Source organism: Streptomyces sp. MMBL 11-1, from assembly GCF_028622875.1.
Lineage (GTDB): Bacteria > Actinomycetota > Actinomycetes > Streptomycetales > Streptomycetaceae > Streptomyces.
Window position 1 is genome coordinate 1198523 of the sequence record NZ_CP117709.1, and the last position, 111006, is coordinate 1309528.

Consider the following 111006-nt stretch of genomic DNA (forward strand, 5'->3'; position numbering starts at 1 on the left):
TCGTCCGGGCTGTGCCGTGCGGTACGCGCCCGGATCAGGCGGCGCTGCGCGAGCGGCGGTAGAGAACCGATCCCGCGCCGGCGAGCAGCAGTCCCGCACTGGCCGGGATGAGCAGTTCGAGCCCGCCCCCACCGGTCTGCGCGAGCTGCTCCTCAGGGAAGTGCTGGGGCTCGGGGGCGTTCGGCTCGGGGGGCTGGTTGGCCGGCGGGACGACCGGCTTCTCCGGCGTGACCGGGGGCTTCTCCGGCTGCTCGGGCGACGGGGGCGGAACCTCTGCGTCGTTGGAGCAGCTGTTGCCGAAGACGGGGTTCAGCAGTCCGCCGATGGTGACGCTGTTCCCGCAGACGTTCACGGGGATGTCGATCGGTGCCTGGACCGTGTTGCCGGAGAGGATGCCGGGCGAGCCCTGGGCGGTCCCCTCGGCCGTGGCGCCGCCGCCCGGGGCCCGGTGACGGCCGGTGCCGGGCTCGGAGTGCCGGTCCGACGCGCCGGAGTGGCCGTCCGAGGCAGTGGTGTCGCCGGCCCGGGCGCCGTTGCCGGAGCCGCCGGGGACCGAGCGTTCCTGGGGAGCCGCCGAGCTGTGCCCGGAGCGGTCGGACGCTGCTGATCCGTTTCCGCAGTCGTTTCCGTAAGCGGGGTTCAGCAGACCGCCGACGCTGACGGAGTTGCCGCAGACGTTGACCGGGATGTCGATCGGGACCTGCACCGAGTTCCCGGACAGCACGCCCGGTGAGCCGGAGGCGGTACCGGCCGCCCCGGAGTCGGCGTGGGCGTATCCGCCGCTCAGCGCGAGCACTCCGCCCGCAGCCGCCATGGTGATCAGGCCTTTACGAGTGACCTGTCGCATAGGTTCGTTTCCTGCCTTCTGGCTTCCGAAAAGCCCCCGGACATGACCGTGCGGGAGCCGAATGCCGAACGGTCCCGAAGCGCATGGTGTGCACTCCGGGACCGGTCGAGCTCAAACCCTTACGGGTTGACGTTCAACGTCAGGCGTTGATGCAGGTGTTGCCGAAGCTGGGGTTCAGCAGACCGATCACGTTGACCGTGTTGCCGCACACGTTGATCGGCACGTGGACCGGAACCTGGACGACGTTGCCGGAGAGCACGCCGGGGCTGCCGATGGCAGCACCCTGGGCGCCCGCGTCGGCGGAAGCCATGCCCGCACCCGCGAGAACGAGGCCACCCGTAGCAGCCGCAACTGCGACGACCTTCTTGATCATGTTTCCTCCTAGTTGGAAATGCGGTCCCAGCCGCGGACCGCACACCTTGTAACGAGGAGGAGGTGGCGGGGCTACGTGTGAACGGCCCGTTTCACTCGTTCGGACATGTCCGCACAGGTGGACGAATCGATAGTGAATCGGGCACGGAGCGGTCAGGAGTGGTCGATGAACCGGTCGAGCACCCGCACGCCGAACTGCAGACCGTCGACCGGGACCCGCTCGTCGACGCCGTGGAACATCCCGGCGAAGTCCAGCTCCGGCGGCAGCTTCAGCGGGGCGAAGCCGAAGCCCCGGATGCCGAGGTCGTCGAAGGACTTGGCGTCGGTGCCGGCCGAGAGCATGTACGGCACGGCACGGGCGATGGGGTCCTCGGCGACCAGCGCGGTCTGCATGGCGTCGACCAGCGCGCCGTCGAACGTGGTCTCCAGGGCCTTGTCCGCGTGCACGTCCTCGCGCCGGACGTTGGGCCCCAGGATCCGGTCCAGGTCCGCGAGGAACTCCTCCTCGTACCCGGGCAGGTACCGGCCGTCGACGTGGGCGGACGCCTGCCCCGGGATGACGTTGACCTTGTAGCCGGCGCCGAGCTGCGTGGGATTGGCGGTGTTCTGGAGGGAGGCGCCGATGAGCTTGGCGATGCCGCCCAGCTTGGCGAGGGTCTCGTCCATGTTCTCCGGGTCCAGCTCGGTGCCCAGCGCGTCGGAGAGCTCGTCCAGGAAGTGCCGCAGCGTCTTGGTGACCCGCACCGGGAACTTGTGCCGGCCCAGCCGCCCGACCGCCTCGGACAGCTCCGTGATGGCGTTGTCCTTGTGGATCATCGAGCCGTGCCCGGCGGTGCCGTCCACGGTCAGCTTCATCCAGTGCATGCCCTTCTGGGCCGTCTCCACCAGATACAGCCGCAGGTTCTCGTTGACGGTGAACGAGAAACCGCCGACCTCGCTGATCGCCTCGGTGACACCCTCGAAGAGCCCGGGGTGGTGGTCGACGAGGTAGCGCGCCCCGTACGTCCCGCCGGCCTCCTCGTCCGCGAGGAAGGCGAGCACGATGTCGCGCGGGGGCTTGCGGCCGGTGCGCATGCGCTCGCGGACGACCGCGAGGGTCATCGCGTCCATGTCCTTCATGTCGACCGCGCCCCGGCCCCAGACGCAGCCGTCCGCGATCTCCCCGGAGAACGGGTCGTGCGTCCAGTCCGCCGCGTTGGCCGGGACGACGTCGGTGTGCCCGTGGATGAGGAGCGCCGGACGCGAGGGGTCCTCGCCCTCGATCCGGGCGACCGTGGAGGCCCGCCCCTTGTGCGACTCGAAGATCTTCGGCTCCAGGCCGACCTCCGCGAGCTTCTCCGCGACGTACTCGGCCGCGAGCCGCTCACCGGGGCCGGAGTGGTCGCCGTAGTTGCTGGTGTCGATCCGGATCAGGTCACGACAGAGGTCGACGACCTCCCTCTCGGCGTTGCCGCCGGTGACGGCCTTGCCCGTGCTGCTGTCGCTCACGCTGGTTCCTTCCACTGTCGCTGTGGTGCTCCTTCTCATCCTCCCGCGCCCACGGCCCCCGCCCAAGGCCGCACACCCCCCGTCACGCACCGTTCACCGCCATCGGGGCGTGATCGAGCACCCTCGAATGTTTGCTATGGTTTTCCACGTCGGAACGGGCACGGGCCCGCGAGACAGACACCTTGTCCGGGTGGCGGAATGGCAGACGCGCTAGCTTGAGGTGCTAGTGCCCTTTATCGGGCGTGGGGGTTCAAGTCCCCCCTCGGACACCAGCAGGAGCCCCACTTCGGTGGGGCTCTTTTGCGTCACCGGGCGACCACGGAGAGGGGCGATGATGCGGGGTCGCAGGAAGCCGCCTCCCGCGCCGCTCCCCCAGCGGAACGGGATCGACGCGGTGCGGGTGCGGCTGCCGGAGGATCCCGACGGGCTCCGGGGCTGCGTCGGGGAGCATCTGGTCGCGCGGTTCGGCGGGGCGATCGGGGCGGACCGGGTTACGGAGATGCTGGCGGCCGGGCGGTTCGTGGGGGCCGACGGGGTCGCCGTGCGGGGCGACGAGCCGTACGCCGCGGGGCGGTGTCTCTGGTTCCACCGGGACTTCGCGCCGGAGGAACCTGTGCCGTTCCCGGTCGGCGTCGTGTACCGGGACGAGCGTCTCGTCGTCGCCGACAAGCCGCACTTCCTGGCGACCATGCCCCGGGGGCGGCACATCACCGAGACCGCGGTGGCCCGGCTGCGGCGGGAGCTGGACCTGCCCGCCCTGCAGCCGGCGCACCGGCTGGACCGGCTGACCGCGGGGCTCGTGCTGTTCGTGGTGCGGCCCGGGGACCGGGGCGCGTACCAGACGCTGTTCCGGGACCGGCTGGTGCGCAAGGAGTACGAGGCGCTGGCCCCGTACGACCCGGAGCTTCTCCTGCCCCGGACCGTGCGGAGCCGGATCGTGAAGGAGCGCGGGGTGCTCGCCGCCCGGGAGGAGGCGGGCGAGGCGAACAGTGAGAGCCGGGTGGAGCTGGTGGAGCGCCGGGGGCCGCTCGGGCGGTACCGGCTGCTGCCCGCTACCGGGCGGACGCATCAGCTGCGGGTCCATATGAACGCGCTGGGGCTGCCGATCGTCCACGATCCGCTGTATCCGGTGGTGGAGGAGGAAGGGGCCGCTGACGACTTCTCGCGGCCGTTGCAGTTGCTGGCCCGGGTTCTGGAGTTCACCGATCCGGTCGGCGGGGAGCCGCGCCGCTTCGAGAGCGGGCTGCGGCTCTCCGCCTGGCCGGAGGGGTGAGAGGCGCTCAGTGGCCGCGCTTGATCCACTCGTCGAGCTGCGGGGCCTCCGCGCCGATGGTGGTGGGGTCGCCGTGGCCGGTGCGGACGGCGGTGTCGCCGGGGAGGGTGAGCAGCCGGTCCCTGATCGAGTCGATGATCGTGGGGAACGACGAGAAGGAGCGGCCGGTGGCGCCGGGGCCGCCCTGGAAGAGGGTGTCGCCGGTGAAGACCGTGGCCAGCTCGGGGGCGTACAGGCAGACCGCGCCGGGGGCGTGGCCCGGGGTGTGCAGGACCGTGAGCGTGGTGCCCGCCACGGTCAGTTCCTGGCCGTCCGAGAGGATGCCGTCGGGGGTGTGGTCCGGGTGGGTCTGCTGCCAGAGCGGCAGGTCGTCCGGGTGGAGCAGGATCGGGGCGCCGGTGGCTGCCGCGAGGGCGGGGGCGGCGTCGATGTGGTCGTTGTGCGCGTGGGTGCAGACGATGGCGCGCAGCGTCCGGCCGCCGAGCGCGGCCTCGATGGCGGCGGCGTCATGGGCGGCGTCGATGACGATCGCCTCGGTGTCGTCGCCGACGATCCACACGTTGTTGTCGACGTCCCACTCGCCGCCGTCGAGGGCGAAGGTGCCGGAGGTGACCAGATGGTCGATGCGGACGGACATCAGAGGACCACCACCGAGCGGAGGACGTCGCCGTCGTGCATCCGGGCGAAGGCCTGCTCGATGTCGCCCAGGCCGATGGTCTCGGTGACGAAGGCGGCGAGGTCGAGACGGCCCTGCTGGTGGAGGTCGACGAGCATCGGGAAGTCGCGGGAGGGCAGGCAGTCGCCGTACCAGGAGGACTTGAGCGAGCCGCCGCGGCCGAAGACGTCCAGGAGCGGCAGTTCGAGCTTCATCTCCGGGGTCGGGACGCCGACGAGGACGACCGTTCCCGCGAGGTCGCGGGCGTAGAAGGCCTGCTGGTAGGTCTCCGGGCGGCCGACGGCCTCGATGACGACGTCGGCGCCGTTGCCGTCGGTGAGGGCGCGGATGGCCTCGACCGGGTCGGCGGAGCGGGAGTTGACGGTGTGGGTGGCGCCCATCTTCTTCGCCGTCTCCAGCTTGCGGTCGTCGATGTCGACCGCGATGATCTTCGCCGCGCCGGCCAGCCGGGCTCCGGCGATGGCGGCGTCGCCGACGCCGCCGCAGCCGATGACGGCGACGGAGTCGCCCCGGCCGACCTGGCCGGTGTTGATGGCGGCGCCGATGCCCGCCATGACGCCGCAGCCGAGCAGTCCGGCGACGGCCGGGGAGACCTCGGGGTCGACCTTGGTGCACTGGCCGGAGGCGACGAGGGTCTTCTCGGCGAACGCGCCGATGCCCAGCGCGGGCGACAGCTCCGTGCCGTCGAGCAGGGTCATCTTCTGCTTGGCGTTGTGGGTGTCGAAGCAGTACCAGGGGCGGCCGCGCAGACAGGCGCGGCACTGGCCGCACACGGCACGCCAGTTGAGGACGACGAAGTCGCCGGGGGCGACGTCCGTGACGCCCTCGCCGACCGACTCCACGACCCCCGCGGCCTCGTGGCCGAGGAGGAAGGGGAACTCGTCGTTGATGCCGCCCTGCTTGTAGTGCAGGTCGGTGTGGCAGACGCCGCACGCCTGGATCTTCACGACCGCCTCGCCGGGGCCGGGGTCCGGGATCACGATCGTCTCGACCCTGACCGGCTCGTTCTTCCCCGGTGCGATGACGCCTTGCACCTGCTGTGCCATAACCCTGCTCTCCCTGCTCCCGCGCTTCGCGAAGATCGATCGCGGTCAACCGTACGCCTTGGGAGGGCCGCTACGGAGCGAGGACGTCCAGTTCGTGCAGGGCGCCGACCGCGATCTCCTTGGTGATCCGTTCGGCGGCCTCGCCCTCGCCCTCGCGGACCGCCTCGGCGAGCCGGACGTGCAGGGTGACGGCGGCCGGGTCGGGGTCCTCGAACATCACCTGGTGGTGGGTGCGGCCCGCGAGGACCTCGGCGACGACGTCCCCGAGCCGGGCGAACATCTCGTTGCCGGAGGCGTTGAGGACGATCCGGTGGAAGGCGATGTCGTGTTCGAGGTAGGCCTCCAGCTGCTGGCCGCGCGAGGTGGCGACCATGCCGAGGGCGCGTTCGGTGAGTTCGGCGCACTGCGCGGCGGTGGCGTGGCGGGCGGCGAGGGACGCCGCGACCGGTTCGATCGCGGAGCGCAGCACGGTGAGGGAGCGCAGCTGGCGGGGGCGGTCGGCGCCGGCGAGACGCCAGCGGATGACCTGGGGGTCGTAGACGTTCCAGGTCTCGGTGGGGCGGACCGTCACACCGACGCGGCGGCGGGACTCGACCAGGTGCATCGATTCCAGGACCCGGACCACTTCGCGCACGACCGTACGGGAGACGTCGAAGCGCTGGGCGAGCTCGTCGGTGCGCAGGACGCTGCCGGGCGGGAACCGGCCGGAGGAGATCTCCAGACCCAGGGTGTCCAGCACATGCGTATGCAGCCCCTGGCTCTGTGTGGTCATGGTCCAAGCCTACGGCGCGACCCCCGGGAACAATAAGTACGACGTTTACGTCACAGACTCTTGAATAAGTCGTACCTAATAGGTTTCAGTAGCGCGACGGACCGATGTCGAAGAAGACAGCGAGACACCCCCATGAACACCGCACCCCCCGTGAACACCCCCCACGTCGTCGTGGTGATGGGTGTGGCAGGAACCGGCAAGACCACCATCGGCCCCCTGCTCGCCGCCGAACTCGGCGTTCCGTACGCCGAGGGCGACGACTTTCATCCCCCGGCGAACATCGCCAAGATGTCGGCCGGCACCCCGCTGGACGACGACGACCGGTGGCCGTGGCTGGACGCCATCGGCGCGTGGGCGCTCGGGCGGGCGGGACTCGGCGGGGTCGTCTCCAGCTCCGCGCTCAAGCGCGTCTACCGGGACCGGTTGCGGGAGGGGGCGCCGGACGCCGTCTTCCTGCATCTGACCGGTGACCGGGCGCTGATCGAGGAGCGGATGGCGGACCGCAAGGGCCACTTCATGCCCACCGCACTGCTCGACTCGCAGTTCGCGACGCTGCAGCCGCTCCAGGCCGACGAGGCCGGGGTGAGCGTCGACGTGTCCGGCACACCCGAGGAAATCACCGGCCGAGCCGTCGCCGCGCTGCGCCGGCTCGATAGTTAAGGACCTTCACCGTGACCAGTCTCAGCGTCGAGATGCTGGCAGCGGAAGCCGCCGAACCGATCACCTCGGCAGGCAACGCTCAGTTGGGCATCGCCGTCCTGGCGGGCATCGCCGTCATCGTTCTCCTCATCACCAAGCTCAAGACGCACGCGTTCCTCGCGCTGACCATCGGTTCGCTGGCCCTCGGCTCCTTCGCGGGAGCCGCCCCGGCCGACACGATCGCCAGTTTCACCGCGGGCCTCGGCTCCACCGTCGCGGGCGTGGGCGTCCTGATCGCGCTCGGCGCGATCCTCGGCAAGCTGCTCGCCGACTCGGGCGGGGCCGACCAGGTCGTCGACACCATCCTCGCGAAGGCGAGCGGCCGGGTCATGCCCTGGGCGATGGTCCTGATCGCCTCGATCATCGGTCTGCCGCTGTTCTTCGAGGTCGGGATCGTGCTGATGATCCCGGTCGTGCTGCTCGTCGCCAAGCGCGGCAACTACTCCCTGATGCGGATCGGCATCCCGGCGCTGGCCGGGCTCTCCGTGATGCACGGGCTGATCCCCCCGCACCCCGGCCCGCTGGTCGCGATCGACGCCCTGGACGCCAATCTCGGCGTGACGCTGGCGCTCGGCGTGCTGGTCGCCATCCCGACGGTGATCATCGCCGGTCCGGTGTTCTCCCGCTACGCCGCGCGCTGGGTGGACATCAAGCCGCCGGAGAACATGATCCCGCAGCGCCCCTCCGAGGACCTGGACCGCCGTCCGAGCTTCGGCGCGACCCTGGCGACCATCCTGCTGCCGGTCGTCCTGATGCTGCTGAACGCGCTCGTCGAGATCGTGGTCGACAACCCCGAGAACGGTCTCCAGAAGGTCACCTCGGTCGTCGGGTCGCCGCTGATCGCCCTGCTCGCGGCCGTCCTCGTCGGGATGTTCACACTCGGCCGGGCCGCCGGATTCACCAAGGACCGGCTGGCCGGCACCGTGGAGAAGTCCCTCGCCCCGATCGCCGGAATCCTGCTCATCGTCGGCGCGGGCGGCGGCTTCAAGCAGACGCTGATCGACGCCGGGGTGGGCCAGATGATCCTGGAGTTCTCCGAGAACTGGTCGATCCCGGCCCTGCTGCTCGGCTGGCTGATCGCCGTCGCGATCCGCCTCGCCACCGGCTCGGCCACCGTCGCCACCATCTCGGCCGCCGGTCTGGTCGCCCCGCTGGCCGCCGACATGTCGGCCTCGCACGCGGCCCTGCTGGTGCTGGCCGTCGGCGCCGGTTCGCTCTTCTTCAGCCATGTGAACGACGCCGGGTTCTGGCTGGTGAAGGAGTACTTCGGCATGGACGTGGGTCAGACCGTGAAGACCTGGTCGGTGATGGAGACGATCATCTCCGTGGTGGCCATGGCCTTCATCCTGCTGCTGTCGCTGTTGCTGTAGCCCCTCCCGTACGGCAATGACGGACGCCCGCCCCGGTACGGCACCGGGGCGGGCGTTTCGCGTACGGGAGCCGTCAGCGGCGGGCCGCCTCGCTCTCGGCCGCCTTCTCGAGCTGGAACGCCTCGTTTCCGAGGCCGATCCGGGCGTGGACCTCGGGCCTGACCGAGCGCAGTACCGCCCCGTACACGAGGCCTCCGACGAGCGCGAGGATGATCACGCCCGGCAGCAGCCGGTCGAGGGCCGAGCCGGGGCCGGAGCCGACGAGGACGTCGAAGTCGCGGACGGTGAGGACGGCGATCGACAGGAGCGCGAGTCCGGCGAGGGCGGAGGCGACCAGGCGCGGGGCCTGTGCGCGGCCCGCGCCACGCTTGACGAAGAAGGCGATGACGGCGAAGGAGGCCGCGGCCATCAGCAGGATGACTCCGAGCGCGCCGACATTGCCCATCCAGGTGAACAGCCGCAGGACGGGGGCGGTGGGGTCGCCGACCGGCTTGTCGTCGGTGAACGCGAACGCCAGGACGATCACCACGGAGACGACGGTCTGGAGCAGCGAGCCGGTGCCGGGGGCGCCGCTCGCCCGGTTGGTGCGGCCGAAACGGGCGGGCAGCAGACCCTCGCGGCCCATCGCGAACGCGTAGCGGGCGACGACGTTGTGGAAGCTGAGGAGCGCGGCGAACATCCCGGTGACGAAGAGGATGTGCAGGATGTCGGTGAAGGTGGAGCCGAGTCGCGCCTCGGTGAGGCCGAACAGCAGCCCGGGGCCCTCCTTGAGGGAGGTGTCGGCGATGGAGCCGGGTCCGGCGGCGACGGTGAGGGCCCAGGAGCTGATCGCCAGGAAGAGCGCGGCGTAGCCCACCGCGAGGAACATCACCCGGGACACCACGATCTGCGGGCGGCTCGTCTCCTCCGCGTACACCGGGGCCTGCTCGAAGCCGACGAACGCGGCGATGCAGAAGCAGAGCGCGGTGCCGAGCCCGGCGCCGGTGAGGGTCTCGGGGTTGAAGGCGTGCAGCGACAGGCCCTCCGGGCCGGGCTTGCTCACTGCGGCGATGTCGAAGATCACCACGAGGGCGCACTCGATGACCAGCAGGACGCCGAGCACCTTGGCGTTGAGGTCGATCTTCAGCCAGCCGAGGACGCCGACGACGGCCGCCGCGACCAGCGCCGGAATCCACCAGGCCAGCTCGATGTCGAGATACGTGGCGAAGATGCCGGAGACCTCGAAGCCGAGGATCCCGTAGATGCCGACCTGCATCGCGCTGTACGCCACCAGCGCCACGAGCGAGGCGCCGGCGCCGGCGGTGGGGCCGAGCCCCCGGGCGATGTACGCGTAGAACGCGCCGGCGTTGTGGACGTGCCGGCTCATCTCCGCGTAGCCGACGCCGAACAGCATCAGGACGACGCCCAGGATGATGAAGAGGAGCGGCTGGCCGACGATGCCCATCACGCCGAAGACCGTGGGCATCACTCCGGCGACCACCATCAGGGGGGCGCTGGCCGCGATGACCGACAGCAGGAGGCCGGGGGTGCCGAGCCGGTTCGCCCGCAGGGCGCGTTCCTCGCCCTTGTAGGTGTTGATCCCGCCGGTATCGGCCGTCCTCCTCGTGGTGCCGGTCTCACTGGAAAATGAACTGCCGGTCGACATGGCGGGATGGGTCCCTTCCTCGTGGTGGGGTGGTGCCTTTCCTGCTTCACGGACCGCTTGACGGGCGGTGCTTCAGGGTCGTGCTTCACGGGTCGTGCTCACGGACCGCTTGACGGGTCGTGCTTCACGGGTCGTGCTTCACGGGGCGCCGAGCGCGTGGGCTCGCGCGGCCACGAAGGCGGCGTGCGGCTCCCGGCCCGCGTACGACCAGGGCGCGGCGGTGGCGTACGGGCCGATGCGGTGGAAGAGGGCGGCGGCCTCGGCGGGCCGCCCCTCGCAGACCTTGGCGTGCGCCAGGAAGTTCAGGTCGAGACGGTGGCGCGGGTGGTCCTCGCGCTCCCATTCCAGCCACCAGTCGAAGGCGGCCTTCATCACCTGGCGGGCCCGGCGGCCGGACCAGTGCCCGGAGGCCGTCGGGTCGTCGGACTCGATTCCGGCGGCGACCAGGACGCGGTAGCGCTCGGCGTGGGCGATGACCGGGAGCACGGCCAACGGAGAGTCTGCGGGGGCCAGTTCCGCGGCCCAGGCGGCGAAGTCGTACACCTCGTGGAGGGGGTCGTGGCCACTTCCCGGGTTGCTCTCGGCCAGCAGGGAAGCCATCACGTGGTGGGCGTGGTGGTGGTCGGGATGGCGGGAGCGCACCTCCTCGAAGAGCCTGCCGGTCTCGTCCGCCCCGTCGTCGCGGCCCCGGTCCAGGAGGAGCAGCGCGAGCCAGGGGGTGGGGTCGTCGGGGAGGAGACGGGCGGCGGCGAGGCAGGCTTCCCGGGCTCGGACGGCGTCGTTCGCCTTGGCCGCGGGCCGCAGCGCGCGGGCGACCCGGGCGCAGCCGAGAAGGGTGGCGGCGTCGGCGCTCTCGGGCTCGACGAGCAGCCAGTCACCGGCCCAGTCCACGGCGGACGAGGTCTCGGCGAGGGCCAGGAAGCGATGTCCGCGGCGGTCCCAGTCCCGCCCGGTGCCCACCAGCAGGGTGCGGGCCTCGGACCATCTGCCCTGGACGAACCGGCCGCGGGCGGCGATGAGTTCATCGTCGTCGAGGGCAGGGTCGAAGACGTGCTCCGAGCGGCTGCCCCGACGGCGGGAGCGGCCCAGGGGCGGCGGAGGCGGGGGCATGCCGCGGGCTTCTTTCGATGCGGTGTGCGAGCGGATGATCGCGCACAGCAAAGCGGCAGGCGATGCCCCCCGTCAAGGGGCACCCAATGTCAACTCTATGTACCTTTCGGCTACTTGGCTGGAATTCATCCCGTCGGCTCGCATGTTCGCACAGCGTGCGGCGGGGTCGGTGGGTGCGAAGTGGCGCCTGACACACTGGGGACATGGAACCTCGCGAGCCCCTCAGCCCCTTCCTCCTCGCCTTTCCCGGACCGTTGCGCGACCGGTTGGTGGCGGCGGTCCTCTCCGGCGAAAAGGTGTCCACCTCTGGGCTGTTGGCCGAGTACGAACGGGAGGGGGAAGAGCTTCCCCCCGTGGGCGAGCGGTCCGCGCTGATCGACTCGCAGGGGCGGGAGGTGGCGGTGCTGGAGCTGACCGGCGTGCGGGTGCTGCCCCTCGGGGAGGTGGATCTGCGGCACGCGCTCGACGAGGGCGAGGGGTACCGGTCGGTGGCCGAGTGGCGGGCGGGGCACGAGCGGTTCTGGCACAGCGAGGAGATGCGGGAGGCGCTGGGGGATCCGGGGTTCACGGTGAACGACGCGACGCTGATCGTGGCGGAGCGGTTCCGGGTGGTCGAGCGGCTGGGGTGACGCCGGGCCCCGCCCCGAACCCCCGCTTCTCCGACGCCGGAGGGCTTGAGACAACAACAGGCTCCGCCTACAGGGCCCGCGCCGCCGCCCGGCCCGCCGCCCGGCCCGAGAAGATGCAGCCGCCCAGGAACGTGCCCTCCAGGGAGCGGTAGCCATGGACGCCGCCACCGCCGAAGCCCGCGGCCTCGCCCGCCGCGTACAGGCCGGGGAGGGGGGCGCCCTCGGCGCTGAGGACACGGGAGGACAGGTCCGTCTCCAGGCCGCCCAGGGACTTGCGGGTGAGGATGTTGAGGCGGACGGCGATCAGCGGGCCCGCCGCCGGGTCCAGGACGCGGTGCGGTTTCGCGGTGCGGATGAGGCGGTCGCCCAGGTAGGCGCGGGCCCCGTTGATCGCGGTGACCTGGAGGTCCTTGGTGAAGGGGTTGGCGATCTCGCGGTCGCGGGCGGTGATCTCGCGGCGCAGGCTCTCCTCGTCGATGAGGTCGTCGCCGGTGACCGCGTTCATGCCCCGGACCAGCGCGCCGAGGTCCTTCTCGACGACGAAGTCGACGCCGTGGTCCATGAACGCCTTGACCGGCGCGGGCACGTCCGCGCGCGCCCGGCCGATCACGTCGCGGACCGATTTGCCGGTGAGGTCCGGGTTCTGCTCGGAGCCGGAGAGAGCGAACTCCTTGCCGATGATGCGCTGGTTGAGCACGAACCAGGTGTAGCCGTGGCCGGAGCCCATGATGTGTTCGAGGGTGCCGAGCGTGTCGAAGCCGGGGAAGAGCGGGACCGGCAGCCGCTTGCCGCGGGCGTCCAGCCACAGGGACGAGGGGCCGGGCAGGATCCGGATGCCGTGCTTGGCCCAGATCGGGTTCCAGTTCTCGATGCCCTCGGTGTAGTGCCACATCCGGTCGCGGTTGATGTGGTGCGCGCCCGCCTTCTCTGCGATGCCGAGCATCAGCCCGTCGACGTGCGCGGGCACCCCCGAGAGCATCTTCTCGGGCGGGCTGCCCAGGCGCTCGGGCCACTGGGAGCGGACCAGGTCGTGGTTGCCGCCGATGCCGCCGGAGGTGACGATCACCGCCTGGGCCTTCAGCTCGAAGACGCCGGTGACCTCCCGGCCGCTCGCGGTGCCGCGCTCGGCCGGGCTGGGCTCCAGGATCTCGCCGGTGACCGTGTCGAGCGCCCCGGCGGTGCGGGCGAGACCGGTGACACGGTGCCGGAACCTCAGCTGGACGAGCCCCTTGGCGACGCCCGCGCGGACCCGCCGCTCGAAGGGGGCGACGACGCCGGGGCCGGTGCCCCAGGTGATGTGGAAGCGGGGCACGGAGTTGCCGTGGCCCATCGCGTCGTAACCGCCGCGTTCCGCCCAGCCGACGACCGGGAAGAGGCGCAGCCCCTGCTGATGCAGCCAGGAGCGCTTCTCACCGGCGGCGAAGTCGACGTACGCCTCGGCCCACTTCCGGGGCCAGCGGTCGTCGGTCTCCCGGTCGAAGCCCGCCGTGCCGTGCCAGTCCTGGAGGGCCAGCTCCCGGCTGTCCTTGATCCGCAGCCGGCGCTGTTCGGGCGAGTCCACGAGGAAGAGGCCGCCGAAGGACCAGTGCGCCTGGCCGCCGATGGACTGCTCGGGCTCCTGGTCGAGGAGGATCACGGAACGGCCGGCGTCGACCAGTTCGGCGGTGGCCACGAGCCCGGCGAGTCCTGCCCCGATCACGATCACATCAGCGTCGTACGCCATGGGTTCCATCCTGTCGGGGTGGCTCGGGGGCGGGCGGGGAACGCGGGCCCGCCGGCCAGCGGGACGTGGAGCGGCGGAACGTTCAAGTTACCCGTGCGTCAGATCTTGGATACCCGCCAGGGCCACGTCAACCGTCCGGGTGCTGTTGGATGAAACGCATGACGCCCTCTGACGAGATTCTGGACATCGTCGACGAGAACGACGAGGTCATCGGACAGGCCCCGCGTGGCGAGGCGACCGCGCGGAGGCTGCGGCACCGCTGTGTGTTCATCGAGGCGCGCGACGCCGACGGGCGGGTCTTCGTCCATCGGCGTACGCCCACGAAGCTCGTCTTCCCCTCGCACTACGACATGTTCGTCGGCGGGGTGGTGGGTGCGGGCGAGTCGTACGACGAGGCGGCGCTGCGCGAGGCGGAGGAGGAGCTGGGGGTCTCGGGGCTGCCGCGTCCCGAGCCGCTGTTCCGGTTCCTCTATGCCGACGCCGACGCCGGACACACCTGGTGGTCGGCCGTCTACCGGGTGCGGTGCGAGCTGCCGGTGGCCCCGCAGGCCGAGGAGGTCGCCTGGCACACGTTCCTCGACGACGCGGAGCTGGAGCGGCGGCTCGGCGACTGGCCCTGGGTGCCCGACGGGGTGGAGGCGTACCGGCGGCTGCGGGAGTTCCGGGCGGGCCGACCGGGCTGACCGGGCTGACCGGGCTGACCGGGCTGACCGGGCCCGATCGGTGTGAAGCCCTTAGGGTTCCAGATGTGAACAAGATCGTGCAGAACGTGCGGCTGTGGTTCGCGCCGCAGCGGGTCCGGGAGGAGGGGAACACCCCCGACTACCGGTTCTCCCTGGCCAACGAGCGGACGTTCCTCGCCTGGATCCGGACGGCTCTGGCCCTGATCGGCGGGGGTTTCGCCGTCGATCAGTTCCTGCCGGAGCTGGTGTGGGGCGTGCGGGCCGGGCTCGCGCTCGGGCTGCTGGCCGCCGGGGTGTTCTGCGCGTTGCGGGCGGTCAACCACTGGGTGCGGTGCGAGCTGGCGATGCGGCGGGGCGAGGACCTGCCGGTGTCCCGGTTCCCGACCCTGCTGAGCCTCGTGGTCGCCGTCGTCGCGGTGGCGATGGTGGTGGTGGTCCTCTTCGGCTGGGAGGGCGTGTGACGGCGACGGCGGAGAGGGATCCCGGGCTGCAGCCCGAGCGGACGCGGCTGGCCTGGCGGCGTACGACCCTGTCCGCCACGGTCGTCGCGCTGCTCGCGGTGCGGCAGGCGCTGCTCGGCGGGGCGACGCCGGCCGCGCTGATCGCGGTGGCGCTGAGCACGGCGGCCTGGCTGGGGTTCTTGGTGGTGGCCCACCGTCGGATGCTGCGGATGGAGGCGGCGCGTCCGGAGCCGCTCGCCCCGCGCGGGGCGCTGGCGGCGGCGCTGTGCACGGTGGCGCTGGCGATGTTCGCCGCGGCGATGCTGTTCTGAGCCGGGCCTGCCGCCGGGCGCGGACGCCGATCGCTGTTCCGGGTCTCGCCGGGCCGGGCGCGAGCACCGAAGCTGCTCCGGGCCGGGCTGCCCGGCCGGGCGCGGGCGCCGATGCTGTTCCGGGCGGGCCCCGGTCGCTCAGGCGTCCCAGTCCACCGTCACCACGATCTTGCCGCGGGTCCGCCCCTCCTGGTTGAGCCGGTACGCGTCGGCGGCCTGCTCCAGCGGGAACACCCGGTCCACGTGGACGGTGACGATGCCCTGTTCGGCCAGTTCCGCGACCTGGGCCAGATCGTTCGCGTCGGGGCGCACGAAGGCGTAGCGGCCGCCGTAGGAGAAGACCTCGCTGTCCGCGATGGAGGCGAGCCGCCCGCCCGGGGCGAGGGTGTCGGCGGAGGCGCGCAGCGCGTCGCCGCCCACCGTGTCGAAGGAGGCGTCGAAGCCGTCGGGGACCAGTTCGCGCAGCCGGTCGACGAGGCCCTCGCCGTACTCCACCGGCTCCGCGCCCAGGCTGCGGAGGTGCTCGTGGTTGCGGGGGCTCGCGGTGCCGATCACCCGGCAGCCGGTGTGCCGGGCGATCTGGACGGCCAGTGATCCGACGCCTCCCGCCGCCGCGTGGACCAGGACGGTGTCGCCGTCACGGATCTTCAGGGTGCGGTGCAGCACCTGGTAGGCGGTCAGGCCGGCCAGCGGCAGGCCCGCGGCCTCCTCGAAGCTCAGGCTCAGGGGCTTGCGGGCGAGGGTGCGCACCGGGGCGGCGACGTACTCGGCGAACGTGCCCCGGGAGAGGAAGTCCTCGCGTACGTAGCCGATGACCTCGTCGCCCACCGCGAACTCGTCCACCGCGACGCCCGGTTGTACGACCACCCCGGAGACGTCCCAGCCGGGGATCACCGGGAAGACGGCTTCGAGGCCCCCTTGGAGGTAGCCCTCGCGGGCCTTCCAGTCGACCGGGTTGACGGCGGCCGCCCGTACCTTCACCAGGACCGAGTCGGGGCCGACCTTGGGGTCGGGCCGCTCGCCGTACTCCATGACGTCGGCGGAGCCGTACGCGCTGTAGCTGATCGCCTTCATCCCTCGACCTTCCGCGCAGGTCGGGGCCGCCGCAACTCAGGGGGTACGGCCGGACCCCTCTCACCAGCGCGGGACGGCAGGCGCTGTCCATTCCGGGTCGGCGGCGCGCATCGCCGCCGCGTCGTCGCGCTCGCGGCAGGTCCCGTCGTCCTCCAGCCACCGCCGGTGCAGGGCGGCCAGGCGGTCGTGGTCCAGTTCGACGCCGAGGCCCGGGGCGTCGGAGACGGTCAGCCGGCCTCCGGTGAAGGTGTGGCGCTCGGTGATGACGTCCTCGGTCTGCCAGGGGTAATGGCTGTCGCAGGCGTACGCGAGGTCCGGCACGGTGGCGGCGACGTGGGTCATCGCGGCGAGGCTGATACCGAGGTGGGTGTTGGAGTGCATGGAGAGCCCGACGCCGAACGTGCGGCAGATGCCCGCCAGCTCCCGGGTGCGGTGCAGCCCGCCCCAGTAGTGGTGGTCGCTCAGGACGATCTGGACGGCGTCGCGGGCGAAGGCCTCGGGGACCTCGGCGAGGGTGGTGACGCACATGTTGGTGGCGAGCGGGACGTCGGTTCCGGCCGAGACGGCGGCCATGCCGGCCGTGCCGCTGGTGGGGTCCTCCAGGTATTCGAGGACGTCCTTCAACTGCTCGGCGACGTACAGCGAGGTGGGGACGGACCAGGCGCCGTTCGGGTCCAGCCGCAGCGGGCGGCCCGGGAACGCCTCGGCCAGGGCGCGCACCGCCGCGATCTCCCGGTCGGGCTCGAAGACGCCGCCCTTGAGCTTGAAGGAGCCGAAGCCGTAGGCGTCGGCGAAGCGCCGGGCCTGGGCGACGACGCCGGCCGGGTCGAGCGCCGCGCCCCAGTCGTCCCTCTCGCCGGCTCCGGGGTGGGCGGCCCAGCGGTAGAAGAGGTACGCGCTGTATTCGACGGTGTCGCGGACCTTGCCGCCGAGCAGGGCGTGCACCGGCAGGCCCAGTGCCCTGCCGAGGGCGTCCAGGCAGGCGACCTCGAAGGCGGAGACGACCGAGAGCCGGATCTTCTCCGCATTCCTGACTCCGCGGAGTCCCCCGGCGTCCACCCGGTCGTCGGCCGCGCGCGAGTCGCCGCACGCCTCGTCGGCCAGGACGGACAGCCCGTTCAGATCCGTGACCGTCCGGCCGGGGAGCGCCTCGGCGAGGGAACGTGCGGGCTCCAGGTAGGCGCCGTCGCCGTACGTCTCCCCCACCCCGGTCGTGCCGCCCCGGGTGATCACCTCCACGATCAGACGCGGGGTGTAGGGCTGGTGGACGCCTTGCGTGTTCAGCAGGGGCGGGTCGGACACGAGGATCGGGGTGAGCCGGACGTCTTCGATCACCAGACCAGAGGTATTCATACGTGAACTCTATTCAGGCAGGTGTTTCACCGCCAGAGCCGGACCGTCTCCCGGACCGCCGGATCCGGGGAGGGCACTGGACGACATACCGACTGGTCGGCATCATGGTGCTGATCGCCCGATCAGCACGTCGCCCGATCAGCACGTCGCCCGATCGGCGCGTCGCCCAGTCACTTCGTCAAGTCACTTCGTCCCGTCGCCTCGTTCCGCCGCCCGGAGGTACGCACCATGAGCCCAGTCCCCCCACCAGGTCTCGACCCGGAGCTGCTGCGCGGCCACCTCGACCGCGAGCGGCCCGGGATGGTGAGCGGGCCCCTCGAAGCGCGGCTGATCGAGGGCGGCCGCTCGAACCTGACGTACACCGTCAGCGACGGGACGGGCCGGTGGGTGGTGCGCAGGCCTCCGCTCGGCCATGTGCTGGCCACCGCGCACGACATGACGCGCGAGCACCGGGTGATCAGCGGCCTGCACCCCACCGCCGTCCCGGTGCCGGAGCCGCTGCTGCTCTGCGAGGACGACAGCGTGATCGGCGCCCCGTTCTACGTGATGGAGTACGTCGAGGGCACCCCGTACCGCACCGCCGAGCAGCTCGCCCCGCTGGGCCCCGAGCGCACCCGGGCGGCGGTCCTCGGGCTCGTCGACACCCTGGTCGACCTGCACGCCGTGGATCCGGGGGCGGTGGGGCTCGGGGACTTCGGGCGGCCCGAAGGCTTCCTGGACCGGCAGTTGCGGCGCTGGGGCAAGCAGTTGGACGCCTCCCGCGACCGTGACCTGGCGGGCATCGACGAGCTGCACGCCTCCCTCGGCCGCGGGCTGCCCTCCTCCCCCGCGCCCACCGTCGTCCACGGCGACTACCGCCTGGACAACGTGCTGCTCGGCTCCGACGACCGGATCAAGGCCGTCCTCGACTGGGAGATGTCCACGCTCGGCGATCCGCTGACCGACCTCGGGCTGCTCGTGATGTACAGCTCCGACCTCGACCTGCCCCGGTCGCCCGTCTCCACCACCAGCGGCGCGGCCGGGCACCCGTCCCCCGCCGAGCTGATCGAGCGCTACGCGGCCCGCTCGGGCCGGGACACCTCCGCCATCTCCTGGTACACCGCGTTCGCCTGGTTCAAGCTCGCCGTGATCCTGGAGGGCATCCACTACCGCTACACCCTCGGCCAGACCGTCGGCGCGGGTTTCGACCGGATCGGCGATCTGGTCCCCGTCTTCATCGAGCACGGCCTCACCACCCTCCAGGAAGGCTGAACCCATGGACTTCGCATTCGACGCCCGTACCGAGGAGCTGCGGAGCAGGCTGCTCGCGTTCATGGACGAGCACGTGTATCCGGCCGAGGCGGTCGCCGAGGAGCAGCGGGCGCGGCTCGCCTCCCCGTGGGACACCCCGGCGGTCGTGGGGGAACTGAAGGTTGAGGCGCGGCGGCAGGGGCTGTGGAACCTCTTCCTGCCGGACGCGGAGTACGGGGCCGGGCTGACGAACCTCCAGTACGCCCCCCTCGCGGAGATCACCGGACGCTCCCCGCACCTCGCGCCGACCGCGCTGAACTGCGCGGCCCCGGACACCGGGAACATGGAGGTGCTCTTCCAGTTCGCCACCGACGAGCAGAAGAAGCAGTGGCTGGAGCCGCTGCTCGCCGGGGAGATCCGCTCCGCGTTCGCGATGACGGAGCCGGACGTGGCGTCCTCGGACGCGACGAACATCGAGACCCGGATCGTCCGGGACGGCGGTGACTACGTCATCAACGGGCGCAAGTGGTACATCTCCGGGGCGATGAACCCGGACTGCGCGGTCTTCATCGTGATGGGCAAGACCGACCCGGACGGCGCGGACACCCGCCGCCAGCAGTCGATGATCCTGGTGCCGCGCGACACCCCCGGCCTCGAAGTGCGGCGGGCCATGCGGGTGTACGGGTACGAGGACCACTCGCACGGCGGTCACGCGGAGGTGGTCTTCCACGACGTTCGGGTGCCCGCGGCGAACCTGATCGGCGAGGAGGGCGGCGGCTTCGCCATCGCGCAGGCACGGCTGGGCCCGGGTCGGATCCACCACTGCATGCGGCTGATCGGGATGGCGGAGCGCACCATCGAGCTGATGTGCCGGCGGGCAGTGGCGCGTACGGCGTTCGGCAAGCCGCTCGCCCAGCAGGGCGCCGTGCAGAACTGGATCGCGGACGCCCGGGTCACGGTGGAGCAGTTGCGGCTGCTGGTGCTGAAGACGGCCTGGCTGATGGACACCGTGGGCAACAAGGGCGCGCACACCGAGATCCAGGCCATCAAGATCGCCACCCCGCGCGCGGTGGTGGACATCCTCGACTCGGCGGTGCAGCTGTACGGCGCGGGCGGGGTGAGCCAGGACTTCCCGCTGGCGGAGCTGTGGGCCTCGGCGCGGACGCTGCGGCTGGCGGACGGCCCGGACGAGGTGCACCAGCGGTCGCTGGCCCGGCGGGAGATCAAGCGGTACGTGTGACGGACAGCGGTGCGGCCCCCTCCCGAGGTGCTCTTCGGTAGGGGGCCGCTGCCGTACCCGTACAGCGGGACTCAGAAGGTGAGCTTCCAGCTGTCGATGTAGCCGGTGTCCTGACGGGCGACGTCCTGGACCCTGAGCTTCCAGGAGCCGTTGGCGACCTCGGCGGAGGCGTTGACCGTGTACGTCGTGATGACGTTGTCGGCCGAGTCGCCGCTGCTGGAGTTCTTCAGCCGGTACGCGGTGCCGTCCGGGGCCACCAGGTCGACGACCAGGTCGCCGCGCCAGGTGTGCTTGATGTCGACGCCGACCTGGAGGGCGGCCGGGGCGTTGCCCGTCCGTCCGGTGACCGCGACCGGCGAGGTCACGGCCGGTCCCGCGTCCGGGATGGCGACATCGGCGGTGTTGCTGAACACGTCCCCGGCGGGCGGTTCGCCGGTGCCGGAGGAGAGGGTCCAGACGGCGTGGGCGGCGGCGTCGCTGTTGCGGTCCAGGGCCGTGTCGTTGATGTTGCTCAGGTTGTCGCACGACGAGTGGTAGCAGCGGTCGAAGGCCTGGCCCGCCGTCCCGCCCCACTTCTGCGCCTGGGCGGCGGACTTGGTGTAGCCCGCGCCGGTGAAGAGCCCGCCGACGGGGACCCCGACGTTCTTGAAGGGGGCGTGGTCGGAGCGGCCGTCACCCTCGGTCTCGATCTCGGTGGGGACGTTCAGACCCGCGAAGTAGTCCTTGAAGGTCTTCTCGATGACCGGGTCGTCGTCGTAGACGAAGTAGCCGGCGTTGGGCGAGCCGATCATGTCGAAGTTGAGGTAGCCGGAGAGCTTGGAGCGCTCGGCGGACGGCAGGTTGTTGACGTAGTACTTCGAGCCGACCAGGCCCAGCTCCTCCGCGCCCCACCAGGCGAACCGCAGGTGCTTGTCGGGCTGGTACTGGGCGCGGGAGACGGCGAGCGCGGTCTCCAGGACACCGGCCGAGCCGGAGCCGTTGTCGTTGATGCCCGCGCCGGAGGAGACCGAGTCGAGGTGGGCCCCGGCCATCAGGACCTGGTTCGGGTCACCGCCGGGCCAGTCGGCTATCAGGTTGTAGCCGGTGGCTCCGTTGGAGGTGAACTGCTGGAGCGTGGTGGTGTAGCCGGCGGCGTCGAGCTTGGCCTTCACGTAGTCGACGGACGCCTTGTAGCCGGGGCGGCCGTGGGCGCGGTTGCCGCCGTTGTTCGCGGCGATCGTCGAGAGCTGCGAGAGGTGGGCCTTGACGCCTGCCAGGGGGATGTCGGGTGCCGCGGCGGCTGCCGCCGGTGCCGGCTCGCCGGCGGCCTGGGCGGCCGGGGCTCCGGCTGCGAGGACGGCGGCGAGGGCGACGGCCAGGGCGGCCGCCGGGGATCTGCGCAGGGTGAAACGGTCGGGTCTCATTCACGGGCTCCGGATTCCGTTGGGGACTGACGGAACGTGCGGGGGGTCCCCGGCCGGGTGGTGATCCGGCCGGGTCCAGGAGCGTGGGCCGGGACAAGGCGGCCCGGAGGTGCGCAATGCGTGACCGATGCTCAAGGAAGTGACCGTGCTCCGTCAAGAGCGGAAACCGGACATGGCCGTTCTATTAACGAACAGTGGTTCACCCGCGAACCCCGGCGCCTCATCGGGAGGCAGGACGTACGACATACATCCAGACTCACCCCGACCGGCGGAGCCGGCCAGTGGGTGGCCCCCGCTCCGGCCCGGAGCCGACTACGGGCGCAGGGCCCGCAGCAGCAGGTCCGCGAGGTGGTCGGCGACCTCCTGACGGCTGAGCGGGCCGTCCGGGCGGTACCACGTGGAGAGGTGGTGGACCGAGCCGAAGTGGTAGTCGACGACCAGGTCGGCGGGGGTGGCCGAGGAGAACACGCCGCTGCGCTGGCCCTCCTCGATCAGGGCCCGGAAGCGTTCGTGGTAGCGGCGGCGCTCGACGCGCACCTGCTTGTTCTTCTCGGGGCTCAGGTGGTGCATGGAGCGGAAGAAGATCGCCGCGTCGTCCAGGTTGTCGATGGTCGTGACGACCACGTCGGCCGCCGCGTCGCGCAGCCGCCGCTCGATGGGCGCCTCGGCGTCCGCGAAGGCGTCCAGCCGCTCCTGCTGCAGCCGCAGCACCCGGGCGTAGACCTCCTGGAGCAGGTCCTCCTTGGAGCCGAAGTAGTGGTAGAGCGCCCCCTTGGTGACGCCCGCCGCCTCGACGATCTCCTGGACCGAGGTGCGGTCGTACCCGCGCTCGGCGAAGAGCCGGGTGGCGGCGGCCAGCAGCCTCTGAGGGACGGGAGTGCCGTTCTGATCCGTCGCCTTGGCCATGAGCCGCCACCTTCCTTTCGTACCGTGCGTGCGCTGTTTCGACGCTGTTCTAACGGGGGGAACGCAGTTCCCGCCTGAGGATCTTCCCACTCGCCGTCTTCGGCAGCTCGGCCAGGATCTCCACCTCGCGCGGATACTTGTACGCGGCGAGCCGTTCCTCGCAGTACGCGCTCAGCTCGCCGGCCTCCACGGAGGCCCCCGGACGCAGGCTCACGTACGCCCGGACCGTCTCCCCCCGGTACGCGTCGGGCACGCCCACGACGGCCGCCTCGCGCACCGCCGGGTGGGTGTGGAGGACGTCCTCCACCTCGCGCGGCCACACCTTGAACCCGGAAGCGTTGATCATGTCCTTCTTGCGGTCGACGACGTACAGCCAGCCCGCCGTGTCCATGAATCCGATGTCGCCGGTGCGCAGCTCGCCGTCCGGGAAGGCGGCGGCCGTGGCCTCGGGGAGGTTCCAGTAGCCGGGGACGACCTGGGGGCCGCGCACCGCGATCTCGCCCTGCTCCCCGAAGGGGACCTCCCGGCCCGCCCCGTCGAGGATCCGTACGAAGGTGTCGGGGCCGGGGACGCCGACGGAGAGGACGCCGGAGACCGGGTCGACGGGGGCCTCGTGCTCGGGCGGGACCGCGGCGCAGGGAGCGGTGCACTCGGTGAGTCCGTAGCCGTTGCGGAGGTACGGGCCGAAGCCCGCGCGGAACCTCTCCACGAGCGCGGGCGGCAGGGGCGCGCCGCCGGAGGAGATCACCCGGAACGAGGCGAAGTGGTCGGGGGTGGCGTCCGGATGCGCGGCCAGCGCCATGAAGGCGGTGGACGGGCCGACGGTGTAGGCGGGGCGGTGGGCGGCGAACGCCTCCAGGACGACGCCCGCCTCGAAGCGGTAGGCCAGCACGAGGGTGCCCGCGTTGGCGACGCAGGCGGCGAACTGGCAGACCATGCCGGTGATGTGGAAGAGCGGGGCGAGCGCGAAGTAGGCGGAGCCCTCGGCGATCGGATGGCCGGTGCGCTGGCGTTCGGCGTTGACCATGATGTTGCCGTGGGAGTTCATCGCGCCCTTGGGGGCGCCGCTCGTCCCGGAGGTGTAGCTGATCAGCGCCGTGCCGGCGGCGGTGAGCTCCCGGCCTTCCGGGGCCGGGTTCCCGGCGCGGGCCGCGGTGAGCAGGTCGTCCGCGAAGTCGTCGGGGCCGGGGGCCGGGAGCCGCTCGAAGCCGAGGACACGGGGGTCGTTCACGCTCTGGAGGTCCAGCTCGCAGGCGGTGAGGGCGACGGCGAGGTGCGGGGCCGCCGCCGCGGTGTCCCGCAGATACCCCTCCCACGCCCGGTCCGAGCAGATCAGCGCGGTGACCTGGGCGTCCGCGAGGACATGGCCGACCTCACCGGACTTGTACATCGGGTTGAGCGGTACGACGACGGCCCCCGCCTTCCACGCGCCGAGGAGCGCGAGGACGAAGTGCGGGGTGTTCTGGAGCATGATCGCGACCCGGTCGCCGCGGCGCAGCCCCCGGGCGGCGAGGTGTCCGGCCACCGAGTCGGACAGCTCGTCGGTCTCGCGGTAGCTCAGGCGGCCGTCGAAGTAGGCCAGGGCCGGGCGGTCGGGCGCGCGGTCGGCGGCGGCCCGGAAGGCGTGCAGCGCGGTCGCGGGCGGGGTGACGGGGGCGCGCTGGGCGTCGCTGAGCAGGGCGAGCCATGGCCGGGCCGCGTAGATCGAGCCCTCGGGGCCCGGGGTGGCGGGGTCCGGGGTCGGGTCGTTCACGCGCCGCTCGCCTCCCACTTCCGCTGGAGGCGGTTCATGCTGCCCATCCACCGGTCGGGATCGGCGGCGCGGGCCTGGTAGTAGTCGGCGACCTCCGGGTGCGGCAGGACCAGGAAGCGGTCGGCGTCCATCGCCTCGAACAGCGCGTCGGCGACGGCGTCCGGCTCGATGGCGCCGGGTGCGAGGACCAGCTCGCCGGCCGAACCGGCGGCGGTGAGCATGTCGGTGCGCACGCCCTGCGGGCAGATCGCGTGGACCTTGATCCCGCGGTGGCGGTAGGTGAGGGAGAGCCACTCGGCGAAGGCGACCGCCCCGTGCTTGGTGACGCTGTACGGGGCCGCGCCGATCATCGTCAGGAGGCCGGCGGCGGAGGCGGTGGTGACGAAGCGGCCACCGTCGCGCTCCAGCCAGTCCGGCAGGAGGGCCCTGGCCGCGCGGACGTGGGCCATCACGTTGACGTCCCAGGCGGCGGCCCACACCTCCTCGTCGGCGAACACGTCGCCGGGCGAGGCCAGGCCCGCGTTGGCGCAGTAGACGTCCACCGTGCCGTCCAGCGCCTCGCGGGCCGCGGCCACGATGTCCGAGGCGTCCCCGGCGACGGCGAAGCCGCCGATCTCCTTCGCGAGCGGTTCGATCCGGGCGAGGTCGAGGTCGTTGACGACGACCCGCGCGCCCCCGGCCGCGAACCTGCGGGCCAGGGCGGCGCCGATGCCGCCCCCGGCCCCTGTGACCACTACGCCGGCGCCCTGCACCGTACCCATCGTCATCCCGCCCTTCCTCTCCGGCTGCATCGGCAGACTAACCGGTCGGTATGTGATCCGGGAAGGGTCGGGAGCGGGCCGGAGGGCGCCCGTACGGACCCCGGGGGCCGGCCGGGGGAATCGGCTCGGTCCAGGTCGTTCCGCGCGGCCCCGGCCCGCGCTAGCGTGCGTGGCCATGACAGTCGGCGCGATCATGGAGGTAGCGGAATGAGCCTGTCCCGACGTGGTGTGCTGGCCGCGGGAGGCGCCGTGGGAGCGCTCGCGGCGACAGCGGCCGGCATGGGTCCCGCCGCGGCGTCGGCCGCCCCAGGGCGCGGCTCCGGGCGGGGACGCGGCCGGGTGCTCACCGGTTTCGACCGGCTGGCGGCCGACGGCTACCGGATGCTGCGGGGCCAGAAGGTCGGGATCGTCACCAACCCGACCGGCGTCACGGCCGACGTCCGGCACATCGTCGACGTGATGCACCCGGACGCGCGGGTGGACCTGACCGCCGTCTTCGGGCCCGAGCACGGGTTCCGGGGGACCGCGCAGGCGGGCGGCTCCGAGGGCCGCTACGACGACCCGGCGACCGGGCTGCCGGTCTACGACACGTACCTCAAGAGCGGGCAGCCGCTCGCGGACATCTTCACCGCCTCGGGCGTGGACACGGTCCTGTTCGACATCCAGGACGCGGGTGCGCGCTTCTACACGTACATCTGGACCCTGTACGACTGCATGGAGGCGGCGGCGCTCGCGGGCAAGCGCCTCGTCGTGCTGGACCGGCCGAACCCGGTGACCGGGCGGGCGGCGCTCGGGCCGGTGCTGGACCCGGCGTTCGGCACGTTCGTCGGCCGCCGGGAGATCGCCCAGGCGCACGGGATGACGGTGGCGGAGCTGGCGTTGTTCTTCAACGCGGAGTTCCTGCACGAGAATCCGGTGCGGCTCGACGTCGTGACGATGTCGGGGTGGCGGCGCTCGGACTTCTTCGACGGGACCGGGCTGCCGTGGGTGCCGCCGAGCCCGAACATGCCGACGCCCGAGACGGCTCTCGTCTACTCCGGGACCTGCCTGTTCGAGGGCACGAACCTCTCCGAGGGCCGCGGCACGACGCGCCCCTTCGAGCTGCTGGGCGCGGAGGGCGTCGACCACCGCTGGGCGGCCGCGGCGAACGCCCTGGAGCTGCCGGGGGTGGCCTTCCGGGAGGCGTATTTCGCGCCGGTGTTCTCCAAGTTCGCGGGGAAGACGGTGGGCGGGGTGCAGGTGCACGTCCAGGACCGGGAGGTCTTCGACCCGGTCCGCACCGGGATCGCCCTGCTGGTGACGGCGAAGCAGAGCTGGAGCGGCTTCGCCTGGCGGCCGGACAACTGGATCGACAAGCTCACCGGGAACACCCGGGTCCGCACGATGATCGACGCGGGCGCGGACACCGACACGGTGGTACGGGCGTGGCAGCGGGACCTGTCGGCGTTCCGGGCGAAGCGGCGGAGGTATCTGCGGTACGGCGGGTAGCGCGGGCGTGCCGGACCCGGCCGGCCGGTGGGCGGTTCAGCCGGTCAGGTCCAGGTCGCCGAGGTATTCGCCGTCGTCGGTGAGGCCCCGCTTGCGGTAGCCGAGGCGGAGGTAGAACTCCTCGGGACCGCCCTCGCCGGGCTTCCAGGTCACGGTCGAGACCGACCCGCCCCGCCGGCGGATCTCCTCGTTCACCGCCCCCACGGCGAACCGCCCGTAGCCCCGGCCCTGCTCGTCGGCGGCGACGGCGAGCCGCCAGAGCCCGGAGCGGGGCGGGGCGTCCGGCACCCCGGCGTCGAAGTCGAACGGCAGGTCGAAGTAGGCCATCACGAAGCCGACGATGCGCTCGCCGTCACGGATGAGCCGGGGCCAGGCGATGTCGGGATGCACATAGGCCTCGGCCAGGGACCGCGCGACCGGGGCGACGAACGCGCGCTGCGCGGGCGCGACCTCCAGCCGGCAGGCGTCGAGCACCGTGTCGGGGGTGACCTTTTCCAGGCGCGGGTGAGCTGGTGTCATGAGCGAACCCAACCGCACACGACCGCGCCTCCGCCATCGGGTTTCGAGCGCGCCGGCGAGGCCGCACGCCCCCGCACCCCCCGTCCGCGCGCCGCTCCGCTTCCGTCCGGGGCACCCCCTCCCACATGCGGAGTCTCGGCCAATGGACGGATCCCACCTTTCGATGGAGCCGGAACGGGCAGACGTACGTCCATTCCATGGCGTCCAAGGACGAGCGACGGAGGTGGCGATGTCATGGCCGGTTTCCGGAGTCTTGCGAGACAGGTCCGCGATCCGATGGGTGATCTGGCCCTGCGGCGGTATTCGCTGCGCAAGTGTTTGGAGAGGTTCGCCCCGTACGGGCACCGGGCGACCTGGGACCACCTGTGCGCCCGGCACGGGATCGACCCCGAGGACCGGGCGCCCGATCCGGCCCGTCTGACGGGCGCGCTGGACGAGCTGGAGGAGGCGCGGGCCGTCTGGCTCGCGTACGAGGCGGGCTTCGCCGAGCGGCGGCGGCGCGAGAAGCACGCGGGGCTGCGGCGGCCCGGTGCGTTCGACGACTGGCACCGCCGCACCTGGGGCGGTCACGGGGTCGCTCGCTGTTGCGACCCGGGCGTCCACCCCACCGAGCCGCTCGCCGAGGTCCTGCGCCGTCTGATCGCGGCTCTGGGCACCGGCCCCGGCTCCGCCTGTCCGGTCTGCGCGGGCACGGGCATCGAGTGGCGGCAGGAGCGGGGCGAGGCGCCGTGGGCGGGCCCGGTGTGCACGGGCTGCGGGATCACGGTGCCGCAGCCCGCCCTGACCGACCGCACGCTGGCCAGGGCCCGGCTGCCACGGCACCGGGCCCCGGCCGCGGCGGCGGCGTGAGCCTCGCTCCCGCCCCGGGGATCTACGTGCGGGTGGGCGGCTTCCGGCCCTCGGGCATCAGACGGGAACCGGTGATCCGTTCGCCCACTATGTCGTCGGGGTTGGACAGCACACAGGTCTCCAGCGACAGACAGCCGCACCCGATGCAGTCGGTCAGATGGTCGCGCAAGCGGTGCAACTGCCTGATGCGCTCGTCCAGTTCCTTGCGCCAGACGCCGGAGAGCCGGGCCCAGTCCTCGCGGTTGGGCGTGCGCTCCTCGGGCAGTTCGGCGAGCGCCTCCCGGATCGTGACCAGCGGGATGCCGACGCGTTGGGCCGCCCGGACGAAGGCGACCCGGCGCAGGGCGTCGCGTGAGTAGCGGCGCTGGTTGCCGCTGGTGCGGGTGGAGCTGATCAGGCCTTTGGACTCGTAGAAGTGCAGGGCCGAGACGGCCGCGCCGCTCCGGGCCGCGAGCTGGCCGACCGAGAGTTCGTGGAGTGTCTGTGGAATCTGGGGCACCCGTCGAATCTACTGCCATGTCGTTGACAGGAACGCCTCCGCACAACGATGCTGAGCAAGCGCTTAGACATCGCGCCTGATGGTGCGCCGAGCCGGAAGGCAGGAACCGGGAACATGGCAGAGCCGAGGATCTTCACGTCCGCACAGGAGCTGCGGGACGGGGTGGGCGAGCAGCTGGGACACAGCGACTGGCTGGAGATCGAGCAGGAGAGGGTCGACCGGTTCGCCGAGGCGACCGGCGACCACCAGTGGATCCACGTGGACCCGGAGCGGGCGAAGGACGGGCCGTTCGGCACGACCATCGCGCACGGCTATCTGACGCTCTCGCTGCTGCCCGCGCTGGTACCGCAGGTGATGCGGGTCGAGGGCATGAAGATGGGCATCAACTACGGGACCAACAAGGTCCGTTTCCCCTCGACCGTCCCGGTCGGCTCGCGGCTGCGGGCGACGGCGGTGCTGCGCGGCGTCGAGGAGACGGGCGGCGGCGTACAGGTCACGGCGGTCGTCACGGTCGAGCGCGAGGGCGGCGAGAAGCCGGCGTGCGTGGCCGAGTCGGTGTCCCGCTACTACTTCTGAAGCTGCCGGGCGCCGACCATCCGCAGGACGAGGCCGGCGTACAGTTCGCCGACCTCGTCGGGGGTACGGCTGCCTTGGGCGTTGAACCAGCGGGCGACGTCGATACAGAGGGACAGCACCGCGAGCGCGGTACCGGGGACGTCGGGGACGTCGAACTCGCCGTCCCGCACCCCTTCGCCGATGATCCGGCGCACCACCGCGTCGCTCCTGCGCCGCAGCGCGACGATCTCGGTGCGGTGCTCCTCGCCCAGCGCGTCGAGCTCGTACTGCACGACCCGGGCGGTGGTGTGCCGCCCCGCGTGCCAGCGGACGAAGGAGCGGACGGCCCCGGCGAGCCGTTCGGCGGCCGTACCGTCCCGCTCCGCCTCGGTGGTGAGGACGCCCAGGGCCCGCTCGTGGCCGATCTTGCTGATCCGGTGGAGCAGCTCTTCCTTGGTCTTGAAGTGGATGTAGAGCGCCGCCGGGCTCATCCCGGCCCGGCCGGCGATGTCCCGGGTGGTGGTCGCGTGGTACCCGCGCTCGGCGAAGGCGTCCACGGCGGCGACGAGGAGCCGCCTGGCGGCCTCGGGAGTGACCTCGCCCCACGGAGTGTCCTCGCCGCTCGTCTCCTCCGCCGCACACATCGCCCAGGGCCCCTCTCCGTCAGCAGAACGAACACCATACCCCGAACCTGAGCAAGCGCTTAGGGATGGCCCTGCCGATCGTGGCGGCTCAGAGCTTCTGGAAGGGGTCGTGCTCGGCGAGGATCTTCTCCAGCCGGGCCTGGTCCACCCTGCTGACGATCTGCCCGGCCTCCTGGCGGTCCCTGATCACCTTGGCGAGCGTGAAGCAGGACGTGACGAGGTAGAGCACGCCGATGGCGAGGAAACCGCGCACCCAGGCGTCGGCGTCGAGGAAGAAGATACCGAAGGCGACCGCGCCGATCGCCACCATGAAGGAGGCGACGGCCTGCAGGTAGAAGGCGGCGGTGCTCTGCTGCTTGACCGGTGTCGTGTCATTCATGGGCTCAGCATCCGCCGACGTGGCGCACGCCACATCCGCGTCCGTACTCAGGCCGGTACTCAGACACCCGTACGAGCCGGCATGCCGGTCAGAAGGCGGAGACGCCGGTCAGAGCGCGGCCGATGATCAGCTTCTGGATCTGGCTCGTGCCCTCGTAGAGCGTCATCACGCGGGCGTCCCGCAGCAGCTTGCCGACCGGGTACTCGTCGATGTAGCCGTAGCCGCCGAAGACCTGGAGGGCGTTGTTGGCGCAGCGGACGGCGGCCTCGGACGCGTACAGCTTGGCCTTGGAGGCGGCGGTGGCGAATTCCTGGCCCCGGTCGATCAGATCGGCGACCCGCCAGGTCAGCAGCCGGGCGGCGTCCACGTCGACGGCGATGTCGCTGAGCAGCTCCTGGACGAGTTGGTGGCGGGCGATGACCTTGCCGAACTGTTCGCGCTCGCCGGCGTAGCGCACGGCCGCGTCCAGGGCGGCCTGCGCGATGCCCACACAGCCCGCCGCGACGGACATCCGCCCCTTGGCCAGGGCGGACATGGCGATGGAGAAGCCCTTGCCCTCGGGCCCGAGGAGGGCCCCGGCCGGTATCCGGACGTCCTGGAGGACCAGTTCGGCGGTGGCCTGGCCGCGCAGGCCGAGCTTGCCGTGGATGGTGCGGCGGGTGAGGCCGGGGGTGTCGGTGGGGACGAGGAAGACCGAGACGCCCCGGTGGCCGGGGGCGTCGCCCGTCCGCGCGAAGAGCAGCACGACATCGGCCCAGGTGCCGTTGGTGATGAACATCTTGGTGCCGTTGACGACGTAGTCACCGCCGTCGCGCACCGCCCTGGTGGCGAGGTTCCCGGCGTCCGACCCGGTGCCGGGCTCGGTGAGGCCGAAGCAGCCGATCGCCTCGCCCGCCGTCAGCCGGGGCAGCCACCGCCGCTTCTGCTCCTCGCTCCCCCAGGACACGATGGTCTTGGCCACGAGGCCGAGCGATACGGAGACGATCCCCCGCACCGAGGAGTCGCCTCGCCCCAGCTCCTCGGTGACCAGGCAGTAGGACAGGTGGTCGCCGCCGGAGCCGCCGTACTCCTCGGGCACGGTCAGGCCGAGGAAACCGAGATCCCCGAGCTTCTTCACGATCGACTTGTCGACGTTCTCGGCGCGGTCCCACGCGACGGCATGGGGGGTGACCTCGCGGGCTACGAAGTCCCCGGCCAGCTCGCGGACGGCTTTCTGCTCCTCGCTGAGCGTCAGGTCCATCGTGCCCACCCACCGTCCCTCACGAGCGCCGCTCGGGCGCCCATTAATTAGCACTGCTAGTTTCTGGTTCGCAGGCCCTACTATGAGCCGCATGGCCCGACCGCGCAAGCCCCTCCTCAGCAGAGACCGCATCGTCGGGGCGGCGAGCGCGCTCGTGGACGCCGAGGGGCTCGACGCCGTCTCCACGCGCCGGCTGGCGGCCGTCCTGGGAGTGAGCGGGCCCTCGCTCTACAACCACTTCCGCAACAAGGAGGAGATCCTCGACGCCGTGGCCGACGCGGTCTCCGTACAGGTCGATCTGTCGATGTTCGAGGAGTCGGACCCGCGCGACTGGCGCGAGGCCCTGCACGACTGGGCGCTGTCCTACCGGGCCGCCCTCGCCGCGCACCCGCACATCGTCCCGGTCCTCGCCCGGGGCCCGGGGCGCCGCCCGGCGGGGCTGCGGGTCGCCGACGCGGTGTTCGGGGCGATGGTGGGGGCGGGGTGGCCGCCCGCGCAGGCGACCCGGATCGGGGCGCTCATGCGCTACTTCATCACCGGTTCGGCGCTGGGCTCCTTCGCCGGGGGCTTCGTCGACGACGAGACCGCCTACGACCCCGCCGACTACCCGCACCTCGGCCAGGCCCACCTGCTGGCCGACCACCGCCGCCAGGTCGACGAAGGGGCCTTCGAGACCGGGCTGCGGGCCCTGCTGGACGGGCTGGCGATCCAGTACGAGCAGTACGCGCGGCCCGCCGAAACGGTTCGGCCGACGCCGGACCGTCGCTGACCCACGCCTGCCCGCGGGCCGTGCCGCGCAGCCCGTCCGGCACCCTGCGGCCCGTGGGCCGGCACCGGTCCGCCGTCGACCGGCGGGGCCGGCGCCGGTCCGCCGATTGACGGTCCTTGACAATCCGGTGGGGGATGCGGCGCTCCCGCCCTACGGTCGTGGCCATGACGACGACGACCCCCGCTCCCCTTCCGGTCTCCCCGCCGGCCCACCGCTGGCGCGCCACCGCCGCCGCCTCCACCACCGTCGTGCTGTGGGCCTCGGCCTTCGTCTCGATCCGCAGTGCGGGCGAGACCTACTCCCCCGGCGCCCTGGCCCTCGGGCGGCTGGCGACCGGCGCGCTGGTGCTCGGGGCGATCCTGCTCGTCCGCCGGGAAGGGCTGCCGGGGCGGGGTGCCTGGCGGGGGATCATCACCTCGGGCGTGCTGTGGTTCGGGCTCTACATGGTGGCGCTCAACTGGGGCGAGCAGGAGGTCGACGCCGGGACCGCGGCGATGCTGGTGAACATCGGGCCGATCCTGATGGCGCTGCTGGGCGCCCGCATGCTCGGCGAGGGGCTGCCGCGCCGCCTGCTGCTGGGGATGGGCATCTCGTTCTCCGGCGCGGTCGTCGTCGGCCTCGCGATGTCCGGGCACGGCGGCTCGTCCGTACTGGGCGTGGCCCTGTGCCTGCTGGCCGCGGTGGTGTACGCGCTGGGCGTGGTCAGCCAGAAGCCGGCCCTCGCGCACGGCTCCTCGCTCCAGATCAACACCTTCGGCTGCCTGATCGGGGCCGTGGCCTGCCTGCCGTTCACCGGAGTCCTGCTCTCCGAGGCCGCCGACGCACCCCTGTCCGCCACCCTGAACATGGTCTACCTGGGCGTCTTCCCGACGGCGCTGGCCTTCACCACCTGGGGCTACGCGCTGGCCCGGACCACCGCGGGCCGGATGGGCGCGACCACGTACGCGGTTCCGGCGCTCGTCGTGGGCATGGCCTGGGTGCTCCTGGACGAGGTGCCGACCCTTCTCGGCGTCGTCGGGGGTGCCCTGTGCCTGGCCGGGGTGGCGGTCTCCCGGAGCCGTCGGCGGACCGGGCCCGCGCGCGGAGAGCCGGCCGGGCCGGTGGCGGGATTTCGTCACGAGGAGGAGCGCCGGGCGGAACGGACGTAGCGGGGTCCGCCCGGCTGTCCGTGGTCCGGTGACGTGGACGTCACCGGACCACGGACTGCCGACGGGTCACGGGAACACGACCAGGGCGCGGCCGCCCCGGCCCGCGATCATGTTGTCGAAGGCCGCGGGGATGCCGTCCAGGGCGATGTGCTCGGTGACCATCATCGACAGGTCGAAGCGGCCCGCGCGGATGTGGCCGGCGAGGACGGGCAGGTCGCGGGCGGGGTCGCTGTTGCCGTAGACGCAGCCCGTCAGGGACCGGCCCCAGTGGAAGATCTCCAGGGCGTTGAAGGTGACGTCCTGGTCCTTTCCGCCGATCCCGACGACCGTGGTGCGCCCGCCGCGCCGGGTGGATTCCCAGGCGGCCCGGATGGTCACGGGCCGTCCGACGCACTCGACGGCGACGTCCGTGCCCCGGCCGCCGGTCAGTCCCCGGATCTCACGCGGGGTGGTGGCGGAGGCGACGAGGTAGTCGGTCGCCCCGGCCTGCCGGGCCAGCTCCTCCTTGGCCGGGGAGACGTCGACCGCGATGATCCGGGAGGCGCCCGCGATCCGGGCGGCCTGGAGCACGGCGAGGCCGACGCCGCCGATCCCGAAGACGACGACGCTCTCGCCCTCGCGGACCCGGGCGCTGTGGTGGATCGCCCCGTAGCCCGTCAGGACCGCGCAGCCGAGGAGTGCGGCGTCGGTGAGCGGAATGCCGTCGGGGGCGGGGAGCACGCAGTTCGCGGCGACGACGGTCTCCTCCGCGAAGGCCGCGACGTTGAGGCCGGGGTGGAGGTCGGTGCCGTCCGCCGTACGGGCGTGGAGGTTGGCGGTCCCCTTCAGTGCGTCGGCGCAGAGCCACACCTCTCCGATCCCGCAGTGGAAGCAGGACCCGCAGGAGGGGGCCCAGTTGAGGACCACTCCGTCGCCGGGGGCCACCTGGGTGACGCCCTCGCCGACCGCCAGGACCGTGCCCGCGCCCTCGTGGCCGAGGACGGCGGGCACCGGGACGCGCATGGTGCCGTTGGACAGGGACAGGTCGGAGTGGCAGACCCCGGCGGCGGCGAGGGAGACGCGCACCTGGCCGGGGCCGGGCTCCGGCAGGACGATGTCGGTGATCTCCAGCGGAGCTCCGACGGCGGGCAGTACGGCGGCGCGGACCACGAACAGGCTCCTTGGTGTCGTCTCGGAGGGCTTGGGGGGCTCAGAACTGGAGCGATTTGGTCTGGAGATACTCCGCCAGACCGTGCGGCCCCAGCTCGCGCCCCACCCCCGACTGCTTGTAACCGCCGAACGGGGCCAGCGGGTTGAACCGGCCGCCGTTGATGTCGACCTGCCCGGTGTCCATCCGGCGGGCGAAGGCCACCGCCTCCTCGTCGTCGGCGGCCCACACCGCGCCGGCGAGCCCGTACACGGTGTCGTTGGCGATCCGCAGGGCGTCGTCCACGTCCTCGTACCGCAGGATCGAGAGCACCGGGCCGAAGATCTCCTCGCGGGCGATCGTCATGTCCGGGGTGACGTCGGCGAAGACGGTGGGGTTGACGTAGTAGCCGGTCTCCAGGGGCGCGTCCGGGCCGCCCGCGATCAGCCGTGCGCCCTCCTCGACGCCCTTGGCGATGTAACCGAGCACCCGGGCCTGCTGCTTGGCGTTGACGAGCGGGCCGACCCGCTCGCCGGCCACGTACTTGGTGACGGCGTTCGCCGCGAGCTCCACGGCCTCCTCGTACCGCTCGGCGTCCACCAGCATCCGGGTCCAGGCGCTGCACGTCTGGCCGGAGTTGGTCATCACGTTGGCGACGCCGACGTTGACCGCCCTGGCGAGGTCCGCGCCGGGCAGGATCACGTTGGCGGACTTGCCGCCCAGCTCCAGGGCGACCCGCTTGACGGCGGCCCCGGCGGTCGCGCCGATCTGCCGGCCCACGGCGGTGGAGCCGGTGAACGAGACCAGGTCGACGTCCTCGTGGGCGGCGAGCGCCTGGCCGGCGACCGGTCCGAGGCCGGTGACGAGGTTGAAGACGCCCGGCGGGAGACCGGCCGCCTCGGTGGCCTCCGCGAAGAGCTGCGCGGTGAGCGGGGTGTCCTCGGCGGGCTTGAGGACGACGGTGCAGCCCGCGGCGAGGGCGGGGGCGACCTTGGCGACGATCTGGTGGAGCGGGTAGTTCCAGGGGGTGATCGCGCCGACCACGCCGACCGGCTCCAGCAGCACGGTGGAGTTGCCGATCCGCTCCTCGAAGGCGTGCCGGGCGGCCAGTTCGGCGTACGAGGCGGCCACCAGCACGGGCACGCCCGCGTGGACCATCTGCGACAGCGGCAGCGGCGAGCCCAGTTCGGCCGTGATCGTCTCGGCCAGCGCGTCCTTGCGGGCGGTCAGGGCGTCCGCCAGCGCGCTGAGCCGGGCGGCCCGCTCGGCGGGCGGGGTCGCGGCCCAGGCGGGGAAGGCGGCGCGCGCGGCCCGCACCGCCGCGTCGACGTCCTCGGCCGTCCCCGCCGGCACGTGGGCGATGACCTGCTCGTCGGCCGGGTTCACGACCGGGATCGTGTCGTGGCCGACGGCGGGCCGCCACGCGCCGTCGATGTACATCTGGTCATGGGCCTTCATGGCTGTTTCCTCCCGGACGTGCGGTGCGGAGCCGAGCTGTGCGAGCGCCGAAGCCGTGCGGGGCAGCGCGTCGCACCCGCCCAAACTAGCGCCGTTAGTTTTCTGACGCCAGGGAGCCCCGGGAGACGCCGGTCACGCCCGGCCCGCGCGCCCGGCGCGAACACGTCCGCCGCGCGCCGCCTTGCCGTAACGGCATGATCCCTTGCCCTGGCGGCAGTGGACCGGCCAAGACTGGAACGAGCACGCGAAGCCGGAGCCCCAGGAGGCACCCATGACCGCCGAACCCCGCCCGCGCCGCCGCCGGGACACCCCGCCGCCCCGGACCGGGGGCAGTGAGGCCGAGGTCCTGCGCGGCTTCCTCGACTACCTGCGCGACGCGATCGCCGCGAAGGTCGAGGGAGCCCCGGAACCGGAAGCCCGCGCCGCCGCGGTGCCCTCGGGCACGAATCTGCTCGGCCTGCTCAACCACCTGACGTCCGTCGAGCGGTCCCTGTTCCTCGGGCAGCGGGTCACCGACTGGCCGGCGACCTTCCACGCCGCCCCTACGGACGGCGTGGCCGAGGTCGTCGCCCGCTACCGGGAGGCGGTCGCGGAGGCGAACGGCGCACTCGACGCGTGCACCGACCTCGGCGCCCCGGTGCCCCGTCCCCGCCCGGACGGCCCAGCCCCCAGCGTCCGTTGGGCCCTCACGCACATGATCGAGGAGACCGGTCGCCATGCCGGTCACGCGGACATCCTCCGTGAGCTGGCCGACGGCTCGACGGGGCGCTGAGCCGGCGGGCCCCTCAGCCCTGGGGGAGGTCGTCGAAGCCGGGGGCGTCCCGGGGCAGGGGGCAGATGCGGCGGCCGTAGTGGTCGAAGACGTACAGGTGGGCCAGGTCCACCAGCAGCGGCACCTGTCCCCCGGTCCGCAGCCGCATGTCGGGGCCGGTGCGCACGACCAGGTCGCCGGAGGGGGTGGCGGGGTGGTCGGGACCCCGGGGCGCCACGGGGTCCGGGGCCGGTTCGTCGAGGGTGACGACAGGACCACTGACACGGCCGCCCGTCCGCCCCCTGAGCCGTTCCAGGACGCCGACCCCGCCGGCCGCGGCCCCGCGGCGGCGGGGCATCGCCCGGGGCCGGGCGGATTCGAGGTCCGGGACCACGGCGGGCCGCGAGCCGGTCCTGAGGTGGACCAGCGCCTCGTGCCCCTGGTACTCGACATGCTCGACGATGCCGCTGAGGGCGACCTCGCCGGCCCTGGCCTGACTGGGCGGGGCGATCCGGACCGCCTCCGAGCGCAGCCCCACGATGATGCGCCGGCCCTGCTGGATCCGGAGCAACTGGTGGTCCGGGCTGAGGGGTTCGGGCAGGGCGAGCCGCTGCCTGCCGAGGTCGATCGACATCCGGCCCTCCAACGGGGCGTGCACGACGGCCTGGAGGAGGTTGATGCGCGGGGTGCCGATGAAGGCGGCCACGAACACGTTGTCCGGCAGGGCGTAGACCTCGCGCGGCGGACTGACCTGCTGGAGGACTCCCCCGCGCATCACCGCCACCCGGTCGCCGAGTGACATCGCCTCGGCCTGGTCATGCGTGACGTAGACCGTGGTGACACCCAGCTCCTTGGTGAGCAGGGCGATCTCGGCACGCAGATGGCTGCGCAGCTTCGCGTCGAGGTTGGAGAGCGGCTCGTCCATCAGGAACACGGAGGGCCGGCGGGAGATGGCCCGGCCCATCGCGACCCGCTGGCGCTCGCCGCCGGAGAGCTGGGCCGGGTAGCGGTCGAGGACGTGCCCGATCCCGAGCATCCGGGCGGTGGCCTCGACGCGTGCGGTGTTGTCCTCGCGGGGGTTCTCCAGCCTCAGCGGGAAGCCGATGTTGGCCCGGTTGGTCATGCTCGGATAGAGGGCGAAGTTCTGGAACACCATCGCCATGCCGCGTTCCCGCGGCGGGGTGTGGTTGGCGCGCTCCCCGTCGAGGAGCAGCTCGCCCTCGGTGATCTCCTCCAGGCCCGCGATCATGCGCAGCACGGTGGACTTGCCACAACCGGAGGGGCCGAGCAGCACGACGAACTCGCCCGGGTCGATGGAGAGCGTGAACCGGTCGACGGCCCGCCGGTCCCGGCCGTAGTTCTTGCTGACGTGGTGCAGGGAGATGGCGCGCGTCATGAGGGTCCGCCCGGAGGAAGTGGTGGCATCGCGGTGGGGAGCGGCTGTGGAGGGAAGCTAGCCCACCGGGCGGGGTGTGGGAATGACTCGCGCGAAGGTTGGGGCATACGGGTCCGGTGGGGCCGGTCAGCCGGGGCTCTCCGTCCCCTTCTTTACGGCCGGTGGCACGGTCCCCCTGCCCGCGGTCGGGTCCGGCTGTACGGTCGCGGGCCCCGCGTCCGGCGCGGCGAGGAGGGGCCCGGTGTCCAGGGGGGCCGGTGACGGCTTCGAACGCCCGTCGCCGCGCAGGCCGAGTCCCGCCGCGCCGAGCAGCCCCACGCCGAGCAGCACGAACGGGGCCGCCCCTCCGACCGCGCCCGCGGTCAGCCCCGCCGCGACGGGGGCGGCGACCTGGCCGAGCCGGTTGCCGGTCAGCCGTAGGGCGAGCGCGGTGGAGCGGGCCCGGTCGGGGGCCGCCCGGACCACGGTGGTCATGGAGAGCGGCTGGCCGACGCCGAGGCAGAAGCCGAGCACGGCGAGCATGACGGCGAGGACCGGGACCGACACGGGGAGGGCGACGCCCGCGCAGAGGAACCCGGCGAGCAGGCAGCTGATGGTCAGCAGGGCCCTGCGGCCCAGCAGCCGCAGCAGCGGCGACATGACCAGCCGGCAGGCGATCGTGGCGGCGGCCCGCAGGCTCAGCAGCAGCCCGACGGTGGCCGGGGCGATGGAGCGGTGTTCGCCGACGACCGGCAGGTAGGCGGTGAGGATGTCGGTGGCGGACAGCACCGCCATGCTGATGAAGATGCCCGCGGGGACGCCGCGCGTGCCCAGGATCGCGCGGACCGGGACCTTGTGGCCGGGCTTGCCTCCGGCGCCTTTCGCCCGGCGGTGCTCGATGCGCCAGAGCGAGGTGAGGGCGACCGCGGCGACCCCGGCCGATACGAGGAGGGCCAGCGCGCTCGTACGCCCCAGGGTCGCGCCCTGTCCGGAGATGAGCGCGCCCGCGGCGACCGGGCCGATGAGCTGGCCGAGCGAGGCCCCGATCGTGAAGTGCCCGAAGTCGCGGTCCTGCTCGTCGGGCGCGGACTGCCGGGCCACGATCGACTGCGCGCCGATCACGAAGCACAGGTGGCCGAGGCCCATCACCCCGCTCCAGGCGGCCATCGCGGGCAGCGAGGAGACGATGCCGCTGAGCGCGCAGCCGCCGGAGATCAGGAGCACGCCGAGCGGCAGCAGGGGCGCGCAGCGGCCGTGGTCGGTGCGGCGGCCGAGCGGCACGGCGACGAACAGCGGGAGCAGGGCGTAGACCCCGGCGATGACGCCGACGGCCGTTTCGTCCGCACCGAGCGCGAGGGCCCGGTAGGAGACGGCGGGCCGCGCCATCGACACCGCCCCCTGCGCGAGGGCGAAGGCGATGACGAGGCGCAGCAGCCAGCCCCTGCCGGGCCCGGTTCGCGGTTCGGGTGTCATCACATGATGCCGAAGAGGATGCCCGCCCCGAGCACCACGAGCGAGGTGAGGACGGCCCACTTGACGGTGAAGCGGGTGTGGTCGCCGAACTCGACCTTCGCCATGCCGACGAGGACGTACACGGCGGGCACGAGCGGCGAGGACATGTGCAGGGCCTGGCCGGCCAGGGAGGCGCGGGCGATCTCCAGCGGCGAGACCCCGTGGGCCGCGCCGGCCTCGGCGAGGACGGGGAGGACGCCGAAGTAGAAGCCGTCGTTGGACATGAAGTAGGTGAGCGGCAGGCTGAGCAGGCCGGTGACGAGGGCCATGTGCGGGCCCATCGCGTCGGGGACCGCGCCGACGACCCAGTCGGCCATGTTCTCGACCATGCCGGTGCCGGTGAGGACTCCGGTGAAGACGGCGGCGGCGAAGACCATGCCGGAGACGTTGAGGACGTTGTCGGCGTGCGCGGCGATCCGGGCGCGCTGGTCGGGCATGTGGGGGAAGTTGACGGTGAGCGCGAGGGCCGCGCCGAGCAGGAAGAGCACCGGGATCGGCATCAGTTCCATGATCATCGCCGTCAGCAGGGCGGCGGTGAGTCCGGCGTTGAACCAGTAGAGCTTCGGGCGGAGCGTGGGCCGGTTCGGGTCGAGCCCCTGGAACCCGTCGTCGTCCCCGTCCGCGGGGTCGGCGTCGGTGCCGGCCCCCGTACCGCCCGCGGAGGCGGAGGCGCCCTTGCGGAGGCGGTCGTCGCCGCCGGCCGTGCCGGTGGCGCCCGCTCCGGTGGTCACGGTCTCCGGCTCCGGCTCCCGGGCGAGCGCCTCGTCGAGCGTGAGCATGCCCAGGCGCTTGCGCTCCCGGAGGCCGAGCACGTACGCCAGGACGAAGACGGCGAGCAGCCCCATGGCCAGCGCAGGGATCATCGGCACGAAGATCTCGGAGGCGTCCAGCTTGAGGGCGGTGGCGGCGCGGGCGGTGGGGCCGCCCCAGGGGAGGGTGTTCATGACGCCGTTGGCGGTGGCCGCGACGCCGGTCATGACGACCAGGCTCATCTTCAGGCGCTTGTAGAGGGGGTACATCGCCGAGACGGTGATCATGAAGGTGGTGGAGCCGTCGCCGTCCAGCGAGACGATCGCGGCGAGCAGCGCGGTACCGACGACGATGCGCATCGGGTCGGCCTGGCAGAACTTCAGGATGCCCCGGACGATCGGGTCGAACAGGCCGACGTCGATCATCACGCCGAAGTAGACGATGGCGAACATCAGCATGGCCGCGGTGGGCGCGAGGTTGCCGACGCCTTCGATGACATAGTCGCCGAGCTGCGCTCCCTGTCCGACGGCGACACAGAACAGTGCGGGGATCAGTACCAGCGCCGCGATCGGCGACATCTTCTTCGTCATGATCAGGACCAGGAAGGTCGCGATCATGGCGAAGCCGAGGATTGTCAGCATGGGGGATACCTAACGTTCATCCTTGAACTCCCACCGGTCTCGGCGGTCCGGATGACGTTAGGGCTGCTCTCGCGGCGTTAACAAGATGTTGACGTGTGAGCAATACGAGCAAAACCCCAGGTCAACACGGTGCTGTTAGGGGGCGGGGGTCACCGAGACCGCAAGGGCGTTCAGCACCGCGGTGCCGGACAGCGGATCCAGGAGCGTGCCGTCGAGCAGTTGGTTCACGTTCGCCCCCGGGTGGGCGGCGGCGACCGTCATACGGGTGCCGGGGCGGTCGTGGCCCCAGCCGTGCGGCAGGCTCACCACCCCGCTGCGCACGGTGTCGGTGATCTCGGCGGGTGCCTCGATCGCTCCGCCCGACGCCTCGATCCGGGCGGTGGCCCCGTCCACGAGCCCGAGGCGGGCCGCGTCGTCGGGGTGGATCTGGAGGGTGCAGACGTTCGACCCGCCGGTGAGCGAGCCGATGTTGTGCATCCAGCTGTTGTTGGAGCGCAGATGGCGGCGGCCGACGAGGACGAGCGGGGCGGGGCGGTCGCCCAGCGCCCGGCGCAGGCGCGGCAGGTCGGCGGCGATCGGCTCCGGGAGCAGTTCGACGCGGCCGGATCGGGTGCGCAGGATCTCCGGGAGGCGGGGTTTCAGCGGGCCGAGGTCGATGCCGTGCGGGTGGGCGAGGAGCCGCTCCAGTGTCAGCCCGTACGGACCGAGGCGCAGCATGAGGTCGAGGCGGCGCTCGGGGCCGCTCTCGCCGGTGAGTTCGGCGGCCCGCTCCTTCGGGGCCCCGGCCCGGGTGAGGGCGGTGCCGATGGCCAGGTCGTCGACGGCGGAGGGCGGCGTGCCGTGCGCGCCGCTCACCGCGAGGATCAGACGGGCGTGCAGCTCGCTCTCGTCCATCCGCCCGTCCTCCAGCGGCACGGCGGCGCGGGTGTAGCGGACCTGGTTGTGGACGGCGAAGTTGTTGAGCGCGAAGTCGAAGTGGGCGCTCTGCGAGGGCGGCGGCGGGGGCAGCACGACATCGGCGTGCCGGGAGGTCTCGTTCAGGTACGGGTCGACGCTGACCATGAAGTCGAGCCCGTCGGCGAGGGCCGCGTCGAGGCGGTCTCCGTCGGGCGCGGAGAGCACGGGGTTCGCGGCGATGACCACCAGGGCGCGGATGCGGCCCTCCCCCGGGGTGTCGATCTCCTCGGCGAGGGCGGCGATGGGCAGTTCGCCCTTGGCCTCGGGATGCCCGGAGACCCGGCTCGACCAGCGGCCGAGCGCGAAGCCCTTGCCCGGGACGGCCTGACGCGCCGCCCCGGGTCCGGCGGTCCGTGGGGCGCGCGCGGTCGCGGAGAGCGGGAACATCGCGCCGCCGGGCCGGTCGAGGTTGCCGGTGAGGATGTTGAGGACGTCCACCAGCCAGCTGGCGAGGGTGCCGTGCTCGACGGTGCAGCTGCCGACACGCGCGTAGACGGCCGCGGTGGGGGCGGCGGCGAGTTCGCGGGCGATGGCGGTGATGGTGTCCGCGTCCACGTCACAGGCGGCGGCGACGGCGTCCGGGGTGAAGTCGGCCAGGGCGGCGGTGAGTTCGTCGATTCCTTCCAGGTGTCCGGCGAGCGGACCGGGGTCGGCGAGCTTCTCCGTCAGGAGGGTGTGCGCGAGCGCGGCCAGCAGAAGGGCGTCCGCTCCGGGCCGGATCGCGACGTGCCGGTCGGCGAGGCGCGCGGTACGGGTGCGGCGCGGGTCGATGACGGTGAGGGTGCCGCCCCGCCGGCGCAGGGCCTTGAGGCGTCCGGGGAAGTCGGGGGCGGTGCAGAGACTGCCGTTGGACTCCAGCGGGTTGGCGCCGATGAGGAGGAGGTGGTCGGTGCGGTCGAGGTCCGGTACGGGGATGGCGTGGGCGTCGCCGTAGAGCAGGCCGCTGGAGACGTGCTTGGGCATCTGGTCCAGGGTGCTCGCGGTGAACACGTTGCGGGTGCGCAGGGCTCCGAGCAGCAGCGGCGGGTAGAGCGAGCCCGCCACCGTGTGCACGTTGGGGTTGCCGAGGACCACGCCGACGGCCTGCGGCCCGTGGGTCTCCACCAGGGCCGGTATCCGTGCGGCGATCAGGTCGAACGCCTCGCTCCAGGCTGTCTCGCGCAGCTCCCCGTCGGCGCCGCGCACGAGGGGGACGCGCAGCCGGTCGGGGTCGGCGTCGAGCCCGCCGAAGGAGGCGCCCTTGGGGCAGATGAAGCCCCGGCTGAAGATGTCGTCACGGTCACCGCGCGCCCCGGTGACGGTGGTTCCCTCGATGGTGAGGGTGAGGCCGCAGGTGGCCTCGCAGAGGGGGCAGATACGCGGTGCGGTGCGGGTTTCGTGGGACATGGGCCCTCCCGGGGCGGCTGCGGCGACGGCACGCGGACATGGGCCGGGCAGGCGTGGGAGCCCCGGCACGGGCGAGCATACCGACCGGTACGCACGGCGGGGAGGTGTTGCGCGGGGGAGAAGGCGGACCGGGCCCCCGACCAGGGCCTCCCGTTCAGTCGAGCGTCTGGGCGAGGTAGGACCTGACCAGGGTCCGCGTCTCGGCGACGATGGCCGCGTCACCCGACGGCTCGGTGCGGAACGCCAGTTGGAGGAGCGCGTCTGCGGCCTCGACACTCACCAGGATCGCCCGGGACAGCCTCTCGTCGGGCCGGCGGCCGAGGTGGCCGGCGAGCAGCACGGCGAGCCGGTCCGCCAGACGCCTGTTGGCGTCCCCCGCCGCGCCCTCCGCCGGGAGCGGCGGCCCGAAGTCGACGAGCGCGAAGCCGGGGATGCTTCGCTTCATCGCCAGGTACTCGTCGAGCACCGCGTCGATGGCGGCCCGCCAGTCGGCGGCGGGGAGGTCCGCGAGCCGGGCGGCGACACGGTCGGCATAGGTGTCCAGGTTGCGCAGCGCCAGCGCGTCGACGAGAGCCCGCTTGTTGGAGAAGAACCGGTAGACGGAGCCGATGGGCACGTCGGCGCGCTCGGCGACGGCCCGGGTGGTGAGCTGCTCGTAGCCGGTCTCGTCGAGGAGGCCCGCGCAGGAGTCGAGTATCCGGGCCAGCCGGTCGGCGCTGCGCTGCTGCACGGGGGCGCGGCGGAGGTGCGGGGTGACATGGGGCACGGGCCCCATGATGCCGTGCCCTCCGGACCCCTGTCGTCGGACTCCCCCCGCCCCGCCCTTCCGGCGACGACGGCGGGAGGGCGGCCACAGGAGCCGGGCCCGGGCCCGGTGGGCCGCTCCTGCCGCGAAGGGCACGCACAGGACACGAATGGCTCGATGTATGCCGTTGACGTGCCCCGCTCCTATTCCTACGGTAGTGCATAGGATTCGCCGTCCGGTGGATCCGAGGACTTTTCTTGGGCACCGGGAGTGCGGGATGAGCGCGATCGACCAGGCGAGGAAGGCGGCCGAGGGGCTGACGTATTCCTCGGGCTTCGGCAACGAGCACGGCTCCGAGGCGGTTCCCGGAGCGCTGCCGCACGGCCGCAACTCCCCCCAGCGCGCCCCGCTCGGGCTGTACGCGGAGCAGTTGAGCGGTTCCGCCTTCACCGAGCCGCGTGCGGACAACCGCCGATCCTGGCTCTACCGGATCCGCCCCTCGGCCGTCCACCCGGCCTTCACCCGCGTCGACAACGGGAACCTGCGCTCGGCGCCCTTCACCGAGACGGTGCCGGACCCGAACCGGCTGCGCTGGAACCCGCTGCCGGATCCCGCGCCCGGCACGGACTTCCTGAGCGGCCTGTGGACGCTCGGCGGCAACGGCGACGCCGCGCAGCGCGCGGGCATGGCGATCCATCTGTACAACGCCGACTCCTCGATGACCGACCGCGTGTTCAGCGACTCCGACGGCGAGCTGCTGATCGTCCCCGAGCGCGGCGGGCTGCTGCTGCGCACCGAACTGGGCCTGCTGCGCGTCGAGCCGGGCCATGTCGCGCTGGTCCCGCGCGGGATCCGCTTCCGGGTGGAGCTGCTGGAGGAGACCGCGCGCGGATACGTCTGCGAGAACTACGGCCGCCCCTTCGCGCTGCCCGACCTCGGCCCGATCGGCGCCAACGGCCTGGCGAACGCCCGGGACTTCCTCGCGCCCGTCGCGGCGTACGAGGACCACGAGGGCCCGGTGGAGGTGGTCAACAAGTTCTGCGGGAACCTCTGGTCGGCGACGTACGACCACTCGCCGCTCGACGTGGTGGCCTGGCACGGCAACCACACCCCGTACGTCTACGACCTGCGCCGGTTCAACGTGATCGGCACGATCAGCTACGACCACCCCGACCCGTCGATCTTCACGGTGCTGACCTCGCCCTCCGACACCCCGGGGCTGGCCGGGGTGGACTTCGTCGTCTTCGCCCCGCGCTGGCTGGTCGGCGAGGACACCTTCCGCCCGCCGTACTTCCACCGCAATGTGATGAGCGAGTACATGGGCCTGATCGACGGGGCGTACGACGCGAAGGCGGACGGCTTCGTCCCGGGCGGCGGCTCCCTGCACAACATGATGTCGGCGCACGGCCCGGACCGGGAGACCTTCGACCGGGCGAGCGCGGCGGAGCTGAAGCCGCAGAAGATCGACGACGGCCTGGCCTTCATGTTCGAGACCCGCTGGCCGGTCACGGCGACCGCGCAGGCGGCCGCCGCCGGACACCTGCAGCACGGATACGACGAGGTGTGGCAGGGTCTGAGCCGCAACTTCCGGCCGTAGACGGCGGAAGGCCGGCAGGGACGGGGCGGGGGCGGGGACGACGTGACAGAGAGCCGGGAGAGGGCCGGGGCGGACGCCCGGAGGACCGAGGGGGACGGCACGGCCGGGAACGGTACGGCCGGGGGCGGCGCACCCGGGGACGGCACGGCCGGGGACGGCTCGGGCTCCCGGCCGGCCCCGGTGACGCACCCGCCCGCCTTCGCCCCCGACTCCCTCGTCCTGAACCGGAAGCTGCCTCTCTGGTACCAGGTCTCCCAGTCCCTGCGGGCCTCCGTGCTGGGCCGCCCCCAGGACGCCTCCGCCCGGCTGCCCACGGAGGAGCAGCTCGCCGCGCACTACGGGGTCAGCGTGCTCACGATGCGCCAGGCGCTCAAGGAGCTGGAGGCGGAGGGGCTGATCAGCCGGCACCGGCGGCGCGGCACGTTCATCGAGCCGCGCGCCCGGCGGGTCTCCCCGGTCCGGCTGCTGGGCTCGGTCGACGCGATCGTGGCCCAGCAGTCCGGGGAGGCGACGACCGTTCTCGGCCACGGCCCGACGGCCATACCCGGTGATCTCGCCGAGTTCTTCCCGGGCTGCGCCGAGGTGACCTGCTACCGGCGGCTGCGCCGCGACGGGGAGAGCGACGAGCCCACCAACTGGGCGGAGAACGCGGTCCGTCCCGACATCGCCGCCCAAATCGACGTGGCCGACCTGGAACGCTGGCCGATGACCAAGGTCCTGCGCGACGTCGTCGGGGTGAGGATCTCCCGGATCACCGACACGGTGGAGGCCCGCCTCGCCGACCCGGTCACCGCCGAGCTGCTCCAGGTCCCGCTGCTCAGCCCGATCCTGCACTACACGGGCGTGACGTACGACGAGGAGGGGCGCGTGGTGGACGTGGCCCGGATCCGCTACCGGGGCGACCGGTTCTCCTTCTCCGTGACGGTGGAGGCCCACTGACCCCGCCCCACGGGCGCGCCGCCCGCCGTTACGATGCGAAAGGGTCACGGCGGACAGGGGAGGACGGGCAGGTGACAGCGCACGGGACAGCGGCGGCCGACGGCGACGGGAACGCCCGGCCCCCGTCTCCGGGGACGCCCCGGCCGCCGGACGGACTCCGGGCGCAGGACGGACTCCTGTCGCAGGACGGGCTCCTGTCGCTGGACGAGCTGATGCCGTGGTCCGTGCGACCGCTGCGGACCGGCCGCGCCTGGGTGAGCGGCCCCGACCCCGTGGCGCTCCGGGCCCGCTGGGAACGGCTGGCCGCCGCCGACCCCGCCGAGCAGGAGCGGCTGTTCGTGCCCACCCGCTCCCGTACGCCGCACACCTCGGTCGCCGCCCTGCCCGGCCGGTCCGCCGGAACGGGCCGCTTCGCCCGGGCCCCGGGCCCCTGCCCCGACCCCGTACGCATCCTCCACGGCCCCTACGACGAACAGTGGCTGCTCCCCGACCACCGGCTGATCGACGCGGCCCGTCCGGAGCTGTGGCGGGTCGCCGACGGGCGCCAGCTCTTCGCGGTCGAACACAGCGCCGCACCCGAGGATGCCGGGCCCGCCCTGTCCGTGACCGCGCTGCTGCCCGACGGGCACTCCCCCGCCGGGCGGCCCGGCCGGATCAGGCCGCTCTACCGCAGGCCCGGCGGCACGGAACCCAACCTGGCGCCGGGGCTCCTGGATCTGCTGCGCGGGCGGCTCGGCGGCGCGGCGGAGCCGGACGCGTTCACCCCGGAAGCGGTGCTGGCCTGGGTCCTGGCCGCCGCCCGCCCCTCCGCCACCGGCCCCCGGATCCCGTTGCCGGCCGACGCGGAGGTGTGGTCGTCGGGGGTGGCGCTCGGCCGGGAGCTGACGCGGCTCCAGTTGCGCGGTTCCCGGGGCGGGGAGCGCCCCCGGCTGCCGGGCGGACGCAGGCCCTATGTGCGGGCGGCCCTCCCCGCCCGTCCCACGGAGCTGGTCCATGAGGCCGGGGACGAGGCGCTGGTCGTCGGCGATGGCCGGATCTCGCCGGTGCCCGCGGCGGCCTGGGAGTTCACGGTGGGCGGGGCGCGGGTGCTGGAGCTCTGGTTCGGCCGCCGGGCCGCGGCGGCGACGGGCCGGGGGCCGGACGGGGCGCCCCCGGGCGGTCTCGACGCGGTCGGTGCGCGCGGCTGGCCCCGGGAGTGGACCTCGGAACTGCTCGAACTCATCACCGTACTCGCTTTGCTGGACGGCACGGCGGGGCCCCGGAAGGAGCTGCGGGCGGCGCTGGAGGCGGGAGAGCTGATCGGGCCCGCCGAGCTGCGGGCGGCCGGGGTGCTGCCGGTGCCGCCCCCGGCACGGCGTCCCGCATCGGTGCTCGGGCACCAGGAGGAGGGCCCGGAGGGGCAGTTCGCGCTGCTGTAGCGGCCGGGCGAGGAGTCCGCGGGGTGGCCGGAGGTGGCCGGAGCGCCGGTCAGGGGGTAAACACGGTTCATGAACACCTTGCCACTCCCCCTCGACGGCATCACCGTGGTGGCCGTCGAACAGGCGGTCGCCGCCCCCTTCGCCACCCGTCAGCTCGCCGACCTCGGAGCCCGGGTCATCAAGGTGGAGCGCCCGGACGGCGGCGACTTCGCGCGCGGCTACGACACGGCGGCGCGCGGTCTCGCCTCGCATTTCGTCTGGTGCAACCGCGGCAAGGAGTCTCTCGCCGTCGATCTGAAGGATCCGCGGGGCCTCGCGGTGGTCCGCGAACTCGTTGCCGAGGCCGATGTGTTCGTCCAAAATCTGGCCCAGGGGGCGGCGGCCCGGCTCGGCCTCGACGCCGCCGCGCTCTGCGCGGCGCACCCACGCCTGGTGGCGGTCGACATCTCCGGCTACGGCGCGGAGGGACCGTACGCGCACAAGCGGGCCTACGACATGCTCGTGCAGTGCGAGGCCGGCCTGGTATCGGTGACGGGGACCGCGGACCGGCCGGCGAAGGCGGGCATTCCCGCGGCGGACATCGCGGCGGCGATGTACGCGTTCTCCGGGGTGCTCGCGGCGCTGCTGCGGCGGGCGAACACCGGGCGGGGCGGCCCGGTGGAGGTCTCCATGCTGGACGCGCTGGCCGAGTGGATGGGCCACCCGCTGCACCAGGGGACGCACGGCTCCGCTCCCCCGGCGCGCACCGGCCTCGCGCACTCGGTGATCGCCCCGTACGACGCGTACGTGACGGCCGACGGGGAGCAGGTGCTGCTGTCGGTGCAGAACGACCGGGAGTGGCGGCGGCTGGCGGAACAGGTGCTCGCGCGCCCCGAGTTGGCGGACCACCCGGACTTCGCGACGAACGCGGCACGCACCGCGCACCGGGCGCGGACCGACGAGGTGGTGGGCCGGGCGCTGGCGGGCCTGACGGGGCGGGAGGCGCTGGCCGGGCTGGAGGCTGCGGGCATCGCGTGCGCCCGGCTGAACACGGTGGCCGATGTGGCGGCGCATCCGCAGCTCGCGGCACGGGACCGGTGGCGGGAGGTGGGGTCACCGGTGGGGCCGTTGCGGGCGCTGCTGCCGCCGATCACGCTGCCGGGGAGCGAGGAGGCACGGATGGGTGCCGTGCCGGCGCTGGGTGAGCACACCGATGCGCTGCTGCGAGCCCTGGGGATGACGGAGGAGCAGACATCGGTGCTGCGCCGGGACGGGGTGATCGTCTGAACCGTCCCGAGCGGCGGGCCGGTCCGGACGGGCGACGCCGTGGGTCAGTGGCGGCTGCCGAAGAGCGAGCGCCGCAGTCGCCGCAGCGGCGCGAAGAGCGACACACGTGCGCTCCTGCTCCTGCGGGTGTGCGCGGCATCGCGCGAGGTCAGCTCGCGCATGAGCAGCGTCGCTTCCGCCGACTCGCGCTGCGGGACGACAGGGCCGCCGAGCACCGCGAGATGGCGGTCGAGGCGCGTACTGGTCGCACCGCTCCCGCATGTGATGGCAGGCACACGCGGCCTGCTTCGCACCGTTATCTGTTCCATGTCACTCCCCACCCGTACGAGGGCACCCGGTCCGGGCAGGTTAACCCTATCGTCCCGCGGTGACACCCGTGTATCCCGGCCACAGGATTACGCACACACATACGGAGGTTGACGCCTCGTTACCGCATCCGCGCGATTCCAGGTCGACTTCGGACCGTTCGGGTGGTTCGCGCGGTTCGGATGGCCCGCCCGGCCGTCCCCCACGCAGGCCGCGTGGGGGACGGCGGGTGGCGGAACGCTCCGGCGGAAGCGCCGGGCCTCCGGCCAGAGAGCCGAGTTGAGGACGGGACGTCAGAGAGCCGAGTTGAGGAAGGCGTCAGAGAGCGGAGTTGAGAACGGGAAGATAGCCGCCCGACTGTCCGGCGGCGGTGGGGTGGTAGGACTCACCGATGTTGAGCCAGTTCACGCTGTGCAGCCAGGAGTTGCCCGAGCAGATCTCGTGGCCGGCGAAGGTCGTCCTGACGTCGCCGAAGGTGAAGCCGTGGTCCGCCGCACGCTTGGCGGTGGCCGTGTTCAGGTGGTCGGACGCCCCGTTGATGGCGGAGCGCTCCTTCTCGCTCAGGCCGGCGATGCAGCCGCCGCCGAGTTGGTAGAAGCGGGGGTAGCCGAGGACGACGACCTGCGCGGAGGGGGCCTTGGAGCGGATGGCCGTGTACACCGAGTCGAGCCTGCCGGGCAGGGTGGAGTCGACGTAGGCGCGGGCGGTGGCGATCCGGCTGAGGCAGGTGGCCTCGGACTGCAGGACACAGGTCGTCATGACGTCCGCGAAGCCGGCGTCGTTGCCGCCGACGGAGATCGAGACGAGGTCGGTCGAGGCGTTCACCCGGCCGAGCTGACTGCCCGTGACGTCTCCGGTCCGGGCGCCGGAGCAGGCGGCGAAGGCGAACGAGGAGGGGGAGTTGGCGGCCGCCCAGAGGGCGGGGTGGGCACGGCTGCTGCGTTTGCAGCTGGAGCCGTCGTAGCTGCCGGCTCCGACGCCGGAGGAGTACGAGTCGCCGAGGGCGACGTAGTCGACGGCCGCGGCGGACGAGTCGGCGTTCGCGACCCCCGCACCGGTGAAGGCCAGGGCGACGCCGAGCAGCAGCGAGGACGAGAACGCCACGAGTCTGGACATTTTCATGGGACCTCCTTGAGCAGGGGATATCGGCCTACTCCGTAGTAGCAGCAGCCACCCCCCATTGGAAGTGTTCATGCCAAAAATAGGGTTGGCGTGCTTCCGTCCGCCCCCGAAGGTTCAGCGCGCGCTCCTTGACGTCCCGCTGTCGCTCCGTCGGTTTCCGACGCCTCGTCGGCCGGGCGCGCGAGCCTGCGAAACCCGGGTGCACGGGGACATCCCGTGGCGGATCATGGGCGCCATGTCTGACTCCCCCGAATCCGCTCTGCCGATCCGGCTCACCGTCGACGACAGCGATTCACCGTCTGACGTCGTCGACGCGCTCTTCCTCGGCCGCTTCACGACGGGCGAGCAGCCGTACGCGCACAGCGCCTCCCTCGACCGGGTCAAGTCCGGGGCGACGCTGCTGCCGCCGGGCGCCACGGTGCTGCGGGCCGCCCGGGACGACGACCGCAGCGCGACGCTCGCGGAGGGCGAGGGCTGGACCCTGCTGGCGTCCCGGTGGAACCGGGGCGCGGACGTCACCGTCACCGCGACCAGCGATGAACTGGCGGAGAAGGTCCTCGGCCAGGCCACGGACGGGGCTCAGGACGAGCCGGAGCCCCAGCCCGACAACGTGACCATGGGCTTCTGGTACGTCTCCCCGCGCCGCGGCCCGTACCGCACCACCCGCCGGATCACCGCCGGCAGTTGGGACGAGGTCCGCCCCAACTACACCGCGCCGGTGGCCGAGGCGATGGGCCGGCTGATGAAGGTGACACCGGACGCCATCGCGGGCCGGCTGCTCCTGCTGCACGGCCCGCCCGGCACCGGCAAGACGTCCGCGCTGCGCACCCTGGCCCGTTCCTGGCGGGACTGGTGCCAGGTCGACTGCGTGCTGGACCCCGAGCGGCTCTTCAACGACGTCGGCTATCTCATGGACATCGCGATCGGCGAGGACGACGGCACGGCGAAGGGGCGGTGGCGGCTGCTGCTCCTGGAGGACTGCGACGAGCTGATCCGCGGCGAGGCCAAGCACACGGCGGGCCAGGCCCTGTCCCGGCTGCTGAACCTGACGGACGGTCTGCTGGGCCAGGGTCGCAACGTGCTGGTGGGGGTCACCACCAATGAGGACCTGGAGCGGCTGCACCCGGCGGTCGTACGGCCCGGCCGCTGTCTGGCCAGGATCGAGGTGGGCCCGTTGTCCCGTCAGGAGTCGGTGGCCTGGCTGGGCACCGACGAAGGGGTGGGCCGGGAGGGCAACTCCCTCGCCGAGCTGTACGCGCTGCGCCGGGGCACCGGCCCCGCGTCGGTGCCGAAGCAGGGGGAGGGGGCCGACGCGGGGCTGTACCTGTGACAGCCGGTCGGCCGCTCCGGGCACCGCGTGACGCTTCAGCCCCACCCGTACGCGATGCGCACCGCGTGACGCTTCAGGCCCCGTACGCGACGCGCACCGCGTCCTCGGCCAGCGAGAGGGCCTGCTGCCGGGTGAGGCCGAGCCGCTCGGCGGTCTCGGCGTACACCCGCGCGGCGGTCGCGGCCCGCTGCCCGGCAGCTCCCCCGGCGGCCGCGACGAAGGTTCCGTTGCGCCCCCGGGTCTCGATCACCCCGTCCGCCTCCAGGGCCCGGTAGGCCTTGGCGACGGTGTTGGCGGCGAGGCCCAGCTCCTCGGCGAAGCCGCGTACGGTCGGGAGCCGGTGGCCGACGGGCAGCGCGCCGGAACGGGCCAGTTCGGAGAGCTGGGTGCGCAGTTGCTCGTACGGCGCGATGCCGGAGTCCGGGTCGAGGACGATCTTGTCAGTCACGGGCCGATTCTCCCCCACCGGCGGAAAAAGGGGAGGCGTTCGGAGCGCGGCTGCGCATACGGTCCACCGCATGACTGTGATCGTGCGCGATTTCCGGCCGTCCGACGCTCAGGCGTGGACCGAGGCCCGCCGGGCCTCCGTCCCCTGGATGGTGGCCACCCCCGAACAGGTCGTCCACGACCTGGCCCACGCCCATCCGGACCGGCACTACCGCCTGCTGGTCGCCGAGGAGGACGGCGAGATCATCGCCACGGCGCAGGCGGGCATCGCCCACGAGAGCCCCGAGCCGGGGCAGGGGTACTTCACGCCGCAGACGCTGCCCGGCCGCACCAACCGGGGTGCGGGATCGCTGCTGCTGCGCACGGCGGAGGAGCACCTGGCCGAGGCCGGGGCCACGGTCCTGTACGCGTGGGTCCTGGACAACCCGGAGAGCCTGGAGTTCGCCCGTAAGCGGGGGTACCGGCCCAGCCGCTCCGCGCACTTCCAGCACCTGGACCTCGCGGGCGGCACCCTGCCGCCCCGCCAGGAGCTCCCGCCCGGCGTCGAGCTGCGTCCCGGCTCCGACTTCGCCGACGACCCCCGGCCGCTGTTCGAGGCGGACGCCCAGGTGACGGCCGACGAGCCGGGCGACATCACCTCCGAGCTGGACGACTACGAGGACTGGCTGACGACCGTCTGGCACCACCCGGCCTTCGACCAGGGGCTCACCTCGGTGGCGCTGGTGGACGGGAAGGTGGCGGCGTTCAGCGCGGCCACCACCGACGGCGTACGGACGTATCTGAGCGCCATGACCGGCACGCTGCGGGACTTCCGGGGGCGGGGCCTGGCGAAGCTGGCGAAGAACGACTCGCTGCACCGGGCGCGGGCGGCCGGGTACACGGACGCCTACACCTCCAACGACACCGGCAACGGCCCGATGCTGGCCGTCAACCAGTGGTTCGGCTACACGGTCTGCGCGACCGAGGTCCGCCATGTCCGCACCCTCTGAGCCCCGCGCGGACCGGACGCGGGGTCTGGTCGTCGCCCTGTCCAAGGCCGGCCGCACCAAGATCAGGTATCCGGCGGAGCTGGTCCGGGACGACGGCGTCCGCGTCACCGTCCGGGCGCCGTGGGCCGCGCCCGGGGTGCGGGACTTCGGCTTCGTCCGGTTCGAGCCGGGGGACGTCCTCACCGAGCACTACTGGCGGGACCGGTGGTTCGCGGTGAAGGAGGTCCGCGCCGGCGACGGCGGGCTCAAGGGCTGGTACTGCGACATCACCAGGCCCGCCGTGCTCGTGGACGGGGTGCTGGCGGTCGAGGACCTGGACCTGGACCTGTGGGTCTCGGCGGACGGCGCGACGGTCCTGCGGCTGGACGAGGACGAGTTCGCCGAGAGCGGCCTGGCCGGGCTCGATCCGGCGGCGGCCGGGGCGGCGGTCCGGGCCCTGGACGAGCTGGAGCGCCTGGCCCGGACCGAAGGGCTGACCGGCCTGCTCGGCTGAACACCCCGTCAGGCGCGGGGGCGGGGCCCGGACGGACCGCCGGACGGGCGTACGGACCGCCGGGCGCGGCTTTCGTACGGACCGCCGGACGCGGCTGTCGTACGGACCGCCGGGCCGCTCAGGGGCGGGGCCGGGACTCGGCGACGAGTTCCACCTCGTACCCCGCCGGGTCCTCCAGGTAGGCGGCGTGATGCCCCTCGCCGCCCGCGTACGGATGGCGGTCGGGGAACAGCGGCCGCCAGCCGTACGCCGGTGCCTCGGCCGTCAGGGCGTCGAGGGCGGCCCGGTCCGCGACGTGGAACGCCAGGTGGTTGAGGCCGGGGCGGCGGCGGTCGTGGCCGCTGGCGGCCAGGTCGGGAGACTGCTCCAGCACGATGTACGTGTCTCCGCGCCGCCAACTGCGGCCGTGGGTCCAGCGCTGGTAGGGGACGTGGCCGAGCCGGCCCAGCAGCCAGTCCCAGCCGCGCTCCGCCTCCGCCAGGTCCGCCACCCACAACTCGATGTGGTGCACCCGCCCGGTGGTCTGCTCGGCGGCGGGCAGCGGGACGGCACGGCCGGGGCCACCGGGAACGTACGCCACCGGCTCCCCGTCCCGGTGCCAGTGGATCATGAAGTGCTCGCCCGCCCGGTATCCGTCCAGGCCCGCACGGCAGTACGCGACCATGTCGTCCGGCAGGGCGGCCAGCGGGAACCAGTCCAGCTCGGAGCACTTCTCCGGCTCCGCGTTGCGCGGCGGGCGGCCCGGGTCGTACTCCGCGACGAAGAACCAGCCCATGCGCGCCCCGCCGCCGGGGCCCCGGTGCTGCATCACGAGGGCCACCCGCAGCTCCTCGGGCTCCAGAGCGAGGCCGATCTCCTCGGCGGCCTCCCGGATCATCGCCTCGCGGACGTCCTCGCCGTCCTCCGCGTGGCCGGAGGGCGCGTGGAGCAGCCCGTCCGCATAGCCGGTGCCGGAACGGCGGGCCAGCAGGACGTCCGGGCCCCGGCGCAGGATCAGGTGGACGTCGACGACCTCGGTGTGCCGGTGGGGCGGCATCGCGCGGGCGACCAGCGCATAGCGCTCGTCGTCGACCTCCTTGCCCCACAGCCGGGGGTCGGGGGCCAGGTCCTCGTGGTGGACGCGCTCGGTGTGCGCGGAGAGCAGGGCGGTGAGCGCGGTGGCGGACAGACCGGCGCCGCCCCACACCCCTTCGACGAGAACGAGCCGCCCGCCCGGCTTCAGCAGGCCGAACCAGTGTTCCAGGGCCGCCGCCGGGTCGGGCAGCAGCCGGACGACGTGCCGGGCCATGATGACGTCGAACGCCCGCTCCCCGACCGGGGGCCGGGCGGCGTCCCCGACGAGGACCTCCGCACCGGTCCCGACGAGCTTGGCACGGGCCCGCTCGGCCATGCGGGGCGAGCGGTCGACGGCGGTGACGCGGTGACCCTGGCCCGCGGCGAGCAGGGAGAGGCTGCCGGTGCCGCACCCCAGGTCCAGCACGTCGGCGCGGGTGCCGGGCAGCCAGCCCTCCAGCCGCCCGGCCCAGGCGTCGCGCACCACCGGGTCGAGGAGCCCGTGGCCGGGCTCCTCGTCGAAGGATCCGGCGGCCGCGTCCCAGTCGATCGTGGTCATGGTGCCGATACTCTCAGCCGCGGTCGGCCGTGCGGGACTCCTCTGCCGTCTCGCGGCCACCGCGCGGCCGTACGATCAGCCGGCCGATCAGCGGCCAGGCCACGATCAGCACCACGATCACGTAGACGGTGACGGAGAACGGGGTGTTGACCAGGCCCGTCACACTGCCGTCGCTGATCTGGAGCGCGCGGCGCAGCTGCTGTTCGGCGGCCGGGCCGAGGATCACCCCGATGACGGCGGGCAGCACCGGCAGTCCGTAGCGCCGCATACCGAACCCGATCAGCCCGATGATCAGGAGGATCACCAGGTCGAGGGATTCGCCGCCGACCGCGTACGCGCCGACCGCGGCGAAGAAGAGGATGCCCGCGTACAGGTAGGGACGCGGGATCCGCAGGAGCTTCGCCCAGACCGGGGCGAGCGGCAGGTTGAGGGCGAGCAGCAGCACCATGCCGACGAAGAGCGAGGCGATGAGGCCCCAGACCAGCTCCGGCTCGCGTTCGAACAGCAAGGGGCCCGGCTGGATCCCGTACTGCTGGAAGGCGGCCAGCATCACGGCGGCGACGGCGGTGGTGGGCAGCCCGAGCGTGAGCATCGAGACGAGGGTTCCGGCGGCGGAGGCGGAGGCGGCGGCCTCGGGTCCGGCGACGCCTTCGATGGCCCCCTTGCCGAACTGGTCACGGTGCTTGGAGAGCCGCTTCTCGGTGACGTAACTGAGGAAGGTGGGGATCTCCGCGCCGCCCGCCGGAATCGCCCCGAAGGGGAAACCGATGACGGGACCGCGCAGCCAGGGCTTCCAGGTGCGCTTCAGGTCGGCGCGGCCGAGCCACGGTCTGCCGACGGGAATCGGCTTTCCGGTGGAGCGGCGCAGGTGGGCGGCGACCCAGAGCGCCTCGCCGATCGCGAAGAGCCCGACCGCGACGATGACCACGTCGACGCCGTCGGCCAGTTGGAGCGAGCCGAAGGTCAGGCGCTGCTGTCCGGTCATCTGGTCGAGGCCGACCAGCCCGATGGTGAGGCCGATGAGGAGCGAGGCGATGCCGCGGATGCGGGAGGCGCCGAGGACGGAGGTGACGGCGATGAAGGCCAGCACCATGATGGCGAAGTAGTCGGGGGCCCCGATGCCGATGGCGAGAGAGGCGACGGTCGGGGCGAGGGCGACCAGCGCGATCGTGCCGATCATGCCGCCCGCGAAGTGGCCGATCGCGGCGGCGGCGAGCGCCTGCGCGCCGCGTCCGCCCTTCGCCATCGGGTTGCCCTCGATCGCGGCGACCACGGCCGCGCTCTCCCCGGGGGTGTTGAGGAGGATCGAGGTGGTGGAGCCGCCGAACATGGCGCCGTAGTAGATCCCGGCGAACATGATGAACGCGCCGGTCGGGTCGAGTCCGTACGTCACGGGGAGCAGCAGCGCCACGGCCATCGCCGGGCCGATGCCGGGGAGCACCCCGATCGCGGTACCGAGCAGGACGCCGATCGCGGCCCAGAGCAGGTTCATCGGGGTGAGCGCGGTACCGAAGCCGTCGATGAGGGAGTTGAGGGAATCCATCGGTCAGAGCACCCCCATCAGCGGGCCGCCCGGAAGGGGGACACCGAGCAGGTTGTCGAAGACGAAATAGGTGGCCAGGGAGATGCCGGCCGCGATGAGCGGATCCCGGCCGTGGTGCCGGCTGCCCAGCGCGTAGGCGGAGCCCCAGAAGAGCAGCGCCCCGGCGATCGGGAAGCCCAGCGGGTCGATCAGGACGGCGGTGCCGAGGAAGACGCCGGTGAGCAGGAGCACGGTGCGCCAGTCGGCCGGTTCGTCGAGGTCGACGTCCTCGCCGCCCTCCGCCTCTCCGCGTCCGCCGCGCAGGACGTCGCCGGCGAGCAGGACCGAGATGAGGAGGAACAGACCGCCGATGACGAAGGGGACCGTTCGGGGGCCGACGGGGCCGCGCTGGGCGATGTCGACGCTCATGGTGAAGGCATCGGTCAGGACGAGGACGCCGAGCGCGAACAGCAGGACGCAGACGCCGAGTTCGGAGTGCTCGCGCAGCCAGGAGAGGGCGGTGCTCTCCTCCTGTACGGTTTCGGCGCTCGGCTGTGCTGCGGAGCCAGGGGTTTCGGTGGGATCGGTGGTCACAGCCCCAGCTCCTTGAGGACGGTGGCGACCCGCTGGTTCTGCTCGTCGAGGAAGTCGCCGAAGGGTTCACCGATGAGGAGGGCGTCGTCCCAGCCGTTCTTCTCCATCGACTCCTTCCACTGCTTCGAGCCGTGGACCTCGCGGATGAGGCCGGTGAGCTTGTCGCGTTCGGCCGGTGAGAGGCCGGGCGGGGCGACGACGCCGCGCCAGTTGGTGAACTCGGTGTCGAGTCCGGCTTCGCGCAGGGTGGGGGCGTCGAGGCCCGGGACCCGCTTCGGACCGGTCACGGCGAGCAGCCGCAGCTCGCCCGCCTCGATCTGGTCGCGGTACTCGCCGAGGCCGGAGACCCCGAAGCCGACCTTGTCGCCGAGGATGGAGGCGAGGAGTTCGCCGCCGCCGTCGAACGGGACGTAGTTGACCGTCCTCGGGGCGATGCCGGCCGCCTGCGCCATGAGCATCGGGGCGAGGTGGTCCGGTCCGCCCGGCGAGGAGCCGCCGCCGACCGGGACGCGGCCGGGGTCCTTCTTCCAGGCGGCGAGCAGGTCGGCGATGGTCCGGTACGGGGAGTTCTTGGAGACGACGACGATGTCCGGCTCCTCGGTGAGCCGGGCGATCGGGGTGGTGTCGGCCAGCGTGCTCGGGGACTTGTTGGTGTGGACGGCTCCGACGACGCCGAGTCCCATGGAGAGTGCGAGCTTGCCGTTGCCGTGTTCGCCCACGAGCCGGGTCAGGCCGACCGTCCCGCCGGCGCCCGGCAGATTGAACACCTCGATGTTGTGGGTGAGTCCGGCGTCCTCGGCGTTCTTGGCCAGGGTGCGCGCGGTGATGTCGTAGCCGCCGCCCGGGGTGTTGGGGACCATGAAGCGGAGCCCGGGAATCTGGGTACCGGTGTCGGCACCGTCACCGGAGGACAGCAGAGGTGGCCCCACCACCACCAGCAACACGGCCCCGAAGAGGGCGAGGAGAGTGCGCATTCGCACAGGTTCCGCCTTTCGCTGTGAAGTGGCCCACATGTTGCCTGCGCGTTAAGAAGCTGTCTCTCTTCCGGTACCAACGGACGTTGTGGTCATTGCGGTCGCCGCCTAGCGTGGCGGCGTGACAACTGTGCTGGTGGTGGACGACGACTTCATGGTCGCGAAACTGCACAGCCGCTATGTGTCCGCCATGGACGGCTTCGCGGTCGTCGGGGTGGCGCACAACGGGGCCGACGCCTTGCGGGCGGCCGAGCGGCTGCGCCCCGATCTGGTGCTGTTGGACATCTATCTGCCCGATATGGACGGGATCGGGGTCCTGCGCGCCTTGCGTGCGGCGGAGGAGCGGGACGCGTCGCGCCCGAGCGCGGACGCCCTGTTCATCACGGCGGCCCGGGACGCGGGGGTGATCCGGGCGGCGCTGCGGGCGGGGGCCCTGCACTATTTGATCAAGCCGTTCAGCCGGTCCGCGCTCCAGGAGCAGATGCGTCATGTCGCCTCGCTGCGCACCCGCCTGGACAGGCTGGGAGAGGCCCGCCAGGAGGACGTCGACCAGATCTTCGGCACCCGCCCGCCCGGCTCGCGCGAGCTGCCGAAGGGCCTGGCCGCGCCCACGGCCGAGCTGGTGGAACGTGCCCTGCGCGACCACCCCGAGGGGCTGTCGGCGTCGGAGTGTGCCGAGGTGGGGGCGCTGTCCCGGGTGAGCGCGCGTCGCTATCTGGAGTTCTTCGCCGGAACGGGCCGGGCCGAGGTGACCCTGCGCTACGGGGGCACGGGCCGGCCGGAGCGCCGCTACCGCTGGACGGGGTGAGGCGGCGGGGGCGTCGTCCGCGCACGCGGTCGGCACGGGGACCGCGGCGCCGTCCGCACGGCGGCCCTTCGGACGTGGCGCCCGACAAGTGCGGCACCGTCCGCGCGGCGGTCCCGGTCCGGCGCGGCCTCGGCCCGTCGGCCCTTCGTTCCGGCGGGGCGTGCGACGGGTGCGGGGCTGTCGACACCCACGCGCCGCACCCACCTCGTTGCATCACGTCGTCCGATGGCTGACAATCCTGATGTCATCAATCTGCTGACGATGGAGGAGGAGTCCATGAACGCGGCGGACCAGCCGTCCACGGCCGGTGACGGGGCCAACGGCCCGGCGTCCTTCATCGCCGCCGCGGCAGCCCTCGCCGCCATGGGCGACGCGCTGCGCGACGCGGAGCGCGGGACCCCCGACGCCGTGGGCCCCGGGCCCGAACAGGCACTGGCCTCCCTGACCCTGTTGCGGCAGGTGCGTGAGCATCTCGCGGGCTGGGAGACCGGGTTGATCGAAACCGCCCGCGGCGCGGGCGCCAGCTGGGCCGACCTCGCCCGCCCGCTCGGTGTCGCCAGCCGCCAGGCCGCCGAACGCCGCTACCTGCGTGGTCGCCCCGGCGCCGCCGGAACCACCGGCGAGCAGCGTGTGGCGGCCACCCGCCGGGCCAGGGCCGCCGACCGCGCCACCGCCGACTGGGCCCGCGCCAACGCCGCCGACCTGCGTCGGCTCGCCGGGCAGATCACCGCGCTCACGCACCTCGGCCCCGCCGCGCGTTCGGCCCAGGACGCCCTGCACGCGGCTCTCGGCGCCGCCGACGCGGCCGAGCTCATCGCCCCGCTGGGCGGCATCCGCCCCTACCTCGATGCCCGCCACACCGGCCTCGCCCGATCCCTGGACTCCCTCGACGCCCGGGCGCACCACCACGCTGCCGGCGGTGACTGACTCCCACCGCCCGGAGCCACACCGTGCGGGCAGTACCGTGCCCCACCGAACCACGCCGGTGCCCGGCAACGGCCCCTTCACCATCCCTTATCCGAGCCCCTTCATGCCGTTCCACAGAAAGAGGTCCCCATGGGCAGCAATGTCGAGACGCTGGAGTTCCAGGCGGAGACACGCCAGTTGCTCCGGCTGGTGATTCACTCGATCTACTCGAACAAGGACATCTTCCTGCGTGAGTTGATCTCCAACGCCTCCGACGCCCTGGACAAACTGCGACTGGAGTCGCTGACCGACTCCAGCCTCGAAGCCGCATCGGCCGACCTGCACATTTCCCTGGAGGTCGACCCGGAAGCCCGCACCTTGACGGTCCGTGACAACGGGATCGGCATGACCCGTGACGATCTGGTGGAGCTGATCGGCACGATCGCCAAGTCCGGCACCGCGGGCATGCTGGAGAAGATCAAGGAATCCCAGGACGCCGCCACCGCCGAGAGCCTGATCGGACAGTTCGGCGTCGGCTTCTACTCGGCCTTCATGGTCGCCGACAAGGTCACCCTGTGCACCCGGCGGGCCGGCACCGACACCGGTACCCGCTGGGAGTCCGACGGCGAGGGCACCTACGCCGTCCAGACCGTCGACGGCCTGGACGTGGGCACCTCGGTCACCCTTCACCTCAAGCCCGCCGACAGCGAGGACGGGCGCGCCGACTACCTGTCCGAGTCGAAGATCCGTCAGATCGTGAAGCAGTACTCGGACTTCATCCGCTGGCCCATCCGCATGGCCACCGAACGCCCCGGCGCCGACGGCGGGACCACCCGCGAGACCGACACGCTCAACTCGATGAAGGCACTGTGGGCCCGGCCTCGCACCGAGGTGACCGAGGACGAGTACAAGAAGTTCTACCAGCAGATCAGCCACGACTGGCTGCCGCCGGCCGAGACGATCCACATGCGCGCCGAAGGCACCTTCGAGTACGAGGCGCTGCTGTTCATCCCCTCGCAGGCGCCCTTCGACCTGTTCTCCCGCGAGTCCAAGCCCGGCGTGCAGCTGTACGTCAAGCGGGTGTTCATCATGGACGACTGCGAAGCGCTCATGCCCAACTACCTGCGCTTCGTCAAGGGTGTCGTGGACGCCCACGACCTGTCGCTGAACGTCTCGCGCGAGATCCTCCAGCACGACCGGCAGATTCACGGGGTGCGGCGGCGCCTGGTCAAGAAGGTTCTCGGCGCCCTCAAGGACATGCAGTCCAAGGACGCCGAGCGCTACGCGAACGTGTGGGAGCAGTTCGGCCGGGCCCTGAAGGAAGGGCTGGTCGAGGACACGGACAACACCGAGGCCCTGCTGCGGCTGGTGTCGGTGGCCTCCACCCACGACCCCGACAGGACCACCACACTGCGCGAGTACGTCGAGCGCATGAAGGACGGCCAGGACACCATCTACTACCTGACCGGCGAGAGCCGGGCGATGGTGGAGAACTCCCCGCACATGGAGGCCGTCGCCGCGAAGGGGTACGAGGTGCTGATCCTCACCGACCCCGTCGACGAGGTGTGGGTCGACCGCGTCCCGGCCTTCGACGGCCACCCGCTCCAGTCCATCGCCAAGGGCCAGGTGGATCTCGGCGAGTCGGCCGACGGCGAGGAGGAGGGCGACGCCGCCAGGGCGCAGCGCGAGGAGGAGTTCGCCTCCCTGCTGCCCTGGCTGACCGACGCCCTGTCCGAACAGGTCAAGCAGGTCCGCCTGTCATCACGTCTGACCACCTCGGCTGCCTGCATCGTCGGCGACGCCCACGACGTGACGCCGACCCTGGAGAAGATGTACCGGGCCATGGGCCAGCAGATGCCCACCGTCAAGAGGATCCTGGAACTCAACCCCTCGCACCCCTTGGTCGTCGCCCTGCGCACGGCTCACGACGCGAACGCCGACGACCCCGCACTCACGGAGGTCGCCGAGCTGGTCTACGGGAGCGCGCTGCTTGCCGAAGGAGGCGACCTGCCCGACCCGGCCCGCTTCACCCGGCTGCTCGCCGACCGCCTGGCACGCACGCTGTAGCCACCGGGTGCGGCCCGGCATCCGATGCACCCGCCCGCGTCGCCGGCCCGTACGGGCGCCGACGCGGGCGGGTTCCTGAGCGCCCTCTTAGCCGTGCCTTAAAGCGACCATAAGGATGGCCCCTACCCCCTCCCATCAGGCCTTTTCAGCCTTTCGAGCGGCTAGCTTGCTGATCGCCACCCTCACAGCTGTGCTGTTTCGAAGGAGATCCGCCCATGACCGCTCGTCGCAGGACCGCCGGCATCCTCGCCCTCGGTTTCGCACCGCTCGCACTGGCCGGGCTGACTGCCGCCCCGGCCGCCGCGCACGGTTCGCTCACCGACCCGGTGAGCCGGGTGTCGGCGTGCTTCGCGGAGGGGCCGGAGAGCCCTGTGTCGGCGGCGTGCCGGGCGGCGGTCGCGGCGGGCGGGACCCAGGCGCTGTACGACTGGAATGGGGTGAACATCGCCAACGCGGCGGGCAAGCATCGTGAGTTGATCCCGGACGGCAAGCTGTGCAGCGCGGCCAACGACAAGTTCAAGGGCCTGGACCTTCCGCGCGCCGACTGGCCGGCCACCGCGATGTCTGCGGGCAAGCACACCTTCCGGTTCCGTGCGACGGCTCCGCACCGGGGCTCGTTCGAGCTGTATCTCACCAAGCCCGGTTACGACCCCACGAAGCCGCTGGCCTGGTCGGACCTGGAGGCGAAGCCCTTCGCCGGGGCCACCGACCCGGTGCTGGAGAACGGTTCGTACGTCTTCGACGGGACGATCCCCGAGCGCTCCGGGCGGCAGCTGGTCTACACGGTCTGGCAGCGCTCCGACTCCCCCGAGGCGTTCTACGCCTGCTCCGACGTGACGTTCGGCGGCGCTCCGGCCGGCGGTGGAGCGGAGAACAAGGAGGGGCAGCAGGGGTCCGGCGACAACTCCGGTGCCGAAACCCCGGCACCGGCCCCCTCCGCCCCGTCCGAGGACGCGATCGCCGAGGGTTCCGAGAAGTCGTCGGTCGAGCACAACGGCCACGGGGACGACGACGCGAACACCGGGGCGAAGGTCACCGCCGCCGCCCCGCCCGCCCCGGCGGAAAAGACCGGGGGCAACGCCCCCGAGGTCAACACCGCGAGCCAGGACGAGGAGCTGGCCGAGACGGGTGGCTCCAGCAGCAGCACCTTCCTGGCCATCGGGGGCGCCGGGGCGCTCGCCGCCGGCGCGGCCGTACTGTTCGCCTCGCAGCGCAGGCGGGCCACCGCGGCGGGGCGCCACGGCCGCTGACCGCCGCAGCACCCCCTCCCCTACCCCTGCCGCGTCCCTCCGGGACGTCGGGCGCGGCAGGACGTGACGGGCCGGGGTCCGCTGTCCGCACCGTCGGACGCCGGGCCCCGGCCCGTCGTCGCGCGGTCGGTCAGCCGATGACCGAGGCGCAGGTGGTCGGGGTGGCGCGTGCCGGGTCGAGGGCGTTGGCCACTTCGTGGAAGGCGATGCGGTCGATGGTCCCGATCGCCACGTGCTCGGACAGGTCGACCGGGCACAGGTCCTGGAGCAGCACGTTGCGTACGTTCGGCCCGTCCAGGTACTGCGTGCGGTACGGGGTCACGACCTGGTCGTACTTGGTCGCGATGACGGTGTAGCGGACGCCGGGGACGGTGTCGCCGCCCGCGGTGAGCTTGGTGATGAAGGGTGATCCCGCGATCTGGTCGGCGAGTCCGGGGGTGTTGTCGCTGATGAACTTCTCGACGCCGGGGAAGTACGGCAGCAGCTTGGTGAGGCCGAGCAGCGTGGTGCCGTGGTTGTCCGGGGCGATACCGACGAGGGCGTTGACCTTGTCGGCACCGCCGAGGAACTTCAGGTAGTAGTTCGGCATCATGCCGCCCTGGGAGTGGCCGACGAGGTCGGCCTTCGGGGCTCCGGTGGCGTCGAGGACCTTGTCGACGAACACGTCGAGCTGTTCGGCGGACTTGTCGATGGGGCCGAGGCCGTGGAAGAACGGCACGCCGGGGAGCTGACCGTAGTCGAGGGAGAAGACGCAGTAGCCCCGGTTGACCAGGTAGGGGGCGAGGACCAGCCAGTTGTCGATCGCGTTCCCGAAGGTTCCGTGGACCAGGACGACGGGGCGGGGGTGGGCGGCGGAGGGTTTGCAGGAGTAGTCGTTCCAGCCACGCGAGGTGGCCTCGGCGGCGGCCGGGGTGGCCGCGGTCGCGGTCGCCGCGGGGGCGACGAGGACGGTGAGGGCGAGGAGCAGGGCGGCGAGCAGGCTGCGCGTGCGGGGAACGCGCGCAGCACGGATCCAGGGCAGCATCGTGGGATCTCCTTGCGGCTCAAGGGAGGTGCGATGGCGGTGCGCCCTGTGGCCCGGACCACAAGCTTTATGTGCTCATGCCAAATTACGCACGAGTAAGGTGGCGTGGGAAGTTACGCGTCGGTAAAAACTGGGGCGGCGGCGCTCGTCGGCCCGACCGCCGCGTCGCTACGCCGTTCGGCCCGCCCAGCCTGCGCGGACGCCGCCGCCCCCGGACCGTGGGGGCATGACTTTCGTCGACGAGGTGAAGAACGCCGTCACCCCACGGGCCGCCCTGCTCGTCATCGGTGTGCTCGGACTGCAACTGCTGTTCATCGCGTCCTACGTCGGAGCGCTGCACAAGCCCAAGCCGACGGACGTCGCCTTCGGGGTGGTGGCCCCGCGGCAGATGTCCCAGCAGCTCGTCGACCGGCTGGACGGGCTCCCCGGCGGGCCGCTCGACCCCCGTACGGTGAGCAGTGCCGCCGAGGCCCGCGAGCAGATCATGAACCGCGACATCGACGGCGCCCTGATCGTCTCACCGGAAGGCCGCACCGACACCCTGCTGGTCGCCTCCGGCGGCGGAACGGCTCTGGCCACCTCCCTGGAGCGGATCCTCACCGAGGTCGACGCCTCCCAGCAGCGGAGCGTGCGGACCGTGGACGTCGCCCCGGCCTCCGGCGAGGACTTCAACGGGCTCTCGTCCTTCTACCTGGTCGTCGGCTGGTGCGTGGGCGGCTATCTCTGCGCCTCGATCCTGGCCATCAGCTCCGGCGCCAAACCCGCCAACCGGCAGCGGGCGGCGATCCGGACCGGGGCCATGGCCCTCTACTCGATCGTGGGCGGCATCGGCGGCGCGATCATCATCGGGCCGGTCCTCGGCGCGCTGCCGGGCAGCTTCTGGGGGCTGGCGGGCCTGGGCGCCCTGGTCGTCTTCGCGGTCGGCACGACCACGCTCGCCCTGCAGGCGCTCACCGGCATCATCGGCATCGGCCTGGCCGTCCTCATCATCGTCATCGCGGGCAACCCGAGCGCGGGCGGCGCCTTCCCGCTGCCGATGCTCCCGGACTTCTGGCGGGCGATCGGTCCGGCCCTCCCTCCGGGCGCGGGCACCTGGGTGGCCCGCTCGATCGCCTACTTCCGGGGCAACGCGGTCACCGGGCCCCTGCTGGTGCTCTCGGCCTGGGCGGTCGTCGGCACGGCGTTGACCCTGCTGCTGTCGATGCGGCACCGGCCCGGGCAGGACGACGACCACGGTACGGAGACGGCCCGCGCGGCGGGTGGGTCGACGGCCGTCTGACATCCGCTCCCGCACGGTGAGATGTTCACGGGGCCGTCCCGGTGACGGCCCCGTCTGACGCGCGCCCCAATTCTTGATGTCCGGTCAGTGCGGGGACTAGGAATGACAGGTGCATGACGACATGCTGGAGCGGCCTCGTTCCACCCGACGAGGAGCACGGCCAGGACCCTTCCCTTTCCCCCGCACGGAGGTCTCTCATGCGTCGTCGATTCACGGTTCCGCTCGCCGCGGTCGCCCTGTCACTCCCGCTCAGTCTGATCAGCGCCGCTTCCGCCTCGGCCGCCCCCGCCGACAAGCCACAGGTGCTCAGCTCCTGGACCCAGACCAGCGCCTCCAGTTACCACGCCTGGAACACCGCCCGCAACAACCAGGGCGCCTGGTCCGCGTACGGCTTCAACTGGTCGACCGACTACTGCAGCAGCTCCCCCGACAACCCGTTCGGCTTCCCCTTCCAGACCTCCTGCGCCCGCCATGACTTCGGCTACCGGAACTACAAGGCCGCCGGTACGTTCTCCGCCAACAAGGCCCGTATCGACTCCGCCTTCTACGAGGACCTCAAGCGCGTGTGCGCCCGCTACTCGGGCGCGACGAAGACCTCGTGCAACGGCACGGCCTGGACCTACTACCAGGCCGTGAAAGCCTTCGGCATCTCCCCGGCCAAGGCGGACACCGGCAATCTGCCCGAGGCCGCCTGACCGCCCGGCCACCACGAGACCCGCCCCACCCCGCCACCGCACAGGGGAGAGGCCCCCGGCGTCCCGGGGGCCTCTCCGTCTCTCCGTCTCGCTGTGGCGCGGTGGAGCGTCAGCCGATCTCGGCTCCGTACGCGGCCAGCGCCTCCGGTACCGGCTGGAAGAAGGTCGTGCCGCCCGAGGAGCAGTCGCCGCTGCCGCCGGAGGTCAGACCGAGCGCGGTGTCGTCCGCGAAGAGGGCGCCGCCGCTGTCGCCGGGCTCGGCGCAGACCGTCGTCTGGATGAGGCCGTTGACGATGTCGCCGTTGCCGTAGTTGACCGTGGCGTCCAGCGCCGTGACCTCACCGTCGTGCACCTGGGTGGTGGAGCCGCTGCGGGTGACCGCCTGGCCGACGGTCGCGTCGCCCGCCCGGGTGATCGCCTGGGTGGAGCCGTCGTAGAGGTTCACCTCGCTCGGGTGCGCGGTGTCCGAGACGTACTTGACCAGGCCGTAGTCGTTCTCCGGGAAGCTGGAGCCCTCGTTCGCCCCGATCTCCGGGCCGCCCTGGGTGTCCGACCAGCTGGTGACCGACTCGGTGCAGTGTCCGGCGGTCAGGAAGTACGGCTCGCCGCCCTTGACCACGTTGAAGCCGAGCGAGCAGCGGGAGCCGGAGCCCCAGATCGCGTCGCCGCCCGCGATCAGCGGCTGGAACTCACCGGCCGTCCTGGTGAGTTCGGCCGTGCCGCCGAGGCCCTCGACCACGGCCGAGAGCTTCTTCCAGGCCGCGCCGTCGACCGTGCTGTCGGCGGTGACGCGCACCTTGTTGCTGACCGGGTCGACCGCCCAGGAGGTGCCCGGGATCGTCGCCCGGTCGGTGAGGGTCGCCCGGGCCGACTTCAGATCGGCAAGAGAGTTCTGAACGATTCTGGCCTTGCCGCCCGCCTGACGGACCTGCTCGGCGCCCGCCTCGTCGAGGACGTTCACGACGAGGGCCTCGGCCGTGGCGTCGTAGTACGAGCCTGCCGCGTCCGCGCCCAGGTCTCGGTCCAGGGCGGTGGCCAGTTTTCCGGCCGCGTCCGCGCTGAGGGCCTTGGCCGCGAACGTCGGCACATCGTCACTGGCGTTCGCAGTCTGGAACGTGAATCCCGCTGCGACGAGGGCGACGACGGCCGAGCCGGCCAGCGTCGCGCGCTTCCTGGATATACGTCGATGCTTCAACTTCGACCTCCTGTGGGGCCGTGTACGGAGCAAGTGGGGTGCGCGTACACGGAGGATGGGGCGCCCACTATGCCGAGGCGGCGAAACGCGCACAAGGTCGGCTTCCAGACGCGCACATGACATCGACGCTTCGCACGCGAGGCGTTCACCTGCCCCGGGTCATGCCACGTCGGTTCCGATCGCGAACACCTGGTGCAACCGTGGACGGCCCCTGGGTGAGGACTAGTCCTGTCCGGTATTCGCCGTTGGTGTCCGGACGGTGGGTCCACCTGTCCGGATGGAGACGGAGATCGTCCGCCGGGGAGCCGTTCCGTACCTTCACAGTTCCTGTCGCCCAGCAGTCCCGGTAACGCCTCTGATGGGTCATCATCGAAAGGGCAGCACACGCCGGGCACACCGTGTCCGGGCCGGCCGGGTGACCGAGCGGAGGAGGAACGGGTGCGCAATCGGGTGCTCGCGGCGGACGGGCGGCATCTGATGGTGGAGCGGATGGGGGACCCGCGGGGCAGACCGGTCTTCCTCCTCCACGGCACTCCGGGCAGCAGACTCGGGCCCGCTCCCCGCTCCATGGTGCTGTACCAGCGCCATACGCAGCTGATCACCTACGACCGCCCGGGATACGGCGGCAGCGACCGGCACGAGGGCCGCCGGATCAAGGACGTCGTCGAGGACGTGCGGGCCATCGCCGACTCGCTGGGACTGGGACGATTCGCCGTGGTGGGCCGGTCCGGCGGGGCCCCGCACGCCCTGGCCTGCGCGGCGCTGATGCCGGAACGGATCACCCGGACCGCCGCTCTGGTCAGTCTCGCGCCCCCGGACGCGGCCGGTCTCGACTGGTTCGACGGGATGACCGCGTCCAATGTGCTCGCGTACTCCACGGCGGCCGACGACCCGAAGAGCCTGGCGGAGTCCTTCATCCTGCGCTCGGCGCAGATCCGCCGGGACCCGGTCAGGCTCCTGGACGACCTGCGCCGGGAGCTGACCGACTCCGACCGGATGGTGGTCAACGACGCGGGGATCCGCTCCATGCTGCTGCGCAACTACAGCGAGGGGCTGCGCACCTCGGCGTACGGCTGGATCGACGACGCCATCGCGTTCTGCAGCCCCTGGGGCTTCGATCCCGGCCGGATCACCGGCGAGGTGCTCCTCTGGCACGGGGTGAAGGACGTCTTCTCCCCGGTCGGCCACTCCCGCTGGCTGGCCGGGCGGATACCGGGGGCCACCGCCGTACTCGAACCGAAGGCGGCCCACTTCGACGCGTTCCCCATGCTCCCCCGCGTCCTCGACTGGCTGCTGGACGAGCGGGAGCACCCGGACGGCCCCGGGCCGGGAGGGTGAGCCCTCCCGGCCGGACGGTCACACCGACATCGGTTCCAGTTCCCGCCGGAACCGCTCCTCGGTCCGGGCCATACGGGTCAGCGGGTGGTCGTCGCCGAGCTGACGGGACAGCTCGACGACGATCTCCGCCCGCAACTGCGTCGCCTCGTCCTCGCGCCCCAGGGCATCGAGCGTGACCGCCATGTTCGAGGTCATGGCCAGGGTCTCCGGATGGTGTGCCCCGAGCGCTTCGCGCACCTGCCCGGACAGCCGCTGCTCGGTCTCCAGCACGATGTCCAGCTTTCCCAGGTCCGCTGTCGCGCTGGCCAGGTTCATCACACAGAACAGGGTGTTGGGGTGCTCTCGGCCGAACGTGTCCCGCATGGAGGCGACGACCAGCTTCAGCACCCGCTCCGCCGCTTCCGGCTCCCCGGCCACCGTCAGATAGACGCCGAGGTTGTTCTGCGCCGCCAGGGTGTACGGGTGCTTCTCCCCCGGCACCTTCATGAACTGGTCGACGACCTCCTGCGCCGTGTCCCGCGCCTCGGCGCTCTCGCCCGCCGCGAACAGGTCCGCGGCGAGGTTGAGGTCGCAGGCCAGCGAATCGGGGTTGGCGATGGTGTACTTCGCCCGGTAGCGGGCGCGGGTCGCCACCGTGAGACGGCGGGCGTCCTCCAGCCTGCCCGCCCTGCGCAGCGACACCGCGAGGCTCTTCGCCGCGCTCAGCGTGGTGGGAAAGCTGCGGCCCATCGTCTGCTTGAAGCTGTTGTACGTGGTGCTGAGCAGCCCCACCGAGTCCTCGTACCGTCCGACCTCCCGCAGGTCACGGGCGAGGTTCATGGCGGAGGACAGGCTGTAGGGGTGTTCCGGTCCGAGCACCTGGGAGCGGAGGTCGTAGACGTCCTGGTCGATCTCCCGGGCGCGGGCGTACTGACCGACGCTGCGCAGGTTCAGGGCCAGGTTGTTGGCGGCGGCCAGGGTCCGGGGGTGGGAGTCGTGGAAGATCTGCCCGAACCCCTCGTGGGCCTCGGTCGCCATCTCGATCGCCCGGGCGTAGTCCCCCAGCAGACCGAGGTCGATGGCCAGACTGCTGGTGGTCATGTACGTGTGCGGGTGCTCGGGTCCCAGCACCGCCCGCTGCCGCTCCAGGGTGAACTCGTCCAGCTCCTTCGCCTCCACGTAACGCCCGCGGGTGCGCAGGATGTTGGAGAGGTGGAAGCAGAGGTAGAGGTACTGCAGGTCCCGCTCCCCCAGTTTCTCCTCCCAGATCTCCCGCAGCTCGTCGCCGAGCGCCCCCGCGGTCCTGACGTCGCCGCGCTTCCAGAGGTAGCGGACCCGGTCGATCAGGAGCCTGCGGGTCTCCGGCTCCTTGCAGTTGCGGGCGTCGGAGGGGCCGAGGTGCGGCCAGATCGTCGCGAAGCGCGGCCAGGTCTCCGGGTTGTCGATCGGCTCGTCGTCGTCGGGCCGGGCGCCGGCCAGGATGCGGTGGACGACGTGCCGGGCCTCGCGCTGCTCCTCCTCGCTGAGCTGCGCCTTGATCACGGCCTGGACGAGGCGGTGGACCTGGATGGAGTTGGAGACCTGGTCGACCTTGGCGAGGGCGAACCGGCCGATCTCCCGGATGACCCGGCCCAGCACCAGCTTCTCCTGCAGCGAGGAGTCGTACGGCTTCAGCGCGTCGATCATCTCCTTGCTGTAGAGGAGGTTCGCGGAGATCGGTTCCGGGGCGAAGAACGCGCAGAGCTGGAGCAGCCGCACGGCGGCGGGCGAGCGCTCCTTGAGCCGGGCGATGGAGATGTTCCAGGTCGCGGCGACCGGTTCCGGGTAGCCGGCCGGCTGGTTGAGCCCGAGGACCTGGGGAGCCTGCTGGGCGAGCTGTTCGAGATAGGTGTCGATGGGGGTGGCGGTCTCCGCGATCCAGGCGGCAGCCTGCTCCACCGCCAGCGGCAGGTCGCCGACGGCGGTCGCCACCTGGTCGGCGTCCTCGTCGCTGAGCCCCGGCGCCCGGCGCTGGAGGTGCTCGATCGACTCCTCGCGCAGGAAGACGTCCACGGGCAGCGCGTCCCCGTGCTGGGACCAGCTCTGGTTGCGGGAGGTCACCAGGATGTGGCCGGAGCCGCCCTGCGGGAAGTAGCGGCGCAGCTGCTCGGGGTCGTCCGCGTTGTCGAAGACCAGCAGCCAGCGGTCCGAGGGCACGCCGCGCCGCAGCAGGTCGACGGCCTCCTGGGAGGCGGCGGCCATGTCGTCGCCGCCCTGGGCGCCGAGCCGGACGGCGAGCTCGGCGAGCGAGGCGACCACGTCGTCGGGCTGCTCGGACGATATCCACCACACCAGGTCGTAGTCGGCCATGAAGCGGTGCACGTACTCCAGGGCCACCTGGGTCTTGCCGACGCCGCCGAGTCCGTACAGGGTCTGCGGCTGCGGCAGGACGACGGCCAGGCCGCCGCCGAGCTGGTCGCGCATCCGCTCCAGGACGAGCGAGCGGCCGGTGAAGCCGGGGTTGCGGGGCGGCGCGTTCCAGATCCTCGGTACGGTGCCGGGGAAGCGGGGCCCGGGCGAGACCCCGTCCGCCACCTGCACCGGGCGGTCCAGGGCCCGCATCACGGCGGTGGTGGCGTGCACCTCGTCCAGCCGGAAGAGGTCGACGGGGTTGCGGTCGATGTAGGGGGCGCTCAGGCGTACGTCCCCGACCCGCAGGGGGACCAGCCGGCGGCGGCCGCTGCCGACGGCCTCCGCGGCGGTCCGCTCCCAGAGCTCGACCGCGCGCTGGGACTTCAGGTAGGCGCTGGAGAGCAGCACCACGGTGCGGGCGGTGTTCTCCGCGGGAGTCTCGCCGGCCTCCTCGGGAGGACGTTCGGCGGAGACGTCGCGCGGAACCACCCGGAAGCCGGCCCGGGTGAGAATCGATTCGAGCCAGTCGGCCCACATCCGGTTCTCCGCCACATAGCTGAGGAAGAGATCGGCGGGCAGGGAGGGCCTGCGCCGGGTGAAGGCGTCGCGGATCCGCAGGCGGACCTCCTCGCCGATCGGGGGCATCGAGGTGATCTCCCGGTCGGTGATGACCGCGACGAGCCGTTCGAAGGCGGAGAGCAGGGAGTTGGACAGCCCGGCCTCGTCACCGAAGGTGGCGAGCGTCTCCTCGTAGGCGTAGTAGGGGCGGTAGGGGATCTCCACCGCGCCCCAGTAGGCGGTGAGTTCGTCCCCGGACAGGTCGCGCGGCAGCCGGTCGAACTTGAGCCGGGCCAGCGCCCGCCCGGCGTCCGCCTTCTCCTTCTCGCCCTCGTCGATGCGCATCGGAACGGGGTAGAGGGCGATGGGCCGGCCGGTGTTGCGCTCGGCGATCTGGCGGGCGACGGAGGCCGCGCCGTCGATGGACTGGTCGCTGAGGGTGAAGCAGTCGACGAGCACGTCCGGGAGGTGGACGGTGCAGATGTCGGCGATGTCGCTGAGGCCGGTCCGGCTGTCGATGAGGACGTAGTCGTAGTTGGCCTTCATGTCGTCGCGCAGCGCGTCGAAGAAGTGGCCGCCGCCGAACCGGTCGTAGAAGTTGTCCCAGTCGAAGGTGGAGACGGTCGCGGAGTATTCGCGGTTCTGCCGTCCGGCGGAGACGAAGTCGAGCGTGCCGCCCTGCGGGAACTCCCAGCCGAGCGACTCGGGGGTCAGCGACACGGCGTGCGGCTGGATGCGGGCGTAGTCGCGGTGCCAGTCCTCGGGGCGCTGGGCGGGGCTGGTCGCGGCCCAGGCGTACTCGGTGATCAGGTCGATCACGCCGGTGGTGGCGCCGAGGGTGGCCGGGTCGAGGAAGGGGTGGAAGAACCGGTGCAGCCCGGGGGCCTCCAGGTCCCAGTCGACGGCCAGCACCCGCTTGCCGTTGGCCGCGAGGATCCAGGCGGTGTTGGCGAGCGCCATGGTGCGCCCGGTACCGCCCTTGTACGAGTAGAAGGTGACGATGCGCCCGTCACGACCGGCACTCATAGGTCCTCCGCTTCCGTCGCAGGGTCGTGCGGGTCGGGGATGTAGCTCGTACCGCCCATGGGACCGGTGAGCCGGGTCCGCTCGCCGGAGCCGCCGCCCGGTCCGGGAGGGTAGGCCTTCGCGTGCTTGAGGTACTGCTGGGCGGCCACCTCGACCACCTGGGGCAGGAGTTGGCCGAACGCCTCCATGGTGGGCACTCCTTTCGCCGCGGCACGGCACAGGGCCCGGCCCTGGCCCATCTTGACCGGCATGGTCGCTTCGAGTCTCTCGGTGAGCTCGGCCTCCGCCGCTCGGCTCTGGTGGTCGTCGCGGCTCCACGGCACGACCATGGTGACCCAGGGCCGGTTCTCCGCGTCGAAGGCGGCGAGCCTGCGGCGGTGGTCCTCGTCCATGAGGGCCCAGCGGTCGACGAGCAGGATCTCGGGGGTGCTGGGCGGGGCCTTGGCGTCGTGCCGGTCCTCGTCGAACGAGGTAATGACGGCCTGGTAGTTGAGCGAGCGGACCAGTTCCTCCGCCACATAGGCCAGGGGGCGGGCGGCGGCCGGGTAGTAGGGGTTCCAGTCCTGGGGGTGGTCGCCGTAGTGGTCGCTGTTGCGTCCCTCGGGCAGATCGTGGCGGGTGGGCGCCGCGATGGTGATCTGCATCGGCCGGGGAGCGCCGACTCCGCTGCTGGGGGAGCCGAAGGCGCTGGGGGCGAGGCGGTAGTCGACGGGCCGGCCGGTGTCGATGCGGACCGAGTCGGCGACGCTCACGATGCGTTTGGCCAGTTCGTAGACGGCCCGTTCGTATTCTTCGGCGAAGAGTCTGAGCTTGATCAGGCCGTAGAGGCCGTCGCTGACGTAGCGTTCCCCGAAGTCACGGTGGTTGAACTGCAACCGCTCGGCGGAGCCGGGGAGTTGGCTCGGCGGCACCGGTACCCAGAGCGCCGGGACGATGGCCTCGGCGGGCTGGTTGGAGCGGGCGCGGTGGTGGATGGCGCGCTGTTCGAAGGCGTACCACTCCTTGCCGCACATCTCACTGGCGAAGTAGCGCGGCGAGAACAGCGGGACGAACACCCGGCAGGTGGCGAGGACGTCGCCGAGCCGCTCGGACCAGCCCTCCCCGGAACGTATCTCCCGGTCCATGAAGCCCGCAGGCGCGCCCGCGGGTAAGTCGGTCATGGCCATCACATGGCCGCAGAGGTCCTGGAAGAGCCGTTCGACCCACATATCGGGGTCCGTGCCGCCGCCGTACCCCGGCGTGTGGGCGTAACTGAGAAAGAAATACGGCCGATGGCCCACCGCTCGCTGTTGCGTCGATGCGTGCACACGACCCCCGTCCTGTGTGAGCACTCGCATCCCGGAAGGAGGAAGGGAGTGGAAGCGAACTCATCATTCCGGAGCGGACCGCTTTCCACCCCCCTGCCGTTCGGTCATTCGCACGGCACTTTCTGGTCAGATGCCAGGATGTTCGGCGCCTGACCGGACGACGGGAAGCTCCTGCCGCGATTCTTCTCGGTCGCACTCCGTGTTCCGCTGATCTCCTTGCGCACAGCGGAGATCAGCTGTTTTCCGTCGACCGTCACCTCCGCCGCGTTTTCGATCTTGTCGAGAGCTTCCGGAACACCCGTGAGGAAGCGCGGGTCGTAAAGCCCGAGCCCCGCCCGTTCGAATGTCTCGGCCAGCAGTCGGGAGAACGTCACGTGTTCGTTCCCCCAAGGCGTCCGATGTTCCCAGGTACCGTCCAAGGCGTAAAGATCCGCCACTTCACCGAGCGCCCGCAGTTTCGCCCGGCGGAATCCGCTGAGCAGGCCGAGTGCCAGCTCGTTCGCCTCCGCCGACGGCCCGACGCCGAGCGCGCCGGGCCCGTGGCGCCCCGGCTCGGCGTCACCACAGGACAGCGGGGTCAGCGTGGTGAGCGTCCGGGCCGCCTCGGCCGCCTGACCGGGTACGGCGTCGGCCAGCAGCGACCAGGCTGCGCCGACCCGGTACGCCCAGGCGTCGGCGTCCTCCACTGCCAGGCGGTCGGTCGCGGGTGCGTCGAAGCAGTCGCGGAGGGGGTCGAGGTCGTCCAGCAGGAGTACGGGGGCGGGTTCCCGGCGCAGGACGTGCACGGGCAGCCAGTGCGGGCCCTCGGGCTCATCGGGTGCGATGCGCAGCTCCGTGCCGGGCGTGTCCTGCGGGCGGCGGACGAGGAATCCGTCGCCCGTGGCGCGCACCACGGCCGTTCCCCGCTCCCCCGGGCCGCCGAGGAGCACGGTGCCGAGGGTGGGCAGATACAGGCTTCCGTCACGGTAGGCCACGGGCACGGACAGGTCGTCGCGTCCGGCGCGGACGGCTGCGGCGGCCACGGTGGCGCCGAGCCGTTCGGAGGCGGGCCCCGTCATGCCGCGGCCCGCCTCGACGTCCTCCAGGGCGCCGATCAGCCAGGTGCGGGTGTAGGGGTGCGCGAGCACTCTGTCGAGCGCGTCGGCGCCCGGGGGGTCGGCCTCCAGCGTCGCCGCGAGCCGCCAGGCGTCGTCCCAGAGAGCCCCGCCCCGCCCGTCGAGGGTGTCGTGGAGGGCCGCGAGCAGGGTCCGGGTCAGGTCCTGATGGGCGGCGAGCAGTTCGTCCGGCGCCCGGACGGCGGGCGACTCGGTGGCCGCGGCCGTGCGCTCCTCGATGCCGCGGATCAGGGCGGCCAGGTCGGCGCAGTAGACCGACGGGTTGTCGAAGCCGCTGTCGCCGCCCTCGGGGCCGCTGCCGGAGCGGTACCGGTGGGTGTAGAGCCCGCCGCCGCAGGAGCGCACGACGGGGCAGCGGCGGCAGGTCTCGCTGACCCCGGCCAGACCGAGCTGCCGCGCCTGGACGCCGGGGTGGGCCGCGACCTCGTCGAAGGTGTTGCGGAAGACGTCGAACCCGGTGGCGGCGGCGCCCTCGTAGGCGCTCTTGAGCGAGTCGACCTGTTCCAGCTGTCCGTCGGTCTCGATGACGACGAGGTCGGTGGGGGCCAGGCCGAGGGACTCGGTGAGGCTGGGGCCGCCGTTCAGGCTGGAGAGCACCGAGGCGAACAGACGGACGGGCATGGGGCGGCCCTGTTCCGTCCAGCGGTCGAAGACCGTCAGGAGCCAGTCGGCGTACGCGGTGGGCGATCCGTCCGGCCGCGGGGGCGGGTCGTCCCAGGTGGCGTGCGGCAGCAGGAAGTCGACGAGCGGGGGTTCGAGTCCGGCGAGAGCGTCCTGCACGGCCACCGGGTCGTTGTGGATGTCGACCGTGCACAGCAGACCGAGGTCCAGGTGGCGGTAGCGCTCCTCGCGGAGCAGTTCGACGGCTCGCAGCACCATCGGGTGGCTGCTGCGTCCATCGGCGAATCGGCGGTGGCGGTCGTTGGCCGCGCGGTCGCCGTCGAGCGAGATCCCGACCCGGACGTGGAACTCGTCGAAGAGGTCGAGGTAGCGGGGGCTGAGCTGGACGCCGTTGGTGTGGATCCTGAGGTCCAGCTCAGCGATGCCGTTCAGGGCCGAGCCGAGCTCCTCGCAGACCCGTCGCAGTCGCGCGGGTCCCGCCAGGAGCGGTTCCCCACCGTGCAGGATCACTGTCACGGAGGGAAGCGCATGCGCCGTCGCATGCTCGGCCAGACGCCGGGCTGTCCAGGAAATTGCCTCGTCGGAGATGGTCTTGGGGCGTGTCAGCCAGCTCTGATCGGCATGTTCGTAGACATAACAATGATCACAGGCCAGATCGCACCTGCTGTGCACTTTCAGCACGAATTCACGGAAGGGGACCAGGGGTCCTGTCATCCCGTCATTCTAGCCGCTTACGACGTGGACTCAGAGAGCCGAATTGAACGTGGAGATCCGGGTGGACCTGGCCGTTGTCGCACCGCATACGCGGTTGATCTTCCTGGCGGCCTCGGCGCTGCGGACGTCGGTCGCCGAGAGGGTCGCGCGGGTCTTCGCAGAGGCGAAGGAGGGGGTGGTTCCGTAGGTCTTCACGGCCGTCCTAGGGGGATCCTGAAGGGGTCTGTTTCCGGACATTGAAATGCTGCCGGATTCCGCGTCATCACACGTCCCGGCACGCGCACTTTACTACCGCGGAGGCTCTTCCACATGCCGGCGGAGCGGCCTTCACACCTGGATACGAAACTCGAAACACACCTTCCGCTCGGCCGCTCGGGTGAGCGGGGGACGAGCGGCGGAACCGGTGGGCCCGGCGGCCGGCCCCGCTGCCGCCGGCACGCGCAGGTGAGAGGCTTTCCGCCACCGGCGAGACCGCTCGCACAGGTGCCGGGCGCGCGCGCCGCGCGGGTCCCGGACGACGGGCGCCGGGCGGCTCCGGCAGGACGGCGGTTCACCCGTTCACCAGCTTCTCGCCAGGGAGGCCGTGTTCCGCACGGAGGACGCGCACGCGGTCCGGTAAGGGGTTCGCCGGCCCACGGCGCCCGTGATCCGCGCCCGGGCGCGGTGCCGCGACCCGCTCGGCGCACCGCCGCGGGAGCACATCCACGGCCCCGGTCACCCTCGATGGCCCCTCCCCGCGCGGAGGTGGTCGCGCCCACCGCGGAGGGGGCGGCAACTCACGTGTCGACGAACACAGTTGGACTACCTTGCCACAGCGCCGCGAGGTGAGGAAGGACACCCGCGCCGAAGTGGCCGAACCCTTTCGTGGCGACCGTCCGAGGAGCCGGGACGCTCTTGCCGCGTCCGGCCCTCCCCCCTACTCTCGTGGCCCGGGCGGGCCAGGCGCCACGACCGGCCGGGTCATACGACAACTGCAGACGGAGGCGTCCATGACGGCGTTGCCTGAGCCGCTGAGATCCATGGTCTTCAGGAACGATGACCTGCCGGCGCTGTTCCACCACACGGACGCGGTCGCCGTGGCCCGCCAGCGTGAGGCCGTGAACACCACCCGTACGCAGCTCGCGCTGCTCGTGGCGGGCACGGTGCCCGCTGCGCTGCCCTGGCACCCCGAGGACGGTCCGGCGGCCCGTGCCCTGTACGGCGCCGCCGTGCTGGCCTATCTGGGCGTGCTCTTCGCGACCTTCCTCGCCTCCCACCGCAAAGCAAAGTCGCACTGGCAACTGAACCGCTCGGCCGCCGAGTTCATCAAGTCCAACTGCTGGCGCTACGCGGTCCACGGCGCACCCTTCGACAGCGCGTCCGAGCACCCGGAGGCGCTGTTCGCCAATCGCCTGGAGGACGGCCTCCAGGAACTGCGGAAAGTGGGCTGGGCCGATCCGCGCGAGGAACTGCCGGATTCCGGCGGCCTCATCACGGATTCCATGCGCGCGTTACGGAACAAGGCCTACACCGTGCGCAAGGAGACGTATGTACGGGACCGGCTCATCGAGCAGCGGCGCTGGTACCGCAGGCGTCAGGCGGCTTCCCGGCGCGGGGCGCTCCTGTGGTCGGGCGCCATCGTCGCGCTGACGCTGCCGGCGCTGGCGCTGAGCGTGCTCCAGGTCTTCGGGGTGGCGCGCTCGTTCGGCCTGACGGGGGCGTTCTCCGCGGCTGCGGCGGCCTGTCTCGCCTGGAACGAGATGCGCCGGCACCATCCGCTGATCTCGGCGCACTCGCTGGTGGAGAAGGATCTGGAGTCGATGCAGGCCGCCATGGAGACCACCCTCACCGAGCGGCACTGGCCGGCGGCGGTCTTCGAGACCGAGCGGATCGTGTCGCCCGAGCACACCGACTGGCTCGTCAGACATCGCGTGTGAGGCGGAGAGACCGTGCGGGACCGCGCGCCCCGTTCCCGTACGGCCGGTCCGGGGGGCGTCCTCCGGTCAGCCGCGCAGGATCCCGTCCCGCCAGATCACGGTGACCGGGCGGCCCAGGGCGCGGGCGTACGTCACGATGTCGCCCGTGCCGCCGAGGCCGCGGGCCGGGAGGCCGTCCCAGACCGCGAGCAGCCGGTCGCAGTGGTCGGCGATGTAGGCGCCCGCCGCGTAGTACGCCTCGTCGGTGGAGTGCGGGAAGTCGAGCCGGACCTCCCGCACCGCGCGCGCCTTGAGCGCCCGGTAGCGGGAGAGGTCGACGGCGTTCTCGAAACAGGCCTCGTAGTCGCCGCTGGGGATGACGGCGGTCAGTTCGGCGCCGCGGGCGAGGGCGAGGCCGGCGAAGAGCTGGTCGGCGCCGACCGCCAGACTGGAGAGCACCTGCGCCGTGCCGTCGAGGCCGCACAGCGCGGCCCTCAGACCCGCGAGCACATGCGCCTCGGCCTCGGCGGGGATGGAGCGGTGACCGGTCACTCCGATGCGATTCACGGACCTGCTACCCCCTTGCCAGCGGAGCACGGCCCGGGGAACGCCCGCCCCGTCGCCCCGCCCCCGTCGCCGTGTGGCGGCGACCCGTCGTGGCGACATCCTCTCAAGAGCTCCCCGGCGAGCGGGAGCCCCCGTCCGGAATTCCGGACGGGGGCACGTTTGTACGGACTGCTCCGTACCGACCGGGGTGGGACCGGTCAGTACACGCTGACGCCGTACGCGTTCAGCGCCTCGGTGACCGGCTGGTAGAAGGTCGTTCCGCCGGAGGAGCAGTTGCCGCTGCCGCCGGAGGTGAGACCGATCGCCCGGGTGCCGGAGTAGAGCGGGCCGCCGGAGTCGCCGGGCTCGGCGCACACGTTGGTGCGGATCATGCCGTAGACGACGTCGCCGCCCCCGTAGTTGACGGTGGCGTTGAGTCCGGTGACCGAACCGCTGTGGGTGCCGGTGGTGGAGCCCCGGCGGGTGACGGACATGCCGTTGGTGGCGTTGGCGGCGCTGGTGATGTCCTGGTTGCCGACCGTGCCGCTCTTGGTGATGCTGCTGTTGGTGTAGCGCACGATGCCGTAGTCGTTGTTCGGGAAGCTCGACCCGGAGGTCGTGCCGAGCACGGTGGTGCGGGCCGAGTTCGCCCACCAGGTGCTCGCGCCGTCGGTGCAGTGGCCGGCCGTCAGGAAGTAATAGGTGCTGCCGCTGCGGACGTTGAAGCCGAGGGAGCAGCGTCCGGTGCTGGAGTAGATCGCGTCGCCGCCGGAGATCAGCTTGGTGAACTTGCCCGGGGTGCGCTCGATGCGCAGCGCGTCGGCGTTGGGGCCCGCGGACTTCTTGATCTGGTTGATCTCCGCCTTCGAGACCGTGCTGTCGACGGTGACGACGAGGCGCTTGGACTGCGGGTCGATGTTCCAGGCGGTGCCCGCGATGTCGGCGCCGAGCACGGCGTCGCTCGCCGCGGTCAGCTGGTTGGCGCTGAACGTCCGGGGGGTTTCGGCGTTCGCGGTGGGAACGGCCATCGCCGCGACGGCGGCGAGCCCCGCGAGTACGGCCGTGGTACGGGCGCGTCTGGCCGGGTTCGAACCGTTGTTGGTGCGCTTGATCCTCACTTCGGGTTCCTCCGAGGGGAATCGGGGGCCCTCCTGTGGGGTGGTGGGCCCGTGAGGCGCAGTCGGGGGCCTGTCCGGATCCGGAGTTGCCGTGCCCCTGACAATCGCTGACCGGAGTATCGGGTCGGCCGGACACGGGGCGCAAGAATGCCTTTCGGCCACGCGGGCCCCACACGTCTCCGGCCCCGGGAGCCGTGGGGCTCCCGGGGCCGGAGTGGTCTCTCGCGGATCAGGCGTCGATCCGGTTCCGCTCCCCCGCCGGGACCGCCACCAAGAGCGTGTTGCCCGGGGGCGGGAAGGGGCAGATGAAGTGATCGGCGAAGGCGCACGGCGGCAGCAGCGCGCGGTTGAAGTCGACCTCCACACTGCCGTCGGCCGCGGGCGCGGCGGGCCGCAGGAAACGGAAGCGGTAGCTTCCGTTCCCGCTGGTCGCGTCGGCGAAGACGGCCCACAGCGACCCGTCGGGTTCGACCGCGACCTGGAGCGTGTGCTCATCGCCGTCCACCGTGAAGGCGATCTCACCACCGAGGCCGAGACCGCGCTCGACCCCGTCCGCGTTGGCCACCCGTACGGACCGGTCCCCGTCGTAGGGACGGAACGTCCCCGGCAGCGTCCAGCGGGGGTCGTACGGGGTGGCCTCGATGGTCGAGAAGGCGTGCCGGGCCGGCGATCGGGGATCGAAGACCCGTACCGCCCACAGCCCTTCACGGCGGAGCACCACCAGCCGCCGCTCCCCCTGCGCCACCCGGGAGTCGTCGATCGGCCCGCGGTCCGCTCCGAGCCTGATCCCGCCGGTCAGCGGCTTGCCGTCGACGACGACGCCGTCCTCGGCGGCGGCCGTGAGGACCACTTCGTCGCCGTCCTCCCGCCAGCGTCCCGGGACGGCCGGAATTCGCCCTTCCGGGTAGTCGGAGAGCCAGTGGGTTCCGGTCAGGGAGAGGGGGCCGTACGGGGCGGCGACGGCGGCGACGCGCCCTTCGTGCCACCGCTGCCAGTCCTGTGCGGCGTCCGGCCCGCCGCCCTGCTCCTGCTGCTGTGCGTCCGTGCTCATGCGGTCAACCTTTCCACACCGGCCCCGGGAGGCCGAGGTGCGACCGCGACGCGGAGCCGGTACATGCGGAACGGCACGCTCCGCCCTCCCGGAGGGCAGGGCCTCCGACCGTCCCGGAAGAAGCGGGGCGCCACCGGGTCCCGTACACGACCTCCGGGATCCCGCAGCCCGAACGGCGTCAGCTGACGCCTGCTCAGCAGTCGCAGCCGCAGGAGTCGCCGCAGCAGCAACAACCCTCGCCGCACTGACCGCAGCAGTTGCAGGCCTCGCAGCAGTCTCCGCAGCTCTGGCACGGCGCCTGCCGCCGCTCCCTGCTCCAGGGGTCCTCGTAGCTCCCGCAGCACATCTGGCAGGTGCAGGCGAGCCCGGCCCAGACCAGGCATCCGGCGATCAGCCCGCGCCGGTCGCGGGGCGGGCGCGGCGGAGGCGGCGCGGCCGGGCCGCCGGGCGGCGGACCGTAGGGGTGGGCGGGCGGCGGACCGTACGGATTTCCCGGCGGCGGCCCGAAGGAGCCGTCGGGCAGCAGCAGCCCGTCGCCCCCCTGGCCCTCCTGGTGCGAGCAGGACGAGGTGCCGAACGCCCGGTCGACCGAGCGCCGCAGCTCATGGGCGAGGAGGACGTGCACGAGCCTGTCGTCGGCGAACTCCACCTCCCGCAGCGCGAGCCGTACGCCGTGCAGCGCGTCGTCGCAGAGCCGGCGCGCCTCGGACAGCGGGGTGCCGGTGACGGTGAGCGGGTTCCAGGCGCCGGACGCGGCGTCGGCCTCCCGGTCCTCCACGGCGTCCAGGAGATGGGCGAGCCGCCCGAAGAGCCGGCCGGCCTCCGCGAGCGGCTCGGCGTTCTGCGGCTTCCCGGCGAGGACGGCGGTGTGCGCGAAAGCGGCCGCGGTGGCGGTCTCGGTCGGTTCGGTGACCGTCAGCAGCGGGGTGCCCGGCCCGGCGAGCGTCTCGATCACGGTCTGCCGGTCGACCGCGTCGACCAGGAGGGCGGTGTCGAAGCCGAGGGCCGCCCCGGTCCGCGCGCCCGCCCGGTCCCACCCGGCGGCCACGCGGCGCGCGGCGGCGGCGACCGGGCGGCGGGCCAACAGCCCGTCCCGGTCCGCGACGTGGTCGCGGACCTTGGCCGAGGCGAGGACGAGCGAGACGGCCGCGGCGAGCCGCGCCCCTTCTCCCTTGGCGACGGGCGCGGTGCGCATGGCGCGCAGCGGGCAGGGACCGGCGGTGCGCCGGCCCCCGGGCGTTCGGCCCGCCTGAGCCTCCGTCAGGACGGAGACGATCAGGCCGTCATAGTTCGTGACGATACGGGCGAACTGTCCGTGATCCCCCCTCAGAGCCAGGCACAGGCCGCAGAGATGGGCCATCCACTCGGCCCTGAGACCTTCGGTGAGCCGGTGGGTGCAGGGCCTCACGATTCCGAACACGACGATCCCCCGGGAGCCTTTCGGCCGGTGCGCGACGCCCGCGCACCGGAGCGTCGTGCATCGTATCGAGTGATCCGTTCACCCGTACGTCCGCCGGATCACCCGTACGGCCGGAGCATCATATTTTCCTTCTACAAGCCCTCTTGTGCAGGAGGAACCCTGACGAATCGCCACATCTTCTGCACCAGTACCGTCACGAATCGCCTGCGAGCCGACTATCCACTTGGCGCGGTATCCGCATCATGGACGACCATAGGGATACGAAAGAGATGCGGAACACCAAGGAACCGCGGTGAGAGGAGGCGTCCATGGGATCGGTGCGCAAGGCGAGCGCCTGGCTGGGCCTCGTCGAGGACAACGACGAGCGGTACTACGACGACGAGTACGCCGAGGGTGCGGAGACCGGTACGGGCAACCAGGCCTGGGTCACCGACCCGCGGGTGCAGGTGGCCGCGGAGGCGGCCGAGGAGCAGGACCGCCGGATCGCGACGGTGACCCCGGACAGCTTCCGGGACGCACGGGCCATCGGCGAGCTCTTCCGGGACGGCGTCCCGGTGATCGTGAACCTCACGGCCATGGACCCCGCCGACGCCAAGCGCGTGGTGGACTTCGCCGCCGGGCTGATCTTCGGCCTGCGCGGCTCGATCGACCGGGTGGCGACCCGGGTCTTCCTGCTGTCCCCCGCCGACACCCAGGTGGTGGCGGGCGAAGCCGCCGGCCGCAGGACCGGCGGCTTCTTCAACCAGAGCTGAGCAGGGCGCTCGCCGGAAAGATCCGGTCAACGTGTCCGGCCGGACGCGCGTACCGGCGCGTCCCGCTCACCGGAAGGCGTCGAGACCGGTGAGCGCCTTGCCCAGCACCAGCTGGTGCATCTCCACCGTTCCCTCGTAGGTGAGCACCGACTCCAGGTTCGTGGCGTGCCGCATCACCGGATACTCCAGCGAGATCCCGTTGGCCCCGAGGATCGTGCGCGAGGTGCGGCAGATCTCGATCGCCTCCCGCACGTTGTTCAGCTTGCCGAAACTGACCTGCTCCGGCCGGAGCCGGCCCGCGTCCATGCGGCGGCCCAGGTGATGGGCGAGCAGGATGCCCTTGTGCAGCTCCAGGGCCATGTCCGCCAGCTTGGCCTGGGTGAGCTGGAAGCCGCCGATCGGCCGGCCGAACTGTTCCCGGCTCCTCGCGTAGTCGAGGGCCGACTCGAAGCTGGCCCGCGCCGCGCCCATGGCGCCCCAGACGATGCCGTAGCGCGCGTGACTCAGACAGCTCAGCGGGCCGCGCAGCCCGCTCGCGTCCGGAAGCACCGCGTCGGCGGGCAGCCGTACCTCGTCCATGACCAGCTCGCTGGTGACCGAGGCGCGCAGCGACCACTTGTGGTGGATCTCCGGGGCCGAGAAGCCGGGGGCGTCGGTCGGCACGACGAACCCCCGGATGCCCCGCCCGTCCTCGCCCTCGTCGGTCTGCGCCCAGACGACGGCAACCCCGGCGACCGAGCCGTTGGTGATCCACATCTTGCGGCCGGTGAGGATCCAGTCCTCGCCGTCGCGCTTGGCGTACGTCCGCATGCCGGCCGGGTCGGAGCCGTGGTCGGGCTCCGTCAGGCCGAAGCAGCCGATGATGTCGCCGGACGCCATGCCGGGCAGCCACCGCTGCTTCTGCTCCTCGGATCCGAAGCGGTGGATCGCGTACATGGCGAGCGACCCCTGTACGGAGACGAGTGAGCGGATCCCGGAGTCGGCGGCCTCCAGCTCCAGGCAGGCGAGCCCGTACTGGACGGCGCTCGCCCCGGCGCAGCCGTACCCGTCCAGGGACATGCCGAGCGCGCCCAGCGCGCCGAGCTCCCGGGCCAGCTCCCGGATCCCGGGCAGCTCGCCCTTCTCGTACCACTCGGCGATGTGGGGCAGGACGCGGTCGGTGGCCCAGGTGCGGACGGTGTCGCGGATCGCGAGGTCGTCGGGGCCGAGCAGATCGTCGATGCCGAGGGGATCCAACGCGTCGAACGGCGGCAGCTTCGACGGCTTCGCGGACTCGGTGCTGGACATGAGGGTGCCTCCGGCGGCTCGCACGGTGCTCGGAGGGACCGGGGGACGCCCGCCCTCCGAAAACTAGCAGTGGTAGTCAGGGCTCCGCCCGACGTTACGGCTCAGTGTGCCGCTCGTCCAGAGCCGGTCGCCTCGGCCGGCTCGCGCCGCGCGGGCACCATCGGGCGCGGGGCCGGGCGGTCCCGTCCGGCCGGGCGTACGGGGCCGGGGGCCCGGCGTTCGCCCGCCTCGTACGCGGGGGCCACGGGCGCGGAGGCCGCGGGCGCGTGGGCCATGGGCGCGGCGGCGTCGGCCTCGTCCCGGTGGCACGCTTCCTTCGGCGGGCAGTCCATGACCTTCGGCAGGCGCAGGGCGGCCAGCGCCCCGAGCAGCAGCAGGCCCGCGCTGACGAACAGGGTGACGTGGAGTCCGCCGATGAAGGCGTGCCGGGCGGTGGAGCGCAACAGGTCGCCCATCGGGCCGCCCAGCTCCGCGGCCACCTGATAGGCCTCGCCCAGCGAGTGGGAGGCCTCCGCCCCGGCGCGGGCGGGAACGCCCTTCTCGTGCAGACCGGCGAGGCCGGGGGCGTAGGCGGCGTTCATGACGCTCCCGAGCAGGGCGATGCCAAGCCCCGCGCCCAGCTGGTACGAGGTCTCCCCGATGGCCGCAGCGCCGCCCGCGCGCTCCGGCGGGGCGTCGCTGAGCATCGACTCGTACGCCCCGAAGAGCGTGGTCTGCAGTCCGAAGCCGAGCAGGACGAACGCGCAGTTCAGCAGGGCCGGACGGTCGTGCTGGCCCATCGAGGTGAGCAGCAGCACCGAGGACGCGGTGAGGACGAAGCCCCAGCCGACCATGCGCCGGGGACCGATGCGGCGCAGGGTGTGCGAGCCGGTGGCGCCGGCGGCCATCGCCGCGAAGGTCAGCGGCAGCAGCCGCAGGCCGGTCTCCAGCGGGCTGAGCCCCAGCACCAGCTGGAGGTACTGGACGGCGATCAGCTGGAGGCCGACCAGCGCCAGCATGGCGAGCACGATGCAGCCGACGGCGGTGGAGAACGCCGGGCGGGCGAACATCGAGACGTCGATCAGCGGATGCCTGCGGCGCTTCTGGCGGCGCACGAAGAGGATCAGGAGCGCGAGCCCGAGGGCCAGCGGCCCCAGCGAGACCGGATCAAGAAGCCCCGCGCCGCCGCCCAGACGCTTCACGCCGAGGACGACGCCGAGGACTCCCGCCGCGGCGGTCAGCGCGCCCAGCACGTCCCACGGGCCGTCGTCGCCGCCGCGCGACTCGGGCAGCAGCCAGCGGCCCAGCGGCAGGATCACGGCCATCAGCGGGATGTTGATCAGAAAGACCGAGCCCCACCAGAAGTGCTCGACCAGGAAGCCGCCGACGACCGGTCCGGTGGCGGCGCCGACCGCGGCGACCGCGGTCCACACACCGATGGCGAGCGCCCGCTCCCGGCGGTCGGGGAAGACCTGGCGCAGGATCGACAGGGTGGCGGGCATGATCATCGCGCCGCCGACGCCGAGGAGGGCGCGGGCCGCGATCAGGACGGCCGGGGTATCGGCCGTCGCGGCGAGCGCGGAGGCGACACCGAACAGCGCGTAACCGCAGAGCAGCACGCGGCGTCTGCCGATCCGGTCACCCAGCGTGCCGAAGAGGATGAGCAGCGAGGCACAGACGAGGGGGTAGGCGTCGACGATCCACAGGAGGGCCGTGCCGCTCGGGCGCAGGTCCTCGGTGACGGCCGGTACGGCGACGTGGAGCACGGTCGCGTCGAGGGCGACGACCAGGAGACTGAGGCAGAGGACCACGAGGACGACCCAGCGGTTGGCGTCGTCGGCGGCCTCGCGCAGCCGGACCCCGGCCGTGGTCGTCCCGGACATCTACGTACCTCCCGATGAGTCCCTCGCGCTCGGCGGACCGACGGTGACGTGGGGGGCGCGTTCCCAGGGGCCTGTCGGCCCGGCATCGACGGGCGAGCGAGCCGTCAGCGTACGCGAGTCCGGCGAGGTCACACGTGGCGCATGTCATACCCCGGTCCGCCGCACAGTGTGGCGTACGCCATTCCCCCTCCGTCCCCCCTCCGTCCCGGCGGTTCCTGCCCGGGGAGGCCCGGGCGGACGCCGTGACGGGGTCCGGGCGGACGTCGCGGAGCGCGGCGCGACGGTACGCGCCTCCCCCGAATGGCGGGATCATTTGCCGCGGATTGCCGGTACGCCTCTATTTCCGAGAGATCAAACACGCTTACGAACGGAACCGGCGGGCAATTGGCCGCACGATCACGGAGGTACTTCTCCCCGGCCGGAAAAGACGCCGTTCCGAGACAAAGTCCACATCACATCGTCATCACAAAGAGCCCGGATTGGCCTGCTCACACACTCACTCGCTGTAACGTCGATTGGGTGCGTACCGACATCTTTGCCCGGCTGGACCGGGAGCCGGAACCGCCGAAGATAGAGGCGCCGCGGATGAGCCGTCACCGCATCGCCCTCTTCGGCGGGACGTTGGCGTTCTATCTCGCCATCGTCTTCGCGGTGCTGATCACGTCCTGGCTGGTGGCCCTGGACTGGAAGGTCATGCTGTTCCGGCCCTACGAGCAGTGGCCCGAACTGCACGCCTTCCTTGACTACTACGTCGTGCTCGGCCAGCGCGGCCCCACCGCGGTGATGGTCGCCTGCTGGCTGGGCTGGCGCTCCTGGCGTCAGCACACGCTCCGGCCGCTGCTGGTCCTCGGCACGTCCCTGCTGCTGCTCAATGTGACGGTGGGCGCGGTCAAGCTGGGGCTCGGGCGGCTCGGCCCGCACTACGCGACGCAGATCGGCTCGGCCGAGATGTTCGCCGGCGGCGATATATTTCCCTCCGGGCACACCGCGAACGCCGTCGTGACCTGGGGAATCCTCGCCTATCTGGCCACCACCCCGCGCGCCAGGCGCTATCTGTCGGCGGTGTCCGCGACGGTCTCGCTGGGTGTCGGCCTCACCACCGTGTACATCGGTACGCACTGGCTCAGCGATGTCGTGCTGGGCTGGGCGGCCGGGCTGCTCATCCTGCTGGCGCTGCCCTGGTTCGAGCCGCTCATCGCCCGGACCGAGGCCTGGATCTTCGCGATGCGCGAGCGGTGGCGCGAGCGTCGCGGCACCGCCGGTCCGGCGGCGCCCGTGACGGGGGCCGGGCCGCAGCCGGTGCTGCTGCCGCAGTCGATGGCCACCGAGTGCCTCGCCGCCGAGACCGTGCCCGCCGCGGGCGAGCCGGTGCTCCCCGCCGGCCATCCGGCGGGGAGCAGGGCGCGGGCCCACGGCGGGCACCCCGCGCGTCCGGGCACCATGCCGGTCGCCCCCGCGGGCGTCCGCCGTCCGCCGCCGCACACGGAACGGGGCGCGCGCGGCACCGGCAGCCCGGCGCGCCCGATGAGCGGCGGCTGAACCGGACCGCGAGGAGGGGCGCACCGTCTCCCCCGTATGCGGAAGGCCCCGACCTCGGTCGGGGCCTTCCGCATACGGCGACCGGGTGCGGGGACCCGGGTGCGGCCGACGGGTCAGCCCACCCAGCAGCGCGTCACCGTGTCCTCCTCGACCTGGAAGTTGATGCGGCCGTGGCGGAACTCCATGGTGAGGAACGCACCCGGGGGGACGGCCCGGACCGTGTCCCAGCCGCGGCTCCTGGCCTGCCGCTCGGCGGCGTCGGCGGCGAGGCCGACGTACGAATCGGCGGCGTCGTCCGGCTGTGCTGGAGGGGTCGGTAGAGATGCCATGCCTTCACCGTAAGCGGCCCCGGACCGTGACGGAAGGCCGGGCCGGGAGGGCGTCCGGAAGGCGCCCCACTGCATCGTGGGATGCCGTGGGGGTCACGCTTGTGTCACAAGATCCCCACACGCGTATACGCGGTTCTATTCACTCGAACGGCCCGATCGGAAGCCTCGGCACGCAATAACGGGAAACCGCGTTCACCGCGTCACGGGGCGCCGGAAGCCTTCCGGAATCATGGGGGTGACCTGCCTCTTTTCTCGTGGTGCGGAGCGTCGCCCGAATCGCCGGGACACCGGAATTTCCCGCCCCCGTAAACCGGCCTTTCCATTCCGCACACTTACCCCGGCCGTTCGTCCGTCCGCCGGGCGCGATGCGGTGCGGCGGGCCGTCGGCCGCACCCGGAGTCTCACGGTCCGTCGAGCGAGCGCGTGAGCCGGTCCCTCGCCTCCCGCAGGACCTCGGTCAGCTCCGGCGGCTCGATCACCTCGAAATCGATCCCCATCATCAGCACGTGGATCACCAGCACGGTGAGGTCCGGCGCGCCCGCGGTCAGCCGGCAGCTGTCCGCGTCGACGGCCTCCAGCACCCCGGCGGACGGCGACACCCGCCGGGCGGCCTCCGCCAACGGGGCCTTCAGCAGGATCACGGCCCGTGCCGCGTACGCCGAGACCGCGACGCCCCGGGAGACGTACGCCGCCAGATCCTCCGCCGGCGGGGTGCGCGGGGCGAAACGGGGGCCGTGCGGCGGGGTCGGGGTGATCCGGTCCACCCGGAAGGTGCGCCAGTCCGCCCGGTCTGTATCCCAGGCCACCAGATACCAGCGGCGCTCGGTGCAGACGAGCCGGTGCGGCTCCACGGTCCGGCGCGAGACCTCCCCTCCGTGGGTCCGGTAGGCGAACCGGAGCCGCTCCGTGTCCCGGCAGGCGGCCGCCAGCTCGGTGAGCACGGCGGGGTCCACGGCGGAGTCGCCCGCCCCGTGCAGCATCGGCACGGTGAACGCGCCGAGCGCGCTCACCCGGCGGCGCAGCCGGCTCGGCAGCACCTGTTCCAGTTTGGCCAGCGCGCGTACGGAGGTCTCGCCGATGCCCTCGATGCCGTGCCCGGCGGCCGTGCGCAGGCCGACGGCGACCGCGACGGCCTCCTCGTCGTCCAGCAACAGCGGCGGCAGTTCGGCGCCGGCCCCGAGCTGGTAGCCGCCGCCGGTGCCCCGGCTGGCGTTCACCGGGTAACCCAGGTCGCGCAGCTTGTCCACGTCACGGCGCACGGTGCGCGGGGTGACGCCGAGCCGGTCGGCCAGATCGGCGCCGGACCAGTCCCGGTGGGTCTGGAGCAGTGAGAGCAGGCGCAGCAGTCGTGCCGAGGTCTCCAACATAGGGCGAGTCTGCCAGGGGTTGCGGACAGCCTCCGTCCGCAACTGCCGATCCGCATCCTTCGCGGCCCGCCGGTCCGGGCTCCGGCCGGAGGCGGAGGCGGAGGCGGAGGCCGTGGTCGGAGGTGCAGCACGGACGTGGGGCGGAGTCCGGGGCGGTCAGGTCGAAGGTGAGCCTCCCGACGGGATCGGCGGCGCGGTCGGCCCGTACGGTGACGGTGGCGGGGTCATGCGGCCCTTCCCTTGCGGAGCACGTCGGCGGCCTTGTAGCGCAGGGCGTAGGCCCCGTCGAGGACGCTGCCCCGGGTGCGGTGCAGCGCGGTGCGCAGAGCCCCGCGCCCGTGGCCCCGGGCGCCGCGGGCGACGAGTTCGGCGAACAGACTCTCGTGGCGCTCGGCGATGCGCGCCGGGTCGAAGCGGGCCGAGGCGCTCAGCGCGGCCCCGCCCATCCGGTGGCGCAGTCCGTCGTCCTCGATCAGCTGGAGCAGTGCGGCGGCGATCGCGTCCGGGTCGCCGACCGGCACCAGCCGCCCGTCGACGCCGTCCTCGACGATCTCGGCCGGTCCGTGCGGACAGTCGGTGGCGACGACCGGCAGACCGCCGCGCATCGCCTCGACGATCGTCATGCCGAAGGACTCGCGGTCCGAAGTGACGGCGGCGATCGACCCCTTGGGCCACTCGGCCTCCATCGGGTTGGCCGAGCCCATCAGGAACACGTGTTCGTGCAGCCCGAGTTGGCCGATGAGGGTGCGCAGCGACGCCCGTTCGTCGCCGGTCGCGTCCCCGCCGCCGTAGATGCGCAGCCGCCAGTCCGGGCGGGCCGCGGACACCTGGGCGAAGGCCCGCACCAAGAGGTCGTACCGTTTGACCCGGTGGAGCCGGCCTGCCGCGACGACCCACTTCAGGTCGCCGCTCGCGGGCGGACAGGCGGGCTCGGGAACGGCGTTGGGGATGGCCTCGATCCGCACGCCGGGCAGCTTCAGCCGGCCGCGGTAGTCGTCCGCGTCGGCACGGGTGACGGTGGTGAGCGCGTCGAGCAGCGTGTAACGGTGGGCGATCTCGCGGCGCAGCCGGTAGCTGTGGCTGTCGAGCGTCAGGTGCTCCTGCCCGACGCGCACCGGCCCGCTGCGGGTCTGCCGGGTGAGGTGCACGTTGAGACCGGGGCGGGTGCCGACGACCACGTCCGCCTCGACCGCCTGGAGGTGAGCGGCGATGCGGGCGTCGGTGAGCCTGCTGTACTGCTGGTGCCTGCTGTCCCCGCGCGGGAACACCGCGGCGGACCGGGCGTGTTCGGCGTCGCCGCCGTCGTACGTCGCGCTCTTCTTCCGCAGGTCGACGAGGTGGCGCAGCGTCACGCCCTCGGGCGCGCCGAGGACGGGGGCGTCACGGTGCCGGAAGACGGACACGATCTCGACGTCGTGCTGCTCGGCGAGCGTACGGGCGAGTGTGAACGTCGTCCGGATGGTTCCTCCGATTCCGTAGGCATTGTGCAGAAGAAAAGAGATATGCATGGTGTCGCTGTTTCTCCTGTCGGCCTGGCCTGGTCAAGACTGCGTCTCGCAGCAGATTTCCGTCCGAAATACACCGGGAAATCCCGGAGCATCCGCGACCTTGCGCACGGTATCCCCGTTCCCTCGCCGGACAGTCGCTGACCTGCGGGTTCCGGAGGCATTCAATCCGGATAGCCGCAGGGCCCGGAAGCATCCGGACCGTGTCCGCGGGACGTCGGCGTGGCATCCCGGACGGCTACCCGCCATCCGTTCACCAATGCTTTCCTCGACCTTGACAAAGGAGAATGCGGGAAGGTTGCCCGCACCCCGGTAAAACTTCCGGGTGGAAGGCGAGAGCCGTACGTCGACTGCTCGACGTACCGATGTGTCGACCTGTGCCGCACTTCCGTGCGCCCCGGTGCGTGACTCCTGCCACGGATCCCGCGTTGTCTCTTCATGGAGCCCGGGAACCACCCGGCCCACGCACCGAGTTCGAGGAGTCCCCGTGCCGCGCATGCTCGACGTCAGCCAGGACGTACGCGCCGAGATCGGCGACGACGAAGCCGACCGGCTGCTCGTCGGCGACAACGCCCCGGGCAGTTACGACTGCACCTCCTGCCGCACCCCGGGCGACTCCGACCAGGAACGCACCAGCACGGTGCTGTTCATCGGCGACGAGACCGCCGTCCTCGCGTTCGCCCACGCGACGTGCATCCCCTCGCAGGTCGTCAAGGTCGCGGAGGACCAGCTCCAGGGCGCGGTGCGCAGCATCACCGGAAGCGAGCAGAAGACCACGGAGGGGCGCATGCCCGAACAGGCCGTCCTCGGCATCACCAGCGGACTCGTCCTCATCGAGGACGATCTCCGCCCGGCCCTGGTCGTCGAACCGACCGGCCCGGTCGCCCGGCCCGGCACCGACGGCAGCGGGGGCGACGAGTTCCTCCAGCTGCTGCTGGAGCAGGGCTTCCGTCCCGCCCCCGACGTGAACCGGCTGCCCGAGGTCCTCCCGGGCTGGTCCGTGCTGCTGGCGGTGGGCCAGCTGCACGCGGTGCTGCAGCCGAGCGCCGGCGGGGGCAACCCGGTCGCCTGGTGGCAGGCCCACCAGCCGCTCCAGGTGACCGAGGGCTGGCGGGCCGCGGTCAACAAGTCGCAGACGGTCCTCGTCTTCGCCGCCCCGGCCGGCACCATCGGCCAGCAGCCGCGCGAGGACCTGCTCCGGGACGCCCTGGAGAAGGCGGCGGTCAACGGCCTTCTGGTCGCCGCGTCGATGCCGCTGGCCGGGACCTGATCATGCCCGGCCGGCTCGGGCGCCCTCGCCGGACAGCGTTTTCTCCGGCGCAGCCGCATCCGACGGGCGGTGAGGTCGTTGGCACCTACGTGCACTCATACGACTCCTCCCGCCAGCATCAGAGTCAGATCCCTGCCATGCGTCCTCCGCAGGATCCGTCGGGGGGCGTGTCCCCCACCCCGATCTACGACGCGCTGTACTCCGAGTACCGGCGCTCGTTCCGGGCGTTGCCGGGCGACCGGAGCGGCGAGGAGAATCTCGGGTTCCCGGCCTTCGGCGCCGGTCTCTTCGCCTCCAGGACCGCGCTGAGCGCTCACCCCGCTCCCTCCGGGCACAGCGGCCAGAGCGGGAGCGGCGGGCAGAGCCAGCACACCGGGGGCCTCGGCTCCTGGCAGCGGGTGGGGCGGCATGCGGGACGGCCCCGGCCCGCGGCGCTGCCGCCGGGGTCACGGGACTCCTGAGCCCGAGGCCGAAAGCCGCACGACCCGAGGACGGAAGCCGCACGACGGAGCCCGGGCCGCGCTCTCGCGAGAGCGCGGCCCGGGCTCCGTCGTGCGCGGGTGCTACTTGTTGCGGCCGCGCTTCTCGCGGACCCGGACGGAGATGTGGATCGGGGTCCCCTCGAAGCCGAACTCCTCGCGCAGGCGGCGCTCGACGAAGCGGCGGTAGCCGTGCTCCAGGAAGCCGGAGGCGAAGAGCACGAAGCGCGGGGGCTTGGTGCCCGCCTGGGTGCCGAAGAGGATGCGCGGCTGCTTTCCGCCGCGGATCGGGTGCGGGTGGGAGGCGACGATCTCACCGAGGAAGGCGTTGAGCCGGCCGGTGGGGACGCGGGTCTCCCAGCCCTCGATCGCGGTCTCGATCGCCGGCACCAGCTTCTCCATGTGCCGGCCGGTGAGGGCCGAGACGTTGACGCGCGGGGCCCAGGAGATCTGCGCGAGCTCCGTCTCGATCTCGCGCTCCAGGTAGTAGCGGCGCTCCTCGTCGAGGGTGTCCCACTTGTTGAAGGCGACGACGAGGGCGCGCCCGGCCTCCACGGCCATGGTGATGATCCGCTGGTCCTGGACGCTGATGGACTCGCTGGAGTCGATCAGGACGACGGCGACCTCGGCCTTCTCGACGGCGGCGGCCGTACGCAGCGAGGCGTAGTAGTCCGCGCCCTCCTGGAGGTGGACGCGGCGGCGGATGCCGGCCGTGTCGATGAACTTCCAGGTGATGCCGCCGAGCTTGATCAGCTCGTCGACCGGGTCACGGGTAGTGCCGGCCTGCTCGTTGACGACGACCCGGTCCTCACCCGCGATCTTGTTCAGCAGGGAGGACTTGCCGACGTTCGGGCGGCCGATCAGGGCGATCCGGCGGGGGCCGCCGAGGGCGGTGCCGAACTTCTGGGCCGGGGCGTCGGGCAGGGCCGCCAGGACCGCGTCCAGCATGTCACCGGTGCCGCGGCCGTGCAGCGAGGAGACCGGGTAGGGCTCGCCGAGGCCCAGCGACCACAGGGCGGTGGCGTCCGCCTCGCCGCTCTGGCCGTCGACCTTGTTGGCGCAGAGGACGACGGGCTTGCCGGCCCGGCGCAGCAGCTTGACGACGGCCTCGTCGGTGTCGGTGGCTCCGACGGTCGAGTCGACGACGAAGACGACCGCGTCGGCCGTCTCGATGGCGTACTCGGCCTGGGCGGCGACGGAGGCGTCGAGGCCGAGCACGTCCTGCTCCCAGCCGCCGGTGTCGACGACCTTGAAGCGGCGTCCGGCCCATTCGGCCTCGTAGCTGACGCGGTCGCGGGTGACGCCGGGCTTGTCCTGGACGACGGCCTCACGGCGGCCGATGATCCGGTTCACCAGGGTCGACTTGCCGACATTGGGGCGGCCGACGACGGCGAGCACGGGGAGCGGGCCGTGACCGGCCTCGTCGAGGGCACCCTCGACCTCCTCGGGATCGAAGCCTTCCTGCGCGGCGAGCTCCATGAACTCCGCGAACTCGGCATCGCCAAGTGCTCCGTGCTCGTGGCCCGAGCCGTCGGAGTGAATCTGGTCGTTCATGAAGTCCGTTCCTCTTTGCATCATCATCGATGGACCGCGATCAGCGCGGTCCACTACTCAAGTCTCGCCTACCGCCCGGTGAGGCGCTTGGCACTTTCCAGGTGGTCGGTCAGCTTCGCCTGGATCCGCAGGGTCGCCTCGTCCAGCGCCCTGCGCGTCCGCCGCCCGTCGCCCGCGCTCGCGTCGAACGCGTCACCGAAGACGACGTCGACCCGGCTGCGCAGCGGGGGCAGCCCCCGTATCAACCGCCCGCGGCGCTCGGTGCTTCCCAGGACGGCCACGGGGACGATCGGAGCCCCGCCCCGTACCGCGAAATACGCGAGTCCGGCCCGCAGCGAGGCGAAGTCCCCTTCGCCCCGGGTGCCCTCGGGGAAGATCCCCAGGACGCCGCCGTCCTCCAGCACGCCGAGCGCGTGGGTGATGGCGGTGCGGTCGACGACCCGGCGGTCCACCTCGATCTGCCCGATGCCGTGCAGGAACGGGTCGAGGGGGCCGACGAACGCCTCCTTCTTGATCAGGAAGTGCACCGGCCGGGGCGCGGTGCCCATCAGCATCGGTCCGTCGATGTTGTGTGAGTGGTTCACCGCGAGTATGACGGGTCCGGCGGCGGGCACGCGCCACGCGCCGAGGACCCTGGGCTTCCACAGCCCGTACATCAGGCCGATGCCGATGGTGCGCCCGACGGCCGCTCCGCGCAGCGTGGGCGCGCCTGTGGCATCGCTCACGCGGCGACCCGCTTCCCCTCGACGAGGGTGACGACGCACTCGATGACCTGCTGGAGGGTCAACTCGGTGGTGTCCACCTCGACGGCGTCGTCCGCCTTGGCGAGCGGCGAGGTCTTGCGGCCGGAGTCGGCGGCGTCCCGCTTGATCAGGGCCTCGCGGGTGGCGGTCAGGTCGGAGCCCTTGACCTCGCCGCTGCGGCGGGCGGCGCGGGCCTCCGGGGAGGCGGTGAGGAAGATCTTGAGGTCGGCGGCGGGCAGCACGGTGGTGCCGATGTCCCGGCCCTCGACGACGATGCCGCCGGTCGCCGCCGCGGCGATGGAACGCTGGAGCTCGGTGATGAGCGCCCGCACCTCGGGGACGGCGCTCACGGCGCTGACCTTGGAGGTGACCTCCTGGGTGCGGATCGGGCCGGAGGCGTCCTCGCCGTCGACGGTGATCGTGGGGGCCGCGGGGTCGGTACCGGAGACGATCACCGGCTTGGCGGCGGCGGTCGCGATCTCGGCCGGGTCGCCGACGTCGATGCCGTTGTTCAGCATCCACCAGGTGATGGCCCGGTACTGCGCGCCGGTGTCCAGGTAGCTCAGGCCGAGCTTGGCGGCGACGGCCTTGGACGTGCTCGACTTGCCGGTGCCCGAGGGCCCGTCGATGGCGACGATCACGGAGGAGCGTGCGGTTTCCACGGTGGTGGACACCTTCCTGGTACACGGTGCGGGGACGGACGGGCCTGGGAGACGGCCTCGTACCAGGTTACCGAGTACCGGGCGGGCCCTTGTACCCCGTAGGGGGGAGGCGGTCCACCCGGGCGGGGGTGGCGCCGTCCGGCCGTGCGGGAACCGGGTCAGCCGCGGATCGACCAGCCCCGCTCCTGGAGTGCCGTGCCGAGGGCCGGGGCGGCGCTGGGCTCGACCATGAGCTGGACGAGACCCGCCTGCTGGCCGGTGGCGTGCTCGATGCGGACGTCCTCGATGTTGACCCCGGCCCGGCCGGCGTCGGCGAAGATCGCGGCCAGCTCGCCGGGCCGGTCCCCGATGAGGACGGCCACGGTCTCGTAGGCGGCGGGGGCCGCGCCGTGCTTGCCGGGGACCCGGACGCGGCCGGCGTTGCCGCGTCGCAGGACGTCCTCGATGGTGTCGGTGCCCGCGCGCCGCTTCGCCTCGTCCGAGGAGTGCAGGCCGCGCAGCGCGGTCACGGTCTCCTCCAGGTCGGCGGCGACCCCCGCGAGGACGTCGGCGACCGGGCCGGGGTTGGCGGAGAGGATCTCCACCCACATCCGGGGGTCGGACGCGGCGATCCGGGTGACGTCACGGATGCCCTGCCCGCACAGCCGTACGGCGGTCTCGTCGGCCTCCTCCAGCCGGGCGGCGACCATCGAGGAGATCAGCTGCGGGGTGTGCGAGACGAGGGCCACGGCCCGGTCGTGGGCGTCGGCGTCCATGACGACGGGGACGGCCCGGCACAGGGCGACCAGCTCCAGCGCCAGGTTGAGCACCTCGGTATCGGTGTCCCGGGTCGGGGTGAGGACCCAGGGGCGGCCCTCGAAGAGGTCGGCGGTCGCGGCGAGCGGGCCGGAGCGCTCCTTGCCGGCCATCGGATGTGTGCCGATGTACGGGGCGAGGTCGAGGCCGAGCGCCTCCAGCTCGCGGCGCGGGCCGCCCTTGACGCTGGCGACGTCCAGATAGCCGCGGGCCACCCCGTCGCGCATGGCCCCGGCCAGGACGGCGGCGGTGTGCGCGGGCGGTACGGCAACGATCGCCAGGTCGACCCGGCCCAGGGGCGGCTCGTCCGTGCCGGCGCCGAGCGCGGCGGCGGTGCGGGCGGAGGAGGCGTCGTGGTCGACGAGGTGCACGTGTACGCCCCGGGCGGCCAGCGCGAGGGCGGCGGAGGTGCCGACGAGCCCGGTTCCGATGACGAGGGCGGTTCTCACTGGGCGATGTCCTTGCGCAGGGCGGCGGTGGCGCCGAGGTAGACGTGGCTGATCTCGGCGCGCGGGAGATAGGTCTCGACGTGCACGAGGATACGGACGACCCGGGGCATGGCCCCGTCGATGTCCAGCTCCTGGGCGCAGATCAGGGGTACGTCGACGATCCCGAGGCCGCGCGCGGCGGCGGCGGGGAAGTCGCTGTGCAGGTCCGGAGTGGCGGTGAACCAGATGCTGATCAGGTCGTCGGCGACGAGTCCGTTCCGGTCCAGGACGGCCGTCAGCAGTTCACCGACCCGCTGGTCCATGTGCCCGGCCTCGTCCCGGTCCAGCTGGACGGCGCCCCGGACCGCTCGTACCGCCACGTCGCACTCCTCGCTCTTCGCTGAATCGTCCGCGCCTCCGGCCCGGCGCTCCGTGGCGCGGCCGAGTGCTCGTCCCAGCCTAGGTCCTGTCGTCGGACTGCCGGACGCCACGCGGCAGACGGCAGTCTGACGACAGGACCTGGATCGGCCGCGGCGTGCCGGGGCACGGCGTTCCGTCCGTGAGACGGGCGGTGACGTGCACGGGACGCCCGGGGTGCGGGGCCGGGAGCGGCCAGGGCCGTCAGGGCCTCGGACGCCACCCGGGCGGGCGCACGGTCCGCCCGGTTGCTTCGCCCGGGGGCCCGCCGCCCCCACGATGGCCAGCACCCACCGCACGAGAGCCCTGAGCGAAGGAGAGCCCATGAACGCACGGCGAAGGACGGTGCTGGCCGCGGGTGCGGCGGGCGCCGCCGCCCTGGCCACCGGCTGCGGATCGTCCGGCGGGAACGACGGGGACGACGACGGGGACACGAGCGGCACGAGCGGTACGCCCACCGCGTCGGCGGATCCGACGGGCGGGGCGACGGACGGGGCGTCGCCGGACGCGCCGGGCGGCGTGGAGCTGGCCAGGACCGAGGACATCCCGGTCGGCGGCGGCACCGTCATCAAGGAGCACAAGGTGGTGGTGACCCAGCCGGAAGAGGGCGAGTTCAGGGCGTTCTCCGCCGTCTGCACCCACGCGAGCTGCCTGGTCTCGACGGTGAGCGACGGCACGATCAACTGTCCCTGCCACGGCAGCAAGTACAGCATCACGGACGCGGCGGTCGAGGCCGGCCCGGCGACCCGGCCGCTGCCCGCCGAGCGGATCACCGTATCGGGGGGCGCGATCCGGCTGGCCTGAGCCGGGACCGGTAGCCTCGCGGCCATGATCACCACCGCCGACGAGGCACTCGTACGCGATCACACGGTCTACGCCTGCGTGATGGGCTCGCGCGCGTTCGGGCTGGCCACGGAGGACAGCGATACGGACCGGCGCGGGGTGTTCCTCGCGCCCACCCCGCTGTTCTGGCGCTTCGAGAAGCCGCCGACACATGTGGAGGGCCCCGCGCCGGAGCAGTTCTCCTGGGAGCTGGAACGCTTCTGCGAGCTGGCGCTGCGCGCCAACCCGAACGTGCTGGAGTGCCTGCACTCCCCGCTGGTGGAGTCCGTGGACGACACGGGCCGCGAGCTGCTGGCGCTGCGCGGGGCGTTCCTGTCGCGGCTCGCGCACGGCACGTTCGTCCGGTACGCGCTGGGCCAGCGGAGGAAGCTGGAGGCCGACGTACGGGTCCACGGCGCGCCGCGCTGGAAGCACGCGATGCATCTGCTGCGGCTGCTGGCGAGCTCCCGGGACCTGCTGCGTACGGGCGAGCTGCGCGTCGACGTCGGCGAGGCCCGTGGGGAGCTGCTGGCGGTGAAGCGGGGCGAGGTGCCCTGGCCGGAGGTGGAGCGCCGGATGAACCGCCTCGGCGAGGAGAACGACGAGGCGGCGACCGGCTCCCCGCTGCCGCCGGAACCCGACCGGGCGGCCGTGGAGGACTTCCTCGTCCGGACCCGGCGGGCTTCGGCCGACCGCACGACGGGCCGAGCCGGGCTCACACCGTCCGGGGACCGCCCGACGCGGCCGTGAGTTCGGCCAGCTTCTGGAATTCGCCCAGGTCGTAGTTGGTCAGGGCGGAGTCCAGGTTGGTCAGCGCCCCCAGGTGCTCGATGAACCCCTGGGGGTCGTACTCGATCTGCAGGGCGACGCGGCTCGACGTGTCGTCGAGCCGGTGGAAGGTGACTACCCCCGCGTGGTGGACTCCCTCGGTCGTCTTCCAGGCGATGCGGTCCTCGGGGACCACCTCGGTGAGTTCCGCGACGAAGTGCTTCTCCGCGCCGGGCAGCGAGAGCTGCCAGGCGAAGCGCCGCTCGTCGATCGGATCGACGCGCTGGACGTGGCTGAGGAACCTCGGCCACTGGGTGACCTCGCTCCACAGGGACCAGGCGACAGCCACGGGCGCCTCGATGTCGACGGTCTCGACGAGTGAGGAGGACACGGACAACCACCGAACCTTCGTACGGGAACAGGTCCGCCCTCTCGTACCCGATCACCCTCCGCTCACTCGGCGAGGATCCGACGAGGTCCCGACGGCGACTCGACGGCGATCCGACGGCGACCCGACGGCGACCCGACGGCGAAACGATGACGCGCGCGGCGGCCGGTGCGGCTCAGGAGTCCCAGAGCGCGGCGAGGGAGAGCAGGTCGCTGCGGTACTCGATGCGCTCCGACCATTCCTTGGGCCAGGCCGCCGCGCCCAGATGCGCCCCGGCCAGCGCTCCGGTCAGGCAGGCGATCGAATCGGAGTCGCCCCGTGTGCAGGCGGCCCGGCGCAGGGCGGTGACGGGCTCCTCGGGGAACAGCAGGAAGCAGTGCAGGGCGGAGGCGAGGGCTTCCTCGGCGACCCAGCCGTCCCCGGTCCGCTCGCACGGGTCGGTCTCCGGCGACGGATCGCGCAGCGCCTCCTGGACCGTCGCGAGCGCGGTCAGGCACTCGTCCCAGCCGCGCTGGATGTACGCCTGCGGGGTGGCGTCGCCCGCGTGGCGCCAGAGGTCGCCTAGCCAGCGAGTGTGGTAGCGGCCCCGGTTCTCGTAGGCGTAACTGCGCAACCGCCCGATCAGCCCGAGGGGTTCGGCGCCCTGGGCGAGCAGGAACACCGCGCGGGCCAGCAGGTCGGAGGCGGCCAGGGCGGTGGGGTGGCCGTGGGTGAGGGCGGCCTGGAGCTGGGCGGCCCCGGCGCGCTGCTCCTCGCTGAGGCCGGGGACCAGGCCGACGGGGGCGACCCGCATGTTGGCGCCGCAGCCCTTGGAGTGCGTCTGGCTGGCCTCCTGCCAGAGCCGGGTGTGTTCGAGCAGGCGGCAGGCGGTGAGGCAGGTGTTGCCCGGGGCCCGGTTGTTGTCCGGTGAGTGGTACCAGGCGACGAACTCCGCGCGGACCGGGTCCACCAGCCGTTCGGGGGTGAGCAGCCCGCTGTCCATGGCGGTGCGGATGCCCCGGCCCAGGGCGATCGTCATCTGGGTGTCGTCGGAGACGATGGCGGGCTTCAGGAGGGGGATCTGCCGCCAGGGGCCGAACTTGGCGAGGATGCCGGGCACGTCGTTGAACTCGGTGGGGAAGCCCAGGGCGTCGCCGAGCGCGAGCCCGGTCAGCGCGCCGGTGGCCGCCTGTTTGGTGAGGGGCGGGGTGGTGATGGTCATCGGTGTCGTCCTTCCGAGGTCGCGTACGACGGGTCCGCGGGTGCGTCCGGTCGCGGCGGGCGCAGGAGTGGCGGGTGCAGGGCGGTGGCGTCGCCCGCCCGGTAGAGGGCGGCGGGTTTGCCCCGGCCGCCGGTGCGGCGCGGCGGGCCGCCGACCGGCTGGACGAAGCCCGGCGCGCTGAGCACCTTGCGCCGGAAGTTGGGGCGGTCCAGCTCGACGCCCCAGACGGTCTCGTAGACCTGCTGGAGCTCGCCGAGGGTGAACTCGGCGGGACAGAACGCGGTGGCCAGGCAGCTGTATTCGAGCTTGGCGCCGATCCGGTCGTGGGCGTCGGCGAGGATCCGGTCGTGGTCGAAGGCCAGCGGTCCGGTGGCACCCGCCTCCCACCACCGGGCGCTCGCCGCGTCGCCGCCGCCGCGCGGTTCGGGCAGGTCCGGCAGGAGCGCGGCGTACGCGACGGAGACGACCCGCATCCTCGGGTCGCGGTCCGGGGCGGTGTACGTCCGCAGCTGTTCGAGGTGGAGGGCGCCGACCGTGTCGGGGCCGAGGCCGGTCTCCTCCGCGAGTTCGCGCCGGGCGGCGTCCTCGGCGGACTCGCGGGGCAGGAGGAAGCCGCCGGGCAGCGCCCACCGCCCCCGGAAGGGCTCCTGGCCGCGTTCGACGAGCAGCACGTGCAGCCGGGCCTCGCGGACGGTGAAGACCGCGAGGTCGACGGTGACCGCGAACGGGGCGAAGGCGTGCGGGTCGTAGCCCTCGGGAGCGGGGGTGCTCATCGGTTCTCCGGGAGGGGTGCGGCGAAGTCCCAGCCGGTGGCGAGGAGTTCGTCTACGGCGGTGACGGCGGCGGCGAGCCGCGCCTCGGGCGGACCGGTGATCTCGATGAACCGGCGGCCCGTGCGGGTGAGTTCGGCGCGGAAGCGGTCGGTCATCCAGGGGCGCAGCTCCTCGCCGTCGCGCAGTCCGTCGTCCTCGAAGGGGACGCCCTCGTGGTCGGTGAGGAGCCACAGGTGGTGTGCGGCCCGGTCCGCGATCTCCTCGACGAGCGGATTGCGGCCGCCGACGTACCGCTCGTGCCAGACGGTGGTGGCGAAGGAGTCGGTGTCGCAGAAGAGCACCGGGGACCCGGCGCGGGCGGCGGCCTCCTCCCGGTCGTTCTGGGCCTGCGCGATGAGCGGGAAGTCGTCGGTGGTGAAGCTGACGTCCTCCCAGGCGGCCCCGGGCCACCGCTCGCGCAGGGCGGCGAGCTTGTGCTCGCTGTACTCGCGCCCGTACTCGGCGACGTACCCGGTGCGCGCCCATACCCCGCCGCGTGCGCGGTAGTGGGCGGCGAGCGCCCGCGCGAGGGTGGTGGTGCCGGTGGACTCCGCGCCGAGGACGACGACCCGGCGGGCGAGGGCGGTCCGCACGGGCGGCCGGAGGAAGTCCCAGCAGCCGGCCGGGTCCTGGCGCACGGCGGTGCCGGAGACCGGGAAGAGCGTGCGGTCGGGGTCGACGAGGACGGACGCGGCGCCGAAGCGGCGGCCCAGCTCCTCCCCGTACGCCTCCGAGGTGAAGACGGCGTCCACCCGCTCGGGGACGGCGGCGGTGAAGACGGCCATGTGCGCGTCCCAGACCGCCGGGTCGTTGACGTCCATGTGCGTGTCGTCGACCGCGCCCACCACCGTGACGTCCGGGTGGACCTCGCGCATCCAGGCGACCCGGTCGGCGAGCGGGACCGACTCCACGGAGGCGGCACAGACCAGCACGGTCAGCCGTTCACAGCGGTCCCGGGCGGTTTCGACGAGGTGGTGGTGGCCGGCGTGCGGCGGGTAGAACTTGCCGAGGACCAGGCCGTGTCCGTAACGCTTCATGCGACCGCCACCTCCGGGGTCCGCGCGTCACGTGCGGTCAGGTCGCGGTGCCAGCCCCGCAGGCCGACGAGGCAGAGCGCGAGGAACCCGGCGTACAGCAGCGAGGTCAGATACAGCCCCTTGTGGGCGTACAGCGGGATGTAGACCACGTCGGCCGCGATCCACAGCCACCAGGACTCCAGCCGCTTCCCGCACTGCCCGTACGTCGCCATCAGCGACAGGGACGTCGTCAGCGCGTCCCAGAACGGGACGGTGGAGTCGGTGGCCCGGGACAGCAGCAGGGTGATCCCGGCGGTCCCCACCGCCCCCGCCGCGAGCAGCCAGGCCCATTCGGTGCGGGTCGTTCTGCGCACCGGCAGGACGGAGGTTCCTGGTCCACCCCCGTGGGTCCAGGTCCACCAGCCGTACGCGGCGAGGGTGATGAAGACGATCTGGAGGCCGGCGTCGGCGTACAGACCGGCCTGGGAGAACAGCAGGATGAAGAAGAGGTTGTTGGCGATGCCGATCGGCCAGTTGGCGAGGTGCTGGCGGGCCACGAGCCAGACGCACAGCGCGCCGCTTCCGAAGCCCAGCACCTCGGTCCAGCTGACCGGGGTGTCCAGGATCGTCACCAGGGGCTGTTGCAGGGGATCGAGTACGTCCGCGAGGCTCACGCCCGCCTCCTTCTAAATGGTCACTCTGACTATAAAGGCTGGAGAGGGACGGCAAAAGGCCCGCGGCCGGTTCTGTTCGAACTTTCCGAACAGAACCGGCCGCGGGCCTTCGCGTGGACGCGGGTGCGGCTGGTCCCCTGACTCAGAGGACTAGAGACCGACCTCGCGCATCAGCATGCCGACCTCGGTGTTGGTGAGGCGGCGCAGCCAGCCGGACTTCTGGTCGCCCAGCGGGATCGGCCCGAAGGACGTCCGCACGAGCCGCTCGACCGGGAAGCCGGCCTCGGCCAGCATCCGGCGCACGATGTGCTTGCGGCCCTCGTGGAGGGTCACCTCGACCAGGTAGTTCTTGCCGGTGTTCTCGACGACGCGGAAGTGGTCGGCACGGGCGTAGCCGTCCTCCAGCTGGATGCCGTCCTTGAGCCGCTTGCCGAGGTCGCGCGGCAGGGGGCCCTGGATGGCTGCCAGGTAGGTCTTCTTCACGCCGTACTTGGGGTGCGTGAGGCGGTGGGCCAGCTCACCGTGGTTGGTGAGCATGATGATGCCCTCCGTCTCGGTGTCCAGCCGGCCGACGTGGAACAGCCGCGTCTCGCGGTTGGTCACGTAGTCGCCGAGGCACTGACGGCCGTCCGGGTCCTCCATCGAGGAGACGACCCCGGCGGGCTTGTTCAGCGCGAAGAAGAGATACGACTGGGCGGCGACCGTCAGGCCGTCGACCTTGATCTCGTCCTTGTGGACATCGACGCGCTTGCCCTGCTCGACGACGATCTCGCCGTTGACCTCGACGCGGGACTGCTCGATCAGCTCCTCGCACGCCCGGCGCGAGCCCATGCCGGCGCGGGCGAGGACCTTCTGCAGCCGCTCGCCCTCCTCCTCGGCCCCCGGGTGGGTCTTGGGGAGGTTGATGCCGGGCTTGTTGGCATACCGGTCGCGGTTGCGCTGCTCGATCTTGGCGTCCAGCTCACGGGGGCGCGAGGGGGCCGCACGGCGGAAACCGCCGGTGCGGCCGCTGCCGCCCTGTGCGGGCTTCGGGCCGCCCTTGGCGCCGCCCCGGGCGGCGGAGCCGCGGCCCTTGCGGGGGCCTTCCTGCTCGGACCGGACGCCGGGGGCGTCGTTGCCGACGTCGTAGCGGCGCTCCTCCGGGCGGGGACGGCGGGGGCGCTGCTCCTCGTCGCGCCCGCCCTGGTAGCCCGGACGCCCGTCCTGGGAGCCCTGGCGCCCGCCCTGGCCGGAGGAACGGCCTCCCTGACCGGAGGGACGCCCGCCCGGGGCTCCGGGCCGACCGCCCTGGCCGCCGCCGCGTCCGCCGCCCTGGCCGCCGGGACGACCGCCCTGACCGCCGCCGCCCTGGCCCTGGCGGAAGGACCCGCCGCCGCTGCGGCCGCCGCTGCTCGCGCCGCCGCTCCGGGGGTTCCGGTTGCCGCCGCCGCTGCTCCGGTTGCCGCTCCCGCCGTTGCCGCTTCCGCTGTTCCTGCCACTGCTTCGCATCAAAATTCCGTCTTGTCGTCTGCGTGAGTATCCGGGGTGTCCGGTGCGTCCGGATCGAACGACGGCACACCCTCTAGCGTCTCAGCCTCGATCGCGTCCGCCTCCGGGAGGAAGGGCGCGAGCTCCGGGAGCTCGTCCAGGCCGCGCAGGCCCATTCGCTCCAGAAAGTAGTTCGTCGTCCTGTACAGGATCGCACCTGTTTCGGGTTCCGCGCCCGCCTCCGCCACCAGGCCCCTCTGGAGGAGGGTCCGCATGACGCCGTCGCAGTTCACTCCGCGCACCGCCGAGACCCGCGAGCGGCTCACCGGCTGCCGGTACGCGACGACCGCCAGGGTCTCCAGCGCCGCCTGGGTGAGCCGGGCGTGCTGGCCGTCCAGGACGAAGCCCTCCACGGCCGCCGCGTACTCGGGGCGGGTGTAGAACCGCCAGCCGCCGGCGACAAGCCGCAGGTCGAAGCCCCGGCGCTGCACGGTGTACTCGTCGGCCAGCTCCCGCAGCGCGTCCGCCACGGCTCTGCGGGGCCGCTGGAGCACCTTGGCCAGGTGGTCGACGGTGGCGGGCTCGTCGACGACCATGAGGACCGCCTCCAGGGCGGGCTTCAGATCGAGCGCGGCGACCGCGCCCCCGTCGTCCGGTCCGCCGTCCTGTGCGGTGGGCTGCGCGCTCATTCCCGTACGTCCTCCTCGTCGACGTCCCCCTCCGGCTTCTGGATCACCTGGATCTCCCGGGCCTCCTGGATCTCCTGGATCTCCTGAGTCTCCTGGATCTCCTGGTCGAACTCGTCCGTCACCACCGGCTCCGCGTCCGCCCCGTCGCACCAGGTCACCAGCAGGTCGCCCAGTGCCTCGTCCTGGTCGAGGGTGACGGCCTTCTCGCGGTACAGCTCCAGCAGGGCCAGGAACCGGGCGACCACGGTCAGGGTGTCCGGCGCGTCCTCGGTCAGCACCGCGAAGCTCACCGCCGCCCCGGCCTCGCGCAGCCGCTCCACCACCAGGCCCGCCTGCTCCCGGACGCTGACCAGCGGGGCGTGGATGTGGTCCACGTACACCTGGGGCTCGGGCTTCGGCCGCATCGCCTTCACCGCGAGCCGGGCGAAGCCCTCGGGCCCGATGCTGATGACCACTTCCGGCAGCAGCGCGGCGTGCTGGTCCTCCAGTCCGACCGTACGGGGGTGGCGGCGGGCCTCCGACTCCAGGCGGCCCTGGAAGATCTCGGCGATCCGCTTGTACGCGCGGTACTGGAGCAGCCGCGCGAAGAGCAGGTCCCGCGCCTCCAGGAGCGCGAGGTCCGCCTCGTCCTCGACCTCGGCGGCGGGCAGCAGCCGGGCGGCCTTGAGGTCGAGCAGCGTGGCGGCGACGACGAGGAACTCGGTGGTCTGGTCGAGGTCCCAGTCGGGGCCCATGGCACGGATGTACGCCATGAACTCGTCGGTGACCTTCGACAGGGCGACCTCGGTCACATCCAGCTTGTGCTTGGAGATCAGCTGGAGGAGGAGATCGAAGGGGCCCTCGAAGTTCACCAGCCGGACGGTGAAGCGCTTGTCGTCCGCCTCCGGCTCCGGTGCCGCCTCCGGCTCCGGTGCCGCCTCCGGCTCCGGTGCCGCCTCCGGCAGGGCTTCCGGCCGTACGGGCTCAGACTCCGGCTCCGGCTCCGGTACGGGCTCGGGAGCCGCCTCCTTGGTCTCCACGGGCGGCTCCGCCACCGCCCCGGGCCCCCGGCCCAGGGCACGGCGGCGCGGGGCGGCGGGGTCGTCGGGCGGGGGCATGGTGGTCCAGGGGTGGGGCGGCGGCGCGGGCGGGTCCCGCCGGGCGGCGGGTCCTGCGGGGCAGGCTACCCGCGCCGTGCCGCTCAGCGGCCCCGCAGCCGCCGTACGAGGATGCTCGCGTCGCCCCGGGACTCCAGGTCGGCCAGGACCACCGCCACCGCCTCGCGGACGATGCGGCCCCGGTCCACGGCGAGGCCGTGTTCGCCGCGCAGGACGAGCCGGGCGTGTTCGAGGTCCATCAGCTCCTCGGCGGAGACGTAGACCGTGATCTTCTCGTCGTGTCGTTCCCGGCCGCTGGGGCGGCGGTTGGCACCGCGTCCGCCGCCGCGCCTGCGCTGCTGCTGGACCGCCGGGGGCTGCTCGGCCGGGGTGGCCGAGGACGCGGGGCGCTCGCCGGACACGGCCTTGGCGGACGGAGGACGCTCGCCCTCTCCCCGGCCGCGCGCGTCGCCGCCGTCGACGGCGGCCGCGGTGTGCTCCTCACGGTCGGCGGGCGGGGCCTGGCCGGTGGGATCGCTCTCCCCGGCGGGCGCGGGCACCCGCGGCTCGCCGTTCGCCTTGCGCCGCCGCTCCGCCGGGGAGGACGACTGGAGGCCCATCCCGCCTCCGGTGGTACGGAACAGCTCGTCGGCCCCCGGCAGACTCACTCGACGTGACACCGGGCGAGCACCTCCCTGGCGAGCTGGCGATAGGCGGCTGCGCCGACCGAGTTGGAGGCGTAGGTGGTGATGGGCTCACCGGCGACCGTGGTCTCCGGGAAGCGCACCGTGCGCCCGATGACCGTGTGGTAGACGTGCTCGTCGAAGGCCTCGACGACGCGCGCCAGGACCTCGCGGCTGTGCACCGTGCGGGAGTCGTACATGGTGGCGAGGATGCCGTCGAGCTCCAGCTCCGGGTTGAGCCGCTCCTGGACCTTCTCGATGGTCTCGGTGAGCAGCGCCACCCCGCGCAGCGCGAAGAACTCGCACTCGAGCGGCACTATGACCTTGTGAGCGGCCGTCAGGGCGTTCACGGTGAGCAGGCCGAGCGAGGGCTGGCAGTCGATCACGATGTAGTCGTAGTCGGCCATCAGCGGCTTCAGGGCGCGCTGCAGCGTGGACTCGCGGGCCACCTCGCTGACGAGCTGCACCTCGGCCGCGGAGAGGTCGATGTTGCTCGGCAGCAGGTCCATGTTGGGGACCGCCGTCTTGAGCAGGACGTCGTCGGCCGCCATGCCCCGCTCCATGAGCAGGTTGTAGACGGTGAGGTCGAGCTCCATCGGGTTGACCCCGAGACCGACGGAGAGGGCGCCCTGCGGGTCGAAGTCGACGAGCAGGACCCGGCGTCCGTACTCCGCGAGCGCGGCGCCCAGGTTGATGGTCGACGTGGTCTTGCCCACGCCGCCCTTCTGGTTGCACATCGCGATGATCTTCGCGGGGCCGTGGTCGGTCAGGGGGCCCGGGATCGGGAAGTACGGCAGGGGCCGTCCGGTCGGGCCGATGCGCTCGCGGCGCTGACGCGCGGCGTCGGGCGCGAGGGTGGCCGCGTACTCCGGATCGGGCTCGTACTCGGCGTCGGGGTCGTAGAAGTGCCCCTCGGGCACCTCGGCGAAGTCGGCGAAGCGGTCGGTGTCCCGGCTGCTCTCGTTGCCGGCCGTGGCGTTCACGTGTAGGCCGTCCATCATCTGGGGGGCTGTCGTCATGTGCTGTTGGGTGGCGAAGGTGCGGACAGCGACGGAGCCGACAGCTTCGAGCCCGATCGGGCTCAGACCCCGTGCGGGCATCCCTGGTTGACCACCCCCGGGAGTAATTGTCGACTCATTCACAAGTCGTCTTACCTCCTTGGACGTGACCAGGAAACTTATCGATAGGTCAGCGTGGCACCATGCCGACGATTGGCGACTCTATGGCGTGTCACCGGTTCGCAGCAACACAATCCGCCGGACCCGGCCCGATGTGTCGGCAATCGAACGCCTCGCTGTCAAGGGTGCACAGCGACCAAGCCGCACATTTCACCGCTGCGCGAAACGGGTAAAGGGTTACGTTCGGCGCGAGTTGCGCAAGGGCCTCACCGGGCCCGATACGCGTCCGGCCGGACCTTGCTCGGCAAGGTCCGGCCGGACGTGCGATGTTGACGGAGGGGATTGACCCGTCAGCCGAGGAGCGTGCTCAGCTCGACGTGCGGGAGACCGTGCGCCTCGGCCACCTCGCGGTAAACCACCTGGCCCTCATGGGTGTTGAGCCCCTTGGCGAGAGCGGCGTCGCGGCGCAGGGCGTCGGCCCAGCCGCGGTTCGCGAGCTCCACGATGTAGGGCATCGTCGCGTTGGTGAGCGCGTAGGTGGAGGTGTGGGGCACCGCGCCGGGCATGTTGGCGACGCAGTAGAAGACCGAGTCGTGGACCCGGAAGATCGGCTCGGCGTGGGTCGTCGGACGCGAGTCCTCGAAGCAGCCACCCTGGTCGATTGCGATGTCGACAAGTACACTTCCGGGCTTCATCTTGGCGACGAGCTCGTTGGTGACCAGCTTCGGGGCCTTGGCTCCGGGGATCAGCACGGCGCCGATGACGAGGTCGGCCTCGACGACGGCCTTCTCCAGTTCGAAGGCGTTGGAGACGACGGTCTGCACCTTGGTGCCGAAGATCCTGTCGGCCTCGCGCAGCTTGTTGATGTCACGGTCGAGCAGCGTGACGTGGAAGCCGAGGCCCACGGCGATCTGCGTGGCGTTCCAGCCGGAGACGCCTCCGCCGATGACGACGGCCCTGCCCGCCGCGGTGCCGGGGACACCACCGGGCAGCACGCCGCGACCGCCGACGGAGCGCATCAGGTGGTACGCGCCGACCTGCGGGGCGAGGCGGCCCGCGACCTCGGACATCGGGGCGAGCAGCGGGAGGGCGCGGTTCGCGGTCTCGACCGTCTCGTAGGCGATGGCGGTGGTGCCGGAGGCCAGCAGCGCGTCGGTGCACTCGCGGGAGGCGGCGAGGTGCAGGTACGTGAAGAGGGTCTGGTCCTTGCGGAGGCGGTGGTACTCCTCGGCGACCGGCTCCTTGACCTTCAGCAGCAGGTCGGCGGCGGCCCAGACCTCGTCGGCGGTGGGCAGGATCTGCGCGCCGGCGGCGACGTACTCCTCGTCCGGGATGGACGAGCCGACGCCGGCGTCGTGCTCGATGACGACCTGGTGGCCGTGGCGGACGAGCTCATGCACTCCGGCAGGGGTGATCGCCACCCGGAACTCGTTGTTCTTGACTTCGCGGGGGATGCCGACCTTCACGTCGATCACGGTCCTTGGCTCGGAGGGTCATCCGGGCAGAATGGTGCACACCCGGACATATACAGCATAAATGGAGACGCCACGAAGGAACGCGGCAGAGCCAGTCTAATGAAGGACTTCGCGCTGTCTAGCCTTACAAAGGATCAATTTTCCGTCGAAGCACTGCGGATTTCGTAGGCAGAGGGCTCCTCGCCCAGCAATCTGTCGGCCGCACCCCGGTGCAGCCCGGCCGCCGCGGGGTCCCCGAGCCGGTCCAGCGTGTCGGCGAGCCGCAGCTGGAGCGCCGCCTGAAGCCGCACGTCACCGGCGCGCCGGGCCAGGTCGACGGCCTCCCGGCAGGTCTGGAGCGAATCGTGCGGCCGGCCCGCGTACTCCTGGACCCGGGCCGCCTCACTCAGCGCCCGCGCCTGGCCCGCCGGATCTCCGAGCCTGCGCCGGCCCGCCGCGGCGGCGCGCCAGTTCCGCAGCGCCTCGCCGTAGCGCCCGGCGTACGTGTGGACCGCCCCGAGCCGCCCGTACAGCCGGGCCTCGTCGGCGCGCTCCCCCTGGGTCAGGCGCTGGGAGAGCGCCCGGCCGTACCAGTCGGCGGCCCGGTGGTAGTCCCCCAGCTCCTCGTACGCGCCGCCCACGGATTCCATCGCGCGCCCGGTGGCGTACAGGTCCTTCGCCGCCTTTCCCGCGTCCAGCGCGGCCCGGTAGCGGGTCAGCGCGTCGCGGGTGCGGCCGGTGCGGGCGTCCAGATCCGCGAGATTGAGCAGTGCGGCCGCCTGCTCACGGGGCAGCTCCCGGCGCAGCGCCACGTCCAGCACCAGACCGTGCAGCCCGTACAGCTCGGGGGCGGCCTCCTCCGTCCCCCGGTGCGCGGCCAGCGCCCGCACCAGGGCCGCCACCAGCCGCCGCGCCAGGGTGTCGAGCTCGCCGTCCGCCACGGCGAGGCGGGCCGAGGCGAGCAGGGCGGGCTGGCGGACCCGCAGCCACGCGCCCGCCTCGTCCGCGTTCGGGAAGCGCAGCGAGCGGGGAAGGCCGGCGAGCTTGCGGCGGGCGGTGGAGCCCTCCGGCTCGGTGACCGCCCGGCAGGACTGGAGCCGGCGCACGGTCCGCTCCAGCATCCGGGCGCGGGCGAGCTGGATCTCGGCCGGCCGGTCCCGGTCCTCCAGGAGGGCCCGCAGCATCGGGGCGAGGCAGCCGGGCACCGCGTACTGGGGGTGGACCGCGCCGTCCGTCCGCAGCAGTCCGCGCTTCACGAAGTCGTCGAGGGTGGCGCGGGCGGCGGAGACCGAGCAGCCGGCCAGCGCGGAGGCCGTGTGGG

Annotated in this window: 102 protein-coding genes and 1 tRNA gene (1 of these 103 running past the window's edge); 37 read left to right on the forward strand and 66 right to left on the reverse strand. The window is 72.3% G+C overall.

Annotated elements, in window-relative coordinates; translation table 11 throughout:
- Positions 1 to 34: 34 nt before the first annotated feature.
- The 3 genes from PSQ21_RS05030 to PSQ21_RS05040 all read right to left on the reverse strand — a co-directional run bounded on the left by PSQ21_RS05030 (position 35) and on the right by PSQ21_RS05040 (position 2707).
- On the reverse strand, positions 35 to 847 hold the full coding sequence (locus tag PSQ21_RS05030; RefSeq protein ID WP_274029194.1) for a chaplin family protein: 813 nt from the start codon (positions 845 to 847) through the stop codon (positions 35 to 37).
- Between the two features lie 139 nt (positions 848 to 986).
- Entirely contained in the window at positions 987 to 1220 is a 234-nt protein-coding gene (chpH, locus tag PSQ21_RS05035; protein WP_274029195.1) for a chaplin ChpH, read from the reverse strand.
- Between the two features lie 152 nt (positions 1221 to 1372).
- On the reverse strand, positions 1373 to 2707 hold the full coding sequence (locus tag PSQ21_RS05040) for a M20/M25/M40 family metallo-hydrolase (RefSeq protein ID WP_274029196.1): 1335 nt from the start codon (positions 2705 to 2707) through the stop codon (positions 1373 to 1375).
- Positions 2708 to 2891: 184 nt separating this feature from the next.
- Between PSQ21_RS05040 and PSQ21_RS05045 the strand changes: the two genes are divergently transcribed.
- A tRNA-Leu gene (locus PSQ21_RS05045) sits at positions 2892 to 2979 on the forward strand.
- Between the two features lie 62 nt (positions 2980 to 3041).
- A complete protein-coding gene (locus PSQ21_RS05050; RefSeq protein WP_274035644.1) occupies positions 3042 to 3980 on the forward strand; it encodes an RluA family pseudouridine synthase in 939 nt (312 codons plus the stop codon).
- 7 nt (positions 3981 to 3987) lie between these two features.
- Here PSQ21_RS05050 and PSQ21_RS05055 read toward each other — a convergent pair whose 3' ends face one another.
- The 3 genes from PSQ21_RS05055 to PSQ21_RS05065 all read right to left on the reverse strand — a co-directional run bounded on the left by PSQ21_RS05055 (position 3988) and on the right by PSQ21_RS05065 (position 6474).
- Positions 3988 to 4617 carry an MBL fold metallo-hydrolase gene (locus tag PSQ21_RS05055; RefSeq protein WP_274029197.1) on the reverse strand — a complete coding sequence of 210 codons (630 nt, stop codon included), beginning with the start codon at positions 4615 to 4617 and terminating at the stop codon, positions 3988 to 3990.
- Positions 4617 to 5702: an S-(hydroxymethyl)mycothiol dehydrogenase gene (locus PSQ21_RS05060; protein WP_274029198.1), complete on the reverse strand. Its 1086-nt coding sequence runs from the start codon at positions 5700 to 5702 to the stop codon at positions 4617 to 4619. The genes PSQ21_RS05055 and PSQ21_RS05060 overlap by 1 nt, the downstream gene beginning before the upstream one ends.
- A gap of 70 nt (positions 5703 to 5772) precedes the next feature.
- Positions 5773 to 6474, reverse strand: coding sequence for a FadR/GntR family transcriptional regulator (locus tag PSQ21_RS05065; RefSeq protein WP_274029199.1), 702 nt, complete (start codon positions 6472 to 6474; stop codon positions 5773 to 5775).
- Between the two features lie 132 nt (positions 6475 to 6606).
- Between PSQ21_RS05065 and PSQ21_RS05070 the strand changes: the two genes are divergently transcribed.
- Positions 6607 to 7134, forward strand: coding sequence for a gluconokinase (locus tag PSQ21_RS05070; protein ID WP_274029200.1), 528 nt, complete (start codon positions 6607 to 6609; stop codon positions 7132 to 7134).
- Positions 7135 to 7145: 11 nt separating this feature from the next.
- Complete coding sequence (locus PSQ21_RS05075; RefSeq protein WP_274029201.1) at positions 7146 to 8543, forward strand: GntP family permease; 1398 nt, start codon at positions 7146 to 7148, stop codon at positions 8541 to 8543.
- 73 nt (positions 8544 to 8616) lie between these two features.
- On the opposite strand, the gene PSQ21_RS05080 is transcribed toward PSQ21_RS05075, so the two are convergent.
- A complete protein-coding gene (locus PSQ21_RS05080) occupies positions 8617 to 10188 on the reverse strand; it encodes an APC family permease (protein ID WP_274029202.1) in 1572 nt (523 codons plus the stop codon).
- 138 nt (positions 10189 to 10326) lie between these two features.
- Entirely contained in the window at positions 10327 to 11298 is a 972-nt protein-coding gene (locus PSQ21_RS05085) for a hypothetical protein (protein ID WP_274029203.1), read from the reverse strand.
- A gap of 203 nt (positions 11299 to 11501) precedes the next feature.
- Between PSQ21_RS05085 and PSQ21_RS05090 the strand changes: the two genes are divergently transcribed.
- On the forward strand, positions 11502 to 11927 hold the full coding sequence (locus PSQ21_RS05090) for an ASCH domain-containing protein (protein ID WP_274029204.1): 426 nt from the start codon (positions 11502 to 11504) through the stop codon (positions 11925 to 11927).
- Positions 11928 to 11994: 67 nt separating this feature from the next.
- On the opposite strand, the gene PSQ21_RS05095 is transcribed toward PSQ21_RS05090, so the two are convergent.
- Positions 11995 to 13650 (reverse strand): FAD-binding dehydrogenase, encoded by a 1656-nt coding sequence (locus tag PSQ21_RS05095; RefSeq protein WP_274029205.1) that lies wholly within the window; start codon positions 13648 to 13650, stop codon positions 11995 to 11997.
- Positions 13651 to 13808: 158 nt separating this feature from the next.
- On the opposite strand from PSQ21_RS05095, the gene PSQ21_RS05100 reads away from it, so the two are divergent.
- The 3 genes from PSQ21_RS05100 (at position 13809) to PSQ21_RS05110 (ending at position 15105) form a co-directional block, all read left to right on the forward strand.
- Positions 13809 to 14333: an NUDIX domain-containing protein gene (locus PSQ21_RS05100; protein ID WP_274029206.1), complete on the forward strand. Its 525-nt coding sequence runs from the start codon at positions 13809 to 13811 to the stop codon at positions 14331 to 14333.
- A 65-nt stretch (positions 14334 to 14398) separates the two neighbouring features.
- The gene (locus tag PSQ21_RS05105) at positions 14399 to 14794 is read left to right on the forward strand and encodes a YidH family protein (protein ID WP_274029207.1); all 396 of its coding nucleotides are present in this window, start codon (positions 14399 to 14401) and stop codon (positions 14792 to 14794) included.
- Complete coding sequence (locus PSQ21_RS05110) at positions 14791 to 15105, forward strand: DUF202 domain-containing protein (protein WP_274029208.1); 315 nt, start codon at positions 14791 to 14793, stop codon at positions 15103 to 15105. The genes PSQ21_RS05105 and PSQ21_RS05110 overlap by 4 nt, the downstream gene beginning before the upstream one ends.
- Positions 15106 to 15243: 138 nt before the next feature.
- On the opposite strand, the gene PSQ21_RS05115 is transcribed toward PSQ21_RS05110, so the two are convergent.
- Both PSQ21_RS05115 and PSQ21_RS05120 read right to left on the reverse strand, forming a co-directional pair.
- A complete protein-coding gene (locus tag PSQ21_RS05115; protein ID WP_274029209.1) occupies positions 15244 to 16179 on the reverse strand; it encodes an NADP-dependent oxidoreductase in 936 nt (311 codons plus the stop codon).
- A 60-nt stretch (positions 16180 to 16239) separates the two neighbouring features.
- Positions 16240 to 17532 (reverse strand): glucarate dehydratase family protein, encoded by a 1293-nt coding sequence (locus PSQ21_RS05120; RefSeq protein WP_274029210.1) that lies wholly within the window; start codon positions 17530 to 17532, stop codon positions 16240 to 16242.
- Positions 17533 to 17760: 228 nt separating this feature from the next.
- Here PSQ21_RS05120 and PSQ21_RS05125 point away from each other — a divergent pair, with 228 nt between their 5' ends.
- Both PSQ21_RS05125 and PSQ21_RS05130 read left to right on the forward strand, forming a co-directional pair.
- On the forward strand, positions 17761 to 18783 hold the full coding sequence (locus tag PSQ21_RS05125; RefSeq protein ID WP_274029211.1) for a phosphotransferase family protein: 1023 nt from the start codon (positions 17761 to 17763) through the stop codon (positions 18781 to 18783).
- A gap of 4 nt (positions 18784 to 18787) precedes the next feature.
- Positions 18788 to 20002 (forward strand): acyl-CoA dehydrogenase family protein, encoded by a 1215-nt coding sequence (locus tag PSQ21_RS05130; protein WP_274029212.1) that lies wholly within the window; start codon positions 18788 to 18790, stop codon positions 20000 to 20002.
- 71 nt (positions 20003 to 20073) lie between these two features.
- On the opposite strand, the gene PSQ21_RS05135 is transcribed toward PSQ21_RS05130, so the two are convergent.
- From PSQ21_RS05135 to PSQ21_RS05150, 4 genes are all read right to left on the reverse strand, one after another.
- Positions 20074 to 21405 (reverse strand): M28 family metallopeptidase, encoded by a 1332-nt coding sequence (locus PSQ21_RS05135; protein ID WP_274029213.1) that lies wholly within the window; start codon positions 21403 to 21405, stop codon positions 20074 to 20076.
- A gap of 312 nt (positions 21406 to 21717) precedes the next feature.
- Entirely contained in the window at positions 21718 to 22311 is a 594-nt protein-coding gene (locus PSQ21_RS05140; RefSeq protein ID WP_097868305.1) for a TetR/AcrR family transcriptional regulator, read from the reverse strand.
- Positions 22312 to 22360: 49 nt separating this feature from the next.
- Positions 22361 to 24064, reverse strand: a complete 1704-nt coding sequence (locus tag PSQ21_RS05145; RefSeq protein WP_274029214.1) for a class I adenylate-forming enzyme family protein — start codon at positions 24062 to 24064, stop codon at positions 22361 to 22363.
- Positions 24061 to 24831 (reverse strand): SDR family oxidoreductase, encoded by a 771-nt coding sequence (locus PSQ21_RS05150; RefSeq protein WP_274029215.1) that lies wholly within the window; start codon positions 24829 to 24831, stop codon positions 24061 to 24063. The genes PSQ21_RS05145 and PSQ21_RS05150 overlap by 4 nt, the downstream gene beginning before the upstream one ends.
- Positions 24832 to 25032: 201 nt before the next feature.
- Here PSQ21_RS05150 and PSQ21_RS05155 point away from each other — a divergent pair, with 201 nt between their 5' ends.
- Positions 25033 to 26313, forward strand: coding sequence for an exo-beta-N-acetylmuramidase NamZ family protein (locus tag PSQ21_RS05155; protein ID WP_274029216.1), 1281 nt, complete (start codon positions 25033 to 25035; stop codon positions 26311 to 26313).
- 36 nt (positions 26314 to 26349) lie between these two features.
- Here PSQ21_RS05155 and PSQ21_RS05160 read toward each other — a convergent pair whose 3' ends face one another.
- Complete coding sequence (locus PSQ21_RS05160) at positions 26350 to 26832, reverse strand: GNAT family N-acetyltransferase (protein ID WP_274029217.1); 483 nt, start codon at positions 26830 to 26832, stop codon at positions 26350 to 26352.
- A 234-nt stretch (positions 26833 to 27066) separates the two neighbouring features.
- Between PSQ21_RS05160 and PSQ21_RS05165 the strand changes: the two genes are divergently transcribed.
- Positions 27067 to 27681 (forward strand): hypothetical protein, encoded by a 615-nt coding sequence (locus PSQ21_RS05165; protein WP_274029218.1) that lies wholly within the window; start codon positions 27067 to 27069, stop codon positions 27679 to 27681.
- Positions 27682 to 27703: 22 nt separating this feature from the next.
- Here the strand turns inward: PSQ21_RS05165 and soxR are convergent, their stop codons facing one another.
- Positions 27704 to 28180: a redox-sensitive transcriptional activator SoxR gene (soxR, locus tag PSQ21_RS05170; protein WP_274029219.1), complete on the reverse strand. Its 477-nt coding sequence runs from the start codon at positions 28178 to 28180 to the stop codon at positions 27704 to 27706.
- A 114-nt stretch (positions 28181 to 28294) separates the two neighbouring features.
- On the opposite strand from soxR, the gene PSQ21_RS05175 reads away from it, so the two are divergent.
- Positions 28295 to 28756: a MaoC family dehydratase gene (locus PSQ21_RS05175; RefSeq protein WP_274029220.1), complete on the forward strand. Its 462-nt coding sequence runs from the start codon at positions 28295 to 28297 to the stop codon at positions 28754 to 28756.
- Here PSQ21_RS05175 and PSQ21_RS05180 read toward each other — a convergent pair.
- The 3 genes from PSQ21_RS05180 to PSQ21_RS05190 all read right to left on the reverse strand — a co-directional run bounded on the left by PSQ21_RS05180 (position 28747) and on the right by PSQ21_RS05190 (position 30998).
- Positions 28747 to 29379: a TetR/AcrR family transcriptional regulator gene (locus tag PSQ21_RS05180; protein WP_274029221.1), complete on the reverse strand. Its 633-nt coding sequence runs from the start codon at positions 29377 to 29379 to the stop codon at positions 28747 to 28749. The two genes, PSQ21_RS05175 and PSQ21_RS05180, sit on opposite strands and share 10 nt — an antisense overlap.
- Before the next feature lie 88 nt (positions 29380 to 29467).
- A complete protein-coding gene (locus tag PSQ21_RS05185; RefSeq protein ID WP_274029222.1) occupies positions 29468 to 29758 on the reverse strand; it encodes a YiaA/YiaB family inner membrane protein in 291 nt (96 codons plus the stop codon).
- Between the two features lie 88 nt (positions 29759 to 29846).
- The gene (locus tag PSQ21_RS05190; RefSeq protein WP_274035645.1) at positions 29847 to 30998 is read right to left on the reverse strand and encodes an acyl-CoA dehydrogenase family protein; all 1152 of its coding nucleotides are present in this window, start codon (positions 30996 to 30998) and stop codon (positions 29847 to 29849) included.
- A 91-nt stretch (positions 30999 to 31089) separates the two neighbouring features.
- Here PSQ21_RS05190 and PSQ21_RS05195 point away from each other — a divergent pair, with 91 nt between their 5' ends.
- Positions 31090 to 31767 carry a TetR/AcrR family transcriptional regulator gene (locus PSQ21_RS05195; RefSeq protein ID WP_274029223.1) on the forward strand — a complete coding sequence of 226 codons (678 nt, stop codon included), beginning with the start codon at positions 31090 to 31092 and terminating at the stop codon, positions 31765 to 31767.
- A gap of 164 nt (positions 31768 to 31931) precedes the next feature.
- A complete protein-coding gene (locus tag PSQ21_RS05200; protein ID WP_274029224.1) occupies positions 31932 to 32915 on the forward strand; it encodes a DMT family transporter in 984 nt (327 codons plus the stop codon).
- A gap of 66 nt (positions 32916 to 32981) precedes the next feature.
- On the opposite strand, the gene PSQ21_RS05205 is transcribed toward PSQ21_RS05200, so the two are convergent.
- Positions 32982 to 34064, reverse strand: coding sequence for a Zn-dependent alcohol dehydrogenase (locus PSQ21_RS05205; RefSeq protein WP_274029225.1), 1083 nt, complete (start codon positions 34062 to 34064; stop codon positions 32982 to 32984).
- Between the two features lie 40 nt (positions 34065 to 34104).
- Positions 34105 to 35499 (reverse strand): aldehyde dehydrogenase family protein, encoded by a 1395-nt coding sequence (locus PSQ21_RS05210; RefSeq protein ID WP_274029226.1) that lies wholly within the window; start codon positions 35497 to 35499, stop codon positions 34105 to 34107.
- A 271-nt stretch (positions 35500 to 35770) separates the two neighbouring features.
- Here PSQ21_RS05210 and PSQ21_RS05215 point away from each other — a divergent pair, with 271 nt between their 5' ends.
- Positions 35771 to 36271, forward strand: a complete 501-nt coding sequence (locus PSQ21_RS05215; protein WP_274029227.1) for a DinB family protein — start codon at positions 35771 to 35773, stop codon at positions 36269 to 36271.
- 13 nt (positions 36272 to 36284) lie between these two features.
- Here PSQ21_RS05215 and PSQ21_RS05220 read toward each other — a convergent pair whose 3' ends face one another.
- The 5 genes from PSQ21_RS05220 to PSQ21_RS05240 form a co-directional block, all read right to left on the reverse strand.
- Positions 36285 to 37646: an ABC transporter ATP-binding protein gene (locus PSQ21_RS05220; RefSeq protein WP_274029228.1), complete on the reverse strand. Its 1362-nt coding sequence runs from the start codon at positions 37644 to 37646 to the stop codon at positions 36285 to 36287.
- A 126-nt stretch (positions 37647 to 37772) separates the two neighbouring features.
- Complete coding sequence (locus PSQ21_RS05225; protein ID WP_274029229.1) at positions 37773 to 39098, reverse strand: MFS transporter; 1326 nt, start codon at positions 39096 to 39098, stop codon at positions 37773 to 37775.
- On the reverse strand, positions 39098 to 40528 hold the full coding sequence (locus PSQ21_RS05230; RefSeq protein ID WP_274029230.1) for a CitMHS family transporter: 1431 nt from the start codon (positions 40526 to 40528) through the stop codon (positions 39098 to 39100). Before PSQ21_RS05230 ends, PSQ21_RS05225 begins: the two co-directional genes overlap by 1 nt.
- 135 nt (positions 40529 to 40663) lie before the next feature.
- Positions 40664 to 42871 carry a molybdopterin-dependent oxidoreductase gene (locus tag PSQ21_RS05235; RefSeq protein WP_274029231.1) on the reverse strand — a complete coding sequence of 736 codons (2208 nt, stop codon included), beginning with the start codon at positions 42869 to 42871 and terminating at the stop codon, positions 40664 to 40666.
- A 154-nt stretch (positions 42872 to 43025) separates the two neighbouring features.
- On the reverse strand, positions 43026 to 43646 hold the full coding sequence (locus PSQ21_RS05240) for a TetR/AcrR family transcriptional regulator (RefSeq protein ID WP_274029232.1): 621 nt from the start codon (positions 43644 to 43646) through the stop codon (positions 43026 to 43028).
- A gap of 247 nt (positions 43647 to 43893) precedes the next feature.
- Here PSQ21_RS05240 and hmgA point away from each other — a divergent pair, with 247 nt between their 5' ends.
- The 4 genes from hmgA to PSQ21_RS05260 all read left to right on the forward strand — a co-directional run bounded on the left by hmgA (position 43894) and on the right by PSQ21_RS05260 (position 48836).
- Entirely contained in the window at positions 43894 to 45213 is a 1320-nt protein-coding gene (hmgA, locus tag PSQ21_RS05245) for a homogentisate 1,2-dioxygenase (protein ID WP_274029233.1), read from the forward strand.
- 180 nt (positions 45214 to 45393) lie between these two features.
- Positions 45394 to 46152 carry a GntR family transcriptional regulator gene (locus tag PSQ21_RS05250; protein ID WP_274035647.1) on the forward strand — a complete coding sequence of 253 codons (759 nt, stop codon included), beginning with the start codon at positions 45394 to 45396 and terminating at the stop codon, positions 46150 to 46152.
- Between the two features lie 71 nt (positions 46153 to 46223).
- On the forward strand, positions 46224 to 47570 hold the full coding sequence (locus PSQ21_RS05255; RefSeq protein ID WP_274029234.1) for a type ISP restriction/modification enzyme: 1347 nt from the start codon (positions 46224 to 46226) through the stop codon (positions 47568 to 47570).
- Between the two features lie 69 nt (positions 47571 to 47639).
- Positions 47640 to 48836: a CaiB/BaiF CoA transferase family protein gene (locus tag PSQ21_RS05260; RefSeq protein WP_274029235.1), complete on the forward strand. Its 1197-nt coding sequence runs from the start codon at positions 47640 to 47642 to the stop codon at positions 48834 to 48836.
- A gap of 44 nt (positions 48837 to 48880) precedes the next feature.
- Here the strand turns inward: PSQ21_RS05260 and PSQ21_RS05265 are convergent, their stop codons facing one another.
- Together PSQ21_RS05265 and PSQ21_RS05270 are read right to left on the reverse strand one after the other, a co-directional pair.
- Positions 48881 to 49144, reverse strand: coding sequence for a hypothetical protein (locus PSQ21_RS05265; RefSeq protein ID WP_026242095.1), 264 nt, complete (start codon positions 49142 to 49144; stop codon positions 48881 to 48883).
- Between the two features lie 316 nt (positions 49145 to 49460).
- The gene (locus PSQ21_RS05270) at positions 49461 to 50264 is read right to left on the reverse strand and encodes an SGNH/GDSL hydrolase family protein (protein WP_274029236.1); all 804 of its coding nucleotides are present in this window, start codon (positions 50262 to 50264) and stop codon (positions 49461 to 49463) included.
- A 235-nt stretch (positions 50265 to 50499) separates the two neighbouring features.
- Here PSQ21_RS05270 and PSQ21_RS05275 point away from each other — a divergent pair, with 235 nt between their 5' ends.
- Positions 50500 to 51594, forward strand: a complete 1095-nt coding sequence (locus PSQ21_RS05275) for a DUF5925 domain-containing protein (protein ID WP_274029237.1) — start codon at positions 50500 to 50502, stop codon at positions 51592 to 51594.
- Between the two features lie 73 nt (positions 51595 to 51667).
- Here the strand turns inward: PSQ21_RS05275 and PSQ21_RS05280 are convergent, their stop codons facing one another.
- Positions 51668 to 52042 (reverse strand): GntR family transcriptional regulator, encoded by a 375-nt coding sequence (locus tag PSQ21_RS05280; protein WP_274029238.1) that lies wholly within the window; start codon positions 52040 to 52042, stop codon positions 51668 to 51670.
- Between the two features lie 70 nt (positions 52043 to 52112).
- Here PSQ21_RS05280 and PSQ21_RS05285 point away from each other — a divergent pair, with 70 nt between their 5' ends.
- The gene (locus tag PSQ21_RS05285) at positions 52113 to 53030 is read left to right on the forward strand and encodes a GNAT family N-acetyltransferase (RefSeq protein ID WP_274029239.1); all 918 of its coding nucleotides are present in this window, start codon (positions 52113 to 52115) and stop codon (positions 53028 to 53030) included.
- Positions 53014 to 53523, forward strand: coding sequence for a DUF402 domain-containing protein (locus PSQ21_RS05290; RefSeq protein WP_274029240.1), 510 nt, complete (start codon positions 53014 to 53016; stop codon positions 53521 to 53523). Before PSQ21_RS05285 ends, PSQ21_RS05290 begins: the two co-directional genes overlap by 17 nt.
- Before the next feature lie 118 nt (positions 53524 to 53641).
- On the opposite strand, the gene PSQ21_RS05295 is transcribed toward PSQ21_RS05290, so the two are convergent.
- From PSQ21_RS05295 to PSQ21_RS05310, 4 genes are read right to left on the reverse strand one after another with little or no spacing between them, the layout of a single operon-like run.
- A complete protein-coding gene (locus PSQ21_RS05295) occupies positions 53642 to 55135 on the reverse strand; it encodes a trifunctional class I SAM-dependent methyltransferase/NUDIX hydrolase/VOC family protein (protein WP_274029241.1) in 1494 nt (497 codons plus the stop codon).
- A 13-nt stretch (positions 55136 to 55148) separates the two neighbouring features.
- Positions 55149 to 56678 carry a tripartite tricarboxylate transporter permease gene (locus PSQ21_RS05300; RefSeq protein WP_274029242.1) on the reverse strand — a complete coding sequence of 510 codons (1530 nt, stop codon included), beginning with the start codon at positions 56676 to 56678 and terminating at the stop codon, positions 55149 to 55151.
- A gap of 3 nt (positions 56679 to 56681) precedes the next feature.
- Positions 56682 to 57251, reverse strand: coding sequence for a tripartite tricarboxylate transporter TctB family protein (locus PSQ21_RS05305; RefSeq protein ID WP_274029243.1), 570 nt, complete (start codon positions 57249 to 57251; stop codon positions 56682 to 56684).
- Entirely contained in the window at positions 57248 to 58231 is a 984-nt protein-coding gene (locus PSQ21_RS05310) for a Bug family tripartite tricarboxylate transporter substrate binding protein (RefSeq protein ID WP_274029244.1), read from the reverse strand. The genes PSQ21_RS05305 and PSQ21_RS05310 overlap by 4 nt, the downstream gene beginning before the upstream one ends.
- A 115-nt stretch (positions 58232 to 58346) precedes the next feature.
- On the opposite strand from PSQ21_RS05310, the gene PSQ21_RS05315 reads away from it, so the two are divergent.
- From PSQ21_RS05315 to PSQ21_RS05330, 4 genes are all read left to right on the forward strand, one after another.
- Positions 58347 to 59033, forward strand: coding sequence for a response regulator (locus PSQ21_RS05315; RefSeq protein WP_274029245.1), 687 nt, complete (start codon positions 58347 to 58349; stop codon positions 59031 to 59033).
- A 276-nt stretch (positions 59034 to 59309) separates the two neighbouring features.
- Positions 59310 to 59960 carry a type III effector protein gene (locus PSQ21_RS05320; RefSeq protein WP_274035648.1) on the forward strand — a complete coding sequence of 217 codons (651 nt, stop codon included), beginning with the start codon at positions 59310 to 59312 and terminating at the stop codon, positions 59958 to 59960.
- A gap of 129 nt (positions 59961 to 60089) precedes the next feature.
- Positions 60090 to 62006: a molecular chaperone HtpG gene (gene htpG, locus PSQ21_RS05325; protein WP_274029246.1), complete on the forward strand. Its 1917-nt coding sequence runs from the start codon at positions 60090 to 60092 to the stop codon at positions 62004 to 62006.
- Between the two features lie 215 nt (positions 62007 to 62221).
- Positions 62222 to 63256: a lytic polysaccharide monooxygenase auxiliary activity family 9 protein gene (locus tag PSQ21_RS05330; RefSeq protein ID WP_274029247.1), complete on the forward strand. Its 1035-nt coding sequence runs from the start codon at positions 62222 to 62224 to the stop codon at positions 63254 to 63256.
- A 130-nt stretch (positions 63257 to 63386) separates the two neighbouring features.
- Here the strand turns inward: PSQ21_RS05330 and PSQ21_RS05335 are convergent, their stop codons facing one another.
- The gene (locus PSQ21_RS05335) at positions 63387 to 64280 is read right to left on the reverse strand and encodes an esterase/lipase family protein (RefSeq protein ID WP_274029248.1); all 894 of its coding nucleotides are present in this window, start codon (positions 64278 to 64280) and stop codon (positions 63387 to 63389) included.
- Between the two features lie 226 nt (positions 64281 to 64506).
- On the opposite strand from PSQ21_RS05335, the gene PSQ21_RS05340 reads away from it, so the two are divergent.
- Both PSQ21_RS05340 and PSQ21_RS05345 read left to right on the forward strand, forming a co-directional pair.
- On the forward strand, positions 64507 to 65559 hold the full coding sequence (locus PSQ21_RS05340; RefSeq protein ID WP_274029249.1) for a DUF3533 domain-containing protein: 1053 nt from the start codon (positions 64507 to 64509) through the stop codon (positions 65557 to 65559).
- A gap of 197 nt (positions 65560 to 65756) precedes the next feature.
- The gene (locus PSQ21_RS05345; protein WP_274029250.1) at positions 65757 to 66254 is read left to right on the forward strand and encodes a phospholipase; all 498 of its coding nucleotides are present in this window, start codon (positions 65757 to 65759) and stop codon (positions 66252 to 66254) included.
- Between the two features lie 109 nt (positions 66255 to 66363).
- Here PSQ21_RS05345 and PSQ21_RS05350 read toward each other — a convergent pair whose 3' ends face one another.
- Complete coding sequence (locus tag PSQ21_RS05350; protein ID WP_443334373.1) at positions 66364 to 67449, reverse strand: S1 family peptidase; 1086 nt, start codon at positions 67447 to 67449, stop codon at positions 66364 to 66366.
- Positions 67450 to 67887: 438 nt separating this feature from the next.
- On the opposite strand from PSQ21_RS05350, the gene PSQ21_RS05355 reads away from it, so the two are divergent.
- Positions 67888 to 68787, forward strand: a complete 900-nt coding sequence (locus PSQ21_RS05355) for an alpha/beta fold hydrolase (RefSeq protein WP_274029252.1) — start codon at positions 67888 to 67890, stop codon at positions 68785 to 68787.
- A gap of 18 nt (positions 68788 to 68805) precedes the next feature.
- On the opposite strand, the gene fxsT is transcribed toward PSQ21_RS05355, so the two are convergent.
- The 4 genes from fxsT to fxsA form a co-directional block, all read right to left on the reverse strand.
- Positions 68806 to 72741, reverse strand: coding sequence for an FxSxx-COOH system tetratricopeptide repeat protein (gene fxsT / locus PSQ21_RS05360; RefSeq protein ID WP_274029253.1), 3936 nt, complete (start codon positions 72739 to 72741; stop codon positions 68806 to 68808).
- Positions 72738 to 74078: an FxsC protein gene (gene fsxC / locus PSQ21_RS05365; RefSeq protein WP_274029254.1), complete on the reverse strand. Its 1341-nt coding sequence runs from the start codon at positions 74076 to 74078 to the stop codon at positions 72738 to 72740. Before fsxC ends, fxsT begins: the two co-directional genes overlap by 4 nt.
- Before the next feature lie 74 nt (positions 74079 to 74152).
- Entirely contained in the window at positions 74153 to 76498 is a 2346-nt protein-coding gene (fxsBH, locus tag PSQ21_RS05370) for a radical SAM/SPASM protein FxsBH, inactivated beta-hydroxylase extension form (protein ID WP_274029255.1), read from the reverse strand.
- A gap of 30 nt (positions 76499 to 76528) precedes the next feature.
- Complete coding sequence (fxsA, locus tag PSQ21_RS05375; RefSeq protein WP_164219408.1) at positions 76529 to 76693, reverse strand: FxSxx-COOH cyclophane-containing RiPP peptide; 165 nt, start codon at positions 76691 to 76693, stop codon at positions 76529 to 76531.
- A 794-nt stretch (positions 76694 to 77487) separates the two neighbouring features.
- Here fxsA and PSQ21_RS05380 point away from each other — a divergent pair.
- Complete coding sequence (locus tag PSQ21_RS05380; RefSeq protein WP_274029256.1) at positions 77488 to 78414, forward strand: DUF4231 domain-containing protein; 927 nt, start codon at positions 77488 to 77490, stop codon at positions 78412 to 78414.
- Between the two features lie 66 nt (positions 78415 to 78480).
- On the opposite strand, the gene PSQ21_RS05385 is transcribed toward PSQ21_RS05380, so the two are convergent.
- From PSQ21_RS05385 to PSQ21_RS05400, 4 genes are all read right to left on the reverse strand, one after another.
- Positions 78481 to 78960: a hypothetical protein gene (locus PSQ21_RS05385; protein WP_274029257.1), complete on the reverse strand. Its 480-nt coding sequence runs from the start codon at positions 78958 to 78960 to the stop codon at positions 78481 to 78483.
- A gap of 197 nt (positions 78961 to 79157) precedes the next feature.
- Positions 79158 to 80057, reverse strand: a complete 900-nt coding sequence (locus tag PSQ21_RS05390) for a S1 family peptidase (protein ID WP_274029258.1) — start codon at positions 80055 to 80057, stop codon at positions 79158 to 79160.
- A 229-nt stretch (positions 80058 to 80286) separates the two neighbouring features.
- Entirely contained in the window at positions 80287 to 81108 is an 822-nt protein-coding gene (locus tag PSQ21_RS05395) for a DUF1684 domain-containing protein (protein WP_274029259.1), read from the reverse strand.
- Positions 81109 to 81301: 193 nt separating this feature from the next.
- Positions 81302 to 82528 (reverse strand): DUF5685 family protein, encoded by a 1227-nt coding sequence (locus PSQ21_RS05400; protein ID WP_274029260.1) that lies wholly within the window; start codon positions 82526 to 82528, stop codon positions 81302 to 81304.
- Positions 82529 to 82836: 308 nt separating this feature from the next.
- Here PSQ21_RS05400 and PSQ21_RS05405 point away from each other — a divergent pair, with 308 nt between their 5' ends.
- Positions 82837 to 83280, forward strand: a complete 444-nt coding sequence (locus PSQ21_RS05405) for a cell division protein SepF (RefSeq protein WP_097871517.1) — start codon at positions 82837 to 82839, stop codon at positions 83278 to 83280.
- A gap of 66 nt (positions 83281 to 83346) precedes the next feature.
- Here PSQ21_RS05405 and PSQ21_RS05410 read toward each other — a convergent pair whose 3' ends face one another.
- Entirely contained in the window at positions 83347 to 84567 is a 1221-nt protein-coding gene (locus tag PSQ21_RS05410) for an acyl-CoA dehydrogenase family protein (protein ID WP_274029261.1), read from the reverse strand.
- Between the two features lie 101 nt (positions 84568 to 84668).
- Positions 84669 to 86429: an MFS transporter gene (locus tag PSQ21_RS05415; RefSeq protein ID WP_274029262.1), complete on the reverse strand. Its 1761-nt coding sequence runs from the start codon at positions 86427 to 86429 to the stop codon at positions 84669 to 84671.
- A 519-nt stretch (positions 86430 to 86948) separates the two neighbouring features.
- On the opposite strand from PSQ21_RS05415, the gene PSQ21_RS05420 reads away from it, so the two are divergent.
- On the forward strand, positions 86949 to 87968 hold the full coding sequence (locus PSQ21_RS05420; protein WP_274029263.1) for a phosphatase PAP2 family protein: 1020 nt from the start codon (positions 86949 to 86951) through the stop codon (positions 87966 to 87968).
- Positions 87969 to 88081: 113 nt separating this feature from the next.
- Here PSQ21_RS05420 and PSQ21_RS05425 read toward each other — a convergent pair whose 3' ends face one another.
- The 3 genes from PSQ21_RS05425 to PSQ21_RS05435 form a co-directional block, all read right to left on the reverse strand.
- A complete protein-coding gene (locus PSQ21_RS05425) occupies positions 88082 to 88297 on the reverse strand; it encodes an I78 family peptidase inhibitor (RefSeq protein ID WP_274029264.1) in 216 nt (71 codons plus the stop codon).
- Positions 88298 to 88698: 401 nt separating this feature from the next.
- Positions 88699 to 89664: a helix-turn-helix transcriptional regulator gene (locus tag PSQ21_RS05430; RefSeq protein WP_274029265.1), complete on the reverse strand. Its 966-nt coding sequence runs from the start codon at positions 89662 to 89664 to the stop codon at positions 88699 to 88701.
- A 224-nt stretch (positions 89665 to 89888) separates the two neighbouring features.
- Positions 89889 to 91172 carry a glycosyltransferase family 4 protein gene (locus tag PSQ21_RS05435; RefSeq protein ID WP_274029266.1) on the reverse strand — a complete coding sequence of 428 codons (1284 nt, stop codon included), beginning with the start codon at positions 91170 to 91172 and terminating at the stop codon, positions 89889 to 89891.
- A gap of 484 nt (positions 91173 to 91656) precedes the next feature.
- On the opposite strand from PSQ21_RS05435, the gene PSQ21_RS05440 reads away from it, so the two are divergent.
- Positions 91657 to 92439, forward strand: coding sequence for a hypothetical protein (locus tag PSQ21_RS05440; RefSeq protein WP_274029267.1), 783 nt, complete (start codon positions 91657 to 91659; stop codon positions 92437 to 92439).
- A 137-nt stretch (positions 92440 to 92576) separates the two neighbouring features.
- The gene (locus PSQ21_RS05445; protein WP_274029268.1) at positions 92577 to 92900 is read left to right on the forward strand and encodes a hypothetical protein; all 324 of its coding nucleotides are present in this window, start codon (positions 92577 to 92579) and stop codon (positions 92898 to 92900) included.
- 102 nt (positions 92901 to 93002) lie between these two features.
- On the opposite strand, the gene der is transcribed toward PSQ21_RS05445, so the two are convergent.
- The 5 genes from der to aroH all read right to left on the reverse strand — a co-directional run bounded on the left by der (position 93003) and on the right by aroH (position 97480).
- Complete coding sequence (der, locus tag PSQ21_RS05450) at positions 93003 to 94472, reverse strand: ribosome biogenesis GTPase Der (protein WP_274029269.1); 1470 nt, start codon at positions 94470 to 94472, stop codon at positions 93003 to 93005.
- A 68-nt stretch (positions 94473 to 94540) separates the two neighbouring features.
- On the reverse strand, positions 94541 to 95197 hold the full coding sequence (locus tag PSQ21_RS05455; RefSeq protein WP_274029270.1) for a lysophospholipid acyltransferase family protein: 657 nt from the start codon (positions 95195 to 95197) through the stop codon (positions 94541 to 94543).
- Positions 95194 to 95889 (reverse strand): (d)CMP kinase, encoded by a 696-nt coding sequence (gene cmk / locus PSQ21_RS05460; protein WP_097869973.1) that lies wholly within the window; start codon positions 95887 to 95889, stop codon positions 95194 to 95196. Before cmk ends, PSQ21_RS05455 begins: the two co-directional genes overlap by 4 nt.
- 146 nt (positions 95890 to 96035) lie before the next feature.
- Positions 96036 to 97121, reverse strand: coding sequence for a prephenate dehydrogenase (locus tag PSQ21_RS05465; RefSeq protein ID WP_274029271.1), 1086 nt, complete (start codon positions 97119 to 97121; stop codon positions 96036 to 96038).
- A complete protein-coding gene (aroH, locus tag PSQ21_RS05470) occupies positions 97118 to 97480 on the reverse strand; it encodes a chorismate mutase (protein WP_274029272.1) in 363 nt (120 codons plus the stop codon). Before aroH ends, PSQ21_RS05465 begins: the two co-directional genes overlap by 4 nt.
- Before the next feature lie 361 nt (positions 97481 to 97841).
- On the opposite strand from aroH, the gene PSQ21_RS05475 reads away from it, so the two are divergent.
- Entirely contained in the window at positions 97842 to 98321 is a 480-nt protein-coding gene (locus PSQ21_RS05475) for a Rieske (2Fe-2S) protein (protein ID WP_274029273.1), read from the forward strand.
- 24 nt (positions 98322 to 98345) lie between these two features.
- The gene (locus PSQ21_RS05480) at positions 98346 to 99089 is read left to right on the forward strand and encodes a nucleotidyltransferase domain-containing protein (RefSeq protein ID WP_274029274.1); all 744 of its coding nucleotides are present in this window, start codon (positions 98346 to 98348) and stop codon (positions 99087 to 99089) included.
- Here the strand turns inward: PSQ21_RS05480 and PSQ21_RS05485 are convergent.
- The 12 genes from PSQ21_RS05485 to PSQ21_RS05540 all read right to left on the reverse strand — a co-directional run.
- Positions 99055 to 99498 (reverse strand): SRPBCC family protein, encoded by a 444-nt coding sequence (locus tag PSQ21_RS05485; RefSeq protein WP_274029275.1) that lies wholly within the window; start codon positions 99496 to 99498, stop codon positions 99055 to 99057. The genes PSQ21_RS05480 and PSQ21_RS05485 overlap by 35 nt on opposite strands.
- 172 nt (positions 99499 to 99670) lie before the next feature.
- The gene (locus tag PSQ21_RS05490) at positions 99671 to 100696 is read right to left on the reverse strand and encodes an ADP-ribosylglycohydrolase family protein (protein ID WP_274029276.1); all 1026 of its coding nucleotides are present in this window, start codon (positions 100694 to 100696) and stop codon (positions 99671 to 99673) included.
- Positions 100693 to 101469 carry an NUDIX hydrolase gene (locus PSQ21_RS05495; protein WP_274029277.1) on the reverse strand — a complete coding sequence of 259 codons (777 nt, stop codon included), beginning with the start codon at positions 101467 to 101469 and terminating at the stop codon, positions 100693 to 100695. Before PSQ21_RS05495 ends, PSQ21_RS05490 begins: the two co-directional genes overlap by 4 nt.
- A complete protein-coding gene (locus PSQ21_RS05500) occupies positions 101466 to 102545 on the reverse strand; it encodes an AAA family ATPase (RefSeq protein ID WP_274029278.1) in 1080 nt (359 codons plus the stop codon). The genes PSQ21_RS05495 and PSQ21_RS05500 overlap by 4 nt, the downstream gene beginning before the upstream one ends.
- Complete coding sequence (gene pnuC / locus PSQ21_RS05505) at positions 102542 to 103198, reverse strand: nicotinamide riboside transporter PnuC (protein ID WP_274029279.1); 657 nt, start codon at positions 103196 to 103198, stop codon at positions 102542 to 102544. Before pnuC ends, PSQ21_RS05500 begins: the two co-directional genes overlap by 4 nt.
- 150 nt (positions 103199 to 103348) lie before the next feature.
- Positions 103349 to 104686 (reverse strand): pseudouridine synthase, encoded by a 1338-nt coding sequence (locus PSQ21_RS05510; protein ID WP_274029280.1) that lies wholly within the window; start codon positions 104684 to 104686, stop codon positions 103349 to 103351.
- Positions 104686 to 105354 (reverse strand): SMC-Scp complex subunit ScpB, encoded by a 669-nt coding sequence (gene scpB / locus PSQ21_RS05515; RefSeq protein WP_274029281.1) that lies wholly within the window; start codon positions 105352 to 105354, stop codon positions 104686 to 104688. Before scpB ends, PSQ21_RS05510 begins: the two co-directional genes overlap by 1 nt.
- The gene (locus tag PSQ21_RS05520) at positions 105351 to 106451 is read right to left on the reverse strand and encodes a segregation and condensation protein A (protein ID WP_274029282.1); all 1101 of its coding nucleotides are present in this window, start codon (positions 106449 to 106451) and stop codon (positions 105351 to 105353) included. The genes scpB and PSQ21_RS05520 overlap by 4 nt, the downstream gene beginning before the upstream one ends.
- An 83-nt stretch (positions 106452 to 106534) precedes the next feature.
- Entirely contained in the window at positions 106535 to 107098 is a 564-nt protein-coding gene (locus PSQ21_RS05525; protein ID WP_274035649.1) for a hypothetical protein, read from the reverse strand.
- On the reverse strand, positions 107095 to 108213 hold the full coding sequence (locus PSQ21_RS05530; protein ID WP_097871837.1) for a ParA family protein: 1119 nt from the start codon (positions 108211 to 108213) through the stop codon (positions 107095 to 107097). Before PSQ21_RS05530 ends, PSQ21_RS05525 begins: the two co-directional genes overlap by 4 nt.
- 368 nt (positions 108214 to 108581) lie before the next feature.
- Positions 108582 to 109697 carry an alanine dehydrogenase gene (gene ald, locus PSQ21_RS05535; RefSeq protein WP_274035651.1) on the reverse strand — a complete coding sequence of 372 codons (1116 nt, stop codon included), beginning with the start codon at positions 109695 to 109697 and terminating at the stop codon, positions 108582 to 108584.
- 143 nt (positions 109698 to 109840) lie between these two features.
- On the reverse strand, positions 109841 to 111006 hold the 3' portion of the coding sequence (locus tag PSQ21_RS05540) for an ATP-binding protein (RefSeq protein ID WP_274029283.1). Its footprint extends 967 nt past the window's final position; only the last 1166 of its 2133 coding nucleotides appear in the window; its start codon lies off the right edge, out of view; its stop codon occupies positions 109841 to 109843.

What these genes read in the sequence shown, in the direction of transcription:
- PSQ21_RS05030 (WP_274029194.1), bottom strand. Translation starts at nt 847, where the DNA reads ATGCGACAGGTCACTCGTAAAGGCCTGATCACCATGGCGGCTGCGGGC.
- chpH (WP_274029195.1), bottom strand. Translation starts at nt 1,220, where the DNA reads ATGATCAAGAAGGTCGTCGCAGTTGCGGCTGCTACGGGTGGCCTCGTT.
- PSQ21_RS05050 (WP_274035644.1), top strand. Translation starts at nt 3,042, where the DNA reads ATGCGGGGTCGCAGGAAGCCGCCTCCCGCGCCGCTCCCCCAGCGGAAC.
- PSQ21_RS05055 (WP_274029197.1), bottom strand. Translation starts at nt 4,617, where the DNA reads ATGTCCGTCCGCATCGACCATCTGGTCACCTCCGGCACCTTCGCCCTC.
- PSQ21_RS05060 (WP_274029198.1), bottom strand. Translation starts at nt 5,702, where the DNA reads ATGGCACAGCAGGTGCAAGGCGTCATCGCACCGGGGAAGAACGAGCCG.
- PSQ21_RS05065 (WP_274029199.1), bottom strand. Translation starts at nt 6,474, where the DNA reads ATGACCACACAGAGCCAGGGGCTGCATACGCATGTGCTGGACACCCTG.
- PSQ21_RS05070 (WP_274029200.1), top strand. Translation starts at nt 6,607, where the DNA reads ATGAACACCGCACCCCCCGTGAACACCCCCCACGTCGTCGTGGTGATG.
- PSQ21_RS05080 (WP_274029202.1), bottom strand. Translation starts at nt 10,188, where the DNA reads ATGTCGACCGGCAGTTCATTTTCCAGTGAGACCGGCACCACGAGGAGG.
- PSQ21_RS05085 (WP_274029203.1), bottom strand. Translation starts at nt 11,298, where the DNA reads ATGCCCCCGCCTCCGCCGCCCCTGGGCCGCTCCCGCCGTCGGGGCAGC.
- PSQ21_RS05090 (WP_274029204.1), top strand. Translation starts at nt 11,502, where the DNA reads ATGGAACCTCGCGAGCCCCTCAGCCCCTTCCTCCTCGCCTTTCCCGGA.
- PSQ21_RS05095 (WP_274029205.1), bottom strand. Translation starts at nt 13,650, where the DNA reads ATGGCGTACGACGCTGATGTGATCGTGATCGGGGCAGGACTCGCCGGG.
- PSQ21_RS05100 (WP_274029206.1), top strand. Translation starts at nt 13,809, where the DNA reads ATGACGCCCTCTGACGAGATTCTGGACATCGTCGACGAGAACGACGAG.
- PSQ21_RS05115 (WP_274029209.1), bottom strand. Translation starts at nt 16,179, where the DNA reads ATGAAGGCGATCAGCTACAGCGCGTACGGCTCCGCCGACGTCATGGAG.
- PSQ21_RS05120 (WP_274029210.1), bottom strand. Translation starts at nt 17,532, where the DNA reads ATGAATACCTCTGGTCTGGTGATCGAAGACGTCCGGCTCACCCCGATC.
- PSQ21_RS05125 (WP_274029211.1), top strand. Translation starts at nt 17,761, where the DNA reads ATGAGCCCAGTCCCCCCACCAGGTCTCGACCCGGAGCTGCTGCGCGGC.
- PSQ21_RS05130 (WP_274029212.1), top strand. Translation starts at nt 18,788, where the DNA reads ATGGACTTCGCATTCGACGCCCGTACCGAGGAGCTGCGGAGCAGGCTG.
- PSQ21_RS05135 (WP_274029213.1), bottom strand. Translation starts at nt 21,405, where the DNA reads ATGAGACCCGACCGTTTCACCCTGCGCAGATCCCCGGCGGCCGCCCTG.
- PSQ21_RS05140 (WP_097868305.1), bottom strand. Translation starts at nt 22,311, where the DNA reads ATGGCCAAGGCGACGGATCAGAACGGCACTCCCGTCCCTCAGAGGCTG.
- PSQ21_RS05150 (WP_274029215.1), bottom strand. Translation starts at nt 24,831, where the DNA reads ATGACGATGGGTACGGTGCAGGGCGCCGGCGTAGTGGTCACAGGGGCC.
- PSQ21_RS05155 (WP_274029216.1), top strand. Translation starts at nt 25,033, where the DNA reads ATGAGCCTGTCCCGACGTGGTGTGCTGGCCGCGGGAGGCGCCGTGGGA.
- PSQ21_RS05160 (WP_274029217.1), bottom strand. Translation starts at nt 26,832, where the DNA reads ATGACACCAGCTCACCCGCGCCTGGAAAAGGTCACCCCCGACACGGTG.
- PSQ21_RS05165 (WP_274029218.1), top strand. Translation starts at nt 27,067, where the DNA reads ATGGCCGGTTTCCGGAGTCTTGCGAGACAGGTCCGCGATCCGATGGGT.
- PSQ21_RS05175 (WP_274029220.1), top strand. Translation starts at nt 28,295, where the DNA reads ATGGCAGAGCCGAGGATCTTCACGTCCGCACAGGAGCTGCGGGACGGG.
- PSQ21_RS05180 (WP_274029221.1), bottom strand. Translation starts at nt 29,379, where the DNA reads ATGTGTGCGGCGGAGGAGACGAGCGGCGAGGACACTCCGTGGGGCGAG.
- PSQ21_RS05185 (WP_274029222.1), bottom strand. Translation starts at nt 29,758, where the DNA reads ATGAATGACACGACACCGGTCAAGCAGCAGAGCACCGCCGCCTTCTAC.
- PSQ21_RS05190 (WP_274035645.1), bottom strand. Translation starts at nt 30,998, where the DNA reads ATGGACCTGACGCTCAGCGAGGAGCAGAAAGCCGTCCGCGAGCTGGCC.
- PSQ21_RS05195 (WP_274029223.1), top strand. Translation starts at nt 31,090, where the DNA reads ATGGCCCGACCGCGCAAGCCCCTCCTCAGCAGAGACCGCATCGTCGGG.
- PSQ21_RS05200 (WP_274029224.1), top strand. Translation starts at nt 31,932, where the DNA reads ATGACGACGACGACCCCCGCTCCCCTTCCGGTCTCCCCGCCGGCCCAC.
- PSQ21_RS05210 (WP_274029226.1), bottom strand. Translation starts at nt 35,499, where the DNA reads ATGAAGGCCCATGACCAGATGTACATCGACGGCGCGTGGCGGCCCGCC.
- PSQ21_RS05215 (WP_274029227.1), top strand. Translation starts at nt 35,771, where the DNA reads ATGACCGCCGAACCCCGCCCGCGCCGCCGCCGGGACACCCCGCCGCCC.
- PSQ21_RS05220 (WP_274029228.1), bottom strand. Translation starts at nt 37,646, where the DNA reads ATGACGCGCGCCATCTCCCTGCACCACGTCAGCAAGAACTACGGCCGG.
- PSQ21_RS05225 (WP_274029229.1), bottom strand. Translation starts at nt 39,098, where the DNA reads ATGACACCCGAACCGCGAACCGGGCCCGGCAGGGGCTGGCTGCTGCGC.
- PSQ21_RS05230 (WP_274029230.1), bottom strand. Translation starts at nt 40,528, where the DNA reads ATGCTGACAATCCTCGGCTTCGCCATGATCGCGACCTTCCTGGTCCTG.
- PSQ21_RS05235 (WP_274029231.1), bottom strand. Translation starts at nt 42,871, where the DNA reads ATGTCCCACGAAACCCGCACCGCACCGCGTATCTGCCCCCTCTGCGAG.
- PSQ21_RS05240 (WP_274029232.1), bottom strand. Translation starts at nt 43,646, where the DNA reads ATGGGGCCCGTGCCCCATGTCACCCCGCACCTCCGCCGCGCCCCCGTG.
- hmgA (WP_274029233.1), top strand. Translation starts at nt 43,894, where the DNA reads ATGAGCGCGATCGACCAGGCGAGGAAGGCGGCCGAGGGGCTGACGTAT.
- PSQ21_RS05260 (WP_274029235.1), top strand. Translation starts at nt 47,640, where the DNA reads ATGAACACCTTGCCACTCCCCCTCGACGGCATCACCGTGGTGGCCGTC.
- PSQ21_RS05265 (WP_026242095.1), bottom strand. Translation starts at nt 49,144, where the DNA reads ATGGAACAGATAACGGTGCGAAGCAGGCCGCGTGTGCCTGCCATCACA.
- PSQ21_RS05270 (WP_274029236.1), bottom strand. Translation starts at nt 50,264, where the DNA reads ATGAAAATGTCCAGACTCGTGGCGTTCTCGTCCTCGCTGCTGCTCGGC.
- PSQ21_RS05275 (WP_274029237.1), top strand. Translation starts at nt 50,500, where the DNA reads ATGTCTGACTCCCCCGAATCCGCTCTGCCGATCCGGCTCACCGTCGAC.
- PSQ21_RS05285 (WP_274029239.1), top strand. Translation starts at nt 52,113, where the DNA reads ATGACTGTGATCGTGCGCGATTTCCGGCCGTCCGACGCTCAGGCGTGG.
- PSQ21_RS05290 (WP_274029240.1), top strand. Translation starts at nt 53,014, where the DNA reads ATGTCCGCACCCTCTGAGCCCCGCGCGGACCGGACGCGGGGTCTGGTC.
- PSQ21_RS05295 (WP_274029241.1), bottom strand. Translation starts at nt 55,135, where the DNA reads ATGACCACGATCGACTGGGACGCGGCCGCCGGATCCTTCGACGAGGAG.
- PSQ21_RS05300 (WP_274029242.1), bottom strand. Translation starts at nt 56,678, where the DNA reads ATGGATTCCCTCAACTCCCTCATCGACGGCTTCGGTACCGCGCTCACC.
- PSQ21_RS05320 (WP_274035648.1), top strand. Translation starts at nt 59,310, where the DNA reads ATGAACGCGGCGGACCAGCCGTCCACGGCCGGTGACGGGGCCAACGGC.
- htpG (WP_274029246.1), top strand. Translation starts at nt 60,090, where the DNA reads ATGGGCAGCAATGTCGAGACGCTGGAGTTCCAGGCGGAGACACGCCAG.
- PSQ21_RS05330 (WP_274029247.1), top strand. Translation starts at nt 62,222, where the DNA reads ATGACCGCTCGTCGCAGGACCGCCGGCATCCTCGCCCTCGGTTTCGCA.
- PSQ21_RS05335 (WP_274029248.1), bottom strand. Translation starts at nt 64,280, where the DNA reads ATGCTGCCCTGGATCCGTGCTGCGCGCGTTCCCCGCACGCGCAGCCTG.
- PSQ21_RS05340 (WP_274029249.1), top strand. Translation starts at nt 64,507, where the DNA reads ATGACTTTCGTCGACGAGGTGAAGAACGCCGTCACCCCACGGGCCGCC.
- PSQ21_RS05345 (WP_274029250.1), top strand. Translation starts at nt 65,757, where the DNA reads ATGCGTCGTCGATTCACGGTTCCGCTCGCCGCGGTCGCCCTGTCACTC.
- fxsT (WP_274029253.1), bottom strand. Translation starts at nt 72,741, where the DNA reads ATGAGTGCCGGTCGTGACGGGCGCATCGTCACCTTCTACTCGTACAAG.
- fsxC (WP_274029254.1), bottom strand. Translation starts at nt 74,078, where the DNA reads ATGCGAGTGCTCACACAGGACGGGGGTCGTGTGCACGCATCGACGCAA.
- fxsBH (WP_274029255.1), bottom strand. Translation starts at nt 76,498, where the DNA reads ATGACAGGACCCCTGGTCCCCTTCCGTGAATTCGTGCTGAAAGTGCAC.
- PSQ21_RS05380 (WP_274029256.1), top strand. Translation starts at nt 77,488, where the DNA reads ATGACGGCGTTGCCTGAGCCGCTGAGATCCATGGTCTTCAGGAACGAT.
- PSQ21_RS05395 (WP_274029259.1), bottom strand. Translation starts at nt 81,108, where the DNA reads ATGAGCACGGACGCACAGCAGCAGGAGCAGGGCGGCGGGCCGGACGCC.
- PSQ21_RS05405 (WP_097871517.1), top strand. Translation starts at nt 82,837, where the DNA reads ATGGGATCGGTGCGCAAGGCGAGCGCCTGGCTGGGCCTCGTCGAGGAC.
- PSQ21_RS05410 (WP_274029261.1), bottom strand. Translation starts at nt 84,567, where the DNA reads ATGTCCAGCACCGAGTCCGCGAAGCCGTCGAAGCTGCCGCCGTTCGAC.
- PSQ21_RS05415 (WP_274029262.1), bottom strand. Translation starts at nt 86,429, where the DNA reads ATGTCCGGGACGACCACGGCCGGGGTCCGGCTGCGCGAGGCCGCCGAC.
- PSQ21_RS05425 (WP_274029264.1), bottom strand. Translation starts at nt 88,297, where the DNA reads ATGGCATCTCTACCGACCCCTCCAGCACAGCCGGACGACGCCGCCGAT.
- PSQ21_RS05430 (WP_274029265.1), bottom strand. Translation starts at nt 89,664, where the DNA reads ATGTTGGAGACCTCGGCACGACTGCTGCGCCTGCTCTCACTGCTCCAG.
- PSQ21_RS05435 (WP_274029266.1), bottom strand. Translation starts at nt 91,172, where the DNA reads ATGCATATCTCTTTTCTTCTGCACAATGCCTACGGAATCGGAGGAACC.
- PSQ21_RS05445 (WP_274029268.1), top strand. Translation starts at nt 92,577, where the DNA reads ATGCGTCCTCCGCAGGATCCGTCGGGGGGCGTGTCCCCCACCCCGATC.
- der (WP_274029269.1), bottom strand. Translation starts at nt 94,472, where the DNA reads ATGAACGACCAGATTCACTCCGACGGCTCGGGCCACGAGCACGGAGCA.
- PSQ21_RS05475 (WP_274029273.1), top strand. Translation starts at nt 97,842, where the DNA reads ATGAACGCACGGCGAAGGACGGTGCTGGCCGCGGGTGCGGCGGGCGCC.
- PSQ21_RS05480 (WP_274029274.1), top strand. Translation starts at nt 98,346, where the DNA reads ATGATCACCACCGCCGACGAGGCACTCGTACGCGATCACACGGTCTAC.
- PSQ21_RS05490 (WP_274029276.1), bottom strand. Translation starts at nt 100,696, where the DNA reads ATGACCATCACCACCCCGCCCCTCACCAAACAGGCGGCCACCGGCGCG.
- PSQ21_RS05495 (WP_274029277.1), bottom strand. Translation starts at nt 101,469, where the DNA reads ATGAGCACCCCCGCTCCCGAGGGCTACGACCCGCACGCCTTCGCCCCG.
- PSQ21_RS05500 (WP_274029278.1), bottom strand. Translation starts at nt 102,545, where the DNA reads ATGAAGCGTTACGGACACGGCCTGGTCCTCGGCAAGTTCTACCCGCCG.
- PSQ21_RS05510 (WP_274029280.1), bottom strand. Translation starts at nt 104,686, where the DNA reads ATGCGAAGCAGTGGCAGGAACAGCGGAAGCGGCAACGGCGGGAGCGGC.
- scpB (WP_274029281.1), bottom strand. Translation starts at nt 105,354, where the DNA reads ATGAGCGCGCAGCCCACCGCACAGGACGGCGGACCGGACGACGGGGGC.
- PSQ21_RS05520 (WP_274029282.1), bottom strand. Translation starts at nt 106,451, where the DNA reads ATGCCCCCGCCCGACGACCCCGCCGCCCCGCGCCGCCGTGCCCTGGGC.
- PSQ21_RS05530 (WP_097871837.1), bottom strand. Translation starts at nt 108,213, where the DNA reads ATGCCCGCACGGGGTCTGAGCCCGATCGGGCTCGAAGCTGTCGGCTCC.